The organism is Jatrophihabitans fulvus (genome assembly GCF_054781375.1).
Genome location: NZ_BAAGUN010000002.1, coordinates 1 through 111,789, shown reverse-complemented (window position 1 = coordinate 111,789; position 111,789 = coordinate 1). Strand labels below are relative to the sequence as shown.

The 111,789-nt window shown below is 69.5% G+C and carries 118 protein-coding genes, 1 tRNA gene, 1 other RNA gene and 2 pseudogenes (1 of these 122 only partly in view); 71 read left to right on the top strand and 51 right to left on the bottom strand.

All coding sequences use genetic code 11. From position 1 onward, the window contains the following. Both ACYVP9_RS09100 and ACYVP9_RS09095 read left to right on the top strand, forming a co-directional pair. Positions 1-590: the 3' portion of a hypothetical protein gene (locus ACYVP9_RS09100; RefSeq protein ID WP_460604464.1), read on the top strand. 541 nt of this gene lie to the left of the window's left edge; the window shows 590 of its 1,131 coding nt (coding positions 542-1,131); the start codon falls outside the window, past its left edge; the stop codon is at positions 588-590. Then, on the top strand, positions 587-1,492 hold the full coding sequence (locus ACYVP9_RS09095; protein WP_460604463.1) for a glycosyltransferase family protein: 906 nt from the start codon (positions 587-589) through the stop codon (positions 1,490-1,492). Before ACYVP9_RS09100 ends, ACYVP9_RS09095 begins: the two co-directional genes overlap by 4 nt. Before the next feature lie 13 nt (positions 1,493-1,505). Here the strand turns inward: ACYVP9_RS09095 and ACYVP9_RS09090 are convergent, their stop codons facing one another. Beyond that, the gene (locus tag ACYVP9_RS09090; RefSeq protein ID WP_460604462.1) at positions 1,506-2,231 is read right to left on the bottom strand and encodes a TylF/MycF/NovP-related O-methyltransferase; all 726 of its coding nucleotides are present in this window, start codon (positions 2,229-2,231) and stop codon (positions 1,506-1,508) included. A gap of 82 nt (positions 2,232-2,313) precedes the next feature. Between ACYVP9_RS09090 and ACYVP9_RS09085 the strand changes: the two genes are divergently transcribed. The 3 genes from ACYVP9_RS09085 (at position 2,314) to ACYVP9_RS09075 (ending at position 5,958) form a co-directional block, all read left to right on the top strand. Beyond that, the gene (locus ACYVP9_RS09085) at positions 2,314-3,804 is read left to right on the top strand and encodes a sulfatase family protein (protein ID WP_460604461.1); all 1,491 of its coding nucleotides are present in this window, start codon (positions 2,314-2,316) and stop codon (positions 3,802-3,804) included. 82 nt (positions 3,805-3,886) lie between these two features. Beyond that, positions 3,887-5,083: an acyl-CoA dehydrogenase family protein gene (locus ACYVP9_RS09080; RefSeq protein WP_460604460.1), complete on the top strand. Its 1,197-nt coding sequence runs from the start codon at positions 3,887-3,889 to the stop codon at positions 5,081-5,083. A gap of 29 nt (positions 5,084-5,112) precedes the next feature. Then, positions 5,113-5,958, top strand: a complete 846-nt coding sequence (locus ACYVP9_RS09075) for an ROK family protein (protein WP_460604459.1) — start codon at positions 5,113-5,115, stop codon at positions 5,956-5,958. A gap of 552 nt (positions 5,959-6,510) precedes the next feature. Here the strand turns inward: ACYVP9_RS09075 and ACYVP9_RS09070 are convergent. Continuing rightward, the gene (locus ACYVP9_RS09070; RefSeq protein WP_460604458.1) at positions 6,511-7,299 is read right to left on the bottom strand and encodes a type IV toxin-antitoxin system AbiEi family antitoxin domain-containing protein; all 789 of its coding nucleotides are present in this window, start codon (positions 7,297-7,299) and stop codon (positions 6,511-6,513) included. A gap of 127 nt (positions 7,300-7,426) precedes the next feature. Continuing rightward, positions 7,427-8,416, bottom strand: coding sequence for a Rossmann-fold NAD(P)-binding domain-containing protein (locus tag ACYVP9_RS09065; protein ID WP_460604457.1), 990 nt, complete (start codon positions 8,414-8,416; stop codon positions 7,427-7,429). A gap of 210 nt (positions 8,417-8,626) precedes the next feature. Between ACYVP9_RS09065 and ACYVP9_RS09060 the strand changes: the two genes are divergently transcribed. After that, positions 8,627-9,463: a hypothetical protein gene (locus tag ACYVP9_RS09060; protein WP_460604456.1), complete on the top strand. Its 837-nt coding sequence runs from the start codon at positions 8,627-8,629 to the stop codon at positions 9,461-9,463. Here the strand turns inward: ACYVP9_RS09060 and ACYVP9_RS09055 are convergent, their stop codons facing one another. Continuing rightward, the gene (locus ACYVP9_RS09055; protein ID WP_460604455.1) at positions 9,464-10,489 is read right to left on the bottom strand and encodes a zinc-binding metallopeptidase family protein; all 1,026 of its coding nucleotides are present in this window, start codon (positions 10,487-10,489) and stop codon (positions 9,464-9,466) included. It abuts the gene before it with no gap. Between the two features lie 7 nt (positions 10,490-10,496). Further along, positions 10,497-11,876 (bottom strand): NAD(P)/FAD-dependent oxidoreductase, encoded by a 1,380-nt coding sequence (locus ACYVP9_RS09050; RefSeq protein ID WP_460604454.1) that lies wholly within the window; start codon positions 11,874-11,876, stop codon positions 10,497-10,499. 122 nt (positions 11,877-11,998) lie between these two features. Here ACYVP9_RS09050 and ACYVP9_RS09045 point away from each other — a divergent pair, with 122 nt between their 5' ends. From ACYVP9_RS09045 to ACYVP9_RS09035, 3 genes are all read left to right on the top strand, one after another. After that, the gene (locus tag ACYVP9_RS09045; protein ID WP_460604453.1) at positions 11,999-12,886 is read left to right on the top strand and encodes an alpha/beta fold hydrolase; all 888 of its coding nucleotides are present in this window, start codon (positions 11,999-12,001) and stop codon (positions 12,884-12,886) included. Positions 12,887-13,027: 141 nt separating this feature from the next. Continuing rightward, a complete protein-coding gene (locus ACYVP9_RS09040; protein WP_460604452.1) occupies positions 13,028-13,663 on the top strand; it encodes an ATPase, T2SS/T4P/T4SS family in 636 nt (211 codons plus the stop codon). A gap of 9 nt (positions 13,664-13,672) precedes the next feature. Further along, positions 13,673-15,193, top strand: a complete 1,521-nt coding sequence (locus tag ACYVP9_RS09035) for a recombinase family protein (RefSeq protein ID WP_460604451.1) — start codon at positions 13,673-13,675, stop codon at positions 15,191-15,193. A 793-nt stretch (positions 15,194-15,986) separates the two neighbouring features. On the opposite strand, the gene ACYVP9_RS09030 is transcribed toward ACYVP9_RS09035, so the two are convergent. Together ACYVP9_RS09030 and ACYVP9_RS09025 are read right to left on the bottom strand one after the other, a co-directional pair. Then, positions 15,987-16,535: a hypothetical protein gene (locus tag ACYVP9_RS09030; RefSeq protein WP_460604450.1), complete on the bottom strand. Its 549-nt coding sequence runs from the start codon at positions 16,533-16,535 to the stop codon at positions 15,987-15,989. Positions 16,536-16,623: 88 nt separating this feature from the next. Continuing rightward, entirely contained in the window at positions 16,624-16,887 is a 264-nt protein-coding gene (locus ACYVP9_RS09025) for a hypothetical protein (RefSeq protein ID WP_460604449.1), read from the bottom strand. 266 nt (positions 16,888-17,153) lie between these two features. Here ACYVP9_RS09025 and ACYVP9_RS09020 point away from each other — a divergent pair, with 266 nt between their 5' ends. Then, entirely contained in the window at positions 17,154-18,200 is a 1,047-nt protein-coding gene (locus ACYVP9_RS09020; RefSeq protein ID WP_460604448.1) for a hypothetical protein, read from the top strand. A gap of 288 nt (positions 18,201-18,488) precedes the next feature. Here the strand turns inward: ACYVP9_RS09020 and ACYVP9_RS09015 are convergent, their stop codons facing one another. Then, the gene (locus ACYVP9_RS09015) at positions 18,489-19,190 is read right to left on the bottom strand and encodes a hypothetical protein (RefSeq protein WP_460604447.1); all 702 of its coding nucleotides are present in this window, start codon (positions 19,188-19,190) and stop codon (positions 18,489-18,491) included. A gap of 48 nt (positions 19,191-19,238) precedes the next feature. Then, positions 19,239-20,360, bottom strand: a complete 1,122-nt coding sequence (locus ACYVP9_RS09010) for a helix-turn-helix domain-containing protein (protein WP_460604446.1) — start codon at positions 20,358-20,360, stop codon at positions 19,239-19,241. A gap of 127 nt (positions 20,361-20,487) precedes the next feature. Here ACYVP9_RS09010 and ACYVP9_RS09005 point away from each other — a divergent pair, with 127 nt between their 5' ends. Beyond that, complete coding sequence (locus ACYVP9_RS09005) at positions 20,488-21,516, top strand: DNA-methyltransferase (protein ID WP_460604445.1); 1,029 nt, start codon at positions 20,488-20,490, stop codon at positions 21,514-21,516. Between the two features lie 151 nt (positions 21,517-21,667). On the opposite strand, the gene ACYVP9_RS09000 is transcribed toward ACYVP9_RS09005, so the two are convergent. Next, positions 21,668-21,928: a helix-turn-helix domain-containing protein gene (locus tag ACYVP9_RS09000; protein ID WP_460604444.1), complete on the bottom strand. Its 261-nt coding sequence runs from the start codon at positions 21,926-21,928 to the stop codon at positions 21,668-21,670. Positions 21,929-22,040: 112 nt separating this feature from the next. On the opposite strand from ACYVP9_RS09000, the gene ACYVP9_RS08995 reads away from it, so the two are divergent. From ACYVP9_RS08995 to ACYVP9_RS08935, 13 genes and pseudogenes are all read left to right on the top strand, one after another. Further along, complete coding sequence (locus ACYVP9_RS08995; protein WP_460604443.1) at positions 22,041-22,670, top strand: DUF4352 domain-containing protein; 630 nt, start codon at positions 22,041-22,043, stop codon at positions 22,668-22,670. A 42-nt stretch (positions 22,671-22,712) separates the two neighbouring features. Continuing rightward, entirely contained in the window at positions 22,713-22,901 is a 189-nt protein-coding gene (locus ACYVP9_RS08990) for a hypothetical protein (RefSeq protein ID WP_460604442.1), read from the top strand. Between the two features lie 328 nt (positions 22,902-23,229). Next, on the top strand, positions 23,230-24,150 hold the full coding sequence (locus ACYVP9_RS08985; protein WP_460604441.1) for a hypothetical protein: 921 nt from the start codon (positions 23,230-23,232) through the stop codon (positions 24,148-24,150). Next, on the top strand, positions 24,137-24,664 hold the full coding sequence (locus tag ACYVP9_RS08980) for a hypothetical protein (RefSeq protein WP_460604440.1): 528 nt from the start codon (positions 24,137-24,139) through the stop codon (positions 24,662-24,664). The genes ACYVP9_RS08985 and ACYVP9_RS08980 overlap by 14 nt, the downstream gene beginning before the upstream one ends. A gap of 26 nt (positions 24,665-24,690) precedes the next feature. Then, positions 24,691-25,359: a recombinase family protein gene (locus tag ACYVP9_RS08975; protein ID WP_460604439.1), complete on the top strand. Its 669-nt coding sequence runs from the start codon at positions 24,691-24,693 to the stop codon at positions 25,357-25,359. A gap of 499 nt (positions 25,360-25,858) precedes the next feature. Then, positions 25,859-26,503, top strand: a pseudogene (locus ACYVP9_RS08970) (CpaF family protein); the annotation flags it as partial. A 1-nt stretch (position 26,504) separates the two neighbouring features. Then, positions 26,505-27,365, top strand: a complete 861-nt coding sequence (locus tag ACYVP9_RS08965; protein ID WP_460604438.1) for a type II secretion system F family protein — start codon at positions 26,505-26,507, stop codon at positions 27,363-27,365. Next, the gene (locus ACYVP9_RS08960; RefSeq protein ID WP_460604437.1) at positions 27,362-28,303 is read left to right on the top strand and encodes a type II secretion system F family protein; all 942 of its coding nucleotides are present in this window, start codon (positions 27,362-27,364) and stop codon (positions 28,301-28,303) included. Before ACYVP9_RS08965 ends, ACYVP9_RS08960 begins: the two co-directional genes overlap by 4 nt. 16 nt (positions 28,304-28,319) lie before the next feature. Continuing rightward, complete coding sequence (locus ACYVP9_RS08955; RefSeq protein ID WP_460604436.1) at positions 28,320-28,517, top strand: hypothetical protein; 198 nt, start codon at positions 28,320-28,322, stop codon at positions 28,515-28,517. Between the two features lie 4 nt (positions 28,518-28,521). Next, a complete protein-coding gene (locus tag ACYVP9_RS08950; protein ID WP_460604435.1) occupies positions 28,522-28,920 on the top strand; it encodes a TadE/TadG family type IV pilus assembly protein in 399 nt (132 codons plus the stop codon). Continuing rightward, positions 28,917-29,384, top strand: coding sequence for a TadE/TadG family type IV pilus assembly protein (locus tag ACYVP9_RS08945; protein ID WP_460604434.1), 468 nt, complete (start codon positions 28,917-28,919; stop codon positions 29,382-29,384). Before ACYVP9_RS08950 ends, ACYVP9_RS08945 begins: the two co-directional genes overlap by 4 nt. Positions 29,385-29,395: 11 nt before the next feature. Beyond that, positions 29,396-29,818 (top strand): pilus assembly protein TadG-related protein, encoded by a 423-nt coding sequence (locus ACYVP9_RS08940; protein ID WP_460604433.1) that lies wholly within the window; start codon positions 29,396-29,398, stop codon positions 29,816-29,818. A gap of 27 nt (positions 29,819-29,845) precedes the next feature. Next, complete coding sequence (locus ACYVP9_RS08935) at positions 29,846-30,613, top strand: MBL fold metallo-hydrolase (RefSeq protein WP_460604431.1); 768 nt, start codon at positions 29,846-29,848, stop codon at positions 30,611-30,613. On the opposite strand, the gene ACYVP9_RS08930 is transcribed toward ACYVP9_RS08935, so the two are convergent. Then, complete coding sequence (locus ACYVP9_RS08930) at positions 30,576-31,124, bottom strand: GNAT family N-acetyltransferase (RefSeq protein WP_460604430.1); 549 nt, start codon at positions 31,122-31,124, stop codon at positions 30,576-30,578. The genes ACYVP9_RS08935 and ACYVP9_RS08930 overlap by 38 nt on opposite strands. Before the next feature lie 13 nt (positions 31,125-31,137). Continuing rightward, the gene (locus tag ACYVP9_RS08925; protein ID WP_460604429.1) at positions 31,138-31,791 is read right to left on the bottom strand and encodes an HNH endonuclease family protein; all 654 of its coding nucleotides are present in this window, start codon (positions 31,789-31,791) and stop codon (positions 31,138-31,140) included. A gap of 89 nt (positions 31,792-31,880) precedes the next feature. Between ACYVP9_RS08925 and ACYVP9_RS08920 the strand changes: the two genes are divergently transcribed. Continuing rightward, a complete protein-coding gene (locus ACYVP9_RS08920) occupies positions 31,881-32,426 on the top strand; it encodes an AAA family ATPase (RefSeq protein ID WP_460604428.1) in 546 nt (181 codons plus the stop codon). On the opposite strand, the gene ACYVP9_RS08915 is transcribed toward ACYVP9_RS08920, so the two are convergent. Further along, the gene (locus ACYVP9_RS08915; protein WP_460604427.1) at positions 32,423-33,232 is read right to left on the bottom strand and encodes an exodeoxyribonuclease III; all 810 of its coding nucleotides are present in this window, start codon (positions 33,230-33,232) and stop codon (positions 32,423-32,425) included. The genes ACYVP9_RS08920 and ACYVP9_RS08915 overlap by 4 nt on opposite strands. Positions 33,233-33,262: 30 nt before the next feature. Then, complete coding sequence (locus ACYVP9_RS08910; RefSeq protein ID WP_460604426.1) at positions 33,263-33,406, bottom strand: hypothetical protein; 144 nt, start codon at positions 33,404-33,406, stop codon at positions 33,263-33,265. A gap of 87 nt (positions 33,407-33,493) precedes the next feature. Between ACYVP9_RS08910 and ACYVP9_RS08905 the strand changes: the two genes are divergently transcribed. Together ACYVP9_RS08905 and prfB are read left to right on the top strand one after the other, a co-directional pair. Next, positions 33,494-33,883 (top strand): MmcQ/YjbR family DNA-binding protein, encoded by a 390-nt coding sequence (locus ACYVP9_RS08905; protein WP_460604425.1) that lies wholly within the window; start codon positions 33,494-33,496, stop codon positions 33,881-33,883. A gap of 11 nt (positions 33,884-33,894) precedes the next feature. Further along, positions 33,895-35,001, top strand: a complete 1,107-nt coding sequence (prfB, locus tag ACYVP9_RS08900) for a PCRF domain-containing protein (protein WP_460604424.1) — start codon at positions 33,895-33,897, stop codon at positions 34,999-35,001. 575 nt (positions 35,002-35,576) lie between these two features. Here the strand turns inward: prfB and ACYVP9_RS08895 are convergent. The 3 genes from ACYVP9_RS08895 to ACYVP9_RS08885 are packed head-to-tail and all read right to left on the bottom strand — an operon-like array spanning position 35,577 to position 38,181. After that, positions 35,577-36,419, bottom strand: coding sequence for an ABC transporter permease (locus tag ACYVP9_RS08895; RefSeq protein WP_460604423.1), 843 nt, complete (start codon positions 36,417-36,419; stop codon positions 35,577-35,579). Beyond that, positions 36,416-37,216, bottom strand: coding sequence for an ABC transporter permease (locus ACYVP9_RS08890; protein WP_460604422.1), 801 nt, complete (start codon positions 37,214-37,216; stop codon positions 36,416-36,418). The genes ACYVP9_RS08895 and ACYVP9_RS08890 overlap by 4 nt, the downstream gene beginning before the upstream one ends. Continuing rightward, on the bottom strand, positions 37,216-38,181 hold the full coding sequence (locus tag ACYVP9_RS08885; RefSeq protein ID WP_460604421.1) for an ABC transporter ATP-binding protein: 966 nt from the start codon (positions 38,179-38,181) through the stop codon (positions 37,216-37,218). The genes ACYVP9_RS08890 and ACYVP9_RS08885 overlap by 1 nt, the downstream gene beginning before the upstream one ends. Before the next feature lie 148 nt (positions 38,182-38,329). Here ACYVP9_RS08885 and ftsE point away from each other — a divergent pair, with 148 nt between their 5' ends. From ftsE to ACYVP9_RS08855, 6 genes are all read left to right on the top strand, one after another. Next, positions 38,330-39,019 carry a cell division ATP-binding protein FtsE gene (ftsE, locus tag ACYVP9_RS08880; RefSeq protein WP_460604420.1) on the top strand — a complete coding sequence of 230 codons (690 nt, stop codon included), beginning with the start codon at positions 38,330-38,332 and terminating at the stop codon, positions 39,017-39,019. A gap of 70 nt (positions 39,020-39,089) precedes the next feature. Continuing rightward, positions 39,090-39,998 (top strand): permease-like cell division protein FtsX, encoded by a 909-nt coding sequence (ftsX, locus tag ACYVP9_RS08875; protein WP_460604419.1) that lies wholly within the window; start codon positions 39,090-39,092, stop codon positions 39,996-39,998. Positions 39,999-40,001: 3 nt separating this feature from the next. Continuing rightward, entirely contained in the window at positions 40,002-40,502 is a 501-nt protein-coding gene (gene smpB / locus ACYVP9_RS08870; protein ID WP_460604418.1) for an SsrA-binding protein, read from the top strand. After that, positions 40,499-41,374, top strand: a complete 876-nt coding sequence (locus ACYVP9_RS08865) for an amidohydrolase family protein (RefSeq protein ID WP_460604417.1) — start codon at positions 40,499-40,501, stop codon at positions 41,372-41,374. The genes smpB and ACYVP9_RS08865 overlap by 4 nt, the downstream gene beginning before the upstream one ends. 53 nt (positions 41,375-41,427) lie before the next feature. Next, positions 41,428-41,803, top strand: a transfer-messenger RNA (tmRNA) gene (gene ssrA, locus ACYVP9_RS08860). Between the two features lie 261 nt (positions 41,804-42,064). Beyond that, positions 42,065-43,138: an alkene reductase gene (locus ACYVP9_RS08855; RefSeq protein ID WP_460604416.1), complete on the top strand. Its 1,074-nt coding sequence runs from the start codon at positions 42,065-42,067 to the stop codon at positions 43,136-43,138. 60 nt (positions 43,139-43,198) lie between these two features. Here the strand turns inward: ACYVP9_RS08855 and ACYVP9_RS08850 are convergent, their stop codons facing one another. Beyond that, entirely contained in the window at positions 43,199-44,230 is a 1,032-nt protein-coding gene (locus tag ACYVP9_RS08850) for a LacI family DNA-binding transcriptional regulator (protein WP_460604415.1), read from the bottom strand. A gap of 178 nt (positions 44,231-44,408) precedes the next feature. Between ACYVP9_RS08850 and ACYVP9_RS08845 the strand changes: the two genes are divergently transcribed. The 7 genes from ACYVP9_RS08845 (at position 44,409) to ACYVP9_RS08815 (ending at position 52,024) form a co-directional block, all read left to right on the top strand. Further along, on the top strand, positions 44,409-47,045 hold the full coding sequence (locus ACYVP9_RS08845) for an ATP-binding cassette domain-containing protein (RefSeq protein ID WP_460604414.1): 2,637 nt from the start codon (positions 44,409-44,411) through the stop codon (positions 47,043-47,045). Then, entirely contained in the window at positions 47,045-48,073 is a 1,029-nt protein-coding gene (locus tag ACYVP9_RS08840; protein WP_460604413.1) for an ABC transporter permease, read from the top strand. Before ACYVP9_RS08845 ends, ACYVP9_RS08840 begins: the two co-directional genes overlap by 1 nt. A 61-nt stretch (positions 48,074-48,134) precedes the next feature. After that, positions 48,135-49,172, top strand: coding sequence for a rhamnose ABC transporter substrate-binding protein (locus ACYVP9_RS08835; RefSeq protein WP_460604412.1), 1,038 nt, complete (start codon positions 48,135-48,137; stop codon positions 49,170-49,172). A 31-nt stretch (positions 49,173-49,203) separates the two neighbouring features. Beyond that, positions 49,204-49,854 (top strand): nucleoside/nucleotide kinase family protein, encoded by a 651-nt coding sequence (locus ACYVP9_RS08830; RefSeq protein ID WP_460605050.1) that lies wholly within the window; start codon positions 49,204-49,206, stop codon positions 49,852-49,854. 177 nt (positions 49,855-50,031) lie between these two features. Further along, a complete protein-coding gene (locus tag ACYVP9_RS08825) occupies positions 50,032-51,003 on the top strand; it encodes an ABC transporter ATP-binding protein (protein WP_460604411.1) in 972 nt (323 codons plus the stop codon). After that, positions 51,000-51,623 carry a glycerophosphodiester phosphodiesterase gene (locus tag ACYVP9_RS08820; RefSeq protein ID WP_460604410.1) on the top strand — a complete coding sequence of 208 codons (624 nt, stop codon included), beginning with the start codon at positions 51,000-51,002 and terminating at the stop codon, positions 51,621-51,623. The genes ACYVP9_RS08825 and ACYVP9_RS08820 overlap by 4 nt, the downstream gene beginning before the upstream one ends. After that, a complete protein-coding gene (locus tag ACYVP9_RS08815; protein WP_460604409.1) occupies positions 51,620-52,024 on the top strand; it encodes a nuclear transport factor 2 family protein in 405 nt (134 codons plus the stop codon). The genes ACYVP9_RS08820 and ACYVP9_RS08815 overlap by 4 nt, the downstream gene beginning before the upstream one ends. A 4-nt stretch (positions 52,025-52,028) precedes the next feature. Here the strand turns inward: ACYVP9_RS08815 and wrbA are convergent, their stop codons facing one another. Further along, positions 52,029-52,634, bottom strand: a complete 606-nt coding sequence (gene wrbA, locus ACYVP9_RS08810; protein ID WP_460604408.1) for an NADPH-dependent FMN reductase family protein — start codon at positions 52,632-52,634, stop codon at positions 52,029-52,031. Positions 52,635-52,846: 212 nt separating this feature from the next. Between wrbA and ACYVP9_RS08805 the strand changes: the two genes are divergently transcribed. The 3 genes from ACYVP9_RS08805 (at position 52,847) to ACYVP9_RS08795 (ending at position 56,345) form a co-directional block, all read left to right on the top strand. Further along, positions 52,847-53,899: a fatty acid desaturase family protein gene (locus ACYVP9_RS08805; RefSeq protein WP_460604407.1), complete on the top strand. Its 1,053-nt coding sequence runs from the start codon at positions 52,847-52,849 to the stop codon at positions 53,897-53,899. Between the two features lie 183 nt (positions 53,900-54,082). Beyond that, positions 54,083-54,286, top strand: coding sequence for a cold-shock protein (gene cspE / locus ACYVP9_RS08800; protein ID WP_460604406.1), 204 nt, complete (start codon positions 54,083-54,085; stop codon positions 54,284-54,286). 133 nt (positions 54,287-54,419) lie between these two features. Continuing rightward, the gene (locus ACYVP9_RS08795; protein ID WP_460604405.1) at positions 54,420-56,345 is read left to right on the top strand and encodes a DUF2339 domain-containing protein; all 1,926 of its coding nucleotides are present in this window, start codon (positions 54,420-54,422) and stop codon (positions 56,343-56,345) included. Here ACYVP9_RS08795 and ACYVP9_RS08790 read toward each other — a convergent pair. The 4 genes from ACYVP9_RS08790 to ACYVP9_RS08775 all read right to left on the bottom strand — a co-directional run bounded on the left by ACYVP9_RS08790 (position 56,315) and on the right by ACYVP9_RS08775 (position 59,758). Next, entirely contained in the window at positions 56,315-57,145 is an 831-nt protein-coding gene (locus tag ACYVP9_RS08790) for an SDR family oxidoreductase (RefSeq protein WP_460604404.1), read from the bottom strand. The genes ACYVP9_RS08795 and ACYVP9_RS08790 overlap by 31 nt on opposite strands. A gap of 62 nt (positions 57,146-57,207) precedes the next feature. Next, the gene (locus ACYVP9_RS08785; RefSeq protein WP_460604403.1) at positions 57,208-57,699 is read right to left on the bottom strand and encodes a YflT domain-containing protein; all 492 of its coding nucleotides are present in this window, start codon (positions 57,697-57,699) and stop codon (positions 57,208-57,210) included. Positions 57,700-57,809: 110 nt separating this feature from the next. After that, positions 57,810-58,367, bottom strand: a complete 558-nt coding sequence (locus ACYVP9_RS08780; RefSeq protein ID WP_460604401.1) for a TetR/AcrR family transcriptional regulator — start codon at positions 58,365-58,367, stop codon at positions 57,810-57,812. Further along, a complete protein-coding gene (locus ACYVP9_RS08775) occupies positions 58,367-59,758 on the bottom strand; it encodes an aldehyde dehydrogenase family protein (RefSeq protein WP_460604400.1) in 1,392 nt (463 codons plus the stop codon). The genes ACYVP9_RS08780 and ACYVP9_RS08775 overlap by 1 nt, the downstream gene beginning before the upstream one ends. Before the next feature lie 76 nt (positions 59,759-59,834). Between ACYVP9_RS08775 and ACYVP9_RS08770 the strand changes: the two genes are divergently transcribed. From ACYVP9_RS08770 to ACYVP9_RS08760, 3 genes are read left to right on the top strand one after another with little or no spacing between them, the layout of a single operon-like run. Beyond that, positions 59,835-61,082, top strand: coding sequence for a cytochrome P450 (locus tag ACYVP9_RS08770; RefSeq protein WP_460604398.1), 1,248 nt, complete (start codon positions 59,835-59,837; stop codon positions 61,080-61,082). Positions 61,083-61,084: 2 nt separating this feature from the next. Further along, entirely contained in the window at positions 61,085-61,495 is a 411-nt protein-coding gene (locus ACYVP9_RS08765; RefSeq protein ID WP_460604396.1) for an SCP2 sterol-binding domain-containing protein, read from the top strand. Next, positions 61,492-62,262 (top strand): enoyl-CoA hydratase/isomerase family protein, encoded by a 771-nt coding sequence (locus ACYVP9_RS08760; protein WP_460604395.1) that lies wholly within the window; start codon positions 61,492-61,494, stop codon positions 62,260-62,262. The genes ACYVP9_RS08765 and ACYVP9_RS08760 overlap by 4 nt, the downstream gene beginning before the upstream one ends. Here ACYVP9_RS08760 and mptB read toward each other — a convergent pair. Genes mptB through ACYVP9_RS08745 form a run of 3 tightly spaced genes read right to left on the bottom strand, consistent with a single transcriptional unit; the run spans position 62,246 to position 65,530 of the window. Continuing rightward, a complete protein-coding gene (mptB, locus tag ACYVP9_RS08755) occupies positions 62,246-63,601 on the bottom strand; it encodes a putative hexosyltransferase (protein WP_460604394.1) in 1,356 nt (451 codons plus the stop codon). The two genes, ACYVP9_RS08760 and mptB, sit on opposite strands and share 17 nt — an antisense overlap. Before the next feature lie 21 nt (positions 63,602-63,622). Next, a complete protein-coding gene (locus tag ACYVP9_RS08750; protein WP_460604392.1) occupies positions 63,623-64,249 on the bottom strand; it encodes an alpha-ketoglutarate-dependent dioxygenase AlkB family protein in 627 nt (208 codons plus the stop codon). A gap of 33 nt (positions 64,250-64,282) precedes the next feature. Then, complete coding sequence (locus tag ACYVP9_RS08745; protein WP_460604390.1) at positions 64,283-65,530, bottom strand: hypothetical protein; 1,248 nt, start codon at positions 65,528-65,530, stop codon at positions 64,283-64,285. 395 nt (positions 65,531-65,925) lie between these two features. Here ACYVP9_RS08745 and ACYVP9_RS08740 point away from each other — a divergent pair, with 395 nt between their 5' ends. Next, positions 65,926-66,327, top strand: coding sequence for a hypothetical protein (locus tag ACYVP9_RS08740; RefSeq protein ID WP_460604389.1), 402 nt, complete (start codon positions 65,926-65,928; stop codon positions 66,325-66,327). After that, on the top strand, positions 66,324-66,743 hold the full coding sequence (locus tag ACYVP9_RS08735; RefSeq protein WP_460604387.1) for a DUF3817 domain-containing protein: 420 nt from the start codon (positions 66,324-66,326) through the stop codon (positions 66,741-66,743). Before ACYVP9_RS08740 ends, ACYVP9_RS08735 begins: the two co-directional genes overlap by 4 nt. Here the strand turns inward: ACYVP9_RS08735 and ACYVP9_RS08730 are convergent. Next, the gene (locus tag ACYVP9_RS08730; RefSeq protein WP_460604386.1) at positions 66,719-67,252 is read right to left on the bottom strand and encodes a sigma-70 family RNA polymerase sigma factor; all 534 of its coding nucleotides are present in this window, start codon (positions 67,250-67,252) and stop codon (positions 66,719-66,721) included. The genes ACYVP9_RS08735 and ACYVP9_RS08730 overlap by 25 nt on opposite strands. Before the next feature lie 55 nt (positions 67,253-67,307). On the opposite strand from ACYVP9_RS08730, the gene ACYVP9_RS08725 reads away from it, so the two are divergent. The 6 genes from ACYVP9_RS08725 (at position 67,308) to ACYVP9_RS08700 (ending at position 73,077) form a co-directional block, all read left to right on the top strand. Further along, positions 67,308-67,967: a zf-HC2 domain-containing protein gene (locus ACYVP9_RS08725; protein WP_460604385.1), complete on the top strand. Its 660-nt coding sequence runs from the start codon at positions 67,308-67,310 to the stop codon at positions 67,965-67,967. Beyond that, the gene (locus ACYVP9_RS08720; RefSeq protein ID WP_460604383.1) at positions 67,964-69,652 is read left to right on the top strand and encodes a copper resistance CopC/CopD family protein; all 1,689 of its coding nucleotides are present in this window, start codon (positions 67,964-67,966) and stop codon (positions 69,650-69,652) included. Before ACYVP9_RS08725 ends, ACYVP9_RS08720 begins: the two co-directional genes overlap by 4 nt. Before the next feature lie 13 nt (positions 69,653-69,665). Continuing rightward, on the top strand, positions 69,666-70,400 hold the full coding sequence (locus tag ACYVP9_RS08715) for a YcnI family copper-binding membrane protein (protein WP_460604381.1): 735 nt from the start codon (positions 69,666-69,668) through the stop codon (positions 70,398-70,400). Continuing rightward, positions 70,397-70,903 carry a copper chaperone PCu(A)C gene (locus tag ACYVP9_RS08710; RefSeq protein ID WP_460604379.1) on the top strand — a complete coding sequence of 169 codons (507 nt, stop codon included), beginning with the start codon at positions 70,397-70,399 and terminating at the stop codon, positions 70,901-70,903. The genes ACYVP9_RS08715 and ACYVP9_RS08710 overlap by 4 nt, the downstream gene beginning before the upstream one ends. Further along, entirely contained in the window at positions 70,900-71,529 is a 630-nt protein-coding gene (locus ACYVP9_RS08705; protein ID WP_460604378.1) for an SCO family protein, read from the top strand. The genes ACYVP9_RS08710 and ACYVP9_RS08705 overlap by 4 nt, the downstream gene beginning before the upstream one ends. A 177-nt stretch (positions 71,530-71,706) precedes the next feature. Next, positions 71,707-73,077 (top strand): MauE/DoxX family redox-associated membrane protein, encoded by a 1,371-nt coding sequence (locus ACYVP9_RS08700; protein ID WP_460604377.1) that lies wholly within the window; start codon positions 71,707-71,709, stop codon positions 73,075-73,077. A gap of 1 nt (position 73,078) precedes the next feature. Here the strand turns inward: ACYVP9_RS08700 and ACYVP9_RS08695 are convergent, their stop codons facing one another. Beyond that, complete coding sequence (locus tag ACYVP9_RS08695) at positions 73,079-73,471, bottom strand: winged helix-turn-helix transcriptional regulator (RefSeq protein WP_460604376.1); 393 nt, start codon at positions 73,469-73,471, stop codon at positions 73,079-73,081. Positions 73,472-73,547: 76 nt separating this feature from the next. Here ACYVP9_RS08695 and ACYVP9_RS08690 point away from each other — a divergent pair, with 76 nt between their 5' ends. After that, positions 73,548-74,387, top strand: a complete 840-nt coding sequence (locus ACYVP9_RS08690) for an aldo-keto reductase family protein (RefSeq protein ID WP_460604375.1) — start codon at positions 73,548-73,550, stop codon at positions 74,385-74,387. Positions 74,388-74,451: 64 nt separating this feature from the next. Here ACYVP9_RS08690 and ACYVP9_RS08685 read toward each other — a convergent pair whose 3' ends face one another. After that, on the bottom strand, positions 74,452-74,742 hold the full coding sequence (locus tag ACYVP9_RS08685; RefSeq protein WP_460605048.1) for an HU family DNA-binding protein: 291 nt from the start codon (positions 74,740-74,742) through the stop codon (positions 74,452-74,454). 169 nt (positions 74,743-74,911) lie between these two features. On the opposite strand from ACYVP9_RS08685, the gene ACYVP9_RS08680 reads away from it, so the two are divergent. The 6 genes from ACYVP9_RS08680 (at position 74,912) to ACYVP9_RS08655 (ending at position 81,815) form a co-directional block, all read left to right on the top strand. Then, positions 74,912-74,987 (top strand) — tRNA-Ala (locus ACYVP9_RS08680). 226 nt (positions 74,988-75,213) lie between these two features. Next, positions 75,214-76,509, top strand: coding sequence for a DNA (cytosine-5-)-methyltransferase (gene dcm / locus ACYVP9_RS08675; protein ID WP_460604374.1), 1,296 nt, complete (start codon positions 75,214-75,216; stop codon positions 76,507-76,509). Positions 76,510-76,540: 31 nt separating this feature from the next. Further along, positions 76,541-78,127 (top strand): ATP-binding protein, encoded by a 1,587-nt coding sequence (locus ACYVP9_RS08670; RefSeq protein WP_460604373.1) that lies wholly within the window; start codon positions 76,541-76,543, stop codon positions 78,125-78,127. Further along, the gene (locus ACYVP9_RS08665; RefSeq protein ID WP_460604372.1) at positions 78,124-80,313 is read left to right on the top strand and encodes a Z1 domain-containing protein; all 2,190 of its coding nucleotides are present in this window, start codon (positions 78,124-78,126) and stop codon (positions 80,311-80,313) included. The genes ACYVP9_RS08670 and ACYVP9_RS08665 overlap by 4 nt, the downstream gene beginning before the upstream one ends. Before the next feature lie 54 nt (positions 80,314-80,367). Continuing rightward, a complete protein-coding gene (locus ACYVP9_RS08660; RefSeq protein ID WP_460605047.1) occupies positions 80,368-81,309 on the top strand; it encodes a PD-(D/E)XK motif protein in 942 nt (313 codons plus the stop codon). A gap of 266 nt (positions 81,310-81,575) precedes the next feature. Next, positions 81,576-81,815: a hypothetical protein gene (locus ACYVP9_RS08655; RefSeq protein ID WP_460604371.1), complete on the top strand. Its 240-nt coding sequence runs from the start codon at positions 81,576-81,578 to the stop codon at positions 81,813-81,815. Positions 81,816-82,078: 263 nt separating this feature from the next. Here the strand turns inward: ACYVP9_RS08655 and ACYVP9_RS08650 are convergent, their stop codons facing one another. The 5 genes and pseudogenes from ACYVP9_RS08650 to ACYVP9_RS08630 all read right to left on the bottom strand — a co-directional run bounded on the left by ACYVP9_RS08650 (position 82,079) and on the right by ACYVP9_RS08630 (position 86,905). After that, complete coding sequence (locus ACYVP9_RS08650) at positions 82,079-82,237, bottom strand: hypothetical protein (protein WP_460605074.1); 159 nt, start codon at positions 82,235-82,237, stop codon at positions 82,079-82,081. Between the two features lie 28 nt (positions 82,238-82,265). Continuing rightward, a pseudogene (locus tag ACYVP9_RS08645) lies at positions 82,266-82,514 on the bottom strand (DDE-type integrase/transposase/recombinase); the annotation flags it as partial. Between the two features lie 502 nt (positions 82,515-83,016). Further along, entirely contained in the window at positions 83,017-84,981 is a 1,965-nt protein-coding gene (locus ACYVP9_RS08640) for a S53 family peptidase (protein WP_460604370.1), read from the bottom strand. A 199-nt stretch (positions 84,982-85,180) separates the two neighbouring features. Then, a complete protein-coding gene (locus ACYVP9_RS08635; RefSeq protein ID WP_460604369.1) occupies positions 85,181-85,876 on the bottom strand; it encodes a chymotrypsin family serine protease in 696 nt (231 codons plus the stop codon). A gap of 189 nt (positions 85,877-86,065) precedes the next feature. Next, positions 86,066-86,905, bottom strand: a complete 840-nt coding sequence (locus ACYVP9_RS08630) for a phytanoyl-CoA dioxygenase family protein (RefSeq protein WP_460604368.1) — start codon at positions 86,903-86,905, stop codon at positions 86,066-86,068. Between the two features lie 58 nt (positions 86,906-86,963). Here ACYVP9_RS08630 and ACYVP9_RS08625 point away from each other — a divergent pair, with 58 nt between their 5' ends. Further along, positions 86,964-87,974, top strand: coding sequence for a LacI family DNA-binding transcriptional regulator (locus tag ACYVP9_RS08625; protein WP_460604366.1), 1,011 nt, complete (start codon positions 86,964-86,966; stop codon positions 87,972-87,974). On the opposite strand, the gene ACYVP9_RS08620 is transcribed toward ACYVP9_RS08625, so the two are convergent. From ACYVP9_RS08620 to ACYVP9_RS08610, 3 genes are read right to left on the bottom strand one after another with little or no spacing between them, the layout of a single operon-like run. Then, positions 87,958-88,998: an LLM class flavin-dependent oxidoreductase gene (locus ACYVP9_RS08620; RefSeq protein ID WP_460604364.1), complete on the bottom strand. Its 1,041-nt coding sequence runs from the start codon at positions 88,996-88,998 to the stop codon at positions 87,958-87,960. The genes ACYVP9_RS08625 and ACYVP9_RS08620 overlap by 17 nt on opposite strands. Positions 88,999-89,022: 24 nt before the next feature. Further along, the gene (locus ACYVP9_RS08615) at positions 89,023-89,271 is read right to left on the bottom strand and encodes a hypothetical protein (RefSeq protein WP_460604362.1); all 249 of its coding nucleotides are present in this window, start codon (positions 89,269-89,271) and stop codon (positions 89,023-89,025) included. Positions 89,272-89,310: 39 nt separating this feature from the next. Continuing rightward, positions 89,311-90,498: a DUF2786 domain-containing protein gene (locus ACYVP9_RS08610; protein ID WP_460604361.1), complete on the bottom strand. Its 1,188-nt coding sequence runs from the start codon at positions 90,496-90,498 to the stop codon at positions 89,311-89,313. Between the two features lie 118 nt (positions 90,499-90,616). Between ACYVP9_RS08610 and ACYVP9_RS08605 the strand changes: the two genes are divergently transcribed. Beyond that, positions 90,617-91,801 (top strand): zinc-dependent alcohol dehydrogenase, encoded by a 1,185-nt coding sequence (locus tag ACYVP9_RS08605; RefSeq protein ID WP_460604360.1) that lies wholly within the window; start codon positions 90,617-90,619, stop codon positions 91,799-91,801. A 1-nt stretch (position 91,802) separates the two neighbouring features. Here ACYVP9_RS08605 and ACYVP9_RS08600 read toward each other — a convergent pair whose 3' ends face one another. From ACYVP9_RS08600 to ACYVP9_RS08590, 3 genes are all read right to left on the bottom strand, one after another. Then, positions 91,803-92,249 (bottom strand): SRPBCC family protein, encoded by a 447-nt coding sequence (locus tag ACYVP9_RS08600; protein WP_460604359.1) that lies wholly within the window; start codon positions 92,247-92,249, stop codon positions 91,803-91,805. A 77-nt stretch (positions 92,250-92,326) separates the two neighbouring features. Continuing rightward, the gene (locus ACYVP9_RS08595; protein WP_460604358.1) at positions 92,327-94,534 is read right to left on the bottom strand and encodes a catalase; all 2,208 of its coding nucleotides are present in this window, start codon (positions 94,532-94,534) and stop codon (positions 92,327-92,329) included. Positions 94,535-94,658: 124 nt separating this feature from the next. Then, positions 94,659-95,498 carry a Rossmann-fold NAD(P)-binding domain-containing protein gene (locus ACYVP9_RS08590; RefSeq protein WP_460604357.1) on the bottom strand — a complete coding sequence of 280 codons (840 nt, stop codon included), beginning with the start codon at positions 95,496-95,498 and terminating at the stop codon, positions 94,659-94,661. 158 nt (positions 95,499-95,656) lie between these two features. Here ACYVP9_RS08590 and ACYVP9_RS08585 point away from each other — a divergent pair, with 158 nt between their 5' ends. Next, positions 95,657-96,247 carry an endonuclease gene (locus ACYVP9_RS08585; protein WP_460604355.1) on the top strand — a complete coding sequence of 197 codons (591 nt, stop codon included), beginning with the start codon at positions 95,657-95,659 and terminating at the stop codon, positions 96,245-96,247. Here ACYVP9_RS08585 and ACYVP9_RS08580 read toward each other — a convergent pair. Further along, positions 96,244-97,074: an LLM class F420-dependent oxidoreductase gene (locus tag ACYVP9_RS08580; RefSeq protein WP_460604354.1), complete on the bottom strand. Its 831-nt coding sequence runs from the start codon at positions 97,072-97,074 to the stop codon at positions 96,244-96,246. The two genes, ACYVP9_RS08585 and ACYVP9_RS08580, sit on opposite strands and share 4 nt — an antisense overlap. A gap of 115 nt (positions 97,075-97,189) precedes the next feature. Between ACYVP9_RS08580 and ACYVP9_RS08575 the strand changes: the two genes are divergently transcribed. Continuing rightward, positions 97,190-97,432 (top strand): hypothetical protein, encoded by a 243-nt coding sequence (locus ACYVP9_RS08575; RefSeq protein WP_460604353.1) that lies wholly within the window; start codon positions 97,190-97,192, stop codon positions 97,430-97,432. Continuing rightward, positions 97,429-97,809 (top strand): hypothetical protein, encoded by a 381-nt coding sequence (locus ACYVP9_RS08570; RefSeq protein WP_460604352.1) that lies wholly within the window; start codon positions 97,429-97,431, stop codon positions 97,807-97,809. The genes ACYVP9_RS08575 and ACYVP9_RS08570 overlap by 4 nt, the downstream gene beginning before the upstream one ends. On the opposite strand, the gene ACYVP9_RS08565 is transcribed toward ACYVP9_RS08570, so the two are convergent. After that, entirely contained in the window at positions 97,795-98,976 is a 1,182-nt protein-coding gene (locus ACYVP9_RS08565) for an ROK family protein (protein ID WP_460605045.1), read from the bottom strand. The two genes, ACYVP9_RS08570 and ACYVP9_RS08565, sit on opposite strands and share 15 nt — an antisense overlap. 77 nt (positions 98,977-99,053) lie before the next feature. On the opposite strand from ACYVP9_RS08565, the gene edd reads away from it, so the two are divergent. The 3 genes from edd to ACYVP9_RS08550 are packed head-to-tail and all read left to right on the top strand — an operon-like array spanning position 99,054 to position 102,482. Next, positions 99,054-100,907: an IlvD/Edd family dehydratase gene (edd, locus tag ACYVP9_RS08560; RefSeq protein ID WP_460604351.1), complete on the top strand. Its 1,854-nt coding sequence runs from the start codon at positions 99,054-99,056 to the stop codon at positions 100,905-100,907. Beyond that, entirely contained in the window at positions 100,904-101,521 is a 618-nt protein-coding gene (gene eda, locus ACYVP9_RS08555) for a beta/alpha barrel domain-containing protein (protein WP_460604350.1), read from the top strand. The genes edd and eda overlap by 4 nt, the downstream gene beginning before the upstream one ends. 4 nt (positions 101,522-101,525) lie before the next feature. Then, positions 101,526-102,482 (top strand): DNA polymerase domain-containing protein, encoded by a 957-nt coding sequence (locus tag ACYVP9_RS08550; RefSeq protein WP_460604349.1) that lies wholly within the window; start codon positions 101,526-101,528, stop codon positions 102,480-102,482. Here ACYVP9_RS08550 and ACYVP9_RS08545 read toward each other — a convergent pair whose 3' ends face one another. From ACYVP9_RS08545 to ACYVP9_RS08530, 4 genes are all read right to left on the bottom strand, one after another. Next, positions 102,483-102,749, bottom strand: coding sequence for a MafI family immunity protein (locus ACYVP9_RS08545; protein ID WP_460604348.1), 267 nt, complete (start codon positions 102,747-102,749; stop codon positions 102,483-102,485). After that, a complete protein-coding gene (locus ACYVP9_RS08540; RefSeq protein ID WP_460604346.1) occupies positions 102,746-104,236 on the bottom strand; it encodes a WXG100-like domain-containing protein in 1,491 nt (496 codons plus the stop codon). Before ACYVP9_RS08540 ends, ACYVP9_RS08545 begins: the two co-directional genes overlap by 4 nt. A gap of 86 nt (positions 104,237-104,322) precedes the next feature. Further along, complete coding sequence (locus tag ACYVP9_RS08535) at positions 104,323-105,090, bottom strand: class I SAM-dependent methyltransferase (protein ID WP_460604345.1); 768 nt, start codon at positions 105,088-105,090, stop codon at positions 104,323-104,325. Positions 105,091-105,141: 51 nt separating this feature from the next. Next, entirely contained in the window at positions 105,142-105,372 is a 231-nt protein-coding gene (locus tag ACYVP9_RS08530) for a hypothetical protein (RefSeq protein ID WP_460604344.1), read from the bottom strand. Here ACYVP9_RS08530 and ACYVP9_RS08525 point away from each other — a divergent pair. After that, a complete protein-coding gene (locus ACYVP9_RS08525) occupies positions 105,362-105,832 on the top strand; it encodes a DUF6318 family protein (RefSeq protein ID WP_460604343.1) in 471 nt (156 codons plus the stop codon). The genes ACYVP9_RS08530 and ACYVP9_RS08525 overlap by 11 nt on opposite strands. 308 nt (positions 105,833-106,140) lie before the next feature. After that, positions 106,141-106,737, top strand: a complete 597-nt coding sequence (locus tag ACYVP9_RS08520) for a hypothetical protein (protein ID WP_460604342.1) — start codon at positions 106,141-106,143, stop codon at positions 106,735-106,737. A gap of 3 nt (positions 106,738-106,740) precedes the next feature. Here the strand turns inward: ACYVP9_RS08520 and ACYVP9_RS08515 are convergent, their stop codons facing one another. The 5 genes from ACYVP9_RS08515 to ACYVP9_RS08495 all read right to left on the bottom strand — a co-directional run. Continuing rightward, entirely contained in the window at positions 106,741-106,920 is a 180-nt protein-coding gene (locus ACYVP9_RS08515; RefSeq protein ID WP_460604341.1) for a hypothetical protein, read from the bottom strand. Continuing rightward, positions 106,917-108,647, bottom strand: a complete 1,731-nt coding sequence (locus tag ACYVP9_RS08510) for a hypothetical protein (RefSeq protein WP_460604340.1) — start codon at positions 108,645-108,647, stop codon at positions 106,917-106,919. The genes ACYVP9_RS08515 and ACYVP9_RS08510 overlap by 4 nt, the downstream gene beginning before the upstream one ends. Then, positions 108,625-110,670, bottom strand: coding sequence for a flagellar biosynthesis protein FlhA (locus ACYVP9_RS08505; RefSeq protein ID WP_460604339.1), 2,046 nt, complete (start codon positions 110,668-110,670; stop codon positions 108,625-108,627). Before ACYVP9_RS08505 ends, ACYVP9_RS08510 begins: the two co-directional genes overlap by 23 nt. Positions 110,671-110,792: 122 nt before the next feature. Then, the gene (locus ACYVP9_RS08500; RefSeq protein ID WP_460604338.1) at positions 110,793-111,062 is read right to left on the bottom strand and encodes a hypothetical protein; all 270 of its coding nucleotides are present in this window, start codon (positions 111,060-111,062) and stop codon (positions 110,793-110,795) included. Positions 111,063-111,198: 136 nt separating this feature from the next. Then, positions 111,199-111,789, bottom strand: a 591-nt coding sequence (locus ACYVP9_RS08495) for an HNH endonuclease signature motif containing protein (protein WP_460604337.1), incomplete at its 5' end; no start/stop codon positions are given.

The following is a 111,789-nucleotide window of genomic DNA, read 5'->3' as shown; positions in this document are numbered from 1 at the left end:
CGCCCGAGCGGGTGCACGTCGTCACCATGCCGCCCCGCGGCTCGGCCCCGGACCTGCTGTGGCAGCGGTTCGCGGCCGTGATCGGCGCCGATCCCGCACGCGCCGACACCTCGCGCGCGGAGTCGAACGCCTCGCTCGGCGTCGCCGAGGTCGAGATGCTGCGCCGGCTCAACCGGCGCATCTCGGCCGACATCCCCGCCTGGTTCTACTTCCGCGAGGTCAAGGGCGCGCTGACGCACGACGTGCTGTCGGCGCGCACCCCGTCGGCCCGGCTGCAGCTGCCGCCCGAGTGGTACGACTGGGCCGGCGAGCAGGCGCAGCACACCATCGAGGGCATCCGCGCGGCCGGTTACGACGTGGTCGGCGACCTCGCCGACCTCGAGCCGGCGAAGCCGTCGGGCAAGGCCGGCACCGACCCCGACGAGGTCACCACCCAGCAGCTGCTCGAGGCCGCGCTCGCCTCGCTGTCGGGCATGCTGCACCACCGCTACGAGAACGAGCCCCGCCGGCTGCTGCCCCGCACGCTGCGGCGCGGCGCCGACTACCTGCTGGCGGTGCGGCGGGCGACCCGGGACGCGCGCGAGGAATGAGCGAGCGCCTGCAGGTCGTGGCCGTCGTGGTCACGTGGAACCGACGCGAACTGCTGCTCGAGTCGCTGGACGCGCTCGCTCGGCAGACCCGTCCGCTCGACGCCGTCGTCGTGATCGACAACGCCGCGACCGACGGCACCGCCGAGGCCGTCCGCGACCGCTTCCCCCAGGTCGAGCTGGTGCGGCTGAGCCGCAACACCGGTGGCGCCGGCGGGTTCGCGGCGGGCCTCGAGGCCGCCCACGGCCGGGGCGCCGACTGGATCTGGCTGATGGACGACGACACCGTGCCCCACCCGGACGCGCTCGAGGCGCTGCTCGACGCGCGCGACCGGCACCCCGGCGACCCGGTGCTGCTGGCCAGCCGGGTGGTGTGGACCGACGGCCGGCCGCACCCGATGAACACGCCCCGTCCGAAACCGTTCGTGTCGGCGGACGAGCGGGACGCCGCCGAACGGGCGGGCTGCGTGCCGATCCGCTCGGCCTCGTTCGTGTCGATCCTGGTCGAGGCCGAGCACGCCCGGCGGTGCGGCCTGCCGGTGGCCGACTACTTCCTGTGGAACGACGACTTCGAATGGACGATGCGGCTGCTGCGCGGCGCGGTCGGCCTGCTCTGCCCCGCCAGCGTCGTCGAGCACAAGACCAAGGTCTTCGGCAGCACCGACGCCGACCCGGGCGAGCGGTTCTTCTTCGAGGTGCGCAACAAGGTCTGGCTGCTCACCCGCAGTCGGGGTCTGTCGGCCCCCGAGCGGCTGCTCTACCTGGGGGCGACGGTGCGTCGCTGGGCGCGCACGATCCGGCGGTCGGACGACCGTCCGGTGCTGTGGCGGGGCTTGCGCCGCGGTCTGCGGGCCGGGCTGCGGGCGCCGCAGCCGACCGAGCGGGTGCTGGCCCAGGCGCGGTAGCGCTACTGCCGGGTCACTCGCGGACGAGATGCAGCCGGCCGTGCTGCACCGGCGTGAAGCGCTTGCCCTCGGGCCGGGCGAGGTACTCGTCGACGGCCGTGCGACACCCGGACCACGCGGCGTAGTCGTCGATGACGAGCCGGCCGCCCTTCACCACACGCGGGGCGATGCGCTCGAGGCAGACCATCGTCGACTCGTACCAGTCGCCGTCCAGGTGGGCGAGGGCCACCGGGTCGTCGCCGCCGATGGTGTCCTGGAACAGGCCCTGCACCAGCTCGACGGCGTTCGCGGCCGGGGGGAAACCGCACTCGGTGAGCGACTTCTCGACCTCGCCGCGCAGGTCGTCGCGGTAGCCGTAGTAGGTCTCGCCGCCGAGGCCCTTCGACTGCCCGGAGCGGATCTTCTCGTAGCGCTCGTGCACGTCCGCGCCGTCGTGCTCGCCGGGCGGCGGGATCATCCCGAACATGTCGTGCAGGAACAGCGGACGCCCCGGTTCCTTGGCGGCCGCCATCACGATCGCGGACCCGCCGAGGGCGGTGCCCGCCTCGATGAGGATGCCCTCGGCGCGGTCGCGCTCGAGCCGGAAGACGGCCTCGCCGATGTCGGCGAGGGCGCGGTCGGAGAGGTAGGTGAGCTTGCGGACCCGTACCTCGGTCATCGCGTCCAGCACCGCGGGCATCCGCTGTTCGAGGTGCCGCCTGCGCTGCTCCGTGATCGTCAAGGTGACCTGCGCTGGCATGGCGGCAGGCTATCAACGGCGGTGCCAAATACCGGCTGTGGGCGGTGCGGGCCTCTCAGTGCGTTCCCGGCACGATGTGGCCGTGTTGCGACCGCATTCGCGACGTCGAGCTCACGGCGTCGTCGTCCTGCTGAGCGCTCTGGTCCTGCTCGGCGCCTGCACCTCGACCAGCCGTTCGGGACCGGACCCGACCCAGCCCCGTCCGGATCCGACGTCGAAGCGGCCGAACATCGTGATGGTGCTGACGGACGACCTCTCGAGCGATCTCGTCGCCTCGATGCCGGCGGTGCAGGCCATGCAGACGGCCGGGGTGACGATGCGGAACCACTTCGTCGTCAACTCGCTGTGCTGCCCGTCCCGGGCGGCGATCTTCACCGGGCAGTACCCGCACAACAACGGGGTGCTCGCCAACGAGGGTCCGGACGGCGGCTACGAGGGCTACGCCCGGCGCAAGCTGCAGGACCGGAGCTTCGCGGTGTCGCTGCAGAAGGCGGGCTACCGCACCGCCTTCATGGGCAAGTACCTCAACGGCTACGAGGCGGACGACCCCGAGCCCCGCGGCTGGAACGACTGGTTCGGAGTCGACGGCGGCGGTTACCGCGGCTTCGACTACACCGCGAACGTCAACGGCAGGCAGAAGAAGTTCGGTCACCTGCCGTCGGACTACCTGACCGACGTGCTCGCGAACCGCGGCGCGGGCTTCGTCGACGACGCGTCGAAGAAGGGTGGGCCGTTCATGTTGGAGGTGGCGACGTTCGCGCCGCACCGGCCGTGGACGCCGGCCCCGCGTGACGCCCGCCGCTTCCCCGGTCTGAAGCACCCGCAGACCGCGGCGTTCGACAAGCAGGTGCGCAACGCCCCGACATGGTTGCAGCGGTCACCGCTGCGGGCCCGGGACCTGCGCAGCATCACGAACATCTACCGCAAGCGGGTGCAGGCCGTGCAGGCCGTCGACGCGTTGATCACCGACCTGCGCTACACGCTGCGCGAGCGGGGCGAACTGCGCAACACCTACTTCCTGTTCACGTCCGACAACGGCTACCACATGGGCGAGTACCGGCTGATCCCCGGGAAGCAGACCGCCTTCGACACCGACATCCACGTGCCGCTCGTCGTGACCGGGCCCGGCATCCGCGCGGGCAGCACGGTCGACGCGTTCTCCTCCAGCATCGACCTGGCCGCGACGTTCGAGCACATCGCGGGCGCGACGCCGTCCGGCGAGCGCGACGGGGTGAACCTGGTGCCCGCGTGGAAGGACCAGGTGCCGTCCGACTGGCAGAAGGCGGTGCTGGTCGAGCACCGCGGTCACACGACCTCGGCGCCCGGCGACCCGGACGCCCAATCCGCCGAAGCGGGTGACCCGCCGAGTTACGAGGCGGTGCGGACGGCCACCGGCCTCTACGTCGAGTACGACACGGGGGAGAAGGAGTTCCACGACCTGCGCACCGACCCCGACGAGCTCGACAACACCTACGCGACGACCCCCGCGTCGGTGCTGCGGCAGTACGCCACCATGCTCGCGAAACTCAAGGCATGTAAGGGAACCGAACAATGTCAGGCGGCCGTCGACTGAGCCGCGGACCCGGTGCCGGGTGCGTCACGTCCGGGGCCGTTGAGGTGGCTACCCGGCGGTACCGGCCGTAATACTGCAGGGCATGGCTCGCTTGGCGCAGACCGCAGGACTGACCGAGATCCAGACCGAGATCCTGTCGGCGGTGAAGACCTTCGTCGACAAGGAGATCCTCCCGTACGCGAACGACCTCGAGCACAAGGACGAGTTCCCCGAGGCGATCGTCGAGGGCATGAAGGAGATGGGCCTGTTCGGGCTCATGATCTCCGAGGAGTACGGCGGCCTCGGTGAGTCACTGCTCACCTACGCGCTCGTGGTCGAGCAGATCGCGCGCGGCTGGATGTCCGTCTCCGGCGTGATCAACACCCACTTCATCGTGGCGTACATGATCGCCCAGCACGGCACCGACGAGCAGAAGCAGTACTTCCTGCCGAAGATGGCCACCGGCGAGATCCGCGGCGCGTTCTCGATGAGCGAGCCCGACCTCGGTTCGGACGTCTCGGCCATCAAGACCCGCGCCGAGCAGGACGGCGACGAGTTCGTCATCAACGGGTCCAAGATGTGGCTGACCAACGGCGGCGGTTCCCGTGTGGTCGCGACCCTCGTCAAGGACGACCAGGGCGCCGACTCGGTCTACAAGAACATGTCCACGTTCCTCATCGAGAAGGACGCCGGCTTCGGCGAGACCCGTCCGGGCCTCACGATCCCCGGCAAGATCGACAAGATGGGCTACAAGGGCGTCGAGACCACCGAGATGATCCTCGACGGCGTCCGCGTCCCGGCCGACCGCGTGCTCGGCGGGCCCGAGGCCCGCGGCAAGGGCTTCGCGCAGATGATGGACGGCGTCGAGGTCGGCCGCGTCAACGTCGCCGCCCGCGCGTGCGGCATCGCCATCCGCGCCTTCGAACTCGCGGTCGCCTACGCCCAGCAGCGCAAGACGTTCGGCAAGCAGATCGCCGACCACCAGGCCATCGCGTTCAAGCTCGCCGAGATGGCGACGAAGGTCGAGGCCGCCCACCTGATGATGGTCAACGCGGCCCGCCTCAAGGACGCCGGCACCCGCAACGACGTCGAGGCCGGCATGGCCAAGCTCATCGCGTCCGAGTACTGCGCCGAGGTCACCCAGGACAGCTTCCGCATCCACGGCGGCTACGGGTACTCGAAGGAGTACGAGATCGAGCGCCTCATGCGCGAGGCGCCGTTCCTGCTCATCGGCGAGGGCACGTCCGAGATCCAGAAGACGATCATCAGCCGGGGCCTGCTGCGGGAGTACCGGCTCTAGGGGCCGTTGCTCCCCGGTAGCGTTTCGGCGTGATCCCGGTGCTCGAGGTCGGCGGCACGCACGTCGCCGCGGCGCTCGTCGACCCGTCCGACTGGTCGGTGCACGACGCGACCCGGCACGACGTCGCCGCCGACGGTCCGGCCGGCGACCTGCTCGACGCGTTCGTCGCCGCCGCGCGATCGGTGCCGGCGCCCGTCGACGCCCGCTGGGGCGTGGCGATGCCCGACCCGTTCGACTACGACGCCGGCATCGCCCTGTTCGACGCCACCGTCGGCAAGTTCGGCGCCCTGCACGGTGTCGACGTCGGCGCCGAGCTGCGCAAGGCGCTCGATGCGGACGTCACCTTCGTCAACGACGCGGACGCCTTCGCGCTGGGCGAGTGGACGGCCGGTGCCGGTGTCGGGTCGCACCGCCTCGCCGGCGTCACGCTCGGCACCGGTGTCGGGTCGGGCTGGGTGGTCGACGGCCACGTCGCCGACCCGGGCTTCCCGCCGCACGGCCGCCTCCACCACGCCGAGGTCTTCGGCGGCCCGCTCGAGGACACGATGTCGCGCCGCGCGATCCGCCGCGCCTACGCCGCCGCGACCGGCGACGCCGATGCGGACGTCCGCGAGATCTGCGAGCTCGCCCGCACCGGCGACGAGCGCGCGTCCGCAGTGCTGCAGCACGCCATCGCCGGCCTCGGCGAGGCCGTCGGCCGGGCGGTCTCCGGCTTCGCCCCCGACCTGCTCGTCGTCGGCGGGTCCATGGCCGCATCATGGGCGTTGTTCGAGCCCTGGTTCGCCGCCGCCGCCGGCGAACTCCCGCCCGTCCGGGTCTCCGACGACGCCCAGCGCAGCGGCTTCGTCGGCGCCGCCGTGCACGCCACCCGCTGACCGCCCCACGCCGCTGCCCGTCCGCCTGGCCCCATCCCAGCGCTGCTGCCCGTCCGCCTGGCCCCATCCGAGCGTCGCGACGGAGATCAACTGGCGACGCTGCGATGGGGCCAAGCGCGGTGTGGCGGGTCCCCGCGCCGCCACCCGTCCGCCTGGCCCCATCCCCGCGCTGCCGCCCGTCCGCCTGGCCCCATCCCGGCGCCGCGGTGGAGATCAACTGGCGACGCTGCGATGGGGCCAAGCGCGGTGTGGCGGGTCCCCGCGCCGCTGCCCGTCCGCCTGGCCCCATCCCCGCGCTGCCGCCCGTCCGCTTGGCCCCATCCCAGCGCCGCTGCCCGTCCGCTTGGCCCCATCCCAGCGCCGCGGCGGAGATCAACTGGCGGCGCTGCGGTGGGGCCGAGTGCTCCCCGCGATCGACCACAGTCGGGGTGCCCGGTCGGCGCGCAGGCCGCGGGCGAACGCGTTGCGTATGCGCTGCTCGACCTGGCCGAAGCAGTACAGCTCGCTCCAGTCCCACCGGACGACGATCAGCCCGGCGTCCTCGAGCAGGCCCTAGCGCTTCTTCTCGGCGACGAGACTGCCGACGACCCCGTCGTACTTGACCATCCCGTCGGCCTCACCGATGACGCCGGCGTGCTCCCAGTAGAAATCCGGACGGCCGAGGAACACCCCGCCACGGGTGGTGATCGGCGGTTGCAGGTGCGGTGTCGGCAGGCCCGCGTCGATCATGCGCAGGCGGCTGATCGACTCCAGCGGCGACTCCGCGGCAGCGTCCGCCTCGACGAGCGCCCGACGGGCGGCGGCGGAACCGGGCCAGCCGCGAGTCGCCTCGTGCACCGCCCACAACGGACCGGCGTCGACGAGTCCGCGACGTGATGCGGAGTCGGCGGCCACGATCGCCGAGTCCTCGCCGTGCTCGTGCCCGATGGCGAAGACGGTGCGCGCGGGCGCGGTCAGTCGCACCCGGCCGGCCCGTGCGAGGTCGGTGCGACGCAGCCGGCCGCGGTGCCGGTGCACGCCCGGCATCGGACCCCGCCGCTCCCGGGGCCACACCGCGCACACGTGATCGGGGACGGTCAGCAGGTGCGCGCCCATGACCGCGCCCGCCGCCGAACCCGTGAGCGGCACTCCCGGGTTGCACAGCGAGAACGCCGCCGCGTCCTGGCGCAGCCGGTCGACGTCCGTCTCGGGTGGTGTCGCGTACGTGCCGGCGCGTGGCCGTACCAGCCGGTCGGTCGCGACGGCGTGGCGAAGGGCGGACGACGTCCAACCCCCGGCGATCGCCTGCGCGGTGGTGAACACGCCGAACTGGTCGGCAGCGGCGGTGGGCAGCGGACGCATGGCCGCAGACTGTGCCGGGTCCGCACCCTCCGCGGGGGCGTTGTCCACAGGCCCTCGCGCCTGGCCCCATCCGTGCGTCGCGACGGAGATCGACTGACGACGCTGCGATGGGGCCAAGAGTGCGGCGTCAGAGCCGGGTCGCGACCTCGCAGTAGTCCCAGAGCTTCTGCGCGTCATCGGGCGTGTGCCGCGTCGAGGGCAGGTACGACGTCGGACGGGGCCGGCGGTCGTGCCAGAACAGCCCGGACGAGCGCCCCGGCGCGGGGGCGGCGAGCAACCAGACCACGGTGTCGGCGCCCTGCTCGGCGGTGCGCAGGATCGGCGCGGTGAGCTTCGCGAACTTCGGCAGCGAGTCGGTCACGCCGGGGGTGTCGGCCCAGCCCGGATGCATGGCGTGCACGGCCACGCCGGTGTCGGCGAGGCGCCGGGCCCACAGCTGCGCGAGCACGACCTGCATCCGCTTGGTGCGCGCGTAGGCGGCGGTGCCGCCGAACTCGCCTTCGTGGAACTCCGGGTCGTCGACCCGCAACCTGGACGTGTACATGCCGCCGGACGACACGAACACCACGCGGGCATCGCTGGCCGCGCTCAGCAGCGGACGCAACTCGGACGTCAGCAGGTGCGGGCCGAGCACGTTGGTGGCGACGGTCAGCTCGTGACCGTCCTCGGTCTCGACCCGGTGCGGCGGCAGCACTCCGGCGTTGTGGACCAACCCGTGCAGCGCCGGCAGTTCCTTGCGCAGCCGCGTGGCGACGGCGCGGACGGACTTCAGCGACGCGAGGTCGCAGACGTCGACCACGACGTCGGCGCCAGGGTGGTCGGCGACGATCTCGGCGCGGGCGGCCTCGCCGCGTTCGGCGTCGCGACACAGCATGCGGACGGCGGCCCCGAGGCGGACGGCGCCGGCCACCGTCGCCCGGCCCAGCCCCGAGTTGGCACCCGTGACGGCGACGGTGTGCCCGAGCAGGGCCTCGGCCGGTGCGTCCGCGAGCCACCAGCCGCTGCGCAGGCGGTAGCCGATGCGCGAGTACCCGGGGACGATCGTGCGGTCGAGGACCGTGTCGACCAGCGGCAGCAGTGGTCGCAGCGCGCGGGCGGGCAGGCCGTCGCGTTCCATGTCGCGGAGACTACGGGTCACAGCGCGGGTCCACAGGTCGCGACCCCTTGCCACCCTCCTGTGGCGCGCGTTACATTCGTGAAACACGGACGATGTCCGTTTCCCGAGCCCGCACCGGCAACGACGCCGGTGCGGGCTCGTCATGTGTGGGGGTACTTCTCCCCTGCGATCGCCGGAACCCCGGCACGGCCCCGGCTCGTCCACCCGGGCATGAAGCCCCGAACCGCGCTGCTCACCGCCGTGCTCACCGCTCTGGCGGCCGTCCTCCTCACCGCGGGCTGCTCGTCCGCGGTCCCCGGACGTCCGTCCGCCGACCCGCCGCCGGAGCTCACCGCCCCGGCCGGCCAGGTCGTCTTCCAGGTCACGGCGGCCGGCGGGTACGTGCCGAGCGACTACCGCACGGCCTCCCGTCCCGCGGTGACCGTCTACGGCGACGGCCGGGCGTTCGTGCTCGACCCGACGCCGCGTCGTTCGTGGTCCGGGCAGCCGGTGCAGCTGCAGCGCGGCACCGTCGACCGGGCCGCGCTGCGCGACCTCGTCGCGGACGCGCACCGGTCCGGCCTGTTCGACGACGTCGACTTCGGAGACCCGCGCATCACCGATCTGGGGACCACCGCCGTCACCTTCAGGCCCGGAGCGGCGCCGGCCGCGAAAGCGTCCGCCTACGCCCTCGGCTACGAGGACGACGACGTGACCGGCCTGGACGACCGGCAGCGCTTGCTGCGTGCCGAACTGCGGCGTTTCATCGGACGGCTGCAGGACGGTGTCACCGGGGCGACGGCGTGGCGCCCGGACCGTGTCGACGTCCGGGTGGCGGAGGGTGAACCGGACGGCAGTCCGCGCCCCTGGCCGGGACCGGATCTGTCGCGGGTGCTCGGCAACGTCCGGACGAACGGTGGTCCCGTGTGCGGCGTGCTCACCGGCGACGACGCGGGGCGTGTGTTCACCGCCGCGCGCGACTCCGGCGACATCACGTGGACGGACGGGGCGCGGACGGTGGCCCTCGTCGTGCGCGCGTTGCTGCCGGGCGAGCCCGCCTGTGGTTGATCAGTCTGCCGGTGCCGCGCGGTGCGACGTGATCACCACGTGCGCGAAGCGCAGCTTGTCGAGCACGGCGGGTGGGAGCACGAACGGGTAGAGATCGTCCTTGCCCATGCTGCGGTTCAGCGCGTTCAGCACGAGCTGCAGGGCACGCCACTGACGCGCGAGCTCGTCGAAGGTGTCGGGGTCCTCGACGGGCTCGACGTCGAGCGCGGCGTCCCACGCGAGGGACAGTTGGAGATCAGGACCCTCGAGGTGCACCCCCCACGCGGCCGCGGTCTGGGTGGTGTCGCGGATGTGCAGGTAGTGGGCGAAGGTCTCGGCCCAGTCCTCCCACGGGTGCGCCGCCGCGTAGTGGCTGACGTGCGACCCGACCCAGTCGGTGGTGTCGGTGCCACGCCCGTAGTGCTGCTCGAGCGACTGCGCATAGTCGGCGCGCTCGTCGCCGAACAGGTCGCGGAACCGGTCGAGGTAGGGCGAATCGTCGACCAGCACCTGCCAGTACCAGTGACCGATCTCGTGCCGCAGGTGGCCGAGCATCGTGCGGTAGGGCTCGGCGAGTTTCACCCGCATCGCCTCGCGGTGCGGGTCGTCGCCCTCGGCGAGGTCGATGGTGACGACCCCGTCCGCGTGTCCGGTGATGACGGGCTGGTGCTGGCTCGAGACGAGGTCGAACGTCAGCCCGCGGTCGGGGTCGTCCGATCGTGGTGTTGTCGGCAGCTCGAGGTGGTCCAGCTGGTGGACGAGGTACCGCTTGGCCTGCTCGGTGCGGACGAACTGCGGGAACCCGGTGGTGTCCGAGTCGTCGGGACGCATCCGGGTGAGCCAGCACGATCCGCAGTAGCCGTTGCGTCCGTCCTCGGCGATCCAGTTGCAGCCGATAAGGTCGTGGTTGCGGCAGCGGACGTGATCGCGGGCGTCGACCAGGAGGGCCGACGCCCGCTCGTAGGCCAGGGGCGTGTGACAGGTCAGGCAGGTGTCGTTGTCGAAGAAGACGAGGCTGGAGCAGACGGGACAGGCGAAAGCGCGCACCGCCTACCTATGCCCGTCGCGCGGCCGCCTTACGCGCTTCTGCGCCCTGCGCCGCATCGGCGTCGACCGGCAGGTCGGCGGCCTTGACGGCGTTGCGTCCGACGAGCTGCTGGCTGGTGGTCGTGCGCTGCCCGCGGCCGCGTCCGATGAAGCTGACGGCCCAGTGCAACACGGTTGTGACGCGGTTCTTGAAGCCGACGAGGTAGAGCACGTGCACGCCGAGCCAGAGCACCCAGGCGATGAAGCCGCCGAAGCGGAACTTGCCGACGTTGGCCACGGCCTTGAAGCGGCTGATGGTGGCCATCGAGCCCTTGTCGAAGTAGTGGAACTCCTTGTCGCGGGCGCGACCGCGCAGGCCCTTGACGATCTGCTGGGCGGCGAACTTGCCCTGCTGCATCGCGACCTGCGCGACGCCGGGGTAGTTCTTCAGCGACATCATGTCGCCGACGACGAACACCTCGGGGTGGCCGGGCAGCGTGCAGTCGAGGTTGACCTTGATGCGGTTGCCGCGGTCCATCGCGGCGCCGGACTGGTCGGCCAGCTTGTTGGCCAGATCCGAGCCCTGCACGCCGGCAGCCCACACGACCGTGCGGGTGGGGATGCGGGTGCGGGCGCCGCTCTTGTCCTCGACGGTGATGCTGCGCTCGTCGATCTCGACGACCTTCTCGTCGAGCCACACGTCGACGCCGAGCTTCTCCAGCTGCTTGGCCGCGCCGTTGGACAGGCGGCTGCCGAAGTTGCCCAGGACGCTGTCGAGCGCGTCGACGAGGATGATCCTGGACTTGCGCGGGTCGATGCCGCGGAAGTCGTTCTTGAGGGTGCGGCGGCTCAGCTCGCTGATCTGGCCGGCCATCTCGACGCCGGTGGCGCCGGCGCCGACGACGACGAACGTCTGCCACTCCTCGCGGACCTTGTCGTCCTGCTCGAGCTCGGCGAACTCGAACGCCGAGAGGATGCGGCCGCGCAGCTCGAGGGCGTCGTCGATGGACTTCAGGCCCGGCGCGTAGGTCTCGAAGTCGTCGTTGCCGAAGTAGCTGGTCTTGGCGCCGGCGGCGACGATCAGCGAGTCGTAGGAGGTGACGCGGGCCTCGCCACCGGCCTCGGACGTCACGGTCCGGGCCTCGAGGTCGATGTCGGTGACGTCGCCCAGCAGCGTGCGGACGTTCTTGTGGTTCTTGAGGATCTCGCGGGTGGCCGGGGCGATCTCGCCCTCGGACAGGATGCCGGTCGCCACTTGGTACAGCAACGGCTGGAAGAGGTGGTGGGTCGAGCGGCTGATCAGCGTGACGTCGACGTTGGCCCGCTTCAGCTTCTTCGCCGCGAACAGGCCGCCGAAGCCGGAGCCGACGATCACGACGTGGTGGCGTCGGGAGATCGTGCTGGTCATGGTGTGGTGCCGCCTTCCTGTGGACTACACCGCCAGGGTCCCCGTCCCGGTGGAAACGCTATCGCCGGTGTGAGCGCCCTTATGCCGGAAATCCCGGGCGGACGGTGGGTACGTCACTGAGCATGACGCTCGACGGACTCGCCGCATTCCGTGCCGAACGGATCGCCGCCGGAGGCACCGACATCGCCGTGCGGACGGCCGGTTCCGGCCCGCCCGTCGTGCTGTTGCACGGGTACCCGCAGACGCATGTGATGTGGCACCACGTCGCGCCGGCGCTGGCCGAGACGCACACGGTGGTACTGCCCGACCTGCGCGGGTACGGCGACTCGGCCAAGCCCGGGGGCGGCGAACGGCACGAGGCGTACGCCAAGCGCACGATGGCCGCCGACATTGCCGTGGTGATGACGGCCCTCGGTCACGACCGGTTCGCGGTCGTGGGCCACGACCGCGGCGCCCGCGTCGCGCACCGGCTGTGCCTCGACCACCCCGACCGGGTGACCCGGGCGGCCGTCCTCGACATCGTCCCGACGCGCCACGTCTACGCCACCGCCGACCGGGCTCTCGGGCTGGCGTACTACCACTGGTTCTTCCTGGCCCAGCCGTACGACCACCCGGAGCGCCTCATCGGCGCCGACCCGGAACGCTGGGTCACCCACCACCTCGCGTCCTGGTCGCGGGTGCCCGACGCGTTCGACCCGCTCGCGGTCTCGGAGTACGTGCGCGCCTTCTCCGACCCCGACGCGATCCGCGCGAGCTGCGAGGACTACCGCGCCGGCGCGGACATCGATATCGAGCACGACGACCAGAGCTACGAGCTCGGCGAGCGGGTGCGCTGCCCGCTGCTCGTGCTGTGGGGTGCGGACGGGTTCGTCGGACGGAACTACGACGTGCTCGGCGTCTGGAGCGAGTACGCGCTCGAGGTCGGTGGTCAGGCGCTCGACTGCGGCCACTTCGTGCCCGAGGAGCGACCCGCCGAGACCCTCGCGGCGCTGCAACGGTTCCTGGCCTGACCGTCCCAGAAGGCTGCTGACGTCCCAGCAGTCACGTCCGTCCCGCGGTTGTCCACAGCTGCGTCACTTCGGGATGCGTCGGTTCGCTTCGCTGTCTAACCTGTCCATCCGGACAATTCGGACCGCGCAGGTGGGGGAGCGGTGACGGCGACGGCTCAGTCGATCCTGGAGCACGAGGTACGTGAACTCGTGCGCCGGCGTGGCATCGACCCCATCGCCGAACCCGACACCGTCGCGCGGCTGGTCGACGAGGTGGTCGGCGACTACCAGGACCGGTCGATCAGCTCGGCGATGCCCCCCATGGGCGATGCGGCGGCCGCGTCACGGATGGTGCTCGACGCCGTTGCCGGGTTCGGGCCGCTGCAGCCGCTGCTCGACGACCCCACCGTCGAGGAGATCTGGATCAACGAGCCCGGGCGGGTGTTCGTCGCCCGCCACGGCCGTTCCGAGCTCACCATGCTGATCCTCACCGCCGACCAGGTGTCCGAACTCGTCGAGCGGATGCTGCGGCCGACCGGGCGGCGCATCGACCTCAGCACGCCGTTCGTCGACGCGATGCTGCCGGACGGTTCCCGGTTGCACGTCGTCATCCCGAACATCACCCGCCGGCACATGGCGGTGAACATCCGCAAGTTCGCCGTCGGCCTGCGCTCGCTCGACGAGCTCGTGCGGACGGGCTCGCTCACCGACCACGCCGCCCGCTTCCTCGACGCGTCCGTCGCGGCGGGCCTGAACGTCCTCGTCGCGGGCGGCACCCAAGCCGGTACATTCCAGTAGATTGGACGGGTGACCGACCAGAAACGCAGAGCCGTCGTTTACGCTCGGCTGTCCGTCTCCCAGGACGAGTCCGTGTCGATCGACCGTCAGATCGAGGCGTGCTCCAAGTACGCGGACGCCCGAGGCTGGGAGGTCGTGGCCGTCCGGAAGGACGACGGGGTCAGCGCCACCCACAACAGGCCCGAGGACCGCGCGGGCTGGGGCGAGGTGCTCTCGCTCGACGCCCCCTACGACGTGGTGATCGTGTGGAAGTTGGACAGGTTGGCCCGCAGGATCACCGACTTCTGGCGCGCTGTAGAGGCGCTCGAGGAGCGTGGAACCGCAGTCGCGGTTGTGACGGAGAACTTCGACCTAACGACGTCGATCGGCAAGATCGTGGCCGGCGTGCTGGCGGGATTTGCTCAGATGGAAGCCGAAGCCATTTCGGCGCGCGTGGCCGGTGCTCGTGACCACTTGATCCGAAACGGTCGGGTGGTCGGCGGGACGGTCCCGTACGGTTACGCGAAGGCGGCGAACCCGTCCGGCAAGGGCTTCGTGCTTGTGCAGGACGAAGCGACCATCGGGTACGTGCGGGAGGCGGCGGAGCGGGCGCTGCGGCGTGAAACGGTCTACTCGATCAAGCAGTGGCTGTCGGCGGAGGCACCCCTCCCGACGAAGTCGCAGGCAACCCGGAAGCGTGAGGGCTGGGCCTACTCGACGGTCGAGCGGATGCTGCGTAACCCGATCCTCGCCGGGATGATCGCTCACAACCCCGACAACCGGACGAAGGTCCGGGGCGCCGAGGTGCTGCGGGACGAGCAGGGCCTCCCAGTCGTGTACAAGGACCTGGCGGTGATCACGACGGACGAGCGGCGCAGGCTGCTCGCCCTCCTGGACGACGAAGGCGACCGTCCGCAGCGCCGGCCACGGGCCGGGCGGGGGACGACCTCGCCGCTGCTCAGCCGCCTTGTTTCCTGCGGCGAGTGCGATAGGACGATGCACCGGGGCACCTCGGCGGGTCGTCCGGCCGTCATGTGCCCGGAGTGCTACCAGACGATCTCGACGGACCAGCTGACGGCGCACATTGAGGCGCGGCTGCTGGCGGAGCGCGGCGACGAGCTGGCGGTGGACGCAACCGTGACGGCAACAGACAACTCGGCGGCACTGGCCGACCTGGAGGAGGCCATCGCGGACGTGTCGGCGAAGCTGACCCGGGATGACGCGGACGTGCCGAAGCTGGTCGAGCAGCTCGCGGGTCTCAAGGAACTGCGCGCCCGAGCCCGCGACGACCAGCCGAAGGTTAGGCACTACGAGGTCCACGAGTCGCCGGTGCGGGACGAGTGGGCGGCGGCGACGTCGGACGAGGAGCGGAGGACGGTCCTGCTGAGCCAGCTCAGCTCGCTGCGCATCGTGCGAGGGAAGGTCGGCCGGTACCTCGACCCCGCACGGGTGGTGATCGAGTGGCGTCCGTCGAACCTGGCCGGCGACGCTATGGCCGAGCTGTTCAGCAACATGCAACCGGGCGACACGTACTCGACCAACGCGCGATAGGCGCTGCCGGTGGCGCTGAGTGCGCCGTGCGGCACAGATCCAATGACCTGTTTCGTTGCGCTTGCCGATTACGTGTGCGTAGCGTCTGTGATGCGTTGAGCGGCACGCCCGAGAGGTACGGCTGACGCATCCGTCGGAAGTGTCCGACCGTCGAATCGTCGTTTGAGCGAACTCGCTTTTATAGCTGTCAAGCAGCCTCCGGCCTCGCGTCCGGTCCCTAGTGGTCAAGAGGTGAACACGCGACCAGCTCCGGTGACCCGCGCGGTCGTCGGGCTGGGCCGGGAATGACCGGACCAGCCGTGTCGGACCACAACGTCGCGGCGAGCCTACGAACCCCTCGCTGACACGGAGCGCCCAGCGAGGAGCGCCAGACACCCTTACGGGTCGGCAATGGTCGAGCGACCGCGAGTCGTGGGCATGGCCGCGCTGCACGGGAGCAGCGCCCCGTGGTGCAGGAGAGCCTGCCGACGGCAGACGCCGGAGCGACGCCCGAGACCGCGAGGTCTCGTTGGGCCGAACTCCGGCAGGGGCGGGAAGAACACGGAAACCACGACGGGGAACGGACGTACGTGAGACATGAGCACGCGACGAGGTACCCGCACGGGTGGAAACACGGGTTCTGTCGAGTACAGCCCGGCGAAGCTGCGCGCGATGCACGCCACGATGCGCCGCGCTGATGAGAGATGGGCGGCGAAGGCGGGTCCAGTCACGGTCCGTATGGTCCAGTCGCCGGACGGCACGAAACGTGCGAGGCAGCGGAGCCGCTAAAGCCTCTTGACAGGCGGAGACCAGGTTAGGCGCCGGCTGGGCGACCTGTCGGTGAGGGTCGAGATCGGCGTGCAGGCGATGACGAGGAGTCCGGGGACGCTGTCTCGCCTCGAGGCGGTGGAGATACAGGCGCAGCCGATCCTGCGCCGCCGTCGCCCGGACCGCCGCAGGGCGTCGTGATCCGTCGCTCCGCTCGCCTGACCTCTCGCAACGCAATGACGTATCCGATCACCTGCAACAGCAGGGACACGGTCGCGATCTTGGATAAAACGCTGAACAGCACGATCAGACGGTCTCGTTTATACATCAGCGCGTCGAGGCTGCCCGCGAAAACAGCGGCACCGAACAGGATCGGGAGCGCCGAGGTGACGAAGGCGATCGCGTGCGGCGACAGACGTGGCAGAATCCTCCACTTCATCCCGTTGAAGAAGCGCGGGCTCGTTCCGGCCAGGTCGACGTACCGCCGCATCACCTCGCCGGTCTGTGAGAACGCGACGACGCTGGCGACCAGCAGCACCGGGCCTGCCGTGCCGGTGACCACCCAGAACGCCTCGTGAAACTCCTTCTCCGCCATCCCGTCCCTCCTCAAAGCGGACCGTACCGGCAATGTCCGACGGTTCGGGGGGCACCGCGTGAGGCCGGGCCCGGATGGCGTCGAGACGCTATTGAATGAGGGTCTTGGTCGCGGAGACCATGCATTCAAGGATCTCCTGCTGGTTCGTAATGCGCGTCGCCGTCTTCCATGAGCCCGGAGCGAAGGCTCGGGTCAGCACCCAGCGCCCGGACGACTTCCTGACGACTTCGAGGACGCCAGTCGACACGCGGACCGAGAGGTCGTCGGCGACGCCGAGGAAGTTCAGCTCCGTCTGCGTGTTGTCTTCCGTCGGCAAAATGACGCGGACCATCACCCACTCGGTGTCCTCCACGGCCGCGACGCTACGCCGTCGGCATCTGGGCGCCGGAACCTAACGGCTGACCTCGAACCGCCGCCTTGGCGCTATCTTGCGCGACTCGGTGGCACAGCACCTCGTGTTCGCCGTCCGCCGGCAGGGGAAGGCCCACTTGACAGCGGCAACGCGAACTGTTTTACTTCCCCGCCATCCGGCTTGGAGCGCAATAAAGCTCGGTCGAGGGGCAGGGAATGCCGGCGCGTGCGCCAACCCAACATTGCGGCGATGGGTTGGAGGTACGGATGGGCTTGTCGGACCACGAGCTCGACGCGGCGGCGCGCAGCGCCGAGCGGCGCCGAGCAGCGAAACAGGAGCTGGCCGACGGTTTTACCGCGGGTACCGGCATGCGACGCCTGCGCGTTGAATTGCCTGATCCTGCGGGGCCAGCGCCAGCGCCCGGCCCGCCCGATAGGTGGGACGACCTCGACGTACTTCAGCGGCGCTGGAACAGTCGCGGCGTAGATGCGGACGCGGCGGCCATCGCCTTCGCGATCATCCGCCACGTGACGGCGCCGGGTCAGAAGCACGCGCTTGCGCGGCCGAAGCACGGCAACCGGGTTGATCTCACGGCCGGTGAGCTCACGGAAAACGAGTTGGTTCCGGCGATCGTGAAGCAGCTCAGCCTCACCAAGTCCGCTACGCACGCCTTCCCCCGGGAACTCGTCGCAGACGTCGCGCAGGGCATGGCCGGGCTCTCCCGTGACCAGGACTGGTTTGCGCATCGCTGGCTGGAGTACCGCATCTTCCGTCCCACGGGTGCGGAAGAACCTTGGACCATCTACCGGGCGTCGTCCGCCTACCTCTCGGCGGACCTCGACCTCGACGCGCGTTGGCAGCTGGACGAATCAGTTGCGCCGAGGTCGGAGTTGCCCCCGATCCAGCCCGCGAGACAGCGTCCGTCCGACTGGGGCGATGCGCTGATGGAGGCGCACATCCGGAAGCTGTGTGACGGCGACGAGGTGAGTCGAGAACTCGCAGAGGAGCTCGGGGCGCTCGCCTACGACGTTCACTCGAGGTACGACGATGCGTGGGCGCGCGCTCTCGAACGCATCGAATCACTGCCCACCGGGCAACAACAGCTCGCGCGGGAGCGACTGGCCAAAGTCGACGAGCAATGGCACACGCGAATTCGCCTTCGCGAGGACGCGTACTGGCGAGGTTGGCGCCAGGAACGCCTCATCCAGCGGTCTAACGCGGTCCTCGGATCCATCTCGGAGGACCTCCCCGCGAACCTCCCGGAGCAGACGGACTCGGTGGCAAGCCTGCTCGATTTGCTCGACGATGAATGAGGCTGCCGCGACACGTACTCGACGTACTGATCTGATCGACGGTTGTCGCTGTAGCTGCTTCGCGCGCCAGCTTGCTTGCGCTCAGGGAGGGCCGCTGTTCGTCGGCGAGTGAGCGATTGAGCCTCACCGGCGCACCCGCCTGGTTGCGCGGCCATCGCCGGTTGCGAGCGGCATCACAGATCACCGAGGCCAGCGATCTAAGACGTCGAGGCGTAACGCATCGTCACGAATTGACGCTCGGGCGTGGCCAAGCGCGAGGCTTTGTGCCGTGCCCTGGGCCGGCGCCCGTCAGCGTCGACGTGAGGTGGACGCGGTTGCGTGTGCTTGCCGGCGCTGCCACCGCCAGATCTCGTGATCGAGCGTGGTCGGAGTGGTTCCGAGTTCTGCGGCGGCGGCCGTTACCAGGGAGATCATCTTTTCTCTGGGCACCTGGTTCCGGTTCTTCGAGTAGCCGAGTGCAGTTGTTACGAACCGCGCAATCATTCGATCTGGCTTGACGCCAGGAACTCCGGCCAGCATCAGCAGGTAGTGCCAGGTGATCCCAGTCTGCTGTCCTACGACGTCGGCCCAGTTTGCGAAGACCTGTGCGTCTTTGCCCTCTGCCACGGCGGCGCGAAGGTCGGCGGTGCCGAAGATGCCCGCATCTCGAAAGGCCGCCGCCTCCTGCCGGATCGCCTCTGCCTTGTACGGTGCGCCTGGCCGCGGCGGCGTTCGGTTCCGCGTGCCGATTCGCTCGATCCAGCCCTCGACACCGAGGTTCTGGAAGGTCGACAGCAGTTCAGGGGACCCGTCCGTATCTGCGTCCCCACCTTCAGCAGCTCGAAAAGATCGGTAGCGGCCGATCACTGATTCGACTGTGGCGTACTTGACGCCTGGCGATTGCACCGCGTCGACGATGCAGAGCGCAAGACTGTCTCGATAGCCTTTCGGCGACCGCATGTCATCTGGATTGGGCAGCACCTCCAGGCAGCGCTCAACGAGCAACTGCACCTGGGACGCGTCTACGTCGCTCGGCACCAGATCCCCAATCGCGTCGGCCTACGAACCGCGCCGATCCTTCCACTTGCGGACGAGATACTTGGAGAAGGCATCGTTCGGCTCGCTGAAGTCGACGACGTAGATCCGAGCGGAGGCCGCCTGCCGCCTGGGAGTGGGCTTGGTGCGAGCGTTGAAGCTGAAGCAAGCATCGAACTTGCGATCGCGCTCGATGTCGAGTCGCTTAGCGCTGACATCCGCGCCGCGCGCTTGGACATCTCCGAGCTCTCCTCGGTTCACGGGCTGGGCGGATGGCGTGGCCTTACAGTCCATCGTCAGAAGCGGCGAAGCGAAACCCTTCGCGATGAGCTGTTGACTTAGCGGCACGTCGTCTGTTCTGCGCTCTGCGAAGCTTGCCTTCACGTGTACGACGCCGAAGGCCTCCTGCCTTCCCTCGTGCTCGCCCACCACGAGCACGTCAGCCTTATCGGCTCCCGCAACGTCGATTACGCCCATCTCTTCGAGCAGCCGCCGCTTGCGTTCTGGCTTAGGCATCTCCAGGTGGATGCCGTGTGTAGCTAGGTGCTCGTTGTAGTGCTGCAGGATGACAGCTTCGAGCGCCCAGCCGCTCGTACGCTTCCAGCTCTGCGCTAAATCCAGGCCAAGGTCGGACGCCCGATGGTTGTATGGGTCCTGGTAGGCGTGGCTCACCAGGAAGTACCAGAGGTCGGAAGGGTTGAGGTCGGGCCAGAGCTCGACGGCCTTCAGGAAGCACTCGACAACCGCGTTGCGCTTCTCGCCAACGGCAAGGCCGTTGCGAAGCAGGAGGACGATCTCGTTCATCTGATCGAGTGAGGCGTTCTCCAGAAGAACCTCTGAGTTGAACGTGCCCATCGGGAACTGAATCAGCAGATCGTTCCCCATCTCGACCGCCGACATGTAGCGGTCGATGGTGACGTTGTCATCGCCGATGTCGAACCCTGCGAAAAGGCTGGCGAGGTCGCTGCCGTACGCGTGTACAACAGCCGCAAGGGTGTTCAGCGTCGGCTCGACTTCGCCTTGCTCGATCTGCCGGATCCAGCCCGGTCCGACCACTAACGCTTGTTCGGCTTGCTCGAGAGACATGCCGGCAGCCATTCGGAGGTCACGTAGCTTGCGGCACAACGCGCGTAGACCTGGGTGCATCCCGGGAGGGTATGACCTTCGACTCGAGTCAGCGAGCCGCAGGTTCGAGGCGTGTCTGGCCCCGCGGGCTGCGCAGGAGTGGCTACTGTGTCGACAAGTGTCGGCACGTTCGAGTAGAAGAGGCACCGTGTACAGCGACACCGTCGGCCCGTTCCCGTTGAACCAGGTGACCCAGGGCGACGCCCGGAAACTGATTTTGGATCTTCCGGATGAGAGCGTCGATGTGTTGGTTACCTCGCCGCCGTACTGGGGTCAGCGTCTGTCAGAGGGTACCGGGGTCGAGGATGATCCTCGGCAGTACGTTGTGGAGCTGCGTGAGCTCTTCCGCGCCTTCTTACCCAAGCTGAAGCCTCAAGGGCTTGTGTGGATCAACATCGGGGACGCGTACAACACTCCCGTGAACTGGAGGGCTTCTGATCACTCCTACAGCACCCTGGGCCCTGATGCCTCAGGCCTGTCGCCGGAGAACTCTGCCTATGTGAAGCCGCGCTACAAGCGCAGGGCCTTCATCGATCGTGCTGATCCCTTCCTTCAGTACGGCAACCTGCTGGCACTCCCGTATCGGCTAGTGATCGGGATGCAGGACGACAGCTGGCTCTTCCGGGGGGAGGTCAACTGGAAGAAGCGGAACCCGATGCCGGAGGGTCGGTGCCGCCGGCCGCACCGTCAGCACGAATCTATCTATCTGTTCGCGAAGGACGAGCGACACTCTTTCCGGACTTCTCCCCCGGTCGGGTCCGTCTGGGAGTTCGCAAACGAGAAGATCGACGGCCTGGCTCACTACTCCAGGTTCCCGGAGGAGTTGCCGCGCCGTTGCCTCGACGCGTACGGCAAAGCGGGTGAAGGCGTAGTCGTCTTCGACCCGTTCAGCGGATCGGGGACAACCGGCGTAGCTGCTCGCAGGCTGGGCATGTCATACATCGGCTTCGAGATAGACCCGGATCAAGCCAACGCTTCTAACGTGCGGCTTGCAGCTGCGACTGCGACTGCGACTGCGACGGCCGAGCGTCGCTTCCAGACCGCTGAGCCAGTCAAGACGAGGCCAAAGACGGACACCGCCGCGATCCGAGCGTGGGCCGCGGAGCGGGGCATAGAAGTACCTGCACGAGGAAGAATCTCCGATACGATCCGTCGGCAGTTCTTGGCTGAACGATAGGCCAGGGACGGCCGGTGGAAGCACACCGACAGGTCTTGGCGAAGATGGCCGGACTGCCGGCTGTCGCGCCGGTCCACCTAAGAGCGGAATTTGGTCCTTCGAACGTGGGTGCCGGAGGCGCGCCCCAGTGGCTCGCGCCGCCGATCCCAGGTCAGGTTTCGCAGACCGAGTTTTCGTTGCGGTCGAACAGATCTGACACGCCGACGCCCAGCGCTGCGGCAAGAGGCCAGAGCACTGAGATACCCACCTCACGCTCGGCGCGCTCGATGTAACCCACCACGGTGCGATGCAGGCCGGCGTCGTGTGCCAATGCCTCCTGCGTGAGCTCGCGCCTCCGTCGCAGCGCCCGGACTCGCAGCCCGAATTCCCGAAGGTGCTTCGAGGCAGCTGCGTCTCGTGCTGCTGCCGCCACGGCCTGACGCTATGAAGCTCATGCGCAGCTATCGACTGCGGATCCGCAGCAATTCGCTTAGGGTTTCGCGGACGGACCTCGGGAGGGGATCACGGTGCGGCTGCGAGCTGTAATGGTGATGGCGGTTGTGGCGGTGTCTGGATCTGCATGCGGCAGCACCGCGACATCCAGTCGGGGAACGAGCGCCCCGCCTGGGCGTCCGACCGGTGCTATGTCGTCTCTAGCGACAACGCCGACCAGCGGGACGCCTACTAGCGGCGGCGCAGCGTGCGGGCCCCTGGGTGCTATCGGAACCCCGCGTAAGCTCGGCCAGCCATTTGAGAACGGAGGTTTCCGCGTCACCGTCCATCGCTTCGCGTCCGCCAAGACTCTGTCCGGATCCGGCGATGCCACGGGAACGATCCCGGACGCGAGGGCCGAGAACGGCAAGTTCGTTGTCGTGTTCATGACGATCGAGAACGTGTCGCCGGCGCCGGTCAGCTACACCGGCGACAACGAGTTGTTCGATGAGTGCGCGCGCCGGTACCGAGAGTCGAGCGAAGATCAGCGGGACGATGACCCGGCGGACGGCGGCGTATCGATCGTGCGTTACGACGACGATCTACAACCCGGCGAGAGCCGGACTGGCTACATCGCCTTCGACGTACCGGCCACGGTCAAACCCGCATTCGTGTTTGTCCAGGCCCGAAGCGCGGGTTACGACCATCAGGCATCTGATCTGACGCCGGTCGAGTTGCGCTAGGTCCGTTGGCGCTCTTGCGAGAACGAGCCCGATACTGGACCCGTGTCAGACCCGTTGACGCGGCTTGAGCGCGAGGCGTTGGCCGAGGTGCTGGGCGCATTACGCGCCAGCATCGCTGCTGGGGAGCTGCAAGCCGGAGCCACGATGACAGCCATGATCATGGGTGCAGAGGTCGCAGTGAGCGTCGCTGCCGGCGAAACCACAGCAGCCCTGGCGAAACCGGACTCGTAACGCGACCCTTGGCGTGACCAAGATGTAACGAGGGGCCGACGGTGCGCCGCTCGGAGGTGCTTCTCCGGGGCGCTACCAGTGAGTCCGTCGAGGCAGGCTGGTCGTGAATCGCAGAGGTCGCACTCGGTGCATGCTGCCGTTCGGTCGGCAGCGAGTCCGTTGATGCTGTGCAATGGGAACGTCGCCGAACGACGAGGGGTCGGCAGGACCCTTCGTCCCTTCGCGACGAATGAGCGTCCAAATCGTCGTAGCGCTGTGACACCCTGCAGCCATGTCTCGTCCGCGCCCGAACAGGACTCTGGAACGGCGAATCTATTTTTTTCGCCTCATGGCCGGCCTCGACGACGGTGGGCAGCCGCTGCCGTTCGATCCCGAACCGCTGGTGAGCGCCTTGGACGCGCTGCCGTTCGAACCTTCCACTCGGGGTGGCCGCAAGATGCGAACGGGCTCCGGGGAGGCATTGTGCGCCTGGGTCGAAGCCCCACTGCTGAGCTCGAAAGCGTCGCACGTGCTGGCGTTTTCCCGGCTCCGAAGCGACGCTGTTCCGCTCGCTGAACTAAGTGGTCGGCGCACTCCCGTCAGCATCCCGAGCGACGGAACGCTGTGCGAGACATCGCACGTCGCTTTCTATCCAGGCAACGTGCTCGGCGTCGAGTTCAATTTCTTCGGGCCTCGGGTGACACGTTTGGGCGACTACCTACGCGGTGTTCTCAGACTCGGCGATACTCCGTTCGAGGCCGAGCAGATTCTCCGCTCCGACGTTGCAGACCAGCTGGACGCGGATCGCGGGTTACGAGTTCTGGACTTGTCGATTCGTCCTTCCTACGCCGAGACCGTGCGCCAAGCTGATGACTCGCTGGCCGCCGCCTTCGCCGCGATGGCTGCGGCGGGTCAGCCCGCGCAGGTCGGAGTCGTGCTGAAGGCAGAGCCCCGTAAGCGATCTGCGACGTTGGGCGAGGGGCTGCTCACTACTGCGCGCGCCATCGCGCGCCTCCCGGGCCTGCGACAGAACGCAGAGCGGTACAAGGTGAAATCGATCAACAGCCAAGGCCGCGTCCATGAGCTCGACATGCTCCAGGACGCCTTTGTCCGCTCGGAGCAGGTAACCGTGCTTGACTCGCGATCGCGAGCTGTCGACCGCTCGTCAGCCCTCGGCGCGATCGAGAAGGCCTTCACCGAGCTCACCGAACTAGGAGCGCTGGAGGCCGCATCCGTGCAAGCCATACGGGATCCCCATGGCCCAACCTGACGCAGTCGGCAGCAAGCCCGGGGGCACGCCGGCGGCGCCAAAGCGTTCCGCATGGCCTTGGGCTCACGTTGCGATTGCCGCTGTCGGGGCCGTTGCCTTCTACGCCTTGGCGTTCCGCAGCGGCCAACAGGCAGCGACATTTGCCTTCCTCGACGAACGACGCACAGGTCTGTACACGAGCGCAGTTGCATTGAGCGGAACGGTCCTGGGGTTCAGCCTCGCGAGCCTCACGTTCGCGTTCACGCTCATCGACAGTCCTCGCCTGGTGGTCATCAGAGATGCCGGATGGTTGCGCCCGCTCTACGACGTCTTCGTCGGCGCCCTGACCGCCTTTTCGATCATGCTGATAGCCGCGGTGGCCGCCCTGCTCTTTGATCGCGACGGTCATCCGAACCGCCTACTCACCGCGCTGCTGGTGGGGTCCGGTCTCTTGGGCTTGCTGCGCTTGCTCCGGCTGCTCACTGTGCTCAGTTCGCTCGTCCGTACGCTCGTGACACAGGGCGGGATAAAGTAAACGACCCTTTAGTATATGATTTGCAGGTGTCCAGCAGGGGAAAGCCAGGCGTCCGCACCGAAGGCATCGTGGGCTATCTACGCGTCTCAACCGACGAGCAGGCCGTATCGGGGCTTGGGCTCGCGGCGCAACGAAAGGCCATTGAGCTGGATGCAAATCAGCGAGGCCTGCCAGTGCTGCAGTGGCGTGAGGACCCAGGCGTCTCCGGGAAGACGCTGAAGCGTCCCGGTCTCGACGCGGCCCTCGACGACCTGGCCTCAGGACGGGCAAGTGTTCTCATGGTCGCCAAACTCGATCGGTTGAGTCGCAGCGTCCACGACGCCACCGGCTTGCTGCTGCGCGCGGACAAGCAGGGCTGGTCCCTCGTTGCACTCGACGCCCAGATTGACACCAGCACGCCTCAGGGCGGGGCACTCGTCCAGATCCTCGCAGTGTTCGGCGAACTCGAACGCAGACTCATCGGTCAGCGCACGAAAGACGCGCTGGCCGTCAAGCGGGCGCAGGGCGTGCGGCTCGGCCGGCCCCGCGTGGTCGGTGAGGACGTCGCGGAGCGGATCAGAGAACTGCGGGCGGCTGGAGCAACCTGGGCAGCGATCGCGAAGGCGCTCAACGCCGACGGCGTCCCGACGGCCCGCGGCCGCGAGTGGTACCCGGCGAGCGTGCGGCTCATTGCTCAGCGCGACGACAGGCGGTGAGTTCTGACCAAAGACCCGCGTTGGCCGCCGCCGACTAGCGACTTCGGCCTGCTCGCGGAAGCCCTCCGCGCGTTGTCCAGCTTGCGGGCGGGCTACCTGTTGGCCAAGGTCGTCGCCCCCGGGGGTGAGGTGCTCCAGCCCGGCGCCTGGGTGATGACACCAACGACCGGTTCGGAGGTGGCCCAGACAGGCTGGTACTTGGCTCAATGGGGCGACCTGCCGGCCATCGATCTTCTTTGGACGTATGCGGTCGGCGCGTGCTCGGTCGTTCCGCTAGGCACGGTGTCGATCGAGCGTCATGCTGTGATTCTCGGCGGCCCCAGAGTTACGGCCCGACTTTGGCGGCCTTCTTGACCTGACACTGGTCGATTCACTCCCGCAGGGGCCGAACCGGGGTAGCGCGTCAGAAAGTCCCGAATCCCTAACCCGGACCGCTTGCAAGTGACACCGAAGCTGGTGAACCCAGCAGCGGTCCCCAATTCTGCAGTCAATGTCCTGGATTGCAGCAGGTTGGACCCAGGCGGGCAAGACGACCATGCTCAACGCCCTGTGCGCGGCCATCCCCGCGCGCGAGCGCGTCGTGACCGTCGAGGAGGTGTTCGAGCTCAGCGTCCGCCGTCCCGACGTCGTCGCCATGCAGACGCGGCAGGCCAACCTCGAGGGCACCGGCGAGATCCCGCTGCGCCGCCTGGTCAAGGAAGCGCTGCGGATGCGTCCGTCGCGCCTCATCGTCGGCGAGGTGCGGCAGGAGGAGTGCCTCGACCTGCTCATAGCCCTGAACAGCGGCCTTCCCGGCATGTGCACGCTGCACGCCAACTCGGCGCGGGAGGCGCTGGTCAAGATGTGCACGCTGCCGCTGCTGGCGGGCGAGAACGTGTCGGCGGCGTTCGTGGTGCCCACGGTCGCGGCGAGCGTCGACCTGGTCGTGCACCTCGGTCTCGAGGCGTCCGGGCAGCGTCGGGTCCGTGAGATCGTCGGCGTGACCGGACGGGTCGAACGGGACGTCATCGAGACCACCGAGATCTTCACCTCCCGGCACGGCCGGCTCGAGCGGACGGACGGACACCCGCCGCACGCCGAGCGCTACGCGGCCGCCGGCATCGACGTCGCCGCGCTGCTCGGGCGCTCGGCGCAGGGCCGCTGAGATGGGTGCGCTCGTCGGCCTGCTCGGTGGCCTGGGACTGTTGCTGATCTGGCGCAGCGGTCCCCGCGCGCCGCAGCGCACCGGCTCCGGCCGTCCGGCCTGGAACGACCGTCGCCGCGACATGCTGCGGCAGGCGGGCATCGAGGGTGTCGGCCCGAATCAGCTCACGGCCACGCAGGCGCTCACCGGGCTGCTCGCGTTCGTGCTCGTGCTGGCACTCGTACGCACCGTCGCGGTCGCCACGTGCTTCGGCGTCTTCGGCGTGGCGTTGCCCGTGCTCGTGGTGCGCCGGCTGCGCAAGCGGCGGCAGGGCGTGCTGCGCGAGGTATGGCCCGAGGCCATCGACAACCTGGCGTCCGCCGTCCGCGCCGGCATGTCGCTGCCCGAGGGCCTGTCGGCGCTCGGCGTGCGTGGGCCTGCCGAGTTGCGTCCGGCCTTCGCCCGTTTCGCCGCGGCCTATCGTGCGACCGGGCGGTTCAACGACTGCCTCGATCAGCTCAAGGACGACCTGAGCGACCCCGTCGGCGACCGCGTGTGCGAGACCATGCGGGTGGCGCGCGAGGTGGGCGGCAGCGACCTGGGCACGGTGCTGCGCACGCTGTCCGAACTTTTGCGCGCAGACGCGCGAACCCGCGCGGAGCTCGAGACGCGCCAGGGTTGGGTGGTCAATGCCGCCCGGCTCGCCGTCGCCGCACCGTGGGCGGTGCTGCTGCTGCTCGGGACGCAGTCGCAGACGCTGCGGGCGTACGACTCGCCCGGCGGCAGCCTGCTGCTCGCGATCGGCGGCGCGGTCTGCGCCGCTGCGTACCGCATCATGCTGCACATCGGGAAGCTGCCCGAGGACCAGCGGGTGCTGCGATGACGTGGCTGCTGGGAGCGGGCCTGGGTCTTGTCCTCGCGATCGGCGTGATCATCGCCGTCCGCGCGACGCCGCCGATGCGCCCGGTGCGGCTCACCGACCGCATCGCGCCCTACCTGGGCGACACGCCACCGCCCTCGCGGTTGCTCGAACGTCCGTCGGCGACATCGGCGCCGTTCACGGTGATGCGGCGCCTGTTCGGACCCGTGCTCGGCGACGCCGTCGGGCTCGTCGACCGGACGGTCGGTGGTGCCGTGTCCGTCCGCCGTCGGCTGCGTGGGTTGGGCTCGGAGCTCACCGTCGAGGAGTTCCGGGTCGAGCAGGTCGTCTGGGGTGTCGTCGGCACCGCGGGCGCGGCCGGGCTCGTGGCGTTGGGCAGCTACGCGCGCGGAGGCGTCGACCCGTTCCTGGTCGCGCTCGCGGCCCTGGCCGGGCTCGTCGGAGGCGTGCTCGGCCGCGACTACTGGCTGACCCGACAGCTCGAACGCCGGGAGCAGGCGATGCTGTCGGAGTTCCCGGTCGTGGCCGACCTGCTCGCCCTCTCGGTGGTCGCCGGCGAGGCGCCGGTCGACGCGCTCGAGCGGGTGTGCCGCCTCACCGGTGGCGAACTGGCTCGCGACCTCGAGCGGGCGTTGTCGCGCGCCCGTGCCGGCACGCCCGTGGCCACCGCGCTGAGCGACCTCGCCGAGCAGACGACGCTCGAGTCGTTCTCGCGCTTCCTGCAGGGCGTGGTGGTCGCGATCGAGCGCGGCACCCCGCTCGCGGAGGTGCTGCGGGCCCAGGCGGTCGACGTCCGCGAGGTGGGCAAGCGTGCGTTGCTCGAGGCGGGCGGCCGCAAGGAGATCTCGATGATGGTGCCGGTCGTGTTCCTCGTCCTGCCCGTCACGGTGCTGTTCGCGTTGTTCCCGGGCCTGCTGACGCTCACGTCGCTGGCCCGGTAGTGGAGGAGGGGATCCGATGAAGGTGTTCACGGCCTGGCTGCTGGCCACACTCGCGCGATGGCGCACCGACCGCGAGCGCGGCGACGTGCCCGGCTGGGTGATGGTGACGGTGATGACCGCGATCCTCGTGGTGGCGATCCTCGGCATCTTCCAGCCGCAGGTGAAGGACGCGCTGTCCGGCATCATCGACTCGGTCTCGGGCTCCGGCAAGTAGCACCGTGCGCCCGAGAGGCGACGACGCCGGCGCGGCGGTCATCGAGTTCGTGATGATCGCCGTCCTGCTCGTCTTCCTGCTGTTCGGCGTGCTCCAGGTCGCCGTGTACTTCTACGCCCGCAACGTCGCGGCGTCGTCCGCTGCCGACGCCGCCCGGTACGCCGCGGCCGAAGGCGTCGACCCGCGCGCCGGGGTCGAGCGCGCCGAGACCCTGATCCGGCAGGGCCTCGACGACGCGGACGCCCGCGCCATCAGCTGCACCAGCCGTCAGGGACGCGACGCCGCCAGCGGCCTGGCCACCGTGACCGTGCGCTGCGAGGGCCGTCTGCGTCTGCTGTTCACCCCGCTGGGCATACCTCTGCGCGTCGCCGTGCAGTCCACCGTCCTGAAGGAGCAGGCGTGAGGCGCCTGCTCGAGCGGCGCCGCGGCGACGACAGCGGCAACGCGATCATCGAGTTCATCTTCGTCGCGGTGATCGTGCTCGTGCCGCTCGTCTACCTCGTCGCCGCTGTCGCGACGGCCCAGCGGACGAATCTCGCCGTCACCGCGGCGGCCCGCGACGCCGGACGGGCCTACGCCACCAGCGACACCCCCGCCGAGGGCGAGCGCCGCCTGCGGGCCGCCGTCCGGCTCGCGCTCGACGCGCAGGGCCTGCCGACCGGCGGCACGGACGTGCGCGTGGTCGCGGCCGACCAGGGGTGCGACGGCGCTCGCACGCGGCCGACGCTGCGTCCCGGCGCGGAGTTCGCGATCTGCGTGACCCGACGCGTCGACCTGCCGGGCATCCCGTCGCTGCTCGCGGGCAAGGGTGTCACCAGCGTCGGTCGCTACGTCGTGCACATCGACGACTTCCGGGCCGCGTCGTGAGAGACGCCCGCGTGACCAGGGACGACCGTGGGTCGATCATCCCGCTCGTCCTCGGGTTCTTCGTCATCGCGCTGCTCGTCGTGGGCGGGTCGACCGCGCTCGGGCAGGCCTTCGTGCAGCAACGTGACCTGCAGTCGACGTGCGACGGCGCCGCAGCGGCGGCTGCCGCAGACGCCGGCGATCTCGACCGGGGTGGCGACGTCGGCGAGGGCGCGTCGCTGCGCTTCGCCGACGTCGACGCCGCCGTGGGCCGCTACCTGGCGCGAGATCCCGACCGCGACGACGTGACCGTCCGCGCGTCGCTGTCGTCCGACCGCACCCGCATCACCCTGCGCTGCGAACGCACCCAGCCCCTCGCCTTCGGCGGTCTGATCGGACGGGCTACCGTCAGACACACCGCGGTCTCGACGGCGCGTGCCGCGGTGCAGCAGTGAGTGCACGCTGATCTCGGGAGGTTTCCGATGACGGTCCCGCCGGTCATCGAGGCGGCCGACGACGTGTTCCTGTGCCGCGGCACCGACGTCAACTGGGTCATCCTGCGCGAGGGACGCGAGCTCACCCTGATCGACACCGGCTGGGCGGGCGACCGCCGCGCGCTCTTCGACTCGATCGCCGCGCTGCGCGCCCGTCCCGAGGACGTACGCGCGATTTTGCTCACCCATGCGCATGTCGACCACCTCGGGTCGGTCAACCTGCTGAACACCGAGTACCGCATCCCGGCCTACCTCGACCGCGTCGAGGTCGCGCACGCCCGCCGCGAGTACCTCGAGCAGGCGTCCATCGGTGACATCGCCCGGGGCATCTGGCGTCCGTCCGTGCTCGGCTGGACGCTGCGCGTCGCCGGCGCCGGTGCCCTGCGCGACATCACCGTCGCCCACGCCCGCCGCTTCCCCGACGCCGCGGCCGACGGCGCCCTCGACCTGCCCGGCCGTCCGGTGCCGATCGCGACGCACGGCCACACGTCCGGCCATTCGGCGTTCTTCCTGCCGTCCGTGGGTGCCGTGGTCACCGGCGACGGGCTGGTCACCGACCATCCCGCGACCGGGGTCGTCGGCCCGCACGTGCTGGGTGCGGTGTTCGACCACTCGCCCGCCGAGGCGCGGTCGGCGCTCGACGCCCTCGAGGGCCTCGACGCCGACCTCGTGCTGCCGGGCCACGGCCCGGCCTACCGCCGACCCGTGGCCACCGCGGTCACGATCGCGCGCGAGCGCGCCACTGCGAGCGTGTGATCGCGTACTCGACCTCGCCCTGCTCCCAGCCTGGCAGCGGGTCGTCCCACGTGCCGTGGACGGTGCGGACGTACGACATGCCCAGCGACGCCATCACGGCGCGGGAGCCTGCGTTCACGGCCATGGTCTCGCCGAAGACCCGCTGCAGGCCGAGGTCGTCGAACCCGTGCCGCAGCAGCTCCCGGGCCCCCTCGGACGCGAACCCCTGCCGCCAGAACCGGGCCGCGAGCCGGTAGCCGAGCTCGGCCTCGTCCGGTCGCTCGGCCTCGTCCAGCAGCCACCATCCGACGAACGCGTCGTCCCGAAGCCCCGCCCAGAAGCCGAGGCCGGTGGTGCGGGCGGCGACGGCGAGCCGCTCGGCGTGGCGCGCGACCACCTGCTCGCGGGTCCGGGGCCGGTCGAGGAAGCGCATCACCTGCGGGTCCGCGTCGAGCGCGATCTCGTCCTCGAGGTGCCCGTCCGCCAGCGGGACGAGCGTCAGCCGCTCGGTGCGCAGGACGGCCTGGGTCATGCGTCCGATCGTGTCAGGCGGTCGACCCGTCCACCGTCGGATTCCCGCACGAGCTCGCATAGCTCTTCAGCGCCGAGATCTCGGCGTCGTCGGCGGTGAGGCCCCAGCGGGTCTTCACAGCGACCCAGTAGATGACGTACTTGCACCGGACGCTGGTCAGCGGCGGCATCCATTCGGCGGGGTCCTTGTCACCCTTGCTCTGGTTGACGTTGTCCGTGACCGCCTCGAGCGTCCGGAAGTCGCCGAGGTCGTTCGCGTACGCCTGTCGCCGCGCGGCCGACCACTGGTACCCGCCGGACGTCCACACCTCGCCGAGCGGCACGACGTGGTCGATGTCGACGTCGCTCTTGTCCGTCCAGGTGGCGCCGTCGTACCAGCTCTTCCACGACCCGCCCGACAGCGTGCAGCCCGAACCTTGCGTCGGTGCCGTCACGGCCTCGGCCTTCAGCACCTCTTCGCGGGTGTCGCAGCCGTCTCCGTCGGCGTCGATCCAGAGCTTGAACAGCGTGCGGTCGTACCCGCTGTGGGCGGTGTCGTCGACCTTCAGGTCGGAGATGAGGGTGTTCAGCGGGGCGGCGAACGAGGCCGCGGACGCCGGCGCGGCGGTGAGCAGCGCGGCCACGAGGGCGGCGGCGGTCAGCAGGACGGCGGTGAGAGAGCGGCGCACGGGAACCTCCGACGGGGCGATCAGACCGGTACAAACCACCACAGATCGCGCCGTGCGTCCACCACCGGCAGATGAATAGGCTGCGTGTCGTGCCCCGGCTGATCGTCCTCAACGGACCGCCCGCGGCCGGGAAGTCGACCGTCGCGCAGCGCTACGTGGCCGAGCACCCGATGGCCTTGAACCTCGAGATCGACGCCGTGCGCCGGCTGCTCGGCGCCTGGCTGGACGACCCCCACGCCGCGGGGATGCGAGCCCGGTCGCTGGCCCTCGACATGGCCCGCAACCACCTCGCCGCGGGCCACGACGTGGTCGTGCCGCAGTACCTGGGACGCACCGATTTCCTGGTCGCGCTGCAGCGCGTGGCGGGCGAGACCGGCGCGAGCTGGCACGAGTTCGTCCTGCTGGACACCAAGGACGTCATGCGCGACCGGTTCCTCGCGCGGACGGCCGCCGGCCTCGAACCGGCACACCGGGACGCGCAGGTGATCCTCGACCGCGTCGGCGGCATCCCGCAGCTCGAAGCGATGTACGACCGGCTGCTGCTGGTCGTCGGCAGTCGCGAGACGGCGGCGGTCGTGCCGGCGCGCGAGGGCGCGGTGGACGAGACCTACGCGGCCGTGCTCGCTCGTCTCTAGAGGTCGAGGTCGACGACCACGGGCGCGTGGTCGGACGGTGCCGGAGTGCCCTTGACACCGGTCTTGCGGGCCTCGCGGTCGACCCAGGCGTCGGTGACCGCGCCGGCGAACGGCGCGGAGCCGAGCACGAGGTCGATGCGCATGCCGAGGTTCTTGTGGAACGCGCCGCCGCGATAGTCCCAGTAGGTGTACGGGGTGTCGTACTTCAGTGCCCGCGGCATGACGTCCGTGAGACCTGCCGCCTCGACAGCCGCCAGCGCCTCGCGCTCGGGCCCGGTCACATGGGTGCTGGACGCGAACGCGGCCGGGTCCCACACGTCGGCGTCCGTCGGGGCGATGTTGAAGTCGCCGAGGACGGCGTACGGGAGGTCGGCGAGCTCGGACGACACGGTGGTCCGGAGCGCGCCCAGCCACTGCAGCTTGTAGTCGTAGTGGGGGTGCCCGACCTCGCGTCCGTTCGGGACGTAGACCGACCACACGCGGACGGGGCCGCAGGTCGCCCCGATCGCACGCGGCTCGTGGGCCTCGAGCATGGCGTCCTCGGGCTGGAAACCGGGCTCGTCGATCAGGCCGCGACGGATGTCGGTCAGGCCGACGCGGGAGAGGACGGCGACACCGTTCCAGCGCCCGGTGCCGTGGATCGCGGCCTCGTACCCGAGGGCGGCGACCTCGTCCGTGGGGAAGCCGTCCTCGGACGTCTTCAGTTCCTGGAGGCAGAGCACGTCCGGTTCGGCGGCGCCCAGCCAATCGAGCAGGCGGGGCAGCCGGGCGACGACGGAGTTGACGTTCCAGGTGGCGATGCGCACCCGTCTGTCATACCGGCCGTGGCCGGAGAGTCAGCGGGCGGTCTGGGGCACCGCGTCGGACGGCCGCTGCACGACCGCGGGGGTCATGAGCTGGCGCCGGCAGGTCGAACGAACGAACTCGGCCGCCACGACAGCGAAGACCGCGGTCAGCATCAGCAGAAGCATCGTCAACACGTCGGGTGGGTTACCCCCGACACCGTGGCCGGGAACCCGGCTTGAGGCAGGTGTCACTCCTTCGTTACCTGTGGCACCGTTCGTCCGGTGGAGGACGCCCTGGAACGGTTGCGCGCGATCTGCCTCGGATTTCCGGAGGTCGAGGAGCGGCTGAGCCACGGATCGCCGTCGTTCTTCGTCCGCGGCAAGAAGCAGTTCGTGTCGGTGGACGACCACCATCACGGCGTCACCCACTTCGGTTTCTGGTGCCCGGCTGCGCCCGGCGTCCAGGACGAACTCGTCGGCGAGGACCCGGACCGGTACTTCCGTCCGCCCTACGTCGGCCCGTCCGGCTGGCTGGGCGTGCGACTCGAGGCGGACGGTCTGCCCGAACCCGACTGGGACGAGGTCGCCGAGATCGTCGCGGACGCCTACCGGAAGGTCGCCCCGAAGACGCTCCTCGAGCAGCTGGACGGGCCGCCCACCGGCGCCGCGTAGGCTGACCGGTCGTGGACGTCCCGGCCGAGTTGAAGGAACTGTCCGCGACGCTCGCCAGCATCGAGTCGGTCGTGGGTCTCGACAAGCTGCGCGGCGAGATCGCCGAGCTCGAGCAGCAGGCTGCGGAGCCGACGCTGTGGGACGACGTGGAGAACGCGCAGCGCATCACGTCGCGGCTGTCGTACGCCCAGGGCGAGTTGCGCCGCGTCGAGGACCTGCGCCGACGCGTCGACGACGCCCAGACGCTCTGGGACCTGGCCGAGGAGATGGACGACGCCGACTCGCGCGTCGAGGCCGAGGGTGAGGTCAGGGCGCTGCAGAAGGTCGTCGGCGAGCTCGAGGTGCGAACCCTGCTCTCGGGCGAGTACGACGCGCGCGAGGCGCTGCTGACCGTCCGCGCCGAGGCCGGTGGCGTCGACGCCGCCGACTTCGCCGAGATGCTGCTGCGCATGTACGCCCGCTGGGCCGAGCGGCACTCCTACCCCATCGACGCGCTCGACACGTCCTACGCCGAGGAGGCGGGCATCAAGTCGGCCACCATCCAGGTCAAGGCGCCGTTCGCCTACGGCACGCTGTCGGTCGAGCAGGGCACCCACCGGCTCGTGCGCATCAGCCCGTTCGACAACCAGGGCCGCCGCCAGACGTCGTTCGTGGGCGTCGAGGTGCTGCCGGTCGTCGAGCAGTCCGACCACGTCGAGATCCCGGACGACGACATCCGCGTCGACGTGTACCGCAGCTCGGGCAAGGGCGGCCAGGGCGTCAACACGACCGACTCGGCCGTCCGCATCACCCACCTGCCCACCGGCATCGTCGTCACCTGCCAGAACGAGCGCAGCCAGATCCAGAACCGAGCCTCGGCCATGAACGTGCTCCAGGCCCGCCTCCTCGAGAAGCGCCGCGAGGAGGAGCAGAGCGCCATGAACGCGCTCAAGGACGGCAGCAGCAGCTGGGGCAACCAGATGCGCAGCTACGTGTTGCACCCCTATCAGATGGTCAAGGACCTGCGCACCGAGTTCGAGGTCGGCAATCCGCAGGCCGTCCTCGACGGCGAGATCGACGGCTTCATCGAGGCCGGCATCCGCTGGCGCAAGGCCACCGAGACCGCCGACGCCACCTAGGCGCCACCCGGTCAACCCGGCCCGGCCACCCGTCGATCGGCCGGCCCGGTCCGTCGCCCCGAAGATGCACGCGGTCGCCCCGCCCGGTTGTCGCGCCCGACCGATGCGCCCGGCCGATGCGCCTGGCCGATGCGCCCGGGGGCCGGCGCCCCTTCGACCACGCGGCGTGCGCTGCGCCGGGATCGGTGCCGTTCTCGAAACAATTGAGAGGCCTTCACGAGAGGCCTTCACGAGAGGCCTTCACGAGAGGCCTTCACGAGAGCGTCTCGTGAAGCGGTCTCGTGAAGCGGTCTCGTGAAGCGGTCTCGTGAAGCCGTCTCAATTGTTTTCGCGGAGGTGTATCCGCGGCAGCAGCGCACGTGTCAGCCGGGCCGGAGCGCACTCGCACGGAATGAACGGTCGACCCCAGACGCACGGTCGACCCCAGACGCACGGTCGACCCCAGACGCACTGTCGGCGACTCGAACGGTCGGCGACTCGAACGGTCGGCGACTCGCACGGTCGGCCCGGACGTGCGATCGGTCGGCCGCCCAGGGGGCTCCGCACGAGCGGGAACACGGGCCGGACGGCGCCTGTCACCGCAGGAGCAGCACGTCCAGCCGCCGCGTCGTGGCCCAGAGCCCGACCGCGGCCATGACGACGAAGTACGTTGCGTGACCGAGCAGGGCCCAGCTGACGTATCCGGCGTTGAGGCTGCGCAGCAGCTCGATGCCGTGGTGCAGCGGCAGGCACTCGATGACGATCTGCAGCCAGCGGGGATACACCGACAGCGAGTAGAACGTGCCACTGAACAGGAACAGCGGCAGCACCACGAGCTGCACGAGATCGAGGTCCTGCACGGTGCGCATGTACGTGGTGACGGCCATGCCGACGGCGGCGAATCCGAACGCGAGCAGCAACGCGGCCGGCAACAGCAGCACCGCCCACCACGACGCGACCAGCCCGAGCGCGGCCATGATCGTCAAGAACCCGACCGAGTACAGCCCCCCGCGGATGAGCGCCCAGGTGATCTCGCCGATCGCCACGTCCATGGGCCCGAGGGACGTGGCGAGCATCGAGTCGTAGAGCTTCGCGTACTTCATCTTGAAGAACACGTTCATCGTCGAGTCGTAGATGGCGCCGTTCATCGCCGACGACGCGAGCAACGCGGGGGCGATGAACGCGGCGTAGGTGAGCGTCTGCCCGCCGGGCCCGGTGACGGTGCCGACGAGCGACTTCAATCCGGTGCCGAGCGCGAACAGGTAGAACACGGGTTCGACGAAGCCGGTCAGGATGAGCAGCCAGTTCTTGCTGTAGACCTTGACAGCGCGGCCGAGAACGACGTGCGCGCGCCCGGCGTACACCGACGGCGGCAGGATCCGTGGCCCGACGCCGAGGCGAGGCCCCGTCCCCGCGCGACGCGAGTCGGTGGCGGTCACGCCGTCACCCGGACACGCACCCGGAAGCGCCAGCGCGCCAGGCCGACGCCGGCCAGCAGCCACACCAGCAGGTAGGCGACGTGCCCCGCCGTCGCCCAGCCGTCGAGGTGGCCGATGGCGGCGCCGCGCGCGAGCTCGGTGCCGTGCCACAGCGGGGAGACGTGGGCGAGCACCTGACCCCAGCCGGGCAGGCGGTCGATCGGGTAGAAGGTGCCCGAGAACAGGAACATCGGCGTGACCACGAACCGGAACAGCACGTTGAACGCCTGCCCCTCGGAGCGCACGGTGGCGGCCAACGCGGCCACCGGCGCCGCGAACGCCATGGCGCTGAGCACCGCGGCCGGGATCGCGAGCAGCACCCACCAGCGCTGCGTGCCACCGACCGCGGCGATGATCGCGAGGAAGACCGTCGTGTTCGCGATCTGCCGCAGCGTGATCCACATCAGCGTGCCGTCCGCGATCTCGCCGGGGGTGATCGGTGTCGCGGCGATGCCGAGGAAGGTCCGCTGCCACTTGAACCCGAGCATGACCGGGAACGCCGATTCGGCTGCGGCGATCTGCAGTGCCGACACGCACAGGAAGGCCGGCCCGACGTAGTCGAGATAGGGGACGCCGAGATCGTTGTTGCCCGCGTCCACCAGCGTGCCCAGGCCGACGCCGAGCGCGAGCACGAACACGACCGGCGTGACGACGCCCGTGATGAGCAGCGAGACCCAACGACTTCTCACCGTCCGCGCGTGGTACTCGACCACGCGCCGGCGTCCGCCCCGTGCGACCGGAGCCGCGGTGACCGCCATCAGTCGACCAACGTCCGTCCGGTGAGGCGCAGGAACACGTCCTCCAGGCTCGAACGGCGGACGAACGCCGACGACGGCCGCAGTCCCAGCTCGGTGGCCTGCCGCAGCGCGGCCTCGCCGTCGTGGACGTAGAGCAGCAGCCGGTCGGGCAGGCGTTCGACGCGTTCGGCCTCGTCCAGCGTCAGCTTCTGCAGCACCTCCGCGGCGTGGTCGGTCTCGCCGGGCGTGAAGCGCAGCTCGGCGACCTCGCGGGTCGAGTGGTCGGCGATGAGCGAGGCGGGCGAACCCTCGGCGACGATGCGGCCGCCGTCCATGACGACCAGGCGGTCGCACAGCTGCTCGGCCTCGTCCATGTAGTGCGTGGTGAGCACGAGCGTGACGCCCTCGCCCTTGAGGCGGTACAGCCGGTCCCACAGAACGTGCCGGGCCTGCGGGTCGAGGCCGGTGGTCGGCTCGTCGAGCAGCAGCAGCTCGGGCTGGTTGATGAGTGAGCGGGCGATGGTCAGTCGCCGCTTCATGCCACCGGACAGCGGCTCGACCTTCGAGTCGCGCCGGTCTGCGAGCTGGGCGAAGTCGAGCAACTCCTCGATGCGCGGCTTGAGCACCGCTCGCGGAAGCCCGAAGTAGCGCCCGTAGACGTAGAGGTTGTCCCGGACGGACAGCTCCAGGTCGAGCGTGTCCTGCTGCGGCACGACCCCGAGGCGGGCCCGGATCGCCGGCCCGTGCGTGGCCGGGTCCATGCCGAGGATGCGCAACCGTCCGGACGTGACGGGGGCGACACAGGCGATCATCCGCATGGTCGAGCTCTTGCCGGCGCCGTTGGGGCCGAGGAACCCGAAAGCCTCGCCCGGGCGGACGGCGACGTCGATGCCGTCGACGGCGGTGAAGTCGCCGAAGCGCTTCGTGAGCCCCTGGGCGACGATCAGGTGCCGCTCATCGGAGACCTGGTCGGCACCTGCTGTCACGTACCGCGACACTAGTCATCACGTATGACACGGTTTTTTCGCCGGGAGCTTTCCTGTGGCCGCGCGGCGTACCTCCATGGTTTCCCGATAACGGATGGGTAAACTCGCCCGCCGTGACCACCCGCAGTACCCCCTCCGGAATGTCCGCATGATCCGTCTCGAACAGGTCAGCAAGATCTACCCGGCCGGCGCCCGCCCCGCCCTCGACTCGGTGTCCATCGACATCGAGAAGGGGGAGTTCGTCTTCCTCATCGGGGCATCGGGCTCCGGCAAGTCCACCGTGCTGCGGTTGCTGCTGCGCGAGGAGCTCGCCTCCAAGGGCAAGGTCGTCGTCGACAACCGCAACGTCGGCCGCATGCCCAACCGCAAGGTCCCCGAGCTGCGCCGCCGCATCGGCTGCGTGTTCCAGGACTTCCGGCTGCTGCCGAAGAAGAACGTCTACCAGAACGTCGCGTTCGCGCTCGAGGTGATCAACCGGTCGCCGAAGGCCATCAAGCGCACCGTCCCCGAGGTGCTAGACCTGGTCGGCCTGTCCGGCAAGGCCCAGCGCATGCCGACCGAGCTGTCCGGTGGCGAGCAGCAGCGCGTGGCCATCGCCCGTGCGTTCGTGAACCGTCCGCTGGTGCTCCTGGCGGACGAGCCGACCGGAAACCTCGACCCCGACACCAGCCAGGGCATCATGACGCTGCTCGAGCGCATCAACCGCACGGGCACCACCGTCGTCATGGCCACCCACGACAACAACATCGTCGACGCGATGCGTCGTCGTGTGATCGAGCTCGACAACGGGCGCGTGATCCGCGACCAGAACCGCGGCGTCTACGGGGTCGGACGCTGACGGCCGGGCCCCCGGCCGTCCGTCCCGTTCCCGTGACCACCCGCAGGTACCCCGAAGCAGTGAGGAACTGATGCGCGCCAACTTCGTGCTGTCCGGTGTCTGGGAGGGCATCCGCCGCAACCTGTCCATGACGATCGCGCTGGTGCTCAACACCGCGATCCTGCTGACGTTCGTGTCCACGTCCGTCCTCGCCAACCGCGAGATCGACAAGTTCAGCGAGAGCTACGAGGGACGTCTGAACGTCTCGGTGTACCTCTGCTCGACGACGAGCCCCGCCCCGTGCACCGGCAAGCGCACGTCGCAGGAGCAGACCGACACCATCACGAAGGCGATCCGGGCCTACCCGGACGTCACCTCGGCGTCGTACGTCTCGGAGAAGGAGCAGTTCCAGCGGGCCCGGGAGGTCGCGCCGCAGCGGGCACGGGAGTTCCTCACCCCCGGCATCTACCCGGCGTCGTTCACGGTCAAGCTGAAGGACATCCGCAACGACTACGTCGGCTTCAAACGGGCGATCGAGAAGCAGGCCGGGGTCTCGGCGGTCGCCACCCCGTCCGACGCGATCCAGAAGCTGCTCGACGTCATCAGCAACCTCAGGTTCGCGTCCATCATCGTGGCGTTCATCGTGCTGATCGCGTCCGTGCTGCTGATCGCGAACACCGTCCAGGTGGCGGCGGCGCAACGCAAGAACGAGACCAGCATCATGCGCCTGGTCGGCGCCTCACGGTGGATGACCGAGTTGCCGTTCGTGCTCGAGACGATCATCGCGACCATCGTCGGCAGCCTTGCCGCCTTCGGCATGGTGCTCGCCGGCAAGTACTTCCTGCTCGACAAGGTGTTCGCCGTGCAGGTCGAGAGCGGGGTCATCCCGAACCTCGACGTCAACGACGTGCTGGTGGCCGGCGGCATCAGTCTCATCGCCGGCGTGGCCCTCGCCGCGCTCACCGCCTTTGCCACGTTGCGCCTGTACGTCAAGCTTTAAGGCATGCCCGCCGCCACGAAACAGTCCAGCAACCGCAAGGACGGGCGCACCCTCATCGCGCAGAACCGCAAGGCCAGGCACGACTACTCCGTCCTCGACGTCTTCGAGGCGGGGGTCGTGCTGACCGGCACCGAGGTCAAGTCGCTGCGCAACGGGCGCGCGTCCCTCGTCGACGGTTTCGCCACCATCGACGACGGCGAGATCTACCTGCGCAACGTCCACATCCCCGAATACGCCGAGGGCAGCTGGACGAACCACGAGCCGCGGCGCACCCGCAAGCTGCTCCTGCATCGCGCCGAGATCGAACGGCTCGTCGGCAAGACGAACGAGACCGGCGTGACGCTGGTGCCGCTGTCGATCTACTTCCTCAACGGCAAGGTGAAGGTCGAGCTGGCCCTCGCGCGAGGCAAGCGCAGCTACGACAAGCGGCAGGACCTCGCCAAGCGCGACGCCGACCGCGAGGTCGCCCGTGCCCTCGGCCGGCGGGTCAAGGGCTTCGAGTGATCGACGCCGAGGTGCCTGCCTTCTGGCAGCGGCTCCGGCTCCCGGGACTCGTCGACGTCCACACGCACTTCATGCCCGACCGGGTCATGAGCGCGGTCTGGAAGTACTTCGACGCGGTCGAGGACGACTTCGGACGGGCCTGGCCCATCCACTACCGCTCGCCCGTCGACGACCGGCTGCGGACGCTCGCGGAGCTGGGCGTCCGCCATTTCACGGCACTGCTGTACCCGCACAAGCCGGGCATGGCCGAGTCGCTGTGCACCTGGGCGCGCGCCTTCGGCGAGGCCACGCCGGGCTGCGTGCCGACCGGCACGTTCTACCCCGAACCGTCCGCCGCCCGGTACGTCCGCGAGGCGATCGAAGCGGGCACCCGCATCTTCAAGGCGCACGTGCAGGTGGGCGCCTACGACCCGCGCGATCCCTACCTGGACGACGTGTGGGGTGCGATCGCCGACGCCGGCGTGCCCGTCGTCGTCCACTGCGGGGACGGCCCGATGCCGGGTGAGTACACGGGCCCCGGCCCGTTCGGCGAGGTGCTCGCCCGCCACCCGCGGCTCACCGCGGTCATCGCCCACTGCGGCGCGCCCGAGTACGCCCAGCACATCGCCTTCGCCGAGCAGTATCCGAACGTCCACCTCGACACGACGATGGTCGGCACCGCCTACCTCGACGATCTCGCGCCGCTGACGCCGGACGACATCGCCCGGCTGGGTGACCTGGGTGACCGCGTCGTGCTGGGCAGCGACTTCCCGAACATCCCGTACCCCTACGCCGAGCAGCTCGCCGCGATCGAGGCCTGGGGTCACGGCGACGACTGGCTGCGCGCCGTCTGCTGGTCCAACGGCGTCCGGCTGCTGCGGATCGAGGCCTGACGGAGCTTGCCGTCCACGGGTAGGCTGGAGTGGTTCCACAGCGGAACCCACAAGGGGGTGAATGGTCTCGACTCCGGACGTCGAGACAGGGGAAGCGGGCCGAGGACCGCATTGCTGACCTCGTTAAAAAAGCGATGCACAACAAATAAGCGCCGACAACAGTCGCGCCGACTTCGCTCTCGCTGCCTAAGTAGCCCGAGCAAGTCTGTCAGCCCGGGCTCGTCATCGGCCCGGATCCTGGCATCAGCTAGATGACTCACCGTCCTCGCCGGCCGCGGGGGAGGACGGGACAACTCACAGCGGCTGGGCCCGTCACTGACGACTTGTGTGCGTGATCGTCGGGGCCGAGTAGAGACACAGCACTCTGCGCCCGGAGAAGCCCTGTTGAAGCGACGGAGGACGCGGGTTCGATTCCCGCCACCTCCACGAGACCGAAGGCCCCGCATCCATCCGGATGCGGGGCCTTCGTCGTCGGCGCACCCGGCCGCCGACCCGCTCGGCCCCATGTGAGCGTCGCGGCGGAGATCGACTGGCGGCGCTGCGGTGGGGCCAAGCCGGCCCCGGGTGGCGCTGTGATGGGGCCGAGCCGCCGGCGGACGGGGGCTAACGCCGACGTGGACACCCTCACACCCGGGAAGCCGTCCGCCCCGGCGCGCCTTGCACCACAGAAGGCAACCCGAAGGAGAACCAGTGACCAGCCTGTACGACCCCCTGACCGTCGGCTCGACGACTCTCGCGAACCGCGTCGTGATGGCCCCGCTCACCCGCAACCGCGCGGGCGAGGGCGGCGTGCCCCAGGACATCGCCGTCGAGTACTACGCGCAGCGCGCCGGATTCGGCCTGATCGTCACCGAGGGCACCCAGCCCAGCGCCGTCGGGCAGGGCTACCTGAACACCCCCGGCATCCACACCGACGAGCAGGTCGCCGGGTGGCGCGCCGTCGCCGACGCCGTGCACGCGCGCGGCGGCAAGATCGTCGTGCAGCTGATGCACGCCGGACGCATCGGCCACCCGGACAACAAGACCACCCCTGACATCGTCGCGCCGAGCGCGATCGCCGCGCCGGGCGACATGATCACCGCGGACGGCTCGAAGCCGCACCCCACACCCCGCGAACTGACGACGGACGAGATCCCCGGCGTCGTGCAGGAGTTCGTGCACGCCGCGCGCCAGGCGATCGCCGCCGGGCTCGACGGCGTCGAGATCCACGCCGCGAACGGCTACCTGATCCACCAGTTCCTCGCGCCGTCGTCGAACACCCGGACGGACGCCTACGGCGGCACCCCCGACAACCGCGCCCGGTTCGCCGTCGAGGTCGTGCGCGCCGTCGCCGACGCGATCGGCGCGGAGCGGGTCGGCATCCGCATCTCGCCGGCGCACAACATCCAGGGGGTGCTCGAGGAGGACCCGCGCGACGTCGCCGCGACGTACGGCGCCCTCGTCGACGCCATCGCCCCGCTGGGCCTGGCGTACCTGAGCTTCCTTGCCGATCCGCGCTCGGACCTGATGAAGGACCTGCGCGCCCGCTTCGGCGGCGTCACCGTCGGCAACGACGGCTTCGGCTCGGTGACGACGCGCGAGACCGCTCAGCAGTACCTGGACGAGGGCCTCGCCGACCTCGTGGCCGTCGGCCGCCTCGCTCTCGCCAACCCCGACCTCGTCGAGCGGTGGAAGCAGGGCGCCGAGCTCAACGAGCCCGACCAGGCGACGTTCTACGGTGGCGGCGCCGAGGGGTACGTCGACTACCCGACGCTTTCGGCCTGACCCTCACCGCCGTCGACGGCCCCGTGTCCTCCCGGACGCGGGGCCGTGTCGTCCCGACAACTACGCGCGGCCGAGATGGCAGCCGCACGAGTCGCGGTGCACGAACTTCGTCCGCATCACGATGCGACGGCTCGGCAGCATGGGGTCTGCCAGTCGCGACATCACGAGCTCGAACGCCTGTGCACCCATCTGACTCGTCGCTTGCGCGATGACGGTCAGACGGGGATGGAACAGGTCGGCCCATTCGAAGTCGTCGAACGACGTCAGGGCCAGGTCGTCGGGGACGGTGATGCCCAGCTCGCGCGCACCCCGCATCGCGCCGATGGTCATCAGGTTGTTGCCGACGACGACTGCGGTCGGCGGACGGGACAGCGACATGAGCGCGCGCAGCGCGTCGGCCGCCTCCTCGTCACCCGAGTCACCGCTCACCACGAGTTCGGACGCGACCCGGATCCGGTTGCGGCGCAAGCCGAGCCGGTAACCGGCGACGCGCTCGTCCGTGGTCGACAACCCGGGACGTCCGCTGATCATGCCGATGCGACGGTGTCCGTTGCCGGCGAGGTGGTCGACGAGCTGCGCGGTGGACTCGACGTTCTCGGACCCGATCTGGTCGACCTCGGCGTCGACGAGCCGGTCGATGATGACCACCGGAACACCCTGCAGCTGCGCGTGCCGCGCCGCGGCGGCGGCGTCCGTGGACGGCGCCAGCACGATCGCCTCCACGCGCCGGCTCAGCAGGTCCGACACCGCGCGCAGCTCGGCATTCGCCTCGTCGTGCGTGTCGGCGAGCAGCAGTGAATACCCCTTGGCGGACGCCGCCCGCTCCAGCCCGTGGACGACCTCGCCGAAGTACGGGTTGGTGATCGCGGACATCGCGAGACCGATGGTCTGCGTCCCCATCGTCCGTTGCGAACGCACGACGCTGTCGGCGACGTAACCGGTCCGGGCGATGGCCGCCAGCACCGCGGCCTCCGTCTCCTCCGCCACCGGACGGGTCTTGTTGACGACGTGCGAGACGGTGGTCGTGGACACGCCGGCGAGGCGGGCGATGTCGGACATCGACACGGCTCGGCGGGGCCCGGTTGCCGGCATGCGCAGGAGCATAGCGGCCGTTGCGCAAATCGTTGCCCGGTCATGTGACGCGCCGAGAAGGTCGTGGTGGCAGACGACCACGGCAGCGCGACAGGTTTTGCGCAAACTATTGCGCAAACCGTTGCGCAGGGTCAGTCTGAGCTCGTCGACGACGACGAACGCCCGAGGAGGACCACCCGTGGAGCACGCGCCCATCGCGACCGTCCACCCCGACGGGCAGCAGGACCGGTCCGTCCGTGCTCGCGTGGAGCATGTCGCCAAGGCGTTCGGGCCCACCCGTGCCCTCGTCGACGTGTCCTTCGAGCTCCGCTCCGGCGAGGTGCTCGCGCTGGTCGGCGAGAACGGTGCCGGCAAGAGCACCTGCGTGAAGCTGCTCGGCGGCGTCTACAGCCCCGACGCCGGAACCGTCGAGGTCGCGGGCACGTCGACGCCGATGGACGGGCCGCTCGACGCGCAACGTCGCGGGGTCGCGGTGGTGAACCAGCACCCGGCGCTGTTCGGTGAGCTGTCCATCGCCGAGAACATCTTCGCGGGACGTCCGCTGCGCACCTCGTTCGGCGTCCTCGACCACGCACGTATGCGCGCCCGGGCGGCCGAACTGCTGCGCCGCCTGAAGTTGCGGCGCGACCCGAGCACGCCCGCCAGTGCACTGCGCACCTCCGAACAGCAGATGGTCGAGATCGCCCGGGCGCTCGCGTCGGAGGCGTCGGTCATCGTCCTCGACGAGCCGACCGCCGCGCTGTCCAGCGGTGAGGTCGAGACGCTGTTCGGCATCGTCGAGGAGCTGCGGTCCTCCGGTGTCGCGCTGCTCTTCGTCGGACACCGGCTGGAGGAGATCTTCGCGATCTCCGACCGCATCGCCGTGCTGCGGGACGGCGCGCTCGTCGCCACGCACGCGACAGCGGACCTCACGCCCGCCGAGACGGTGCGTCTCATGGTCGGACGGCAGCTCACCGACCTGTACCCGGAACGCGCGGGCTCCGCGGCCGACGCCGTCGTGCTCGAGGTCGCGGGCCTGTCGTCCGACAACGGCGTCACCGACGTCGGCCTCACCATCCGGGCCGGTGAGATCGTCGGCCTCGCCGGGCTCGTCGGCAGCGGCCGCACCGAGGTCGCCCGGCTGCTGTTCGGCATCGACCGCAGGTCCGCGGGACGTATCGAGATGGACGGCCGGCCGGTCGCGCTGCGTTCGCCGGCCGCGGCGCTCGCCCGTGGGATCGCCTACGTGTCGGAGGACCGGCGCGGGCAGAGTCTCGTCGAGGAGTTCAGCATCCTCGACAACGCCACCCTGCCCGTCATCTCGCGGGCGACGCGGTTCGGGCTGGTGATGAAGCGCGCCGAGATGGCCCTCGTCAGCAGCTCGCTGAGCCAGATGAACCTCAAGTTCAGCAGCTACGGACAACCCGTCGCGACGCTGTCCGGTGGCAACCAGCAGAAGGTCGTGCTCGCGAAGTGGTTGGCGAGCAATCCGCGCCTGCTGATCCTGGACGAGCCGACGCAGGGCATCGACGTCGGCGCGAAGGCCGAGGTCCACCGCATCATCGCCGGTCTCGCCGACCAGGGCCTGGCGATCCTGCTCATCTCGTCGGACATGCCCGAGATCCTCGGCATGTCCGACCGTGTGCTCGTCATGCGGCAGGGCCGCATCGCCGCCGAGTTCGCCCGCGGCGAGGCCGACCAGGAGGCGATCGGCGCCGCCGCGACCGGTGCGGCAGTGGACGCCGATCACGTGGGCACGACCGCACCCCGGACGGGCGTCCGCGCCACCACGCGTCCGGCCGCCACCACCCGCGACGCATCGAGCGATCGCGAGCGCCCAACCCCCGGACGGTCGCCGCTGGTCGACCGGCTCCGATTGCTCGCGGCACGGCGCGAAGCAGGTCTCGTCGCGGCGCTCGCCGTCATGGTCGTCGTCATCACGCTGGTCAACTCCCGGTTCCTGAGTTCGACCAACCTCGACAGCATCTCGGGCGAGGCGTCGCTGGTCGGGTTCGTGGCGGCCGGGCAGTTGCTCGTCGTGCTGACCCGGAACATCGACGTGTCGGTCGGGTCGGTGATCGGACTGACCGCCTACCTGTTCGGCGAGTTCGTCAAGGAGCACCCGAACGCGCCGGTCGTGGTCGGGTTCCTCGTCGCCGCCGGCATCGGCCTCGCCTGCGGTCTCGTCAACGGGCTCATGGTCGCCTACGGCGGCGTCCCCTCGATCGTGGTCACGCTCGGGACCCAGTACGTCTTCCGCGGCGTCGACAGCCTGTTGTCCGACGGCAAGGAGATCGCCCCGGGCGACATCCCGCAGCACGTGCAGGACGCCCTCAACCGCAACCTGTTCGGCCCGTCCGCCCTCGTCTGGGTCACGATCGCCGTCTTCGTCGTCGTCGGGCTCGCCCTGCGCTGGACGACGACAGGACGCGAGATCTACCAGGTCGGCTCCAACGCGGACGGCGCGCGGCTGCTCGGAGTGCCCCTCCAGCGGCGGATCCTGCTGTCGTTCGCGGTCTCCGGGATGCTCGCGGGCATCGGCGGCGGTCTGTGGGCCGCCCACTACGGCATCGTCGACGGCCAGACCGCCTACGGGCAGGAGCTGACGGTCATCGCCGCTGTGGTCGTCGGCGGCGTCGCCCTGCGAGGCGGGTTCGGCACCGCCGCGGGCGTGGCCCTCGGCACGATGATCCTCTTCACCATCCAGAACGCGCTCGAACTCGCGAAGGTCGACTCGGACAACCTCCAGGCCTTCTACGGCGCCGCGATCATCGTCGCGGTCGGTTTCGACCTCGTCGTCGGACGACGTGGCCGTCGGGCGAAGGCGGTGCTCTGATGCGCAGGAACCTCCTCGCCTTCGCCGGCCGGTGGGAGACCGTCCTCGCGATCGGGACGATCGTCGTGCTGATCGTCGCGCAGGCGACGACACCCGGTTTCGCGGACGGGTTCAACATCGCCAACGCGGTGTCCACCATGTCCGAGAAGGCGCTCATGGTGTTGCCACTGGCGCTGCTCATCGTGGCCCGCGAGATCGACATCTCGGTCGCGAGCATCGCCGGGCTCAGCGCGGTGTCCGCCGGGATGATGCTGCGGGACGGGCAGTCGACGACCGTCGCCGTCCTGGTCGCCCTCGCGGTCGGGATCGCGTGCGGTGCGTTCAACGGGTTCTGCGTCGCGGTCCTCGGGATGCCGTCGCTCGTCGTCACGCTCGGCACGCTCGCGCTGTTCCGCGGGCTCTGCTACGTGCTGCTGGGCGGCCAGCCGGTGACCACCGTGCCGGCCTCGCTGATCTCGTTCAGCAACGACAACGTCGCGGGCACGTACATCCCGCTCGACATCCTGCCGTTCATCGTCCTGGCCCCGGTCTTCGGCATCGTGCTGCACCGCCTGCCGACCGGACGTCGCATCTTCGCCATCGGCGGCAACCCGGCCACCGCTCGCTACTCGGCGGTCGGCGTCACGCGCATCCGGTTCGGGCTGTTCGTGGTGTCGGGCGCCGTCTGCGCCGTCGCCGGCGTCATCAACATCGGACGGACGAGCCAGGCGTCACCCGATGCGCTCACCGGCTACGAACTCGACGCGATCACGGTCGTGTTCCTCGGCGGGGTGAGCTTCCTCGGCGGCAAGGGGCGCATCAGCGGCGTGGTGTGGGCACTCGTGCTGCTCACCGGTCTGCGCAGCGCCCTGCAACTCAACAACGTCAGCGCCTACGCCCAGGGGACGGCGGTCGGGCTGCTGCTCGTCCTCTCGCTGCTGATCGCGAACATCGCCCGCCGGGTCGCGCAGCGGACCGGCCGCCGTCCGGCGGTCGAGGCCCCACCCACGCTCGGCGACGTGCCGCTCGCCGAGGCGCGTTCCGAGTGACCCTCGCGCACCGATGCAGCACCCACCTACCCACCGATGTACGACCGATGAGGAGAACACCATGAAGGTCCGCAGGACGGCTTCGCTGGCGGTGGCGGCGTTGACCGCCGCCGGCATGCTCACCGGATGCGCCTCGAGCGGTTCGGGAGGCGGCGGCCAGCAGGCCGCGTGCAAGGACGGCAAGGGGACGGTCGGTTACATCCCCAAGCTCGGAACGGACCCGTACATGGTGACGGTGCGCAAGGCCGCCGAGGCGGCGGCGAAGAAGACCGGGGGCAAGGTCATCTACACCTCGCCCAGTGACGCCACCGGTGCCGCGCAGATCCCGTTCGTCAACCAGCTCATCTCGCAGCGGGTGTGCGTCATCGCGATCTCGGGCAGCGACCTCAACTCGACCTCGGCCGCCCTCAAGCGGGCGCGTGCGGCCGGCATCAAGGTGCTGTCGTGGGACTCCGACGTCGCCACCGGCTCGCGCGCCGTCTTCATCAACCAGGCCAAGACCGCCGAGCTCGGCCAGAAGATGCTCGACAGCATGAGCACGCTCCTGGGGGCGCAGGGCGGCGACTTCGCCGTGCTGTCCTCGACGCCCACGGCCGTCAACCAGAACGCGTGGATCGCGAACATGAAGTCGCGCCTCGCCGGCGACCCGAAGCTCAAGAAGCTGCGTCTGGTCAAGGTCGCCTACGGCCAGGAGAAGGCGGACGTCAACGCGCAGCAGGCCAAGTCGCTCGTGCAGGCCTACCCGAACCTGAAGGGCATCATCGTGCCCGCCGGGATCGGACTGCCCGCCGCCGCCCAGGCTCTGACGCAGGTCGGCGCCCTCGGCAAGGTCAAGCTCACCGGGCTGGCGCCGGCGTCGCTGATCAAGAACTACATCAAGGGCGGCAACGTCCAGGACGTGTGGTGGAACGTCTCGGACCTCGGCACGCTGTCCTACTACGCGGCCCAGGCACTGGCCCAGGGCAAGATCTCCGGCAAGGCCGGCGAGAGCTTCACCGCCGGCTCCCTCGGCACGTTCAAGGTCGGATCGGACGGTGTCGTGATCCTCGGTCCCGCCAAGGTCGTCACCCCGTCGAACGTCGACGAGTTCGCGTTCTAGGTCCCTGCTGCCCGTGTCCCGAACCGACCACATGACGGCGCACCTCGACGATCTCGTCGTCGAGGTGCGCCGCCTCATGGCGGATCGCCGCCGCGTGATCCTCGGCATCACGGGGGCTCCCGGTGCAGGCAAGTCGACCGTGGCCGACGCGCTCTGCCAGCGCATCGGCCCTACGTCCGCCGTCGTCGGCATGGACGGGTTCCATCTGGCCCAGGCCGAACTCGAACGCCTGGGCAGGGCCGATCGCAAGGGTGCGCCGGACACCTTCGACTCGTGGGGTTACGCCGCCCTGCTGCAACGCCTCCGCACGCCGGGAGACCACCCGGTCTACGCGCCGGTGTTCCGGCGCGAGATCGAGGAGCCCGTGGCGGGCGCCGTCCGCGTCGACCCCCACGTCCGCCTCGTCATCACCGAGGGCAACTACCTGCTGCTCGACGTCGACGGATGGTCCGTCGCGCGCAGCGCACTGGACGCGGCCTGGTACCTCGAACCCGACGACGACGTCCGTGTCGAGCGTCTGGTCCGGCGGCACGTCGCGTTCGGGAAGGACTCGGCGACCGCACGTTCCTGGGTGACCGATGTCGACGAGGAGAACGCCCGCACGGTCCGCGGCTCACGCGACGGCGCCGACCTGGTGATCCGCCTGACCGACGGCGCGACGCCGGGCCGCCGCCGAGGGTGAGGTCCGCTTCGTCCAGCGCGTGTCGGCCGCCGCGCGCCGTCCCGCGGGTGGATCATGCGCCAGACACGACACCGTGTCGATCGGGCGAATTCCGGTGTTGCTGCTGCGCCGACCGCACCTGTTCGCCCTAGGGTTCGAAGCCTCGGATCGAGACCATGGTCCTCGGGAGGGAGGGTCATGCGCCTCTCGGTCGTCGGCAGCTTCGCCGACCGGGTCGCGGTGATGTACGGCGGACGCGTCGTCGAGCAGGGACCCGCCGCCGCGGTCTTCGCTGCACCCGCCCATCCCTACACGCGCATGCTGCTCGCGGCGGTGCCCCGCATCGAGGCCGCCCGCGCCCTCGTCGCCATTCCCGGCCGCGCCCCTGCGCCGGGCAACCGTCCGCCCGGTTGTCCTTTTGCGCCACGTTGCGCATTACACGTCGAGACATGTGACGAGCGACTGCCCGACGTCGATCTCGCGCTGCGGCCGCGGCGCTGCCTCGCGCTCGTGGGGGAGTCGGGCTCGGGCAAGACCGCGGTGTCCCGCGCGCTCGCGGGTCTGCACGACCGCTGGACGGGGGAGGTGCGCCTGAACGGCGTCGCCCTGGCGCCGTCCGTCCGCCGCCGCCCCCGGGGCGCCACACGGGCGATCCAGTACGTGTTCCAGAACCCGTACGGTTCGCTGAACCCCCGGCGGACGGTCGGCCAGTCCGTCGCCCGTCCGTTGACCCTGCTGGACGTGCCCCGCCACGAGAGCGGGGCTCGCGTCGCCGCCATGCTCGATCGCGTGTCGCTGCCCGCGGGTTACGCGGCGAAGTACCCCGACGAGCTGTCCGGCGGTGAGCGCCAACGCGTCGCGATCGCCCGCGCGTTGATCTGCGAGCCGCAGGTGCTGCTGTGCGACGAGGTCACGAGCGCGCTGGACGTCTCGGTGCAGGCCTCGGTGGTCACGTTGCTGCGCGAGCTGCACGACGAGCTGGGTCTGAGCATCCTGTTCGTCACGCACAACCTGCCGCTCGTGCGCACGATCGCCGACGACGTCGTCGTCGTGCGCGACGGCCGCATCGTCGAGTCCGGACCGGTCGGACGGGTGCTCGCGCACCCGTCCGACGAGTACACGCTGCGCCTGCTGGCCGGCGCCCCCCGGCTCACCGGGGCGCAGGCGTGAGCGGGCTGGTCTGTGCGCACCGCGGTGCGAGCCTCGAACTGCCCGACAACTCGATGGCCGCGTTCGCGGCGGCGATCGCGTCGGGCTGCGACATGATCGAGACCGACGTCCGCCTCGCCGCGGACGGTCGGCTGGTGCTCGCCCACGACACGTGGGACGTCGTCGACGGCGTGGCCGAGCTGGCAGCGTTGCTCGAACTGGCGGACGGCCGCGTCGGCCTCGACCTCGAGATCGTCGAACTCGGACTCGAGCGGCCGCTGCTCGACGCGGTGGACGGCTTCTCCGGACCGTTGCTCATCACGTCGACCTACGCCGAGGTGCTCGCGGAGGTGCGCGACCTCGCTCCGCACCTCGACACCGGCCTGGTCGTCGAGGCGCCCTACGACGGCAGCGTCTTCACCGGCGACGCGGTCGCTCTGGCGCGGGCGTGCGGCGCGTCGACCACGCTGGTCGAGGACGCCATCGCCACCGACGTGTTCCTCGCCGCTGTCGACTCACCGCTGTGGGTGTGGACGGTGAACGACCACGACCGGCTGGCAGAGTTGCTCGCGCACCCGCGTGTCACCGGCGTCATCACCGACGACCCCGCGCTGGCGCGCGGAATCCGGGAGGCAGCATGACCACGTTCCGAAGTGCGGTCGAGGCGGGAGATCTCGACGCCGCGACGTCGCTGCTCGCCGACGACGTCGTGTTCCGCAGCCCCGTCGCGCACAGGCCGTACGAAGGCCGGCCGGTCGTCGAGATGATCCTGCGCGCGGTGTTCGAGGTGTTCGTCGACTTCCACTACGTGCGCGAGTTCCGCAGCGACGACGGAGAGGTGCTGGTCTTCGAGGCGACGGTCGACGGCCTCGACATCGCCGGCGCCGACTTCATCACCTTCGATGCGGACGGTCGCATCACCGACTTCACCGTGATGGTTCGGCCGCTAAGGGCGGCGCAGGCGCTGGCGGCACGGATGGCCGACGCCGTAGGGGCACGACTGAAGGCCGGCGCGCCCCCCGACGCTCCGGCCCCGTCGTGAGTGCTCAGCCCTTGAGCCGCTTGGCGATCGACACCGCGCGCTGGGCGAGGTGGTCGAGCGCATTGGTCTCGGCGTCGCCGAGGGGGGCGTCGTTGTTCGCGCCGGTGACGTGCGAGGCGCCGTACGGGTTGCCGTCGACGAACTTCAGCATGTCCGTGTAGCCGGGAGCCACGATCAATCCGCCGAAGTGGTGGATCGAGTTGTACAGCGCGAGCAGCGTCGTCTCCTGACCGCCGTGCGCGGTCTGGGTCGCGGTGAAGCCGGCGTAGACCTTGTCGGCCAGCAGGCCCTGTTGCCACTTCGGGCCCAGCGAGTCGAGGTAGCTCTTCAGCTGCGCGGCGACGTTGCCGAAGCGGGTGGGCGTGCCGAACAGCACGACGTCCGCCCACACGATGTCGTCGGGCGTGGCGACCGGGGCGTCCTTGGTCTCCTCGACGTGCTGCTGCCAGGTCGGGTTCGAGGCGATCGCCTCGGCCGGCGCGTTCTCGGCGACGCGCAGCAGGCGCACGTCACCGCCGGCGCCCTCGGCGGCCTTCGCCAGCCGCTGCGCCATCGTGTGCAGCGTGCCGGTCGCGGAGTAGTAGATGATCGAGACGTTCACGTCGGACATCGGAAGTCCGGCCTCCTCGGGTATCGATGCGTACGAAGACGACATACCCGAAGTGGTTGCACAGCGAACTATCGATGACCTGTTTCACGCGGTCATGCCTGAGCAACCGCTGTCCGTGGGCCGGACGCACGGTCGGGGACCGTTCTGCGTGTCATGCTGGACACATCCGGCGAAGCGCCTTCGAGGTCGGATCCGACCCGAGGAGCCCGCTCGTGACCGTCCTGACTGCTGTCGTCCCCGAACAACAACGGGGCAGTGACTACGCCGGCCTGAGCCGCGCCGTCCGGGCCGCCCGCCTGCTCGAGCGCACCCCGCTGCGCTACGTCACGCGTATCGCGCTGACGCTCGCGTTCTTCGCCGCCTGCTGGTGGGTGGCCGCCTTCCTCGGCGCCACCTGGTTCGTGTTGATCCCCGCCGGTCTGCTCGGCGTCGCGTCGACCCAGATCGCCTTCCTCGGCCACGATGGCGGCCACCAGCAGATCAGCGCGTCGCGCTCGGGCAACACCGCCGTCGGGCTGCTCGCAGGCAACCTCCTGTCCGGCTTGAGCATCGGGTGGTGGGTCGACAAACACAACCGACACCACGCCAACCCGAACAAGGAGGATCACGACCCCGACATCGGTGAGGGCGTGCTCGCCTTCACCACCGCGCACGCCGAGACCTCTCGTGGACCGATCGCGCGCGCCATCGTCCGCAACCAGGCCGTGCTGTTCTTCCCGCTGTTGATGCTGGAGGGCCTGAATCTGCACGTCGCCTCGATCGCGTACCTGCGCGGTGCGCGGACGGCCAGACTGCGCCGCACCGAGATCGCCCTGCTCGCGGTGCACCTCGCCGCGTACGGCGTCGCCGTCTTCGCCCTGCTGCCGTTCGCGCACGCCGTCGCGTTCGTGGCCGTGCACCAGGCGGTCTTCGGCTTCTACATGGGTTGCTCGTTCGCGCCGAACCACAAGGGCATGCCGATCATCGCGGCGCACGAGAAGCTCGACTACCTGCGCCGCCAGGTTCTGACCTCGCGCAACGTGCGCGGCGGGTGGTTCGTCGACCAGCTGCTCGGCGGACTGAACTACCAGATCGAGCACCACCTGTTCCCGAGCATGCCCCGCGCCAACCTGCGACGTGCCCGGCACCTGGTGCGCGACTACTGCGCGCAGCACCGCATCCCGTACGCCGAGACCGGTCTCTTCCGCTCCTACGCCCTCGCGCTGCGGCACCTGCACGACCTCGGCGCACCGCTGCGGGCCCGGGTCTCGGCCGCATCGGCCTAGGCAGGGGGCCTGATGCTGGTAGCCTCGACGGTGGTTGTCAGCAGTTCGAACGGCGCGATCACGCGGCGCAAGTAATTGTTGAGTTGCGTTTGTCGCCGGCTCGACCACGAGCCGTCCCTTCGCACAACCAGCGTCACGCGCACACGGTGCGGGCGCAGGGAGTCCCCGGAAGGACGAACGAGCATGGCACAGGGCACGGTCAAGTGGTTCAACAGCGAAAAGGGCTTCGGCTTCATCGCTCCCGACGACGGCAGCAAGGACGTCTTCGTCCACTACTCGGCCATCGAGGGCAACGGCTACAAGAGCCTCGAAGAGGAGCAGCGCGTCGAGTTCGAGACCACGCAGGGCCAGAAGGGCCTGCAGGCCGCGAACGTCCGCGCCGTCTGACACACCCAGACGCACGAACGGCCCGGGCAGCCTCGCTGCCCGGGCCGTTTCGCGTCCGGACGCTGCCGCGTCCCGGCGCGGCTGAGTACCGATACGCATGTGCGGACGGCCTGTGGCCGGTTTCGTCGGGGGCATGACCTCGACACCGCCGTACCACCCGCACCACGACCCGCTGCCCCGTCTCGCGGACGAACTGTCCGCGGTGAGCGACCGGCTCACCACCATCGGCGCCGAACTCCGGCAGTGGCAGCGCCCCGCCACCGCACCGGCCGCCCCGTACGCCGTGCCGCCGGCCCAGCCGCCGGCCTTCGGCCCCGTCCCCCTGCAGTACCCGACGCCGTACCCGCCCGCGGCCCCCCGCCCGCCGTACCCGTCTCCTGCACCGCCACCCACGTCTCCGCCCTGGCCGATGCAAACCGCCCGCGTCGGCGGCACCCCGCCGGGCCCGCCGCCCCCCACGCTGTGGGAACGGCTGGGCCGCGAGGGCGCGGGCAGCCGCATCCTCGCGTGGGTCGGCGCGGGCGTCACGCTGGCCGGTCTCGTCCTGCTGCTCGTGCTCGCCGTCCAGCGCGGCTACATCGGTCCCGTGCCGCGACTGCTGCTGGGCGGCGCCCTGAGCGCCGCGCTCGTCGGCATCGGGCTGGCGCTGCACCGGCGTCCCGGCGGGCAGATCGGCGGACGGGCCGCGGCCGCGACCGGGTTCGCCGGCCTGTTCCTCGACGTCATCGCGACGACCGCCGGCTACCACTTCGTCCCGCCCGCCGCCGGTCTCGGGCTCGGCCTCGCCGTCGCCGCGGCGGGTGTCGGTGTCGCCCACGTCTGGCGCAGCGAGCTGCTCGCCGGGTTCGTCGTGCTCGGCTGTGCGCTGAGCGGACCCGTCCTTACCGGCGTCCACCAGCCGGCGCTGCTGCTCGGCTTCCTGCTCGTCCTGCAGGTCGCGACGTCCCCCGTGCACCTCGGCCACCGCTGGGGCGGTCTCGCCCTCGTGGCCAACGTCCCGCCGAGCCTGGCTGTGCTCGCCCTCGCCGCGGCCCGCATCGACGGTGGCACCGACGCGCCCGTCGTCGCCGGCCTCGCCGTCGTGGTCGCCACCGTCCAACTCGCCGTCGCCACCCTGCTCGCCTCTCGGCAGCGCCATGACATCGCCCTCGGCCTCGCACTCGCCGCGCCCGTGCCGGTGATGGTGTCGGCGCCGCTGCTCGCCGGCACGACCGCCGCCGTCGTCCTGGGGGGCTTCGGCGCTCTGCTCGCGGCGCTGTGGACGGCCCAGCGCACCCGCGCCCTGCCCGTTCCCGACGGCTTCGCCCTCGCGATCGGCGGGGGAGCGGTGGTCACCGCCGTCCAGGCCGTGTGTCTCGGTGCGGACGGCTCCGGCCGCGCTCTCGCCCTGCTGGGCGGCGCGGTGCTGCTGGCCGTCCTCGCCGGCACCGCCCGCTACGCCGCCGCGGCCGTCGCCGCCGCCGGCGTCGGGGGTCTCGGCCTCATGATCGCGCTCGCCGAGTCGCTTCGTCCCGAGTTCGTCACCGTCGCCCCGTACGGCACCGTCGCTCGATCCGAGGTCTTGGCCATGGGGGCCACCGGACTGCTGGTCGCCGTCGCCGCGGTCGCCTTCGCCTGGGCGGCAGGACGGACGGTCGCGGCCGGGGACGCCGACGGCGTCCGTCCGATCTGGATCACCGCGGGCCTGGCCGGGCTCTACGGCGCGACGGCCGCCGTCGTGTCGATGGGGTTGGCGATCTCGCCGGACGAGCGCGGCTTTCTCGCCGGGCACGTCGGCGTGACCGTGTCGTGGACCGTCGCCGCGCTGGTGCTGCTGCTGCGCTGGACGCACTCGACGCCGCTGCGGGTCACCGGTCTTGCGCTCGTCGCCGCCGCGGTCGCCAAGCTGGTGCTGTTCGACCTGTCGTCGCTCAGCGGCATCCCGCGCGTGCTGTCGTTCCTGGGGGCCGGGCTGGTGCTGCTGGCTGCCGGCGCGCGCTACGCCTCACGGACCACCGTCGACGACGACGAGGCGGCGCGGGAACCGGTTCAGGCCGGCGGATCGATGTACAGGTCGTAGACCACGTCGGGTCCACCGCCGTACTGCGCGAGGTCGGTCACGCCGGCCTCGCGCAGTACGTCCACGTCGATCCAGGTGTTGCCCGTCATCTCCCGGGACGGACGGGTCACGATCGCCATCGCGGCGTCGGCCATGATCTCCGGCTTGCGCGACTTCGACAGCGCGTCGTCGCCGCCGAGCAGGTTGCCGACCGCAGCGGTGGCGATCATCGTCTGCGGCCACAGCGTGTTGGCCGCCACGCCGGCCTCGGCGTACTCGGCCGCCCAGCCGAGCGTCAGCAGCGTCATGCCGTACTTGGCGAGCGTGTACGCCGGGTACTGCCCCATCCACTTCGGGTCGAGGTTCACCGGCGGTGACAGGGTCAGCACGTGCGGGTTCTCCGCCTTGCGCAGGTGCGGCAGCGAGGCGCGGGTGAGGAGGAAAGTCCCACGCAGTTGGATCTGTTGCATCAGGTCGAACCGCTTGACGGGCAGCTCCTCGGTCTTCTGCAGCGCGAGGGCGGAGGCGTTGTTCACGCAGATGTCGATGCCGCCGAAGCGATCGACGGCCTGGTCGACGGCGTTCTGCACCGACGCCTCGTCGCGCACGTCGCCGACGACCGGCAGGCAGGCACCGCCGGCCGCCTCGATCTCGGCGGCGGCGGTGTGGATCGTGCCGGGCAGGCGCGGGTCGGGCTTGTCGGTCTTGGCCAGCACGACGACGTTGGCGCCCAGCCGCGACGCCGCGACACCGATCGCGAGACCGATGCCGCGGCTGCCGCCGGACATGATCAACGTCTTGCCTGCGAGTTCGTCCGCCACGATCGTCCCTTCGCCGCTGTCAGGTCAGGGTCGAACGTAGCGCCCGTCCGCGGGCGGACGAGTCAGACCTTGACGGGCCCGTCCTGCTGGGCCAGCAGCTGCCGGGCCTGCTCGGCGAAGCCGTTGCGGGCCACGACGTCGTACCGTCCGGCGACGAAGCTGCGGGCGGTGGCGAAGTTCTGCTTGCCCTTCAGCGCGCTCTGCGCGGCGAGGCCGAACGCCGCGCCGACGCCGGCACCGACGAGCACCGCCGAGACGATGGTGGCCGCGACGGCGGCGCCGCCGGCGAACAGCGACATGAGCAGACCGACGAACAGACCCATCCACACGCCCTGGGACGCGCCCGCGAGCGTGGCGCGGCCGCGGGTCATCTTCCCGACGACACGCTCCACCAGCTTGACGTCCGAACCGACGATGTCGAGGTGCTCGATCGGGAAGCCGCGTGCGGCGAGTCGGTCGACAGCGGCGCGGGCGCTGTCGTGGTCGTCGTACCCGGCCACCGTGTTCCACGCGAGGAACGCGGAGTCGTAACGGGGGGCCATCGGGCCGGTCATGGTGATCGTCTCCTTGGACTGAGATCGTCGGCGGTTCCGCCGACATCTTCAACGTCCCCGCGGGCGCTGGAGCTTCCCTGAGCGCTGACCAGGTGAAAGCTGTGAAGGCGTCAGCTCGCGACGGAGGCGGCCATCCCCATGATCAACGCCTCGTACTCGTCGAACAGCTGCGCGAGCTCGCGACGGTCGACGCCTCGTCCCCACTGCTGCTGTCCGATGAGCAGGGACAGGCCGAGCACGGCGAGCCGTTCGGCCCGCCGGCCCCGTCCGACGACCTCGCCGATGGCCGAGCGCAGCGTGGACAGACGCTCGTCGTCGACCCGCTGCTGCACCTCGGCGACGGCGGGGTTCACGTGGCTCCAGGCGCGGATCGCCGTCTCGGCCTCGTGGGGCAACGACGCGACCACCTTCTTCAACGACCGCACGCGGGCGCGAGCGTCGGGTTCGGCCGCGGCAGCGTCCGCGAGCTTGAGCGTCTTCTCCCGCTCCCAGTGCGTCAGCAGCTCGACGACGAAGGCGTCCCAGTTGCCGAAGTAGTGGTAGAAGGAGCCGGTCGTCACGCCGAGCGAGGAGCACAGCCGGCCGATGCGCAGCCGGGCGTGCCCCTCGCGGGCGAGCAGATCGAGCGCCGCGGCGAAGTAGTCGTCGCGGGTGACGACGACTCTCACTAGAAGACTTTGCGCAGGATTGCTTCTTTGATGCGGGTGAACGGCGGGTAGGCGAAGGACGGGTCGGGACGCGTGCCCTTGCGCAGCACCGCCTTGCGGTGACTGAACGTCTGGAATCCCCACGAGCCGTGGTAGGCGCCGGTGCCGCTGTTGCCCACTCCGCCGAAGGGCAGCTCGGGCACCATGATGTGGTAGAGCAGGTGGTTGATGCAGGCGCCGCCGGAGCTGATCTCGCCGAGCACGCGCTCCTCGGTCGCCCGGCTCTCGGTGAACAGGTACATCGCCAGGGGCTTGGGGCCCTGCTGCACGTGGGCGATCGCGTCGTCGAGCGAGTCGACGGTGACGACCGGCAGGATCGGGCCGAAGATCTCCTCGCGCATGAGGTCGGATCCCGCGTCGGGGTCGACGACCACCGTCAGCTGCGCGCGGTGGGTCGAGGTCTCGACGCTGCCGCCGCGGACGGTCTCGCCGCCGGCCGACTGCAGCAGCTTCTCGAGGCGGCCCGCGTGGCGCTCGTTCACGACCGGCAGGGACGGTTCGGGGCTGAACGTGTCGAGCGCGGTCTTCAACTCGCGGACGAACGTGTCGCGGACCGACCGGTCGACGAGCACGTAGTCGGGTGCGATGCAGGTCTGGCCGGAGTTGAGCAGCTTGCCGAAGGCGACGCGGCGGGCGGCGACCTTCACGTTGGCGTCCGCGGCGACGATGGCCGGGCTCTTGCCGCCCAGCTCGAGCGTCACCGGCGTCAGGTGCTTGGCCGCCGCGGCCATGACGATCTTGCCGACCTCGGGGCTGCCGGTGAACAGGCAGTGGTCGAAACCCTGGTCGAGCAGCTCGTGCGTCTCGTCGACCGCACCCTCGACGACCGCGACGGCCTCGGGGTCGAGGTACTTCGGCAGCACCCGGGCGAGCACCGACGCGCAGGCGGACGCGACCTCGGACGGCTTGAGCACCACGCAGTTGCCGGCGGCGAGCGCGGCGACGATCGGGCCGAGCCCGAGCTGCAGCGGGTAGTTCCACGGGGCGATGACGAGCACGACGCCGAGTGGCTCGTACTGGTACCAGGCGCGTCCGGGCTGCACCGCCAGCGGCACCGGCACGCGCGTCGGGCGCATCCAGGTGCGCAAGTGCTTGCTCGCGTGCCGGATCTCGGCGCTGACGGGCGCGAGGTCGGCCAGCCACGCCTCGGGGGCGGGACGGCCGAGGTCCATGCGCAGCGCCTCGACGAACTCCGCCTCGCGCTCGACGAGCATGCGCTGCAGGGCGGCGAGCTGGTCGAGGCGCCACTCGACCGGCTTGGTGCGGCCGCTGCGGAACGTCGTCCGCAGCCGGGCGACGGTGTCGGGGATGCTCTCGCGGGAGTGGGAGACGCGGGGTGCCGAGGTCGTCATGGGCGTCACCGTACGCCGGATCCCCTGTCCGCACAGGGCCTTCAAACGTAAGGTACCTTATGTTACGTTCCGTGAGATGGACCGTTCGTACGCGGACACCGACGTCTCGTCCACCGCGTTCTGGTCGACCCCGGCGGTCGAGCGTGAACGCTCCTTCGCCCACCTGCGGGCCCACGAACCGGTGAGCTGGCAACGTCCGGCCGACGGCGGCCTCATGCCCTCGGAGGACGACGACGGGTTCTGGGCGGTGGTGCGGCACGCCGACATCGGCGACGTCAGCCACCGACCCGAGATCTTCTGCTCCGGCCAGGGCGTGCAGCTGGAGAACATCCCCGAGATGTTCCTCGAGGCGACGCAGTCGTTCCTCGCCATGGACGCGCCCCGCCACACCGCACTGCGCAAGCTGGTCAGCTCGGCCTTCACGCCGAAGCGGGTGCGCACCGTCGAGGAGCAGATCCGTGACCAGGCCCGCCGCATCGTCGACGACCTGCTCGACGCCGGCAAGTGCGACTTCGTGCACCAGGTGTCGATGCGGCTGCCCATGTGGACGATCTACGAGATGGTCGGCCTGCCCGCCGAGCAGCAGGAGCCGGTCGCGCAGGCCGCCGACCTGCTGGTGTCCAGCAACGACACCGCCGCGCGCGGCGATCTCGACCCGCTCGAGCTCGTCAACGACGCGACGCAGACGCTGATCGTGGCGGGGCTCGAGCTGGCCGAGAACCGGCGCGCGGAGCCCCGCGACGACCTGATGACCGCGCTGGTGCAGGCCGAGGTCGACGGCGAGACGCTGACGGACGAGGAGATCAGCGCGTTCTTCGTGCTGCTGTCGGTGGCGGGCAACGACACCACGCGCAACACGATCAGCCACACGATGCTCGCGCTGCAACAGAACCCCGACCAGCGCGCGTGGCTCGCTGCCGACTTCGACGAGCGCATCCGTTCGGCCGTCGAGGAGTTCGTCCGCTGGGCCACGCCGGTGCAGACGTTCAAGCGCGTGGCGACCGAGGACACCGTGCTCGCCGGCGTCGACATCGCGGCGGGCGAGAAGGTCGTGATGATGTACGGCTCCGGCAACAGGGACGAGGCCGTGTTCGAACGTCCGCTCGAGTTCGACCTCTCGCGCACGCCCAACAAGCACGTCGGGTTCGGCGGCGGCGGCCCGCACTTCTGCATGGGTGCCAACCTCGCGAAGACGCAGCTGCGGGCCATCGTCGACGAGCTACTGCGCCGCGCGCCCGGTCTCGAACTGGGTGAGCCGGACTACCTCGTCAGCAACTTCGTCCACGGTGTGAAGTCGATGCCGTGCACCGTTCAGGGAGCGTGACCGTGCCGTCGTTCACCGGTCCGGACGATCTGCGCCGTTACGTCGGCGGCATCTTCGAGCAGGCGCTCGCCGACGACACGCTCGGCCCGAGGCTGGCCGCCACCGGCGTCACGCTGAAGGTGGTCACCACCGAGCCCGACGCGACGATGATCGTGAACCTGCCCGAGCGGACGGTCACCCTCGGCTCTGCGGACGATCCCGCCGACGCCACGATGCGGATGACGTCCGACGTCGCGAACCGGTTCTGGCAGGGCAAGGTGAACCTGCCGGTCGCCATGGCGCGCAAGCAGGTGAGCGTCGACGGCCGTGTCGCTGCTCTCCTCAAGCTTGTGCCGACGACCAAGCAGCTGTTTCCTGCGTACGTGGAGATGCTGAAGGCCGACGGCCGCGACGACCTGCTGGTGACCGCATGACCGAGACGATCGCGCTCGAGCGCGACGGCGACGTGCTCGTCGTCCGGCTCGACCAGCCCCAGCGACGCAACCCGCTCGACATGGCGATGACCATCGAGCTCTGGGAGGCCTTCGAGAACGTCGGAGACGCCGGTGCGGTCGCGCTCGTCGCCGCCGGCGACCACTTCTGCGTCGGTGGCGACGTGAAGGGGATGGCGGCGTCCGACGACCCGAAGGGGTTCATCAAGGAGCTCGCCGACGGGTTCCACCGCATCATCCGCGCGATGCGGGTGGCCCCGCCGATCGTCGTCGGGGTGCGCGGCTGGGCGGCCGGCGCGGGCATGAGCACGCTGCTCGCGTCCGACGTCGTGATCGCAGGGCAGTCGGTGCAGATGCGTCCGGCCTACTCGGGCATCGGGGTGACCCCGGACGGCGGCATGTCGTGGACGCTGCCGCGTGCGGTGGGCGAGCGCCGGGCGAAGTCGATCCTGCTGCGCAACGCGGTGCTGTCGGCCGACGACGCGCTGCGGCTCGGCATCGTCGACGAGGTGCTGCCCGACGACGAGGTCGACGCGCGGGCGATCGCGCTGGCGAAGGAACTCGCCGCCGGCCCGCGGACGGCGTTCGCCGGCGCCAAGAAGCTGGTGCACGACACGTGGCGTCCGCTCGACGACCACCTCGAGGCCGAAGCCGCGTCGATCTCGGCGTGCGCCGACGGTCCGGACGGGCGCGAGGGCATCCAGGCGTTCGCCGAGCGGCGCGCGCCCGACTTCACGCGGGTGCGCTGACCGTCCGTCGGTAGGAGAACACGACCCACGCAGCGGCCGCGACCACGACGGACATCGACAGCACTCCCGTGAGCCAGCCCGGCGCGCCCGGGATGGAGAACGACGCCTTGGCGACGCACAGCGCGACCAGCGCGGTGCGCACCCGTCCGGTCGCGGACGGCAGCACGCACACCACGCCCCACAGCGCGTACCAGGGGTAGGTGACCGGCAGCAGGAACGCGACCGCGAGCAGGCCGTACCCGGTCGTCGCGGCGAGCGTCCGCCGTCGGAACGTCGTCAGGAGGTACGCGACGATCGCCAGGGCGGCGAGCGCGCCGAGGGCCTGGCCGACGGTGCCCAGCCGCAGATTGCCCGTGATCGACGACGTCGGGTCGCCTTGCGTCGGCGTCGAGAGATTGCCGATCCAGCCCCAGCCGTGCGGGGTCACCGTGCTGACCACGACGACCGTGACGAGTGCGATCGCGGCGTCCACGGCCAGGCGTCGTACGCGGTCGCGCGCGGGCAGCGGCGTTCCCAGCACGTGCCACAGCACGATCGGTCCGACGGCGAGGAAGGCCGGCGCCTTGACCAGCCCGGCCAGGCAGGCGAGTGCCACCGCCACCTCGTACCGGCGGCGCTGCGCGACGACCAGCGAGGCGACCAGCAGCGCGCACATCAGGGCCTCGACGTGCGCGGCCGAGAGCGCGTGCACGAGTACGAGCGGGTTGAGGGCGATCAGCACGACGGTGTCCGCCGTCCGCGTCGAGGCCAGGCGCGTGGCCACTACTGCCAGCGCGGCCACCGACAGCACGGCCACCGCGCGCAGCAGCACCACCGCGACCGTGGGGTCACCCGTCACCGCGCCGATGGCGCGCAGCAGCAGGGTGGTCGCGGGACCGTACGGGCTCTCGGACGACTGCCACCGGGGGTCGACCGCCGCGAGCGCGCGGGCGGCGTCGCCGCCGCCGGTCAGCGCCTTCGGGCTGTCGGTGTAGACGTCCAGTCCGCGGCGCAGCATCAGGGCCTGCGCGGCGTAGGCGTACACGTCCTTGCTGACCAGCGGGGGTCCGACGACGAACGGGGCGGCCCACGCGGCGGCGAGCGTCCAGGCCGTCCGCAGCGGTGGACGCAGCCGCAGCATCGCCACCCACGCCAGGGAGAGCCCGACGATGCCGGCCCACAGCAGCACGCCCCAGACGGGGGAGTCGCCCGCGCGCCAGCCCCGCTCCGGGATCAGGCCGAGCCAGCGGGTGGGCGGCACGGACGTGCCCGTGAACGCCCGTCCGCCCGCGACCACCGCGAGGCACGCCGCGACGAAGCCGGCGAGCGCGACGGCTGCCGTCCGTCCGCCGCTCGTCACCGGGCAGACGCTACCGAGCGCTCAGCGGACCCCGCGCGGACGGAACTGCACGCTGATGCGCGGGCCGACCGGCTTCGAGGTCTTCGGCACGGCGTGCTCCCACGTGCGCTGGCACGAGCCGCCCATGACGACGAGGTCGCCGTGGCCGAGTTCGAACCGGCGGGACGGTCCGCCGCCGACCGGACGCAGCGCGAGCGCCCGTGGCGAGCCGAGCACGACGATCGCGACCATCGTGTCGTGGGTGCTGCCGCGACCGATGCGGTCGCCGTGCCAGGCGACGCTGTCGCGGCCGTCGCGGTAGAGGCACATGCCGCAGGTGGCGAACGGTTCGCCGAGTTCGGCGCGGTAGTGGTCGTCGAGCGACCGTTTGAGCTCGACCAGGGCGGGGTCGGGCAGCGGGTCCTTCTCACCGACGAAGTGCAGCAGGCGGGGGACGTCGACGACGCGGTCGTACATCGGACGCCGCTCGGCGTGCCACTCGACGCCGGTGCGCAACCGGTCGAAGAGCGCGTCGGCGCCGCTCACCCAGCGGGGGCGGACGTCCAGCCACGCGCCGTCGGTGAGTTCGGTGCGGCGGACGGTGGCCCCGAGCGGGCCGGGTCCGACGTCCTCGGCCGCGTCGAACAGCGAGGCCTGGAACGCGGTCACCCGGTCGACGGTACCGAACGTGCGTACGAAATGTCAGTCGCGGTTCGCGCGGCGCCCTCGGGTGCCCGGCGGGTCGGGCAGCTCGTCCCATTGGTCATAGGTGTTGATGCCGTTGACGGACGAGAAGCCGACGTAGCTGACGCCCGACCCGAGCAGCTCGGGCGGGAACGTGTGGCCGTCGACCTCGGACGGACGGCGCCCGACCGCCCGCCACAGCCGGGCCTCGCTGGGCCCGAGCCCTTCGGCGGCCCAGGCGCGGGCCTCGTCGCCGGAGAAGCCGAGCCGCACCCATTCGTCGCGCAGGTCGACGCCGTCGAACGCCCGCGCCTCGGCGACGGTGAGCGTCGGGTCGGCGGCGAACAGGGACTTGGTCTCGCCGGGACCGAAACCGGCCGCACGCCAGGCGATCGCGCGTTCGAGGCCGACCTCGCGCAACCGGTCGGCGTGGTGCAGCGGGTAGCCGGCGTCGAGCCAGGCGCGCAGCTCGCTGAGGTCGAACTCGCGGAACCGTTCCGCGCCGGGCGGTGGGTCGCCGGGGAGGCCGGCCTCGCGCCAGGCGGTGACGAAGTCGAGCAGGTCGTCGTCCTCGGGATCGCCCTCGGTCGAGTCGAGCCAGTCGAGCAGGGCCGCCGCGTCGAGCCCGGTGCGGTCCTGAGCGCGTCGCAGCTGGTCGGGTCGGATGCGGCGCCCGACGAGGCGGGCGACGGGCTCACCGGTGTGCCCCTCGGCGGCCCACGCGTCGAGCAGCTGCCGCAGTTCGTCCGGGCAGGCGGCGAGGAACCGGTCCTCGTCCCACCGCGTCAGCTCGCGGGTCGCCTCGAACACCTGCACCTGCTCGGTGTGCGGGCGCCGGGCCTCCCGCGTGCGGAACCAGTCGTCGCCGCGGCGCCGCTCGACCTCGGCCCAGACGATCTCGTGGACGGCCGTCACCGGCAGCCTCGGGAACGGCGAGCGCAGCAGCCACAGCCGGTGCGGCGGGGGAGCGGGCAATCCCGCCGCGCGCGCCGCCGAGCGGGCGTCGTCGGCCGCCCAGGAGTCCTGCGTGACGGGCACCCAGGTGCGCAACTCCGCCGGCCACGCGGCCGGCACGAGCTCATACAACGGGGCGGGGTGCAGCAGCGTCCACCCGTCCGCCGTGAGCGCGGAGACCTCGGGCAGGTCGCCCACGGACGGACGGTCGTACGGGTCGAGGTCCGGCGCGTCGTCGCCCGCGTCGCGCCCCGGCAGCGAGGACACGTGGGCCACGGCCGGCGGCTGGTCGAGGCCCCACGGATCGTCCACGCGGCCATCATCACCTGCCCCGGTACCGCGGCAGGCCCCACCCTTCGTCGGTCCTTCTGCTCTGCCCGCGTCCGCGCGGGCGAGACCGCGTCTGACGACTGTTCTGCTCTGCCCGCGTCCGCGCGGGCGGGACCGCGTCTGGCGACCTTTCTGCTCTGCCCGCGTCCGGCGCGGGTGGCCGGCCCCGCACCCCGGCTCCCTCGTCGATGCGGGCAGAGCAGGAGCGCGGATGGTCCGCCCGCTGCGCGCCGGCGCGGGCAGAGCAGAAGGATCGCTGACCCGTCCGGTGCGCGCCGGTGCGGGCAGAGCAGTAGGCCGGACGGGAGGGGTGTGTGCGCCGCCGAACCTGTCCGACGTCCGGGCCCGCGCACAGCGCGCTGTCGTACCGTGGAGCCGTGCATCGCTACCGCTTCGCGCTCCGGCCGGGTTGGGTCGCGCTGCACGTGCTCACCGTCGCGATGGTGGTGACGATGGCGTCGCTCGGGCGCTGGCAACTGGACGTGTCCGACCAGAAGCACTTCAACGTCCGCAACTTCGGCTACGCCCTCCAGTGGTGGGCGTTCGCGCTGTTCACGCTGCTGATGTGGTTCCGCGTGATGCGCGACCGCGTCCGCAACCACGACGCCAGCGGCGCGCCCGTCGACCCGCCGGCGCCGGTCGAGAGCGAGCGTGACGTGGCATACCGCCGGTACGTCCCGCCGCCGGCGCCCGCGCCGGAGGACGACACGATGGCCGCCTACAACGACTACCTCGCGCAGCTGAACGCGCGGCACGAGAAGGAGACCGGCTCGGCATGAGCAGCACGCCCACCGCGGGACCGGCCAACATCCTCGGCATCCGCCAGCCCCGCGTCGCGCCGAAGACCGTCGACGAGGCGAGCGGTGCGCTCATGCGCTACCGCGTCATGGCATTCGTGACCGGTGTCGTGCTGCTCGCCGGCACCATCGAGCTGATCGTCAAGTACGCCGCCGACGTCGACCCGCCGTTGTACGCGCTGCTGTGGATCGGACACGGCTGGCTGTTCATGATCTACGTGATCATCACCGCGCTGCTCGGCTTCCGGCTGCGCTGGCCGCTGTTGCGCTACGCCGTGGTCATGCTGGCCGGCACGATTCCGACGATGTCGTTCGTCGCCGAGCACTTCGTGACCCGGCAGACCCGTCGGGCGGCCGACGGGGCGGCGCAGGGTCAGCCGGCGGACGTCCGCGACTGACGCCCGTCGCCCAGCGCCTCGACGAGGTCGGCGCGCGCCCGCGCCACCCGCGAGCGCACCGTGCCCACTGGGCACGAGCACACCTCGGCGGTCTCCGCGTACGACAGCCCCAGCACCTGGGTGAGCACGAACGCCTCGCGCCGCTCGGGTTCGAGCAGCTGCACGAGATCGCGCACCGCCACCGAGTCGGCGTGGTCGGCCTGCGACCGCTCGCGCACCAGCGGCGCCCGCCGGTCCCGCTGGGCCGAGCGGACGAAGTCGGCGCACGCCCGCCGCGCGATCGACAGCAACCACGTGCGGGCGGACGACCGTCCGAGGAACCGGTGCAGCGAACCGAACGCGCGGGCGTAGGTGTCCTGGGTCAGGTCGTCGGCGTGGTCGCGTCCGGCGAGGTGCGCGCAGAGCCGCCAGACGTCCGACTGGGTCGCGCGGACGAGTTCGGCCGCCGCGGCGGCGTCGCCGCGCCGCGCGCGCAGGGCCACCGTCGTGACCTCGTCGTACTCGTCCATCTGTGACCTGGGTCTCGCCGGGAACTTCGGGGCCGGTCGGCCCGACTGTTATCGCGTGAGGTGCGAGCGATTCCGCGAAGCGGTGTCCGCGCGACTCGACGACGAGCCGCTCGGCATGTCGCCGTCCGTGCTGGACTCGCACCTCTCGTCCTGCTCCGATTGTGCCCGATGGGCCGAGGACGCGGCCGTGGTGACCCGGCAGGCCCGGCTCGACGTCACACCCGTGCCCGACCTCTCGGACGTCATCACCGCCGGCATCGCGCTGCCCGCCCGCCGGGTGCTCCGCCGCCGCCACTGGCTGCGCGTGCTGCTCGGCGTCATCGGCGTCGCCCAGCTCGCGATCGGACTGCCCGCGATCTTCGGCGACGAGCTCGGCATGGCGATGAGCTCCCACGGCGCGCACGAGGGTGCCGCGTGGAACCTCGCGATCGGCGTCGCGTTCCTCGCCGCCGCGTCGGTGCCGCGCCGCGCGACCGGGCTCGTTCCGCTGCTGGCCACCTTCACCGTCGTGCTGATGGCGCTGTCGATCCACGACGTCGCCGCCGGTGTCGTGACTGTCGGACGGATCGCCACCCACGCCGCCGTCGTCGCCGGCCTGCTCGTGCTGCTGCTGCTCGACCGCGCCGAGCGAGCGCTGCCGCCGGGCCGGTTCGACGCCGGCCGCCAGCGCCGCCGCGACGACGACGACAAGCCCGGCCTGCGGAGCGTCGCGTGACCCGCCGCCTCGTCGCGTTCCTCGCGCTGCTCGCCGGACTGCTGGGGACGGGCCTGCTGCTCGCCTCGCCGGCGTCGGCGCACGCGACCGTCGTGACGTCGAGTCCGGAGGACGGTTCGCGCCTGAAGGCGGCGCCGAAGTCGGTGACGATCACCTTCGACGAACCCGTCCGCCTCGGTGGCATCGGCTACGTGCACGTCACCGACCAGACCGGACGCCGCGTCGACACCAGCAACGGCACGCAGCCCGGCGACCAGACCGAGATCACCGACACGCTGCGGTCCGGGCTGAAGGACGGCGCGTACACGGTCAGCTTCCGGGTGGTGTCGGCCGACTCGCACCCGGTGGCGGGCACCGTCCGCTTCGTCGTGGGCGACGGCGCGCTGGTGCGCGGCAGCGTGGCCGAGTCGGGCGGCAACAGCACCACCGAGGCCGTGTTCGACGTGCTGCGGTGGGTCTCGTTCGCCGGGCTCGCGCTGCTCGGCGGCGCCTGGCTGCTGCTCACCGTCTGGCCCGAGGGACGCGACGACCGCCGCGCCCGCCGCCTCGTGTGGACGGGCTGGACGGCCACCGTCGTCGGCGCCGTGCTCGAACTGCTGATGCAGGGCCCGTACACGGCCGGACTCGGACCATGGCGCCTGTTCGACACGACGCTGGCAGACGCCACCCTGCACACCGACTACGGGCAGCTGCACAGCGTCCGGCTGGCCCTGCTCGGCGTCGTCGGACTGCTGTTCGCGATCTCGTTGCGGGTGGGCGCGCAACCCGCGCCGTGGGAGGGCATCGCCGGGCTCGCCGCCATCGGTATCGCGGCCAGCTTCTCGGCCGCCGGCCACGCGGGAACCACGTCACCGGCGACGCTGTCGATCGTCGTCGACATGCTGCACCTGCTCGCGATGGCGGTGTGGGTCGGCGGGTTGGTCGTGCTCGTCGCCGCCGTGCTGCCGCGGCGCGAACCGGACGAGCTGCACCGCGTGCTGCCCGTCTTCTCGAAGGTCGCGTTCACGTCGGTCGTGGTGCTCGCGGTGACCGGCTCGTACAACGCGTGGCGCGGCGTCGGCACGATCGACGCCCTGTTCACCACCCGCTACGGGCTGTTGGTCGTCGCGAAGGCGGTGCTGTTCGTCGGCATCGTCGCCGTCGCCAACCTCTCGCGCCGGGCGGTGCGACAGCGGGTCGCCCGTCCGCGACTGGCCTATGCGAACACGGACACGGTCGAGGAGGAGTTCGACGAGACCCCCGACCCCGTCGCCACCGAGCGCCTGCGCCGCGGCGTGGTCGTCGAGGTCGTGATCGCCGCCGTCGTGCTCGCGCTGACCGCGGTGCTCGTCGCGTCGCCGCGGGGCAAGGAGGACCTAGCCGCGCAGTACCGCGAGCCGATCTCGACCAGCACGTCGCTCGGCGGCGGGCGCACCCTCACCGTCTCGGTCGACCCCGGCACACACGGCTCGGTGACGATGACCGTCGACGTGTCGAGCGGAGCCCGTCCGACCTCGATCCAAGCGACCGCGACCCAGGTCGAGAAGAAGATCGGCCCCGTCCCCATCAAGCTCACCCGCGCTGCCGGACGCACGTTCGAGGGCACCGCCGACCTGACCGTGCCCGGCACCTGGCGCATCGACCTCACCGTCCAGACGTCGCAGTTCGACGCCACCACCGCCAACGTCTCGCTCGAGATGCACTGAGAGGAAACCCCGAATGTCCCGACTGCGCACAGCCGCGATCGTCACCATGACCGGCGTGGGTCTGCTCGCTGCGACGACCGTCTTCGCCGGTCCCGCGAGCGCGCACGTCTCGGTCTCGTCGACGGACGCGACGCAGGGCGGCTACGGCGTCGTGAACTTCCGCGTGCCCACCGAGGAAGCGGACGCGTCGACGGTGAAGCTGCAGGTGCAGCTGCCCGACGGCATCGCTTACGCGGCCACGCAGCCGCTCGCCGGCTGGACGGCCGTCGAGACGAAGGCGAAGCTCGCCAAGCCGGTGCAGAGCGACGACGGCCCGATCACCGAGGGCGTCAGCCGCATCACCTGGACGGCGTCCGCCGGTGCCGGTGTGAAGCCGGGCCAGTTCCAGCAGTTCGTCGTGCAGCTGGGACCGCTGCCCGAGCAGGACAGCATCACGTTCAAGGCGATCCAGACCTACTCGAACGGCAAGGTCGTCAGCTGGATCCAGACGCCGGCGCCCGGCTCGTCCGAGGAGCCCGACTTCCCCGCCCCGACGCTGCAGCTCGCCGCGGCGAGCGGTGACCACCACGGCGGCGGGTCGTCGGCGTCCTCGAGCGAGGGCGCGTACCAGTCGGACCTCACGGTCACTGCGGACGACCACGACGAGCCGTCGAACACCGGACCGATCGTGCTCTCGATCATCGCCGTCGTGCTCGCGGCCGGAGCCCTCGGACTCTCGATCGTCAACCGGGCGAGGGCCCGCTCGTGAAGCTGCCCTGGCCCGCGGTCGCCGCGGGTGTGCTCGCGCTCGCGGTCGGCGGCGCCGGCCTCGTGCGCGGGGCGATGCCGCAGTCGGCCGCGTCCGGCGGTTCCGGCCCGAGCCAGCCCGTGAGCGTGTACGGGGCGTACCTCCGTCCGCCGGTGCCGCCGACCGAGCGCGCGGCCGCGTACTTCACCATCCGCAACAACACCGGCACGCCGGACGTCCTCACCGACGTCGATAGCGGCGCCGGTGGCTCGAACACGCTGCACCAGGACCAGGGCGGACGGATGGTCGCGCTCGCGACCGGCCTGACCATCCCGGCCGGCAAGACGGTCGTCATGACGCCCGGCGGGGTGCACGTGATGATCGAGCAGATCTACGGGACGTTGGAGAAGGGCGACAACGTCACCTTTCAGCTGACGTTCCGCAATGCCGGGACGGTGGAGATCACCACCCCCGTCGTACCGTTCGGGCAACCCGCACCCACCGCATCAGGAGTTCCGAAGTGAAACGCGTTCTGTTCCTGCTCGTCGCCGTGGTGGCGCTGGTGGCGGGCTGTTCCTCGTCGGGCGACCCGGCCCCGAAGTCGTCCGAACTGATCGGCAACAGCGGCGACGGCACCTATCTCGGCGCCGGACTGACCCCGCCGCAGCCGCGGCCGAGCTTCACGCTCACCGACACGGCCGGCAAGAAGTTCGCCTTCGGCACGGCAACCTCCGGACGTCCGACGTTGCTGTTCTTCGGCTACACGAACTGTCCGGACGTGTGTCCCACGACGATGGCGGACGTGCAGGCGGCGCTGCAGAAGGTCCCCGCGTCGGTGGCAGCGAAGACGGACGTCGTGTTCGTGACGACGGACGTCAAGCGTGACAAGCCTTCGGTGCTGAAGAAGTGGCTGTCGAACTTCTCGCCGAAGACGCAGGGCGCGAGGTTCATCGGTCTCACCGGCACGCAGACCGAGATCGACGCCGCCCAGGCGGCCGCGCACATCACCGTCGCCGAGGACAACGGGCAGACGCACTCGTCGCAGCTGCTGCTCTACGGCCCCGACGACTACGCCCGCGTGACCTTTCTGCAGAGCGTGAACCTCAGCAAGCAGGTCGCCCACGATCTCCCTGTGGTGGCGAAGGCCTAGGGCGTCTCTCCCAGTCCCATGCTCTGCTGCGCGACGCTCAGCAGCACGATCTGCGGCGTTGTCTTCGTCGTCCATAGCAAGCTATGGCCTCCTCATCCGCCTTGCATCTCGCACTACTGAACGCCGCTCGCGACGAGCGGGGACTGGGAGACACGCCCAATGGCACAATCTGCGTCCGTGAGATTCGAGTCCGCACGGCCGTGGATCGGCACCGTCGTCCGCCTGGCCCTCGGTGTCATCTGGATCTGGGCGTCGCTGGACAAGCTCAGCTCGCCGCGCACGTTCGTGCAGGCGGTGCGCGCCTACGACGCGACGCCCGAGTGGCTCTCGAAGGGCATCGGGTACGGGCTTCCCGTGGTCGAGCTGTCACTCGGCGTGCTGCTGGTCCTGGGCGTCGCCACGCGGGTCGCGGCGGCGGTGTCGGGGCTGCTGTTCCTGGTGTTCCTGATCGGGCTGGTACAGGCGGCGATCCGCGGTATTCAGATCGAGTGCGGCTGCTTCGGCGGCGGCGGCACGACCACCGGGGGCACGACCTACACGCTCGACATCCTGCGCGACATCGGGCTCATCGTGCTGGCGGCCTTCCTCGTCGTTTGGCCGCTGACGCGGCTGTCGCTGGACGAGTACATCGCCCGCAACGACCGGGTCGAGCGTCCGTCCGCCAAACGCATGCGGACGGAGCAGGGCCGCAAGAAGTACAACGCCATGCTCGAGGCACGGCGCAAGGAGGCGCGCTCTCGCGACCGGTGGATCGCCGCCTCGCTCGGCGGTGTGGTCGTGCTGGTCGCTGTCATCGGCATCGGCGTGCAGGCCAACCGCGCCAAGATCGAGGGCTCGCTCGCGGCCACGAACGCGTCCGTCGACAGCGGCATCGTGTTCGGCAAGAAGGCCGCCGCGACGGTCGACATCTACGAGGACATCCAGTGCCCGAACTGCCGCAACTTCGAGCAGGAGGCCGGTAAGACGATCGAGGCGGCCGTCCGCGCGAACAAGGCGCAGGTGCGCTACCACGTCATCTCGCTGTCGAGCCTCGACACCTTCGAGAACGGGTACTACAGCTCGCGCGGCGCCAACGCCGCGTACTGCGCGTCCGACGTCTCGGTCGATTACTTCGTCGCGTGGCAGCAGTACATGTACGGCAAGGTCAACGGCAAGAACGTGCAGCCGGACGAGGGCGCCGGCGGTCTCGCGAACACCGAGATCGAGACACTCGCGACCAAGGTGCGCAACCCGTCCCTGCCGTCGACCGCGAAGACCGACTTCAACTCGTGCGTCGAGAACCAGCGGCACAAGGCGCTGGTGCAGGCGATCACCGACAAGGCGAGCCAGGACGGCGTCAACGGCACGCCGACGGTCAAGGTCAACGGCAAGACCATCGACAACTCGGCCGCCGCGTTCACCGCCGCGGTGAACAAGGCGCTGAAGAACGGTCCCGCGCCGCAGCCGTCGAAGACGCCGTCGCCGAAGCCTTCGTCGAGCACGCCGGCCACGACCGGGTCGTCGTCGGCCTCGCCGAAGAAGACGACGTCGTCGTCGGCTGCCGGGTAGCTCAGGCGTCGTACGCGGCGCGGTGGGCGAGCACGTCGTCCATGTGGCTCTGCGCCCAGGCGCGCAGCGACTGGGTGACGCCGAGCAGTGACGTGCCGAGGTCGGTCAGCGCGTAGGTGACGGTCACCGGCACGGTGGGCTCGACGCTGCGGGTGACGAGGCCGTCGCGCTCGAGGGTGCGCAGTGTCTGAGTGAGCATCTTGGGGCTGACGCCGGCGATGGTGCGGGATAGCTCCGAGTAGCGCTGCTCGCCGGTGCCGAGGGCACACAGCACGAGCACGACCCACTTGTCGCTGATGCGGTCGAGCAGCTGGCGGCTCGGGCAGACGTCGAGGAAGGCGTTGTACTCGACCTTGGCCTTCGCGCGCTTCGCGCGGGCGGTGGTGGTGGGCATGGTCTGCTCCTGCGGTGAGCTACGCACTTCGAGGTGCCTACTTCCCATCGGAGAGTAGCTCGCTGATCGTGGAGGCATGAGCACTTTCCTTCTCGGAGACCGTCCCGTCGGCCGCGTCGGCTACGGCGCCATGCAACTCGCCGGGCCGGGGGTGATGGGCCCGCCCCGCGACCGTGACGAGGCGCTGGCCGTGCTGCGCACCGCTGTCGAGCTCGGCGTCACCCACATCGACACCAGCGACGCGTACGGACCGTCCGTCGTCAACGAGCTGATCCGCTCGGCGCTGCACCCGTACCCGTCCGATCTGGTCATCGCGACGAAGGTCGGGGCGACCCGCACGCCGGACGGCGGCTGGCCGGTGGCGCGGCGTCCGGAACAGCTGCGCGAACAGGTGGAGTCGAACCTGCGGACGCTGGGGGTGTCCTCGCTGGAGCTCGTGTACCTGCGGGTGGGGGACGCGACCGGCCCGGTCTCCGGGTCGCTGGCGGAGGCGTTCGACGCGCTGCTGTCGATGCAGGCGGACGGGCTGATCCGGGGCCTCGGCGTCTCGAACGCGACGGCCGAGCAGGTGGCCGAGGCGCGGGCGATCGGGCCGGTCGTCAGCGTGCAGAACATGTACAACCTGGCCCACCGCGCGGACGACGCGCTGGTCGACGAGCTCGCCGCGGACGGGGTGGCGTACGTGCCGTTCTTCCCGCTGGGTGGCTTCTCGCCACTGCAGACTGCCGCTCTCTCGGCGGTGGCCGGACGGCTGGGGGAGTCGCCGATGGCGGTGGCGCTGGCGTGGCTGCTGCAGCGCTCGCCGAACGTGCTGCTCATCCCGGGGACGTCGTCGGTGTCCCATCTGCGCGCGAATCTCGCGGCGGGTTCACTGGTGCTGTCCAACGACGATCTGCGGGCGCTGGAGGCTGTCTGACCACCCCCGGACACGACGAAGCCCGCCCGGCGCATGCCGAGCGGGCTTTGTCGTCTGCGCGGTACTACTTGTTGGCGGCGTCCTTGAGGGCGCTGCCGGCAGTGAGCTTGACCGTCTTGGCGGCGGGGATCTGGATCGTCTCGCCGGTGGACGGGTTGCGGCCCTCGCGGGCGGCGCGCTCGCCGACCGAGAGAGCGAAGAAGCCAGGAACGCTGACCTTCTCGCCCTTGGTCGCGGCGCTCTCGAGCGTCGACTGCAGCGAGCGCAGAACGGCGTCGACCGTCTTCTGCTCCAGGTCGGCACCCTCGGCGACGGCTGCCACCAGTTCCTTGCGGTTCACGCGGTCTCCCTTGATCGTCTGGGTTACTTGCCGGCCCCAGTATCTACTCCCACCCGAAAATCCCCGTAATTGGGGGGCTCCAGAGGGTCGGCGTGTCGTTCAGCGGGGGTCCCGGGTCGTCTGCCGTTCACCCCGCCGTGTAGTGTTCAGCACTGGTTCCGCGGCACCATCCGCGGCCAGGTTTGGGGCTGTGGCGCAGCTGGTAGCGCACCACACTGGCAGTGTGGGGGTCAGGGGTTCGAGTCCCCTCAGCTCCACCATCCCCGCGACGCGGTCCATCGTCAGCGCCTAGGCAGCGCTTCACTGTTCGCTCAAGACAGTCGACTACCTCACTTACCAAATGTTCTGGTTCGACTAGCCGGGACTGCTCACGCAACCGGACCTGAGACACGGTCCCTCCTGGGCGTGCTGCCCGCACGTCGAGACCCGGAAATCCGAGGAAGCGTCGGACCTGCCCGCTAGGGTCTGCCCCCAGAGGGAGGACGTATGCGACACGGCTTCAAATTCATTGATCTTTTTTCCGGTCTTGGTGGTTTCCATCTAGCGCTTCAGTCCTGCGGTGGCACGGGTGTCTTCGCTGCGGAATGGGAACCCACACTTAGCGACCTATACGAGAAGAACTTTGGCCTACGGCCCTGGGTCGATGTCGCGCAACTCAACGATCCAGGACGGCAGGTTCCCGACCACGACCTATTGGCAGCGGGGTTTCCTTGCCAACCTTTCTCAAAGGCCGGGGAGCAACTCGGCTTCGAGCACACACAACAAGGACAACTTTTCTTCAAAGTATTAGAAATTCTTGAAACCAAACGCCCACCGAAGTTTATTTTAGAGAATGTCCCGAATATCCTTCGCCATCGCAATGGCACAACCTTGCGCACGATCCTAGGGCATCTGACCGGCCTCGGGTACGAGGTGGACGTGCAGCGGCTATCGCCGCACCAGTTTGGGATTCCTCAAATTCGGGAGCGTGCGTACTTCGTAGGCTCGATAACAGGCCTGCAGGGATTCTCCTGGCCCGCGCCGTGCTCATGCATTTCAGATATTAGACATGTCCTCGACTCTCACGCCATTCCGGTGCGCCCTGTGCCCAAACTCACATTGCGCGCGATTGACGTTTGGGGCGACTTTCTACGATCGTCGCCTCCCAGCGTAAAGCTACCCTCATTTCCAATTTGGGCTATGGAATTCGGCGCGACCTATCCCTTCGAGGAAATTACGCCCGCAGTAATCCAAGCAAATCGTGGCACTCGGGCCCTAGCGCGCTACAAGGGCACTCTAGGTGCGTCGCTAACGGGCCGAACTGCCCAGGAGCAACTCAGGTTGCTGCCGAGCCACAGCAGACGCTTAGAGAATAGATTTCCCCGCTGGAAAGTAAGATTCATTCGACAAAATCGCCAATTTTTTGACGAGAATCGCAGCTGGATTGTTCCATGGATGGAGAGATCAGATCTCGGCAACTTCCATTCAAGTCTGCAAAAGTTCGAATGGAATGTACAAGGCGGGGAACGCGACATAAGCAAGTATGTGTTGCAGGTGAGGGCGTCAGGCCTTCGAGTAAAGCGAACAAACACTGCACCGAGTTTGGTTGCGATGACTCATACTCAAGTCCCGATCCTGGGTTGGGATCGACGCTACATGACGCCGGAGGAGTGCGCGAAACTGCAAAGTTTAGACGGTATAGCGCTGCCAGCCGACGACTTGACGGCCTACAAAGCGCTAGGAAACGCGGTTAATGCGAGTGTAGTAAGAAAGATAGCCGAGCCCTTGCTCGCTTCTGATTAGCGCACACGTTCGGGGAGGGAGGTGCTGTCAAATGACTGAAGACGTAAACGGATCTCAGGTCGACGGAAATTCTGTCCCGATCGCGCCATCAGTTGGGATTCTTGGCGTATTCGGTCACCTGAACTACACACCCTGGTATGCCTTAGCGGAATACGTAGACAACTCCCTGCAAAGCTACCTGTCGAACAAGGAAAGCCTTCTTGGCACAGATCCAGGGTATGTACTGCGCGTGGATATAGACTACGATCGCAGCGCGGGCGGTTCTATCGTTATTGAAGACAACGCCGCCGGAATAGCAAGGCGCGATTTCGCGAGAGCGTTTCGCGCCGCGGAGATCCCGCCGGATAGGTCTGGGCTCTCCGAGTTCGGAATGGGCATGAAAAGCGCGTCAATTTGGTTCGCGCGTGAATGGGAGGTTCGCACAACGTCGGTCGGTGATCCGAACGAGTACACCGTGAAATTCAACATGGAAGAGGTTATACGGCACGAACTGAACTCGCTACACGTAGTGCAAACAGACGTGAGCCGATCCGCCCACTACACGAGGGTAGAACTTAGGACTCTCAATCAACGAATGGTTGGGCGTACTCTTGGCAAAGTGCGTGAGCATCTTCGCGAGATGTATCGTGATTTCCTGCGCCGCGGAGAACTCATACTTACGGTTGCCGGACAGCAGATGTCATACGACGAACCGGCGGTCTTGGTCGCGCCGGACTTTCGTCTGGCGCAAGATGCAATTACCTCAAAGTTCGACCTGGTTTGGCGGAAAGACGTCGAGTTCGAGGTAGGCGACGTGGTTAAGGTTCGCGGATGGGCAGCTCTGCGTGCTGAGGGTCGAACAAGCGGGAACGGGTTGTCGTTATTCCGCCGCGGCCGGGTAATAATCGGCACCTCCGAAGCGCCATTTCGCCCCGCGGGAGTCTACGGGCAATCAAATTCGTATCGGTCCCAACGTCTTTTTGGTGAGTTGGGTATCGAAGGGCTCCCGGTAAGTCACACGAAAGATGGCTTCCAGTGGCAGGGCCTGGAGGACGAGTTCGAGTCCCGGTTGCGTGAAGCGTTGGACGCTGAGCCCCTCGCGCTCCTTCGCCAAGCTGAGGGCTATCGAGCTCGACAGGCCTCACGCACGGAGCAACGACGCGTCGAGCAGGCGGCACAGAACACTGCAGAGGTTTCTGCGCGGGAGATACCACCGGTGATCCGTGCTGGGCCACCGGAAACGGTACCTGCGCAAGAAAGTTCTCCATTGACAGCAGCCGACTTGGATGTCGCGCAAGAATTCGAGTTTCGGCATTCCGGAGCGCTATGGCGTATACAGATCTCGTCTACGTCACGACCAGCCGAACGCAGATGGCTGATCCGCAATGTGGAGCCGATGACAACCAACGGTCAAATGCTGTCTACAATCACCATTAACACCTCGCACCCGTTCATAAGTCAATTCGCCCTCGGGAGCGTTGATGCACTGGAATCAATATTTCGTCTTGCTGTAGCAATCACAGTATCGGAGTCGCTAGCTCACCTCGAAGGGGACGGCGAAACCGTAGCCCGGTACCTTCGGCAAGTCGACCAGGTATTGACGGAGGCGCTATCGCGCCGATTGAGGAGTGCGCTTTGACGTCTGGGTATCTTTCACCTGCGAGCGGTACAGGAAATGGAGACAATGCTCCGGTCATCGGGCCAGCCTTCACTGGCTTTCTCCAGTCTGTCGTCCTGCCGGAAGCGCGGGAGGCAGTTGAGAAGAGCGCGATCGATGTGCTGGCGGCAGCGTTGTCGCACGGCCCGGGCTCTACGGGGCTCGTTGTGGGGCGGGTTCAATCAGGAAAGACGCTTTCTTACGAGGCTGTAATTTCTCTAGCCCGCGACAACGGGTTCGCTCTTGTAGTCGTAATCAGCGGAATTTCGAATCCGCTCCTTGCCCAGGGCGAGCGTCGTCTCAGGCGTGACCTGTCGCTTGCCGAGCCTGATGGCTGGAACTTCTTATCGCCGAGCGACAACACGCAGCCCGAAGGATATATACGACAGGAAATTGTCCGTATTCGAGACAATTGGCTGCGGGCGAACACTCGCAACGCTTGGAAGCAAACAGCTGTCGTCGTCGTCCTTAAGAATTACGGACGAATCTTCAACCTTGCCGACGACATCTCCACTGGGTTGGGGGATCTACGCGCACTTGTGATTGACGACGAGGCGGATCAGGCGAGTTTGAATACGCAGGTGCGGAGGGGCCGTGAATCCTCAACCCACGCCAATCTGCGACAGTTGCGCAACGCGCACCCTAACCACTACTACCTTCAATACACGGCTACTCCGCAGGCGCCGTTGCTTATCGCAATCCAGGACGCGCTCTCGCCTGATTTTGTGAAGGTTTTGGAGCCGGGCGCAGGGTATACGGGCGGTGACACGTACTTTGGGTCAACAGGCGCCCGGATATTCGGCCGCGACGAGGCGCTCATCGAAAGTATCCCTCAGTCAGATTTGAGTGCCGTCACTACTCCGGGCGCACGACCGCCGCAGAGTTTGAGGGCAGCGATGCAGGAATTTTTGATGGGTGCCGCACACGTGGTGGCATCCGGACAGCGGCCTGAGACAAGGTCTATGCTCGTCCATCCTTCACGCGAGACGGGCGCGCAACACACTTTTGTGCAATGGATCACCAGATTGAAATCCAACTGGCAAGACAAGTATGAGCATAGCGATGAGGCCTTTCCTGTAGACCTCCAGAGCGAATTTCGGTCAGCATGGTCACGCCTCAAAGCAACGTTCGATGAACTCGCTAACTTTGAAGCGTGCTGGAGCGAGCTTGGGCTCGTCTTCAGGAACCTCGACATCACGGAGGTGAACACGCGTCAAGGGCAAACGCCGGTAATCAATTGGATGTCTACGAAATCGTATATTTTAGTTGGCGGCCAGGCTATTGATCGTGGATTTACAGTAGAAGGACTGACCGTGACATATATGCCCCGGAGCGGAGGTACGTTTACGGCCGACACCATCCAACAGCGCGCACGCTTCTTTGGATACAAGAGTCGCTACCTAGGCTTATGTCGCGTCTATCTGGAGCAAGATGTTCGCGTCGCATTCAGGCGATATCTTGACCACGAGGGCGAGATGCTTCGCAGCCTACGGACTATTGCGAACGGCGAGGAGTCGTTGAAGGATTGGAAGCGCAGATTCCTCCTCGATCGTCAATTGAGCCCGACTCGAGCTTCAGTTATCGATATTCCTACGATCCGCATTTCGACTTCTGATCGATGGATCACGGATCGTTTTCCGGTCCGCGGTGATTCGATCAACCTGTCTGCGGCTGACTCCGAGATAGAGCGTTTGCTTCGAGGCGTTGGTTGGACGCCGCACCAGTCGGGCCTACACGAGCGCGCGTGGATCACGGCCGTCGTAGCCGCGGAACTTCTACAAGCAGTCTCGCCGGAGTCACTTCTTGTTGAGCCAAACTTTCGGGCCCTTGCGCTGCAACTGGCGCGAGAGGCGGATCAAGCGCCCGCAAATCCGTCCGTCGCGGTATTCAGAATGCGACCAAGACATGACTTGGCGCTTCGTACCGAGGAGCGAGATGGAGGAATACAGATCTTCGCCGGGCGTACTCAGGGACCAAGAGGGTACAGGGGCGATCGGTCTGTGCTCGAGGAGAACGCGATCATCAATGTTCAATTACACAGGGTCCTAGTTCGTTCGCGCGAGGAACCGCCTGGTGCCACGCAGGATGTCCGCGGGAAATTCCTGCTCACTGCATGGCGAGTTCCGGATGTCTCTCGATCGGGCTGGTTGATCGAAACCGGAGATTAAGTCTTGCTGCATAGTGGAGAGTTGCGAGACCTGCATGCTCGCGGTGTTGCTCGTGTGCAGGCAGGCAGTGGTGCACAGGACGCTTTTCTCGTTGGCCGGCTAGCTTCTCGTAGATCTTACCTTGCTGGAGCGGATTCCACTGGTGCGCCCGTGGTTGCGATAGAGGTCCAGGAATCACCTACAGTCACGCCTAGTATCAGTTTGCAGTCGCTGTCGGTGCAATTTGACCTTCATTGCCTGGCTAGTTTCGAAGACGAAGAAGTTGATGTTGTCGTAGCGCTCCTACGTTGTCCCGCGAGTGATTCGCAAATTCGCGAGTTGTTCTTCGATTTCTGTGCCTCGGTATTGCATCAGCTTCCTGAACCTGTTTCTTCACGAGATGTGGACCGCGTCGTGCATGACTGGATCAGGCTCTTTTGGCAGCTACTTCGTGCTCCCGCAGGTGAGTTAACGGGCCTGGTCGGAGAGATAGCTATGATCGCGTCGGCTGCAAACCCTGACCGGTGGGTGGATGGTTGGCACGACTCGTCCGGTGATCGAATGGATTTCGTTTTTCCGGAGCAGGGTTTCTCTGTTGAAGTGAAAACTACGCGAGGACGCGGACGTGAGCACATCGTGTCCTTAAATCAAATGACTGAAACTGCAACTCAACGAAACTATTTGGCGTCGTTTCAACTCGAATTTCGCACATCAGGAGTGGCGCTCGGTGATCTGGCGCGGCGGGTTGCTGCTGATCTCACGCGACCTGAATGCGTGCGCAAGTTCTGGGAGGTTCTGACCGAACAATGCGGCTCGCGTTTTCATGAATTCATGACCGCTCGGTTTAATCTTGCAGCTCTCCTAGGCAGCTGTCAACTTTTCGATATTGCGTTATTGCCTTGTCCGCAGGTGCATCTACCCCTACCTGCCGGCATAAGTAATTTGCAGTATGGCCTTGACCTTACATTCGCTGCGCCACTGAGTCGTCCTCAGACTGCAAATATTCTCTCATCTTGAACGCGCGCGGTCGGTAGCGCGACCGATGGGTGCGCGCGGCGAAGGCTGAGGACGCGACATTAAAGACGATAGGAATCAACGTTCGACGAATTTCGAGAGCGTGCCCGTTCCTCGGGCGCTGCGTAGGTCGTCGTTCATGTGAGGCCCGTGGTATCTGCGGTCAGAGAGTGTTCCGGGCTGTGTGACGGCCCGAGACTGCGCCACCCCCGCCGCCTTCCCTGTGACTGCGTCAAGTCTTCCCCAGTTTCGTGTGGCACAGTCCTGGCATGGCGAGGCTGCGTTCTCTCGAGGCGGGCAAGCAAAATGTCAGGGTGCACCCGAGCGAAGCCGATGATTTCTATCAAGTGGTGGCGGGACGAGACGGTAAGCGCTATCTACATCTCTCGACCTTTGGGTCGGATGACCGCAAGAGTGAACCGAAGAGCAGCCAATCTATTCAGGTCGATGACGCGATGGCAGGAGAACTGGTGGCGGTACTGCGGAAGGTGTTCCCGGAGATCCCGTAGCTACGGCTGCTCCGAGTTGATGTTCAGGACGAGTACTCGGATGTCTGTCTTCGGGCCTTGCGCCATCTCTGAGGTCACGTTGCAAAATATTGCTTTGGCTGCCGCTACCCCTCCCACCCGCTCGGGTCGCCGGGTCTGGTTAACAGCGGTTGTGAGTGATCAGGCCGCGGTGGGTCAATACGGGGCGAACGTTAGCTCGTACTCGATCGGGGTGAGCCGACCGAGTCCGCGTTGTCGTCGGCGGCGCTTGTAGGTTTCCTCAATCATCGGACGATCGCGTAGTGCAGTTCGTCGTGGCTGCGCCGGCGGCGCTGGTCGAGGACGTTCTTTTGCAGCAGCGACCAAAACGATTGCATGGCGGCGTTGTCGCCGGCGGAGGCGACGCGGCCCATCGAGCCTTGCAGCCCGGCCTCGGTGAGCACGGCTGGAAGCTGCGGGCGCGAAATGAGATTCGCGGTCGGCATGAATGAGGACGACTACGTCCGGCTGCCGGCGCGCGATCGCTGCGCGCAGCGCGTTCACGGCGAGTTGAGCGGTCTTTTGCCCGTCGATCGCGTAGCCGACGATCCGGTTACTGAAGAGGTCCTCGATCGCGCAGCAGTAGACCTTCCCGCCGGTGATCGTGGGGTGTTCGGTGATGTGAGTTACCCACTTGCGGTTCGGCGCGACGGCGGTGAAGTCTGCGTCGCAGACGATCATCGTGGACCGCCGGACCGGGACGCCCTGTCGTTGCCTCTGTGCCAACCTCGGCCCCGATGAACAACAGGCATCAGTGGGCTGTTTCGGAAAAAGTCGCCAGCCTGGGACGCCCGCTCGCTCGGGCGCAAGACCTATGAGTTGGAGATCGCGGGAGCACTTTCGCGGGACTGGACCTGAGCACCCGGGTGTTCAGAGCCCGCGCACTGATCCCAACGGGCGCAAACCTGCTGGCGTTACCGGGGTCACCGGCGTACCGACCCCATTCCGGCATGAGCTACCGCACCCCGACTGAAGTCGCCGCCACTTGGCGACCCATCGCCGAACCCGACCCTGGCGACCTGAACCGACAACGACGGGATCCAGGTCAGGCCGTCCGACACCCTTGCCTCGCTAGTCTTGGACGCCGTAGTTGCCGCCAGCCGAGTAGAGCCGTCAAATAGCGATCCGTACGACAACGGCCCGCCCACCTCGAAAGGTGGACGGGCCGTCAGCCGTTACGGAACTACCGCTTGACGATCTTCGACAACTGTCCCAGCGTCGGCGACCCGAGGCCGGTGACCTCGTCGTATCCGTTGCGCGTCTTGAGCGACGTGTCCTGGTCGTTGACGACGAGCCACGACTTGCCCGTCGACTGCGAGGTGTAGGTGAACGTCGACTGCACGTGCTTGACGTCCCGCACCGACGCCGCGCTCTTGCGGTACTTGGCGTAGATCGTCGGGTTGAGGAAGCCGACCTGCACGCCGGACTTCTGCTGCGCGAGGGCGACGGTGGCGGCGAACAGCGGGGAGGCGAGCGAGGTGCCGCCGTAGGTCTGCTCGGTGTATTGGCCGACCGCCGGGTAGTTGGCGTCGTCGATCGGCGAGATGCCGATGACCTCACCGGTCAGCGGGTCGGCGTCCGCCGACACGTCCGGGATCTCGCGCTGTCCGCTCGCGAGCGAGGCGGGCACGACGTCCTTCTGGTACCACGGCTGGCCGAACAGGCCGCTGCGTCCGCCGCCGGCGCCGAAGACGAAGTCGCCGGGAACCGGGCCGCCGTAGCTGAGCGCCTTGGTCGTGCTGTCCTGCAGGATCGCGGTGCGGGCGGTGCCCCACCCGGTCTGCAGCGCGACGGAACCGTTCTTGCCGATACCGAGCGTGGTGCCGCCGACGGCCGTGACCCACGGCGAGGTCGCCGGGTAGTCGGGCTGCGCGGGCAGGCCGTTGACGGTCTCGTCGCCGCTGTCACCCGAGCTGAAATAGAGACCGATGCCCTCGGCCGCGGCCTGCAGGTGCTGGTTCTCGTTCGTCTTCACCGCGTACAGCGGGGGCTCGCCCAGGTTGCCGTAGCTGTTGCTGACGATGTTCGCGCGCTGGTTGTCGAGGATGTCCGACATGGCGACGTCGAGACCGGTGCCGCAGTTGAAGCCGCCCTCGTAGAAGATGTTCGCCTTCGGCGCGATGTTGTGCACGGCCTGCACGTCGAGCGTCTGCTCGCCCTGCCAGCCGCTGGGGAAGGCACACGCCGCCTGGTCGTAGAACGTCGTCGGGATCTTCTGCTTGTACGTCGTCAGCGGGGTCTGGCCGCGGCTGATCGACAGCCGGTTGACGTCCGACACGATCGACGGCGACGCGTACGCGTCGATGATCGCGACAGTCTGACCCTTGCCGTCAGCACCCTGCGGGATGCCGGTGGCCGAGCGCAGCTGCTCGCCGTTGTAGCCGCAGATGGCCGAGTCGAACGTCGTCTGGCCGAGCGCCTCGGGCAGCGTGTACTGGTTCTGGCCGTAGTAGTCCGAGCACGGGATCGGCAGCGAGGCCTGCGTCGTGTCGGCGGGCCTGGCCGTCCGCTGCGCCTTCGCGTTCGCGGCGGGCGTGCCGTCAGGGCTGACGATGCTCGGGCGCGTCAGCAGGCCGCCCTGGTCGAGCACGATGCCGCCCACGGCGTCGCCGAACTTCGACGACACGGTCGGGGTCTTCGACGGCGCCAGCAGCACGTGGCCGCGGTAGTGGTACCGGTGCATGTCGGCCTTGAAGGTGGCGTTCACGGCGGTCGCCGGAGCACGGAACGCGATGAAGAGACGGCTCTTCGGGGTCGCGACCACGGTTGCGCCCGACTGCTTCAGCGCCTTGACGGCCTGGTTGTAGTCGGAGGCGGTCGGCGAGAACCGGTCGATCCAGGTCTTCGCGGAGACGTACTTGCGGTACTTCGGGCTGGCCGGGTCGGACACCGCCTTGGCCAGCGCGGTGGCGCCGGCGGCGTTGCGCAGGTCGAGCTGGATCTCGCCCTCGACGGTGGAGTCCGCCGGGGCGGCGCCGGCGTCCGCGGACGTCTTGGCCCAGTGGGGCCTGGCGCCGGGGAACGACTGCGGCGTCGCGGCGTGCGCGGCGGTCGCTCCGGTGACGGAGAACGCGGCGACGGCGGCGGCGCCGAGAGAGGCGGACAGGAAGCGGCGGCCGTGGTGCGGCCTCTGCTGATCTGGAGACACGGGCATCCTGACTGATAGGCGGAAGAGGCTTATGGCCCCTACGCGAACCTAAATCGCCCTAGATCGGGCGCGCCAGAGGGTTCCTGAATCCTTGCCTAAGTTGGGTACAGCGAACTCTTACCTATTGTGAGTACCGGATCGGCGGCCTACCCGCCTGGTGATGGGTCGACCGCCGATGATGTTCAGGCGTGCGGACGGGTCAGCCGATCGGCGCGAACCCCGTGATGAACCCGTGTCCGACGGCGTAGGTGACGGCGTCGCGGACGTCGGAGTAGTACGCGGCCGGCAGGCCCGTGCCGCCCCGGGAGCCGATGCCCAGCAGCAGACCGTTCTTCGTGTAGAGCGGTCCGCCCGAGTCGCCGGGCTGGACGGTGATGCCGACGATGTGCGTGCGCGGGTTGGTGCCGCCGTCCCCGATGTAGTTGCCGCACCGCTGGCCGCTGGTCAGGCCCGACATGCACACCTGGGTGAACGTCCCCGCGTGGTAGGTCGGCGCGGGCAGCCCGCCCGACACGTTCGCGCCGCGCTGCGATGCGATGGTCACCTTCGAGGCGTCCAGGTAGTAGAAGGCGAAGTCGTAGTAGCCCGGGGTGACGCCGCCGGCGCTGGCCGTCTGGTAGCGGCCGGCGATGGTGCCGATCTTCTGGCCCTGTGCCCACAGCCCGTCCACCGGCGCGTACGGCGCGACGGTCTCGACGGTGCAGTGCGCGGCCGTCAGCGCGAGCAGGCGTCCCTGCGGGTCCTTGCCGACCGCGGCGATCGTGCAGTAGTCGCTGGTGCTGACGCTGCCGTCGACGAACACGGTGCCGGTGCCGAACGACGCGCCGGCGCCGATCGTGACCGTGGTCGCCGCGTCGGCGGTGGCCGGTGCGACCGCCGCCGATGTCACCGTCACGACCGCTGCGCCCACGACGACCGCGACCCGACGAAGGGTGAGTGATGTCTTCACGCCGTTCCTCCCGCTCTCGATTCCCGTTGGTAGCGAGAAACGCTAGGACGGCGGCGGCGCGGTGACTTTGGGAGGAACGCCCGAATTGCGCAGGTCGATCGGGCGTTCTCCACAAACGCCGTGCAGCAGGGAGCGTCACTTCTCCTCCGGGTCGACACCCATCACGAGGCCTTCGATGTCGTGCTTCTGGACGATCGGCTGCAGCTCGTCCACGATCGGGCAGCCGAGGTGTCGCCGCACGTGCTCGGGCAGCGCGTCGTAGTACTCGCGGGTGACAGCCATGTCGTGGTGCTCGGCGTTGCCGGCGCCGGGAGCGTCCATGCCGAGCACCAGCACCGGACGAGACTTGGGCGACTGGTTGGCCGTCCCGCGGTGCAGGGTGAGCGCCGAGCGGGCCGACACGTCGCCGCGCTTCGGGTACTTCTTCACCGCGCGCTCGACGTACCGGTCGTACATCCGCTTCGGCGGGAACATGCCGTGGTCGAACTCGGACCCGTCGTCGTACTGCGTGCCGATCGCGATCTCGAACGGCCCCATGTCGTCCTCGGTGTCGACAAGGGTGAGGTTGAACGCGAGCGACGTCAGCTGCTTGTCGTTCACCGTCACGTCGGGGGAGCGGAAGTCGCGGTGCCACGGCTGGTGCTGCGCGCCCTCGAACGGGATGTCGAAGCCGACCTCGACGATCGTCCAGTCGGGGCCGAGCACGGACTCGCACACCGCCTGCACCCACGGGTGCCCGACGAGCTCGGGGAACCCGCGGATCGCCTCGGGGTGCACCTCGCTGTACCAGCGCTGCGGTCCGCGTCCGATGGTGCCGCCCTCGCGGGACCGCGCCTCGGCGAACGCCGTCTCGACGTCGGCGCGCACCTCGTCGATCAGCTCGACGGGGAACGCCGCCTTCTTCGCGGTGATGCCGTCGCGCCGCAGCGTGGCCACGTCGTCGGACACGTCGACCTGCTCGTGAGTCGTCGTCATGCCGTCTACTTTGCAACGTTGCAAAGCATGACGCAAGAGGGCTGGCATGCTGTGGTGCGTGACCACCGATCGTCCGCCGAGCCTGCGCACGGTGGCCGAGCGCGCGGGAGTCAGCGTTCGCACGGTCTCGAACGTCGTGAACGACTACGTGCACGTCGCGCCGGCCACGCGTGAAGCCGTGCAGCGGGCCATCGACGAGGTCGGATACCGGCCGAACGTCGCGGCCCGACAACTTCGAGGCGGACGGACGGGACTGCTCGGCCTCGTGCTGCCCGAGCTGCACTCGCCCTACTTCGCCGAGCTCGCCGCGTTGATCGCGCGTCAGGCCGCCGACCGCGGCTGGACGGTGCTGGCGGACGAGACCGCCGGCGACGCCGACCGCGAGCGGGCGCTGCTCGGCCGCACCGCGACGAATGTCGTCGACGGGCTCGTCGTGAGTCCGTGGGCGCTGTCGCCGGACGAGATCGCCGCTGCGGCGGGCGGTCTGCCGGTCGTCGTGCTCGGCGAGCGCTCGGCCGCGACCGTCGACCGCGTCGCCATCGACAACGTCGCCGCCGCCCGGGACGCGACCCGTCACCTGATCGAGCGCGGACGGACGACGCTCGCCGCGATCGGGCTGCAGCCGCACCTGTCGAACGAGACCGCGGCGCAGCGTGTCCGCGGGTTCCGCTCGGCGCTGCGGACGGCGAAGCTGCCGCGCTCGACGCACCGGGAGATCGCGACGCAGACGCTGCACCGGGCGGACGGCGCCGCCGCGGTCGCGTCGCTGCTCGACCGGGACGCCACCGTCGACGGGCTCGTCTGCTTCACGGACGAGCTCGCGCTCGGCGCGATTCGCGAACTCACCGATCGCGGGGTGCGCGTGCCCGACGACATCGCCGTCGTCGGCATCGACGACATCGAGGACGGCCGCTACTCAGTCCCCCGGCTCACCACCGTTGCGCCGGACAAGGACGCGATCGCCGGGACCGCCGTCCGCACTCTGATCGATCGCATCGAGCAGGGTTCGAGAATCCAACCCAGTGACGTGGTTGTGCCGCACCGCTTGATCGTCAGAGAGAGCTCGTAGCGAGCGAGGGCGTCCAGCCGAGCGCCGGCGCGATGTGCTCGGTGATCGTCTGCAGGATGCGGGTGTTGTATTCGACGCCGAGCTGGTTCGGGACGGTGAAGAGCACGTAGTCGGCGTCCTGCACGGCGGCGTCGGCGGCGAGCTCCTCGGCGATGACGTCCGGGTCGCCGACGTACGTCCGTCCGAAGCGCGAGCGGACGCCCTCGAGCAGGCCGATCTGGTCGTCCTCGCCGCGCTCTCCGAACAGCTGGCGGTCGAGGTCGGACGTGATCGGCAGGACGCTGCGCGACACCGAGACCAGGGGCTCACGTTCCCAGCCGTGCTCGCGGAACGCGTCGCGGTACAGGCGCAACTGCTCGGCCTGCAGCTGGTCGAACGGCACGCCGGTGTCCTCGCTGAGCAGCGTCGAGCTCTGCAGGTTCACGCCGATCGACGCCGCCCACTTCGCCGTCTCACGCGTGCCGGCGCCCCACCAGATGCGATCGGCGAGCCCGGGCGACTGCGGCTGGATCGCCAGCCCGCCACGGAACCCGCCCGTCCGGTCGGGATCGGTCTCGGCGACAGCGGCACCCTTGATCGCCTCGAGGAACAGCGTCGTCTTCGCGCGGGCGAGATCGGCGGCGGTCGCGCCCTCGGGCGGCACGTAGCCGAACCGCTCGGCGCCGCGCAGCACCGTCTCGGGCGATCCGCGGCTCACGCCGAGCTGCAGGCGTCCGGCACTGATGAGGTCGGTGGCCGCCGCCTCCTCGGCCATGTACAGCGGGTTCTCGTAGCGCATGTCGATCACGCCGGTGCCCATCTCGATGCGGCTCGTGCGCGCCGCGATCGCCGCCAGCAGCGGGAACGGCGACGCGAGCTGCCGTTCGAAGTGGTGCACCCGTGCGAACGCACCGTTGACACCCAGCTCCTCGGCGGCCTGCGCCAGCTCGATGGTCTGGATCAGCGCGTCGCCCGCGGTGCGGGTCTGCGACCCAGGCGCGTTGCGCCAGTGTCCGAAGGAGAGGAACCCGATGCGCTTGCTCATGCCTGAGCGAACGTGGTTGTGTGCTCAAGCATTCCCGGATTGTGGTGGGTCGGGAAATCCCGCGCGACGCAACTCCGCCTCGACCTGCGCCACGACCTCGGGGGAGGGCGAGAACTCGCGCATCCATTCGTCGGCAAGCTCGCGAAGTGTTCCGGCCGGCAGAAAATCCTCGAGAGCGATGGCCACGACATCATCGAGATACTGCGCGCCCCCGGCTGCACTGATCGCCCGGTCGAGCAGGCCTTGCGGCAACTCGATCTCGATCCTGGCCATCGACGAATCGTAGGTCGCATCGGCAGGCGGTCCAGCGAATTACGCCGGCCGGGTGACCGACCGCTGGACGTCGAGACGGGCCTGGTCGGCGGCAGCCCGTCCGGCGCCGTAGCCACTGCCGTTGCTGACGCTGAGGCTCATGTGCCCGAGCGTCGGGAAGGCCGTGCTGACGGCGGCGTCGACCTCCTGCTTGCGGGCGTCGAGCACGGGCACGAGCGCGCCGCCGCGGGCCTCGTCCGCCGCCGCGGTGACGCGCTCGGCCGACTCGCGCAACCGTTCGCCGATGCGGTAGGCGTAGGCGACGAGGAACGACTGGCGGAACGACTTGGTGCGCGACTGGCCCGCCCACGACGTCACCGAGCCGGCCTGCCGCATCGCCCGGGTGGCCTGCACCAGCAGCGACGTGCTGAGCAGGTCGACGAAGTCGAGGTCGGCGTCGAAGCCGAAGACGGTGACGAAGCCCAGGTTCGCGCTGACGACGGCCCGGCACCGGTTGGCATCGGCCACCTGCGCGATGAGTGTCGCCTTGGCCTTCACGTACGGGTTGTCGATCCAGATGCGACGGGTGGCCGGCGGGGTCGGACGACCGTCGGCCTCGAGGTGGGCGCGCGCGACCGAGTGCTCGGTCATCAGCGCCTGGGCCTTCTCGCTGAACGCGTCGGCCTCGTGCTCGAACTCCGACGCCTCGGCCTTGGCCAGCAGGCCCCGGATGCGACGCAGCACCTTCTCGTCCGCCGTCGCGCGCCCGACAACCCGCTCCGTGCCCGGACGCGGGAGCACCGGAGCGATGGTCGGCAGCTGGGCGATGGTCAACAACGCCGCCATGCGGACCTCGAACTGGGTGCGGGACGCGTCGAGCGCGTCGTCGACAGACCACCCCGGGTCGAGCTGCCCCGGCGGGTAGCTCGCCAGGTGCGCGGCGAACTCGGCGAGCACCGCCTCGGCGGGCGCATGCCCCTGCGCTCGGCGCAGGTGCTCGGTGACGTCGGCCGGGCTCCACCCGCGGTCGATGGCGGCGGCCACGACCGGCCCGGACACGGCAGCGGTCGCGAGGGAGCGGGTGCGCAGCGGCAACCGCGCGAACTCGGTCGACAGCCGCAGGGCGAGTGCCGCCGAATACAGCCCGTGGAGCCCGAAGAGCGTCGACAGGATCTCGACGGCGCGGGTGACGAGCGGGTCGTCCTGACGCTCGGTGCCGGCCTGCTGACCGCCCTCGGTGTGCTCCATGGGCGGGACGGTAGGAGGCACCTCCGACAGTTTGTGGGACGGGGCCCTCGGGTAGCCGACTGGCAACGCGGCCTGCGGTTGAAACCTGCAGCCGATCCGTCCGCCGCGGGAGCACATCATGAGAGCAGCCACCTGGCAGGGCAAGCGCGACGTCCGTATCGAGGACGTCCCGGACCCGAAGATCCAAGAACCGAACGACGCGATCATCCGCGTGACCACGACGAACATCTGCGGCTCGGACCTGCACCTGTACGAAGTGCTCGGCGCCTTCATGAACCCGGGCGACGTGCTCGGGCACGAGGCGATGGGCATCGTCGAGGAGGTCGGCAGCGACGTCACCAACCTCAAGCCCGGCGACCGAGTCGTCGTGCCCTTCCAGATCTCCTGCGGGCACTGCTTCATGTGCGCGCAGAACCTGCAGACGCAGTGCGAGACGACGCAGGTGCGCGAGTACGGCACGGGCGCGTCGCTGTTCGGCTACTCGAAGCTCTACGGCGAGGTCGCCGGCGGGCAGGCCGAGTACCTGCGCGTGCCGCAGGCGCAGTACACGCACATCAAAGTGCCCCAGCAGCACGGTGACGAGCGCTGGGTCTATCTCAGCGACGTGCTGCCGACGGCCTGGCAGGCCGTCGAGTACGCAGCCATCCCCGACGGCGGCACCGTCGTCGTCCTGGGGCTCGGGCCGATCGGTGACATGGCCGCGCGCATCGCCCGCTACCGCGGCCACCGCGTGATCGGCGTCGACCTGGTGCCCGAGCGGCTCGACCGCGTGCGGCAGCTCGGCGTCGACGTGCTCGACCTGAACCAGGTGCCCGCGGACGAGGTCGGCGACGCGATTCGCGACGAGACCGGCGGACGGGGTCCCGACTCGGTGATCGACGCGGTCGGCATGGAGGCCCACGGTTCGCCCGGCGCGTCCGCGGTGCAGAAGCTCGCGTCGCTCATGCCCGACGCGATCGCGCGTCCGATCCAGGAGAAGGCGGGTGTCGACCGGCTCGCCGCGCTGACGAGCGCGATCGACATCGTCCGCCGTGGCGGCACCGTGTCGCTGTCGGGCGTGTACGGCGGCGCCGCCGACCCGCTGCCGCTGCTGACGATGTTCGACAAGCAGCTCCAGTTCCGCATGGGCCAGGCGAACGTGCTGCGGTGGGTTCCGCAGATCATGCCGCTGCTCGAGGACGAGGACGCCCTCGGCGTGGACGGGTTCGCCACGCACCGCATCGGCCTCGACGAGGTGCCGCAGGCCTACGAGGACTTCCAGGAGAAGAAGGACGGCGCGATCAAGTACGTGATCACGCCGTAGGTCACTCGGACGGCTGGCTGCGTCGCTCGGCGAGCGCGGCCAGCCGGTTCAGTGATTCGACGTTGCGTCCCTTGATCACCGCGTCGCTGAGGGGCTTGGGTACGAGCGAGCCCGGACCGCTGACCGGGGTCTCGCCGATGCTCACATCGCAGCCGTCCCCGGACGGCTCGAGTTCGAGCACGATGCGCGCCTGACCCATCCATTTGCCGCTCGCGAGCAGGACGAGCCTGCGGTCGCGCTCCATCTCCTCGACCTCGGTCTGGTCGCGGACGGCCATCGGCCACGCGCCGGCGGCGTGGAACAGTTTCGACCCGACCTCGGGCCAGTGCGGCTCGACCGCGCGCATGTGCGACGTGCCGACCACCCAGTTGCTGTAGAGCCACCCGTCCGCCAGCACCTCGAAGACCTGCTGGGGGGACGCGTCGATGTGACGCCGATTCACTGCCATGTGCTCTCTCCTATCCGATCGAAGGCCCGGCGCGCTGCCGTGAGCAGCGCACCGGGCCTTGTGGGTCGTGAGCTGTACTACGAGGCCAGGTCGCCCGCGGCGGACGCCGACCGGGTCGGGAACCGCTGCCACACCCGGTGCTCGGCCAGCAGGTCGACCACCTGCTGCGCCACGTCCGCGGCCTCGCCGACGAGCACGCCCGCGCCCTCGGCAGACAACGGCGACTCCTCGGGCGCACCGATGAACCCGATGGCCTTGCTGTGCCGCCACGCCTCGTCGAGCAGCTTGACGACGCGCGGGTCGGAAACGCCGTCGCCGCCGAGCGCCCCACTCTTCACGTCCACCGACGGCATCGCGTCCGGGGCAGGCGGTGTCGCACCCAGGACGATGACCGCGTCGAACTCGATCGACGCCGCGTTGGAGTACGTGCGGTTCGCCGGAACGCCGGTTGCCTGACCACCGACGGGAGCGACCACGAGCGGCACGATGCCGACCTCGAGCAGCGCGGTGCGCAGAGTCGTGACCGTGCCGGCGTCCGGATCGGGTCCGACCACGATGCCGATCTGCCGTCCCTCGACGGGCCACCGCTCACCGACCTGCCGCAGCGCGGGAGAGAGCTCGACCTCGACCGGCGGTTCGGACGCCTCGGGCGCCTCGAGTCCCAGCCCGGACGCGACCGTCGCGCACAGCTCGGGATCGATGTTCGCCAGCGCACGCAACTGCCGGACGCGGATGGTCTCGTCCCAGCACCGCGACAACTCGAACGTGTACGCGTTCGCGATGTGGTCCTGCTCGACGGGAGTGAGCGAGCGGTAGAACTGCGTCGCCTGGCTGAAGTGGTCGGCGTACGACACCGGGTTGCCGCGTTGCTTGACGGACTCGGCCACGACCTCCGGCACGTCCACGAACGCACCCGTCGCGTCGCCGGCGAGGAACGGACAGCCACCGTCCATCGAGTTCGGGTGATACGGCGCGACCCCGCCGTGCACGGCAGTCTGGTGGTATCCGTCGCGCAGCATGTCGTTGACCTTGGCGTGCGGCCGGTTGATCGGCAGCTGCGGCCAGTTGGGTCCGCCGAGGCGGGTCAGCTGCGTGTCGAGGTACGAGAACAGCCGGCCCTGCAGCAGCGGGTCGTTGGTGACGTCGATGCCGGGCACCAGGTTGTTCGGGTTGTAACCGACCTGCTCGGTCTCGGCGAAGTAGTTGATCGTGTTGCGGTTCAGCGTCATCGTGCCGATGACCTGCACCGGCGCGAGCTCCTCCGGCACGATCTTCGTGGGGTCGAGCAGGTCGATGCCCTCGAACATCTGGTCGTCGGTGTCGGGGAAGACCTGCACGCCGAAGTCCCACTCGGGATACGCGCCCGCCTCGATCGCGTCGGCGAGGTCGCGGCGGTGGAAGTCGGGGTCGATGCCGTTGGTCAGCTGCGCCTCCTCCCACGTCACGGAGTGCACGCCGAGCTTCGGCTTCCAGTGGAACTTCACCAGCACCGTCTCGCCGGCCTCGTCGACCATCCGGAACGTGTGGACGCCGAAGCCCTCCATCGTCCGGTACGAGCGGGTGATGCCGCGGTCGGACATGTTCCAGATGGTGTGGTGCTGCGCCTCGGTGTGCAGCGAGACGAAGTCCCAGAACGTGTCGTGCGCGCTCTGCGCCTGCGGGATCTCGCGGTCGGGATGCGGCTTGCCGGCGTGGATGACGTCCGGGAACTTGATCGCGTCCTGGATGAAGAACACCGGGATGTTGTTGCCGACGAGGTCGTAGTTGCCCTCGTCGGTGTAGAAGCGCGTCGCGAAGCCGCGCGTGTCACGGGCGAGGTCGGCCGACCCGCGCGATCCGAGCACCGTCGAGAAGCGGACGAACACGGGCGTCTCGACACCCGCGGCGAGGAAGCCCGCCCGGCAGATGTTGGACGCAGCGCCGTTGGCGACGAAGGTGCCGTGTGCCGCGGCGCCGCGGGCGTGCACCACCCGCTCGGGGATGCGCTCGTGGTCGAAGTGGTTGATCTTCTCGCGCAGGTGGTGGTCCTGCAGCAGCGTCGGGCCACGGTCACCCGCGCGCAGGGAGTGGTCGGTGTCGCGCAACCGCGCGCCGTGCGCGGTGGTCAGGTAGGCGCCCTGCTGGGCGTTCGCCTCCTGGGGAGTGTTCGTCGCGGCGCCGGTCGGTGTGCGCGTCTCGGGTCCGGACTGGTCCGGCTTGGGCTGTAACGGGTCGTGCGTTTCGGTTGGCTCTTCCAACTCGGGCGGGGCGCTGGTGGGGACGCCGGGAACCTGCTGTTCGGTCACGGGTGGGGTCCTTCGCGTGGGCACGGCGTCACCACCACGCCACGAGAAGTGGGGTGGACGACAACCGGCGGGAAGCTGCTGACTCAGCTTCCCGGCACCTACCCCCGGTACGTGGCGGCCAAACTCAGAGGACCGGGCGTCCGCCCGTCACCGCGACCCGCGCACCCGACACGTAGCTGCCGTCGTCGCTCGCGAGCAGCACGTAGACAGGCGCGAGTTCGGCCGGCTGTCCGGCCCGTCCGAGCGGGGTGTCGCTGCCGAACTGCTGCACCTTCTCCGGCGGCATGGTCGACGGGATGAGCGGCGTCCAGATCGGGCCCGGCGCCACGCTGTTCACGCGAATGCCCTTGGGCCCCAGCAGCTGCGCGAGGCTGGCGCAGAAGTTGGCCACCGCGGCCTTCGTCGCCGCGTACGGCGCGAGGGTCGGCGACGGCATGTCGGAGTTCACCGACGAGCTGCCGATGATCGCGCCGCCGGACGGCATGTGCGGCACGGCCGCCTTGGCGAGGTGGAAGAACGCCGACACGTTCGTGTTCCTGGTGCGGTCCCACTCGTCGTCCGGGATGTCCTCGAGCGATTCGCGGTTCATCTGGAAGGCGGCGTTGTTGACGAGGATGTCGACCCGTCCGAACTCCTCGACGGTGCGGGCGACGATCGACCGGCAGTGTGCCGGGTCCGAGACGTCCCCGGGGACCAGCACGGCCCGGCGTCCGGCGTCCTCGACGTACCGGGCGGTGGCCTTGGCGTCGTCGTCCTCGCTGAGGTAGCTGATGACGACGTCCGCACCCTCGCGGGCGTATGCGATCGCGACCGCCCGTCCGATGCCACTGTCGGCGCCGGTGATGATCGCGACGCGGTCGGTGAGCTTGCCGGCGCCGCGGTAGCTCTGCTCCCCGCAGTCGGGGACGGGGTTCATGAGCGCCTGCGAACCGGGGAAGTGCTGCTGCTGGGCGGGTTGTGACACGGCGGTGACTCCGCAACCGTCGGGACACCCGCACCGTTTCGACGGCCGACACGAACTCCGTAACCGCCGTGCACCGTCCGCAAACCGATCGGTGTTTGCGCGTGCTGCGGCGCTGCGCCGGGCGAGTTCGACGCCGATGGCGCGGGTAGGAACTCGGCGTGAAGCGCGACGTCGAAGCACTGTTGCACGAGAACACCACGTTCGCCGAGGCGGCGGGCATCACGCTGCGGGACAAGCCGTCGCCGCTGTTCCGCTTGCTGGTGCTGACGTCGCTGCTCTCGGCCAACCTCGACGCGCGGCTCGGGCTGCGGACGGCGAAGGCGTTGTCGAAGGCGGGCTACACGACCGCCGCCAAGCTCGCGGCAGCGTCCGACGAGCAGCGGTGGCAGGTGCTCAGCGACAGCAAGTACCTGCGCAAGAAGCAGACCGCGCGACAGTTGGGTTCACTGGCGGACGAGGTGCTCGACCGCTACGACGGCGACCTGCGGGCGCTGCGCGACCTCGACGCGAAGGAACTGCGCGAGAAGCTGCGGGACTTCACCGGCATCGGCGGGGTGGGCGCCGACATCTTCGTCCGCGAGGTGCAGGCGGTGTGGCCCGGGCTGCGGCCGTTCGCCGACAAGCGGGTGCGTTCGCTGGCCGCCGCGCGGGGCCTTCCGAAGGACCCCGCGCGGCTGGCGAAGAAGCTGGGCACCGACGACCTGTCGCACCTCGGCGCCGCGTTGATCTTCGCGGATCGGTCTTCCTAGAGCGTCGCGTCCGCGATCGCGCGGTAGAGCGGACGGCGGTCGGCCCCCTTCGGGGCGAGCAGCTGCACGGGCACCTGGTCGGCGCCGGCGGCCAGGTGAGCCTTGATCACCGACGCGATCGCCTCGGCGTCACCGCGCGCGACCACCGCGTCGATCAGCGCGTCGCTGCCGTCGTTCGCGATGTCGTCGTCCGTCCACCCGAAACGCTGGAGGTTCTTCGTGTAGTTGACGAGGCCGAGGTACGGGTTCGCGACCGCGGGACGGCCGAGCTCGCGGGCCTTCTCGGCGTCGGTCTCGAGCACCACCTTGTGCTCGGGCGCGAGCAGCTTGCCGTCGCCGAGGATCTCGCGCGCCTCGCGGGTGTGCTCGACGGGCACGAGGTAGGGGTGCGCGCCGGCCGCCCGGTCGCGGGCGAGGCGCATGACGCGGGGTCCGAGCGCGGCGAGCAGCCGCTCCTCGACCGGCACGCCCTCCTCGTCGAGCACGTCCAGGTACTTCTCGAGCGCCTGGTACGGGTGCTTGTAGTCGCTGGTCGCCTCGGGGTGACCCGCGCCGATGCCGAGCAGGAACCGTCCGGGGAACCTGTCTGTGATGCGGTGGTGCGACTTCGCCGTCTCGTGCGGGTCGGCGCTCCAGATGTTGACGATGCCGGTCGCCACCACGAGGTTCTCGGTCGCCTCGAGCAGCGGCTCGACGTCGGACAGGTCGGCGGGCGGCGACCCACCGAGCCAGATCGCGCTGTAGCCGTACGACTCGAGGTCGTGGGCGAGGTCGGGGTCGAACAGGGATGCGTGTCCCCAGGCGGCGAGCTTTCCGAGACTGGTCATATGGGGTTAATGCCCACCACCCGACCGTGCTTCCCGCACGTGTGACGGGGTGGGGGAACGGGGGTACCGCGTGAATGCCTGCCGGCACTCCTGACCGCCCGACGAAAGGTCGACCATGACCAGCAGTGACAAGGCCACCGGACAGCGCGAGATCAAGAACCACGAGACCACGAGTTTCGCCGATCTCGGCAAGGAGATGTGGGCCTACCTCACCGGCAAGGGTGCCGCGATCAACTACGAGTTCGTCGACATGACGGTCGAGGTTCCCCGCGAGACCGGCGCCGACTCGCCGCGTGCGACGTGGAAGCTCAACGGCACCCTGCGCATCACCACCGCGGAGAATGCCTCGAAGGGATGACGGACGGACGGTCGGCTGCGTCCCGCATCGGAGCGCAGCTGTTCGTCGACGCCGACCTGCACATCGAGGTCGACGGCGTCCCCGCGCACGTCACGGGCGACGGGAGGGAACTGCGGGTCACCACGCCGCAACCGGTCCGGTTCCTGCGGGTCGTGGCGCGTTCCCGGCCGCCGGGGTTCGGCTCGCTGCGTCCGGTGCTGGCAGAACTGCGCTCCGCCGGGCTGTCGGTGCGGGTGGACGGCCCGCGCGGAACGCTCGCGCGGTATTCGGACGGTCGGGTCTCCCTCGGCCGTCCCCGCAGCCTGATCGCCGCTTCGGCTGCAGCGATCGGAGCCGTTCTCGGCGCCGTCGTCGTACGGCGGCTACTGCGCCGCTGACGCCAGGCGCGCGTCGACCGACGCCGGCGCGAGCACGTTGCGCAACGCCAGCGCGGCGGTTCCGGTGACGCCGGAGCCGTCCGCGTGGGTGGCGGCGACGACGCGCAGGTCACGACTCGCCGTGGCGGTCGCGTCGCGGTAGAGCGTCTCGCGCAGTCCGGCGACGAGCAGGTCGTAAGCCGGGGCCATGTCGCCGCCGACGACGATGAGGGCCGGGTCGAGCAGGGTCACGGCGACGGCCAGCACCTCGCCCAAGTGCTGGCCGCTGCGGCGGATCGCCCGGCGCGCGGCCAGATCGCCGTCGAGGGCGAGCCGGACGACGTCGCGCACGTGCGCGACCTGCTTGCCCTCGTTCTTGAGATCGCGGACGAGCGCCCACCCGCCGGCGACCGCCTCGACACACCCCTCGTCGCCGCAGCGGCACGCCATGCCCTTGGCGGGCCGGTACTTCACGTGCCCGATGTCGCCCGCGGCGCCCCGCGCGCCGTGCTGCACGGCGCCGCCGGCCACGATGGCGGCGCCCAGGCCGGTGGACGCCTTGAGGATGAGCGCGTCCTTCTCGCCCGCGAGGTGCGCGTCGGCCTCGGCGAGGGCGATGACGTTGGTGTCGTTCTCGACGTAGACGGGCGCGCCGGCGAAGGAGTCGAAGAACGGCGCGATGGGCAGGCCGTCCCACCCGCGCATGATCGGCGAGTTGAGGCTGCTGCCGGCCTCGGGGTCGACGGTGCCGGGGATGCTGACACCGATGCCGGCGACGACCGCGTCCGGCCGCTTCGTCTTCCTGCGCAGGGCCCGGAGTTCGCGCACGACGCGGGTCAGCACCTTGCCGGGGTCGACGCCGACCTCCTCGTCGAGCTGGTCGAGCTCGGTCTGCGCGAGCTGGTGCCCGGCGAGGTCGCAGACGGCGAGCTGGGTGCGCGAGCGTCCGATGGCGGCGGCGAGGACGAGGCCGCCGGCGGCGTCGAACTGCAGCCGGACGGGCGGTCGTCCGGGCCCGCTCGCGCCCTCCTGCACCTCGACGACCAGGCCGGCAGCGAGCAGCGCGTCGACGCGGTGGGCGACGGCGGTGCGTGACAGGCCGGTGATGCGGCCGATGTCCGGACGGGAGGTGGCCCGGCCGTCGCGGATGAGGCGCAGCACCTCGCCCGCGCTCGGGACCCCGGTCATCACGGGTTCAGCATAAATTTGCCTCGATCTCGCTTAGTTATGTACTTCGGAGACATAACTGGGTTAGCGTGTGCCGCATGCCCATCACCGCCGTCGACGCGGTCACCGACCGTCTCGTCCGTCGCAGCGAATCCACCAGGCAGGCCTACCTCGACCGCATCGGCGCCGCCGCGCGCTTCGGCACCACCCGCAGCCGGCTGGGCTGCGCGAACCTCGCCCACGGCTTCGCGGCCGGCGACGACCTCGAGAAGCGCGACTTGCGCAAGGCGGTCAAGCCGAACATCGCGATCATCTCGGCGTACAACGACATGCTCTCGGCGCACAAGCCGTTCGAGCACTACCCGCGCCAGATCAAGCGGGCCGTCATCGAGGCCGGCGGCATCGCGCAGTTCGCGGGCGGCGTGCCGGCCATGTGCGACGGCATCACCCAGGGACGCGACGGCATGCAGCTGTCGCTGTTCAGCCGCGACGTGATCGCGATGTCCGCCGCGATCGCGCTCTCGCACGACATGTTCGACGCCACGATCATGCTGGGCGTCTGCGACAAGATCGTCCCCGGGCTGGTCATCGGTGCACTGTCGTTCGGGCACCTGCCGACGGTGTTGGTGCCCGCCGGCCCGATGACGTCAGGCTTGCCGAATAGCGAAAAAGCGAAAGTGCGCAAACTCTACGAGCAGGGTCTCGTGGATCGCAGGACTTTGCTGGACGCCGAAGCCGCCTCGTACCACGGGCAGGGCACCTGCACCTTCTACGGAACGGCCAACTCGAACCAGCTGCTGATGGAGCTGATGGGGCTGCACCTGCCCGGTGCGTCGCTGCCCAACCCGGGCACGTCGCTTCGCGCCGAGTTGACGGACGCGGCCGCCGCCCGCGCCGCGGCGATCACGACGAACGGGCCGGAGTACATGCCGATCGGTCAGGTCGTCGACGAGCGCGCGATCGTCAACGGCGTGGTCGGGCTGCTCGCCACCGGCGGGTCGACGAACCACACCATCCACCTCGTCGCCATCGCGCGTGCGGCCGGCATCCAGCTGACCTGGGACGACATCGCCGACCTCGGACGGGTGGTGCCGCTGCTGTCGCGCATCTACCCGAACGGCGAGGCGGACGTGAACCACTTCCAGGCCGCGGGCGGGATCGCGTTCCTCGTGCGTGAGCTGCTGGACGCGGGACTGCTGCACGAGGACGTGCAGACCGTCGCGGGTCCGGGGTTGCGGCGGTACGCCTCCGAGCCTTCTCTGCGGGACGGCGCGCTGTCGTGGGAGCCGGCGCCGGTGGCATCTTTGGACACCTCCGTGCTGCGTCCGGTGTCCTCGCCGTTCGAGCCGGACGGTGGGTTGCGGATCGTCCGCGGCAATCTCGGCGACGGCGTCGTCAAGGTCTCGGCGGTCGCGCCCGAGCACCGCGTCGTCACCGCGCCCGCGCGGGTGTTCGACGACGGTGACCAGTTCCTCGAGACGTTCCGTGCCGGCAACCTCGACCGCGACGCCGTGATCGTCATTCGCAACCAGGGACCGGCGGCCAACGGCATGCCCGAGCTGCACGGGCTCACCGCCGCGCTCGGCGTGCTGCAGGACCGTGGCCACCGCATCGCGCTCGTGACGGACGGGCGGATGTCCGGTGCCTCCGGTGCGATCCCGGCCGCCATCCACGTGACGCCGGAGGCGTCGGCCGGCGGACCGCTGGCGCGCGTCCGCAACGGGGACGTCATCACGCTCGACTGCGAGTCGTCGTCGCTCTCGGTGCTGGTGGACGAGGCCGAGTTCGCGGCGCGCGCCGCGGCGCCACCACCGTCCGCCGAGGTGGTGGGGACCGGACGTGAGCTGTTCGCCGCCTTCCGCGCCTTCGTCGGACGGGCGGACGAGGGGGCGTCGGTGTTCGGCCCCGTTCCGGGTTCTGCCGTCGCCGACGACGCAAGGAGGAGCGCATGACATCGCTGTTGGACGTCGCCCCGGTGGTGCCGGTGGTCGTCATCGAGGACGTTGCGCACGCCGTGCCCATGGCGCAGGCGCTGCGCGACGGGGGGATCCCGATCGCCGAGATCACGCTGCGGACGCCGGCCGCGCTGGACGCGATCCGCGCGATCGCGGACGAGGTGCCGGAGGTCGTCGTCGGCGCCGGCACCGTGTGCACGCCCGCGCAGGCCGCGCTGGCCACGGACGCGGGGGCGCAGTTCCTGGTGAGCCCGGGGTCGACGTCCGCTCTGCTGGACGCCTTCGAGGCGATCGGGCTGCCGTTCCTCGCCGGGTGCGCGACGCCGTCGGACATGATGCGGCTGCTCGAACGCGGAGTCACCGAGGCCAAGCTGTTCCCGGCCACGGCGGTCGGGGGAGTGCCGCTGCTCAAGGCGGTGGGCGGTCCGTTGCCGCAGCTGCGGTTCTGCCCGACGGGGGGCATCTCTTCGTCGAATGCCGCATCGTTCCTGGAGCTGCCGAACGTGGGGTGCGTCGGGGGAAGCTGGCTGACGCCCGCGGACGCGATGCGCAACAAGGAGTGGTCCGTGGTCGAGAACGCCGCCCGGGAGGCGTCGGCTCTGCGACGATGACCGCATGGCGGCGGACGAGGAACGCGACGGCATCGCGCTGACGCATCTCGACCAGCCGTTGGCGGACGGGTACTCGGCGTCCAAGCGGGATCTCGTCGACTATCTCGACTGGGCGTCGTCGCGGCTGGTGCCCGTGCTCGCGGACCGGCAGCTGTCGGTGATCAGGGTGCGGCCGGGATCCGAGCCGTTCATGCAGAAGAACCTGCCGAAGTACGCGCCCGACTGGATCCGGCGTTCGTCGTACTGGGCCGAGCGGTCGAAGCGCACGATCGTCTCGCCGATCTGCGACGACCGGCGGACGCTGCTGTGGTTCGCCAACCAGCGAGCGGTGGAGTTCCACCCGACGCTGTTCACGGTCTCGGACGAGCAGCAGACGCACCTCGTGCTCGACATAGACCCACCGCCGGACGGAGCGTTCTCGGTGGTCGTGGCTGCGCTGGAGCTCATTCACGCGACTTTGCGTGAAATCGGGCTGGACGGCGCGGTCAAGTCCTCAGGCGCCAAGGGTGCTCACGTCTTCGTGCCCATCCAGCCGGTGTCCGCGTCGGACGCTGCGGCGGCAACACGGGCGCTGACGGCTCGCGCCGAGAAACTGGACCCCGCGTTGGCCACGACCGCGTTCGTCGTCGAAGAGCGGCACGGCAAGGTCTTCCTCGATTCGACACGTGGGGGTGGTGCGACGGTGGCGGCTGCCTACAGTCCGCGTGCGCGGCCGGGGTTGCCGGTGTCGTTCCCGCTCGCGTGGGCCGACCTGGACGGGTTCACGCCCTCGGACGCGACCATCGCCACGGTGCCGTCGCTCATCGGTGATCGGGACCCGTGGCGTGAACTCATGCCGGACCCGCAGGCTCTCCCGGGCGACCTGATCGCCGAGGGGCACGAGATCCCGGTCGCGCGCGTCCAGGCCATGCATGCCGGCCTCCGCCGTGCGCGTGAGAAGCGGGCTTCGGGTGAGGAGTAGTTAGGACGGCGGGCGACTCTCTCGGCGGAAGTAGCCATAGCGGTCTGACGTCCACCCCATGGCGGCGATCAATTCAAAAATCTGTCGGCGCTCGACGTCGCTCAGAATGACCTCGTCCTCGACCATGGCATCCATCAGGGTGTCAACCGCAAGGCCAGCCTCATTGTGATCAAGCCAGTCCAGGATGTCGGCGCGGCGATGCGCGGCGATGCGGGTGCCGAGACTGTTGAGCAGGGTGTGGAACGTCGCGATGAGCGCGCTTGTCATGGAACCAGCTCCCCGAGCACGGGCCCGTTGTCAGGGAACGCGGTACGCACGCGTCCTGTCGCGGGCTCCCAAGCGACACGGATGCGCACCCCGTCCCTCACCTCCCAAGCTCGCCAGACGGCTGGGTCGCCGCCCTTCGTGTACATGCCTCCGCTGCCGGTCTGATAGCGCCACTGCGTTGAAGGCGATGAAACGATATCGCCGACGTTGTCGATGATCTGGTCGTCATTCCAGTTCTTCGGGAATGGGGTCTTACCCGGCGCGCCAGGCCAGCGGTGGCCTCCCGAGTTGGGTCCATCCCCATCGAGGATATGAGTTCGTGACTCCTTACTCACTACCTCGCCAGGGCGTCCTGACTTCGGCAGGAATCCAGCCTCTTTCTCAAGGCGCTGGGTAGCGGCCAGCTCCTTCTTGGCCTTCATGGCCATACGCGCCCTCTCCCAGGCGCCGAGCCCACCCGATCCGGCTCGTCCGATTGCGGGAAGCCCGCGTGCGGGGGTGACGCCCGCTGTCGCGAGTCGGGACTGGCCCAGTGCCTGCAGTTGGGTGCGCACGTCCTCGGCGATGTCCCGGATGGCCTTGACGCCGCGACCGAGGTTGCGGACGGCCTCGAGGAAGGTCCGGATGAACTCGGTGATGCGCTTGGCGGCGAGCGCGACGCGTCCTGCTTGGGCGGCCTGGACCGGGACCTCCGCGCTCCCGAGGCTGAAGATGCTGGCGATGAGGCCGCCGGCTTGCAGCGTGGCGCTCTCGCCGAGCAGCCAGGTCAGCTCGTTCCTGACCTCGTCGTGGCACTTGTCGAGGTGTTCGGCGTACTCGCGACAGGCGTCGGCGAGTTGTTGGTGCGCCGTGGCCAGATGACCCATGCGCGTGGCGAAGCCCTGGCAGACGGTCATCATGTCGTCCGCCTCGGGCAGGCCGTGGCGGGCGAACGGGGCAGCGGCCTGGGTGATCACGCACGTGTTCGTCGACAGCGCGTTGCCGCAGCGTTCCCAGGCGTTCGCGGCCGCGCGCAGCTTGTCGCTGTCGCCGTTCGGCCAGACGTAGCCGACCGAGTGCTCGACCAACCACCACCCGGTCGGGCCGTCGTCGCTACGCGAGCCGTTGGCCGTCGGCGGACGGGCTGGGTCGCCGACGAACGTATCGCCCGGCAACTGTTGCGAGACATCGGCTTGCAGCGAGTCGCTGCCGTCCGGCGTCGACGCCGACTCGGCCGCGACGTAGTTCATCGCCGAACGTCCGAACATGCCCGCCGTCCGATAGGCCGCGTTGACCACGAGCCCGGTCGCGCGGACGACCGTCCACGCGGCGTCGTCGTACCCGGTCGCCCACGACTGTCCGCCGGGGTCGTTGCCGGCCATGCCGCCGGCGCCGCCGAGCGTCTGCGACAGGATGAACAGCCGTTCGCCGGCGGGATCGGCGATCTTGTCCGACATGGTCTTCGCGGCCGTCACGAAGTCGTCGATCTCGACGGTCAGTGTCGACACGGGCCCTCCCTCCGCGATCTGTCGCGGCGAAGGTTAGGCACGATCGGCTGCGTGCCGCTGGCGGTCGGACTCCGCCTGTGGACAACTCAGTCCGGACGTCCTCCGATCACGACGGTCTCGTCGTTCTGCGAGGTCGACACCGTTGCGACGAGGCCCGCGGCGTCCATCAGGGCCGCGGCGAGTGCCGACTGCTCGGCGGACGTCTCGACGAACAGGTGCCCGCCCGGCGCGAGCCATCGCGGCGCGTCGAGAAGGACACGGCGCAGGACGTTCAACCCGTCGGTACCGCCGTCGTGGGTGGCGAGGGGCTCGTGCTCGCGTGCCTCGATCGGCATCGAATCGAGTTCGGACGTGGGCACGTACGGCACGTTCGCGAGCAACGACGTCACGCGTCCCGCCAGGGAGGGCGGCATCGGGTCGAACAGGTCGCCGAGGTGGGCGAGGCCGCCGACCGGTTCGAGGTTGCGGCGGGCGCAGGCCACCGCGACGGGATCGATGTCGCCCGCGTGCAGCTCGGCGCTGCCGGCTCGCCGGTGGAGCGCCAAAGCGAGCGCCCCGGAACCGCAGCACAGATCGACGATCACGCCGTTCTTCGGGGCGCGTGCCTTAGCTGCGCGTACGAGGTGCTCGGTGCGCCGGCGGGGGATGAAGACACCAGGGTCGAGGTGCACCCGCAGGCCGTCGAACTCGGCGAAACCGACGACGTACTCGAGCGGTTCGCCCTGCTCACGTCGCACGATGCGGGCCTCGAGATCGGACGGATCGCGGGTGTTCGCGAACAGGAGGTCGGCTTCCTCCTCGGCGAAAACGCACCCGGCCGTGCGCAGCCGGGCCACCAGGTCGTCGCGCTCCACGAGCGGTCAGGCTACGGAGCCTGTGGACAACGGCCTGCGCGAGTCGGCGAGTCATGTCAGAATTCGGGACGTGGGGGGAAGGCGAATTGGGCTGAATGTCGGGATCGGTCTGGTCCTGGCGTTCGCGGTTGCGTGCACGTCGGACGGCGGGGGAGACCCGTCGACAGGCCCGACGGCGCCGTCGACCGCGGCCAGCGTGTCGAGTTCATCGGTGCCGAGCACGTCCAGGGCGCCGACGTCGTCGGCATCATCCGCACCGTCGAGCCCGACGGTGCCGACCACCGGTCCGAACGTGCGGCCGGGCGAGAAGGTCCCGACGCTGCCCGCGGGCGCCGATCGCAACTCGCGCCCCGGAGCGTCGCAGTTCGCGCTGTACTGGTTCCAGGCGCTGGACTGGGGTTACGCGACCACGTCGTCTGCGCTCGCGAGGCAGTTGTACCTGCCGCAGTGCACCGATTGCGGGCGCTTCATGAAGATCTTTGACCTGACTAGATCAAAGGGGCTGTCCCTTCGAGGAGGCCGTCTGTCAGCGACAAGTCGACAGATCGTCGCGAACGATCAGCGCCACCCGGGATCGACGGTCATCGACGTCACCATCTCGCAAACCGCAGTACGCAGCGTCAAGCCCAGCGGGGCGGTTGTCGAACGAAACAAAGGAGTCTCGGGCATTCGCTACCGCTTGTGGCTGACCTGGACGGACAACGGTTGGAAGGTTTTGGATTACAAGCAGGCTGTCGCATGAGGATGTTGCGGATCTCTTTATCGGTCGCGCTGGCAACGCTCGGCTGCGCAGTAGTCACGGCTTTGCCAGCAGGTGCAAGTCCTTGCGCAGGCGGGCTTGTCGTAAACGGCTGCAATGGAGCCAGGTCGGTTCACATCGGCGCATCCAGCGGCTCGTCAGGCGGGCAAAGCGGAAGCACTGGTGAAACCGGCCCCGCCGTTCTCTCCATCACCTGCGGCACCGGTGCGGAAAAGAACCTCAAGGGACTGGGCGACTCCGACCCGTCCGGCAGCGTGAACACCTGTGACGGGCAGCAGCTGGTCTGCGGCGTGAGCGACGTCGGTCCGCGCGAACGCCGCGTGGCGGTGGTGCAGGTGACGCAGCAGCAGGACAACACCTGGCAGTACACCGGCAGCGACTGCGTTGTGATCGGCCCGCGCCAGGTGACTCCCGAGATGGTGCGGCAGCAGGCCGTCCGCCTGATCCCGACGGCGTCAGTGGGACTCGCGCCGCACGGGTCGTCCCTGGTCAACATCGAGACCGTCATGTGGGCAGGCGCACCGCGCGTGCAGCAGCTGCCGGCGGTGACGCTGCTCGGCCAGCAGGTGAGCATCCGCATCGTGCTCGACCACGTGGCGTGGAACTACGGCGACGGGTCGGGCGACAGCGACGGACCGGCGGGCAAGCGGTACGACGGCAAGCGCGATCCCTGCCGCGAGCGGCAATGTGCGCAGTACTTCGGTCACACGTACACGAGGACCGGCACGGTGACGGTGTCGGCGACCGCCTACTGGCGGGCGAGCTTCACCGTCGGTGGCGGCGCGCCGGTCGACATCCCCGGAACGGTGGGCGGCCCGACAGCGCAGGCGCAACTCGTCGTCAAACAGGCCCGGGGTGTGCTGGTGCCCAACCCGGGCGACAACTGAGCCCTACTGCCGCTGGCGCATCGCCGACCGCACGAAACCCAGCAGGATCCCGACGATCGGCAGCGTGACCAGGAACCGGATCAGCATCGTGTCGACGGAGATCGTCTGCGCGACCAGGCCTTGGTAGAACGTGGGCAGCGAGACGATCAGCGCCAGACCGAGCACCGACCAGCGCAGCATCACGCCCGGTCCAGCTCGGCGAGCCGGTCGATCAGCAGTGCCGCCCACGAACCGGCGGTGGCGGACCGTCCGTCGATCGAAGCGGTAGGAATTCCCAACTCCCACAGGCCGGCGGGGCCTGCGGTCCGGGCGGCGGCCACGATGGCGAGCGAGGTGACCCGTCCGAGCGTGGTCACCGTGCGGCGCACGTCCGCGGCGCGCGACGTCGCGTCGACGACCAGCACGACCTCGTCGGGCGTCAGCGCCGCCACGATGCCGGCCGCCCACTGCACGTCGGCGACACCGCCCAGGTCGCCGGACGAGTCGGTGGCCACGACCACCACGACCGGGCTCGCGTGCGCGGCCCGCGCCTGCAGGGCCAGCGCCGCGGCGTCGTGCCGGTGGCGGATCGGGTCGGGGCCGCATCCGGCCGTCCGGATCGACGCCGGGTCGAGCCGCAGCCGCGTGCACAGGCGGGCCGCCTCGGCCTGCGCCTGCGCAGCCGGTCCGGCGACGACCAGCAACCGTCCGGGTGCGAGGTCGGCGGGGTCGGAGATCGGCAGATCGCGGACGAGCTGCTCGATCGCGCCGTACGCGCTCGTCGCGTCCGACGGGATCCACGCCAGCGGCACACCCAGCTCGGTGAGCTGGCGGCGCAGCACCAGCGCGGTGCGGTCCGGGGCGGGCGCCGGAGCGAGCGCCGCCGCGGCAGGAGCGGCGATCGGAGCGGGAGGAGCGACCGGAACAGCGGCGGCCGCCACGACCGGGGTCACGACGGGCGCGGGCTGCTCAACGACGGCCGCGGGCTGCTCGACGACGGGCTTGGGCAGCTCGGTGGCGGGCACCGCGACGGGCGTGGCAGGCGGCGCAGCGACGGTCGGCTCGGCGGCTGCGGCGTGACGTCCGCTGGGCGCCGCCGCGACGGCGGGCGTCGCGTCGGTGGCGCGGTGGCGTCCGCTCGCCGCGTCGGCTGCCGCGGCGGCTTCAGCCGCAAGCCGCTCGATGAGCGCCGACGCGGGGATGCCCGTCGCTTCCGCGCGGCGCTGCGCCGGACGGGCGAGCGGCAACGGCGCCGTCGGAGGCTCGACGGCGGGAGGAGCCGCCGCGGCCGCGATCGAGGCGGCGACCGACGCGGCGATCGGCGTCGCGACCGGTGCCTCGGCGCGCGCCGGGGCGGGCGTGACCGGAGCGACCTGGGGCGGGGCGAACGGCGTCGGCGTGCGTGTCGGCTGCGGAGCTGCGACGGGCGCGGGAGCTGCGAAGGGTGTCGAGAGAGCGGTGGGTGCGACCACGGTCCGCGGTGAGAAGGCACGTGTGGCCGGCTCGACCGAGGTCGCGAGCGACCAGCCGTCCGCGGCGGGCGGGGCGTCCGCGGCCCGGGCGGCGGCCTTCTGCGTCGCCATCTCGAGCAGCATCGACGCGAAGGCCAGGTTGTCGTCCGACGAGGACGGGGCGCCGGCCGGCACGCGTCCGGACTCGACGACCGCGGCGGCGAGCTCGGCCTGCTCGGCCGCCCGCAGCATGGCGTCGAGCGGGTGCTCGTCCGCGGTCACGGTCTCGACGACGTCGAGCTGCGGCCCGTCCGTCACGACGTAGTGCACGCCGACGGTGCGCCGGGCGAAGAAGCCCATGACGCCGCCGTCGCGGCCGTACTCGACGTCGACGACCCGGACGTTGCCGTCGTGCTCGGCGTCGATCTCGGCGAGCAGCTCGTCGAGGTCGGGGCCCTCACGGAACAAGGTTGCGGACATCGTCGATGACTCCCAGCGCGTTGACGGAGACGGGGCTCGAGGCCAGTTCGGTGTACGAGAGGATCGGCAGATCGGGCACGGACATCCGCAGCAGCCGGCGCAGCGGCATGCGGATCGGCGCGGCGCAGACGAGCACCGGCGAGATGCCCTGCTCGGTCAGCGACGTGTAGTGCTGCGCGACGGAGGCGAGCACGGCCTCGGCCAGCGACGGGTCGATCACCAGCTGCGCGCCGCCCTCACCGGGACGGATCGACTCGAGCATCGTCTGCTGCAGCCGCGCCTCGACGGTGAGGACGTGCAGGGTGCCGTCGGTCGCGTGCGACGAGACGATGCCGGGCGCCAGGGCGGAACGGGCCGCCTCGACCAGCCGGTCGGGGTCCGTGCCGCCCTTGGCCGCGACGGACAACGACTCGTAGATGCGGACGAGGTCGCGGATCGACACCTTCTCGTCGAGCAGCGTGTGCAGCACGCGCTGGATCTCGCCGAGCGACAGCAGCGCGGGGGTGAGGTCCTCGACGACGACGGGGTGCGACTGCTTGAGCGACTTCGTGGCCGCGGCGACGTCCTCACGGCCGAGCAGGCGGGACGCGTGCCGGCGCACCGACTCCGACAGGTGCGTGATGATGAGCGACGCCCGGTCGACGACCGTGGCGCCGAGCAGTTCGGCCTGCCCGCGCATGGCCTCGGGCACCCACTTGCCGGTGAGGCCGAACACCGGTTCGCGCCCCTCGATGCCGGACAGTCCCTCGAGACCGTCGCCGATCGCGAGGACGGTGCCGGTCGGCGCGTTGCCGCGCGTCACCTCGACCCCGTTGATGCGGATCACGTACGTGGCGGACGGCAGCGTCACGTCGTCGCGGGTGCGGACGGGCGGCATCACGACGCCGAGTTCGGTGGCGAGCGCGCGGCGCAGCAACTTGACGCGGTCGAGCAGGTCGGCGCCGGGGCCGCTGACCAGGGACACGAGGTCGGGGGAGAGGACGAGCTCGAGCGGGTCGACGACGAGCTCGGCGCGCAGCATCTCCTCGTCGGTGGGGCCGGCCGCGACCGGCACCTCGGCCTCGGCCTGCTGGGCCTCGGCGGCCTCGGCGGCCTTGCGCTTGGAGGCGAAGAACAGCAGCGCGCCGCCGACGAGCAGGAACGGGATCTTGGGCAGTCCGGGAACGAGGCACAGCGCGATCGCGCCACCGCCGGCGATCTGCAGCGCCTTGCGGTGGTTGCCGAGCTGGCGCGAGACGACGGTGCCCATGTCGTCGGAGTCGCTGGAGCGCGTGACGATGAGGCCGGTGGACACCGAGAGCAGCAGCGCCGGGATCTGACTGACCAGGCCGTCGCCGATCGACAGCAGGCTGTACTTCGACAACGCGTCGGACATCGGGATGCCGTGCTGCAGCACGCCGATCGCGAAGCCGCCGATGAGGTTGATCAGCGTGATGATGATGGCGGCGATCGCGTCGCCCTTGACGAAGCGGGTGGCACCGTCCATCGCGCCGTAGAAGTCGGCCTCGGACGCGATCTCCGCGCGCCGCGTGCGAGCGGTGTTCTCGTCGATGAGGCCGGCGTTCAGGTCGGCGTCGATGGCCATCTGCTTGCCGGGCATCGCGTCGAGGGTGAAGCGGGCGCCGACCTCGGCGACGCGTCCGGCACCGTTCGTGATGACGACGAACTGGATCACCAGCAGGATCGCGAAGATCACCAGACCGATGACGAGCGAGCCGCCGATGACGAAGTGGCCGAACGCGTTGATGACGTTGCCGGCGTAACCGTCGGTGAGCACGAGCCGGGTGGCGCTGATGTTCAGGGCGAGGCGCAGCAGTGTCGCGATGAGCAGCAGCGACGGGAAGCTGGAGAACTCCAGCGGCCGCTTGACGTACATCGAGACGAGGACGACGAGCACGGCGCCGGTGATGTTCGCGGCGATCAGAATGTCGAGCAGGGCCGGCGGCATCGGCACCACGAGCATGACGACGATCGACACGACACCGATCGGCACGGCCAGTTGGCTCAGCCGGCTCGGCTTCATCGGACCTCACAGCGGGATCGTCAGTGCTGTGGCATCCGAGCCGTGGTGCGCCGTCCTGGCACCTCCTCCATCGGCAGGCGCGGACCGGACTTGAGCGCTCGTGCCGGACGGATGTGGGCCGGTCACGGCGGAGCCAGGAAGTCGTAGTCGTCCATCGTCAGGTCGAGCGCTCCCGCCGCGGCGCCCCAGCGCTCCCACTGGTCGGGGGTGAGCTCGACGGCCGCGGCGTCGAGGGCGTCGGACAGGACGTCCAGCGCGAGTTCCGGCTCGTCGAGGTCGAGCCACCGGCGGACGTCGCCGTGTTCGACGGAACCGATCGAGGCCTGCACCTCGTCGAGCAGCCGGTAGATCGCGTCGGCGGCGGCGGGGGCGGGAGTGTGACGGGCGGGCATGGCGGCTCCTGGGTGGGTGCAGGCGTCCCGGCTGGACGGGCTGGGCGAACCGTAGGCAGGACGGAGCCTCCCCCGCGGGGGCAGCCGCGCGCCTGGGGACAGCGGCCGGTGGAGGGGCCGACAAACCACCGGTCGGTCAGTTCAGCCTGACGAGGATGGGTCTGAACCGGACGTCGGGCGGGTGATGCGCGTCGTTGCGCAGAGATCGCCGCTGCGGGTCGAGCAGGTGGGGTGGGATCCATTCGGGTCGGCCGTCGGAGCCCATGCGGACGTGCCAGTCGCCGGTGTCGAGCAGCCGGTGGTGGTAGGTGCAGACGAGGCACATGTTGCCGATGTCGGTGCGGCCGCCGTCTTCCCAGCGGACGATGTGGTGGGCCTGGGTCCAGGCGAGCGGGCGGGTGCAGCCGGGGAAGCAGCAACCGGCCCCGTCGCGGGCGGCGATGGCCTTGCGTTGGGTGCCGGTGGCGTTGCGGCGTACCCGGCCGTAGGCGAGGACGGGTCCTCGCCCGGGGCGGCGGGGGAGCAGGCGCGCGAGGAAGCGGCGGACGGCCTCGAACAGTGCGGCCTCGTCGAGTCCAGCGGCAGCGGCTGAAGGGGTGCCGCACCCGGGTGCGGGTGACGTGAAGTCGCGGACCATGGCCGCGACCGGATCGACCACCGGCTCGTCGGGACGCGCCTCGAGCTTGCCCGTGACGTCCATCGGCGCGTCGTCCACCGGCTCGTCCAC

Excerpts from the sequence above, each read along its gene's own strand:
- ACYVP9_RS09090 (WP_460604462.1), bottom strand. The coding sequence starts at position 2,231 with ATGCCAGCGCAGGTCACCTTGACGATCACGGAGCAGCGCAGGCGGCAC.
- ACYVP9_RS08995 (WP_460604443.1), top strand. The coding sequence starts at position 22,041 with ATGGTGATGGCGGTTGTGGCGGTGTCTGGATCTGCATGCGGCAGCACC.
- ACYVP9_RS09050 (WP_460604454.1), bottom strand. The coding sequence starts at position 11,876 with ATGACCAGCACGATCTCCCGACGCCACCACGTCGTGATCGTCGGCTCC.
- ACYVP9_RS08615 (WP_460604362.1), bottom strand. The coding sequence starts at position 89,271 with ATGGCCAGGATCGAGATCGAGTTGCCGCAAGGCCTGCTCGACCGGGCG.
- ACYVP9_RS08570 (WP_460604352.1), top strand. The coding sequence starts at position 97,429 with ATGACGGACGGACGGTCGGCTGCGTCCCGCATCGGAGCGCAGCTGTTC.
- ACYVP9_RS08630 (WP_460604368.1), bottom strand. The coding sequence starts at position 86,905 with ATGACGACGACTCACGAGCAGGTCGACGTGTCCGACGACGTGGCCACG.
- ACYVP9_RS08960 (WP_460604437.1), top strand. The coding sequence starts at position 27,362 with ATGACGTGGCTGCTGGGAGCGGGCCTGGGTCTTGTCCTCGCGATCGGC.
- ACYVP9_RS08670 (WP_460604373.1), top strand. The coding sequence starts at position 76,541 with ATGACTGAAGACGTAAACGGATCTCAGGTCGACGGAAATTCTGTCCCG.
- ACYVP9_RS08930 (WP_460604430.1), bottom strand. The coding sequence starts at position 31,124 with ATGACCCAGGCCGTCCTGCGCACCGAGCGGCTGACGCTCGTCCCGCTG.
- ACYVP9_RS08850 (WP_460604415.1), bottom strand. The coding sequence starts at position 44,230 with ATGCCGGCAACCGGGCCCCGCCGAGCCGTGTCGATGTCCGACATCGCC.
- ACYVP9_RS08935 (WP_460604431.1), top strand. The coding sequence starts at position 29,846 with ATGACGGTCCCGCCGGTCATCGAGGCGGCCGACGACGTGTTCCTGTGC.
- ACYVP9_RS08965 (WP_460604438.1), top strand. The coding sequence starts at position 26,505 with ATGGGTGCGCTCGTCGGCCTGCTCGGTGGCCTGGGACTGTTGCTGATC.
- ACYVP9_RS08890 (WP_460604422.1), bottom strand. The coding sequence starts at position 37,216 with ATGGCGGTCACCGCGGCTCCGGTCGCACGGGGCGGACGCCGGCGCGTG.
- ACYVP9_RS09070 (WP_460604458.1), bottom strand. The coding sequence starts at position 7,299 with ATGCGTCCGCTGCCCACCGCCGCTGCCGACCAGTTCGGCGTGTTCACC.
- ACYVP9_RS08580 (WP_460604354.1), bottom strand. The coding sequence starts at position 97,074 with ATGACCAGTCTCGGAAAGCTCGCCGCCTGGGGACACGCATCCCTGTTC.
- ACYVP9_RS09080 (WP_460604460.1), top strand. The coding sequence starts at position 3,887 with ATGGCTCGCTTGGCGCAGACCGCAGGACTGACCGAGATCCAGACCGAG.
- ACYVP9_RS08730 (WP_460604386.1), bottom strand. The coding sequence starts at position 67,252 with ATGGACGAGTACGACGAGGTCACGACGGTGGCCCTGCGCGCGCGGCGC.
- ftsX (WP_460604419.1), top strand. The coding sequence starts at position 39,090 with ATGCGCGCCAACTTCGTGCTGTCCGGTGTCTGGGAGGGCATCCGCCGC.
- ACYVP9_RS08600 (WP_460604359.1), bottom strand. The coding sequence starts at position 92,249 with ATGGCAGTGAATCGGCGTCACATCGACGCGTCCCCCCAGCAGGTCTTC.
- ACYVP9_RS08500 (WP_460604338.1), bottom strand. The coding sequence starts at position 111,062 with ATGCCCGCCCGTCACACTCCCGCCCCCGCCGCCGCCGACGCGATCTAC.
- cspE (WP_460604406.1), top strand. The coding sequence starts at position 54,083 with ATGGCACAGGGCACGGTCAAGTGGTTCAACAGCGAAAAGGGCTTCGGC.
- ACYVP9_RS08695 (WP_460604376.1), bottom strand. The coding sequence starts at position 73,471 with ATGCCCACCACCACCGCCCGCGCGAAGCGCGCGAAGGCCAAGGTCGAG.
- ACYVP9_RS08690 (WP_460604375.1), top strand. The coding sequence starts at position 73,548 with ATGAGCACTTTCCTTCTCGGAGACCGTCCCGTCGGCCGCGTCGGCTAC.
- wrbA (WP_460604408.1), bottom strand. The coding sequence starts at position 52,634 with ATGTCCGACGTGAACGTCTCGATCATCTACTACTCCGCGACCGGCACG.
- ACYVP9_RS08760 (WP_460604395.1), top strand. The coding sequence starts at position 61,492 with ATGACCGAGACGATCGCGCTCGAGCGCGACGGCGACGTGCTCGTCGTC.
- dcm (WP_460604374.1), top strand. The coding sequence starts at position 75,214 with ATGCGACACGGCTTCAAATTCATTGATCTTTTTTCCGGTCTTGGTGGT.
- ACYVP9_RS08715 (WP_460604381.1), top strand. The coding sequence starts at position 69,666 with ATGTCCCGACTGCGCACAGCCGCGATCGTCACCATGACCGGCGTGGGT.
- ACYVP9_RS08735 (WP_460604387.1), top strand. The coding sequence starts at position 66,324 with ATGAGCAGCACGCCCACCGCGGGACCGGCCAACATCCTCGGCATCCGC.
- ACYVP9_RS09045 (WP_460604453.1), top strand. The coding sequence starts at position 11,999 with ATGACGCTCGACGGACTCGCCGCATTCCGTGCCGAACGGATCGCCGCC.
- ACYVP9_RS08980 (WP_460604440.1), top strand. The coding sequence starts at position 24,137 with ATGGCCCAACCTGACGCAGTCGGCAGCAAGCCCGGGGGCACGCCGGCG.
- eda (WP_460604350.1), top strand. The coding sequence starts at position 100,904 with ATGACATCGCTGTTGGACGTCGCCCCGGTGGTGCCGGTGGTCGTCATC.
- ACYVP9_RS08840 (WP_460604413.1), top strand. The coding sequence starts at position 47,045 with ATGCGCAGGAACCTCCTCGCCTTCGCCGGCCGGTGGGAGACCGTCCTC.
- ACYVP9_RS08655 (WP_460604371.1), top strand. The coding sequence starts at position 81,576 with ATGGCGAGGCTGCGTTCTCTCGAGGCGGGCAAGCAAAATGTCAGGGTG.
- ACYVP9_RS08985 (WP_460604441.1), top strand. The coding sequence starts at position 23,230 with ATGGCCGGCCTCGACGACGGTGGGCAGCCGCTGCCGTTCGATCCCGAA.
- ACYVP9_RS08775 (WP_460604400.1), bottom strand. The coding sequence starts at position 59,758 with ATGACGACCTCGGCACCCCGCGTCTCCCACTCCCGCGAGAGCATCCCC.
- ACYVP9_RS09060 (WP_460604456.1), top strand. The coding sequence starts at position 8,627 with ATGAAGCCCCGAACCGCGCTGCTCACCGCCGTGCTCACCGCTCTGGCG.
- edd (WP_460604351.1), top strand. The coding sequence starts at position 99,054 with ATGCCCATCACCGCCGTCGACGCGGTCACCGACCGTCTCGTCCGTCGC.
- ACYVP9_RS08795 (WP_460604405.1), top strand. The coding sequence starts at position 54,420 with ATGACCTCGACACCGCCGTACCACCCGCACCACGACCCGCTGCCCCGT.
- ACYVP9_RS08835 (WP_460604412.1), top strand. The coding sequence starts at position 48,135 with ATGAAGGTCCGCAGGACGGCTTCGCTGGCGGTGGCGGCGTTGACCGCC.
- ACYVP9_RS08605 (WP_460604360.1), top strand. The coding sequence starts at position 90,617 with ATGAGAGCAGCCACCTGGCAGGGCAAGCGCGACGTCCGTATCGAGGAC.
- ACYVP9_RS08510 (WP_460604340.1), bottom strand. The coding sequence starts at position 108,647 with ATGTCCGCAACCTTGTTCCGTGAGGGCCCCGACCTCGACGAGCTGCTC.
- ACYVP9_RS08770 (WP_460604398.1), top strand. The coding sequence starts at position 59,835 with ATGGACCGTTCGTACGCGGACACCGACGTCTCGTCCACCGCGTTCTGG.
- ACYVP9_RS08575 (WP_460604353.1), top strand. The coding sequence starts at position 97,190 with ATGACCAGCAGTGACAAGGCCACCGGACAGCGCGAGATCAAGAACCAC.
- ACYVP9_RS08955 (WP_460604436.1), top strand. The coding sequence starts at position 28,320 with ATGAAGGTGTTCACGGCCTGGCTGCTGGCCACACTCGCGCGATGGCGC.
- ACYVP9_RS09095 (WP_460604463.1), top strand. The coding sequence starts at position 587 with ATGAGCGAGCGCCTGCAGGTCGTGGCCGTCGTGGTCACGTGGAACCGA.
- ACYVP9_RS08815 (WP_460604409.1), top strand. The coding sequence starts at position 51,620 with ATGACCACGTTCCGAAGTGCGGTCGAGGCGGGAGATCTCGACGCCGCG.
- ACYVP9_RS08785 (WP_460604403.1), bottom strand. The coding sequence starts at position 57,699 with ATGACCGGCCCGATGGCCCCCCGTTACGACTCCGCGTTCCTCGCGTGG.
- ACYVP9_RS09030 (WP_460604450.1), bottom strand. The coding sequence starts at position 16,535 with ATGGCGGAGAAGGAGTTTCACGAGGCGTTCTGGGTGGTCACCGGCACG.
- ACYVP9_RS08610 (WP_460604361.1), bottom strand. The coding sequence starts at position 90,498 with ATGGAGCACACCGAGGGCGGTCAGCAGGCCGGCACCGAGCGTCAGGAC.
- ACYVP9_RS09020 (WP_460604448.1), top strand. The coding sequence starts at position 17,154 with ATGGGCTTGTCGGACCACGAGCTCGACGCGGCGGCGCGCAGCGCCGAG.
- ACYVP9_RS08565 (WP_460605045.1), bottom strand. The coding sequence starts at position 98,976 with ATGACCGGGGTCCCGAGCGCGGGCGAGGTGCTGCGCCTCATCCGCGAC.
- ACYVP9_RS08830 (WP_460605050.1), top strand. The coding sequence starts at position 49,204 with ATGACGGCGCACCTCGACGATCTCGTCGTCGAGGTGCGCCGCCTCATG.
- ACYVP9_RS09065 (WP_460604457.1), bottom strand. The coding sequence starts at position 8,416 with ATGGAACGCGACGGCCTGCCCGCCCGCGCGCTGCGACCACTGCTGCCG.
- ACYVP9_RS08545 (WP_460604348.1), bottom strand. The coding sequence starts at position 102,749 with ATGACAAGCGCGCTCATCGCGACGTTCCACACCCTGCTCAACAGTCTC.
- ACYVP9_RS08825 (WP_460604411.1), top strand. The coding sequence starts at position 50,032 with ATGCGCCTCTCGGTCGTCGGCAGCTTCGCCGACCGGGTCGCGGTGATG.
- ACYVP9_RS08620 (WP_460604364.1), bottom strand. The coding sequence starts at position 88,998 with ATGAGCAAGCGCATCGGGTTCCTCTCCTTCGGACACTGGCGCAACGCG.
- smpB (WP_460604418.1), top strand. The coding sequence starts at position 40,002 with ATGCCCGCCGCCACGAAACAGTCCAGCAACCGCAAGGACGGGCGCACC.
- ftsE (WP_460604420.1), top strand. The coding sequence starts at position 38,330 with ATGATCCGTCTCGAACAGGTCAGCAAGATCTACCCGGCCGGCGCCCGC.
- ACYVP9_RS09010 (WP_460604446.1), bottom strand. The coding sequence starts at position 20,360 with ATGCACCCAGGTCTACGCGCGTTGTGCCGCAAGCTACGTGACCTCCGA.
- ACYVP9_RS08505 (WP_460604339.1), bottom strand. The coding sequence starts at position 110,670 with ATGAAGCCGAGCCGGCTGAGCCAACTGGCCGTGCCGATCGGTGTCGTG.
- ACYVP9_RS08550 (WP_460604349.1), top strand. The coding sequence starts at position 101,526 with ATGGCGGCGGACGAGGAACGCGACGGCATCGCGCTGACGCATCTCGAC.